Below are 110,065 nucleotides of genomic sequence, written 5' to 3'. Positions count from 1 at the left end.
CTCCACGTGCTCCAGGGTCTCGTCGTCGTGGGCGGCGACCGGAATGCCGCGCGCGTGCGCCATGCGGCAGATGGCGGCGCGATAGGTGGGCGCGAAGGTGCGCGAGGCCTCGGCATCGCGGCGGAAGCGCTCGTCCACCTGCTCCGGCGGTACGTGGAACAGCTTGATCAGGATCTCCCGGTACTTCTCCGCATCGGGGAACTGGCGCTGACCGACGGTGTGCTCCATGATCGAGACCAGCCGCAGCAGCGGGTGGTCCATGTGGGGTTCCACCTGGTCCAGAAGGGTCGGGTCGGTCACTTCGCAGCGCAGATGCAGGAAGTGCTGGCTGCGGAAGAGGCCGAGAGTCTCGCCCTTCTCCACCGCCGCCATGATCTGGCCGAGCAGGTCGCGGCGCGTCTGGTCGGCGTCACGCAGTCCGACCACCAGGGAGTCGAACACAGTGGTGATGCCGGCGGCGGCGACCTGGGCGTCGTGGGCGATGGCGGCTTCGAGCGGGTCCCACTGAACGCCGGGGCGCGGCACCGCGTGGCGCTCGCAGTGGTCGGTATGGAGATCGACAAGGCCGGGCAGCAGCAGCTCGCCCTGGCAGTCGATGGCGCCGGCCGGCACCGCGCCGCCGTCCATCACCTCGGCGATCCTGCCGGCCTGCAGGGTCACGGCCCCGCGGAAGCTGTCCGCCGCCGTCACCACCTGGGCGTTGGCCAGCACCAGTTCCGGCTCCGCCTCCGCGGCCGGGCCCGCGTGTTCCTCGAGAAGATGGTCCTGCAGCATTACATCACCCGCTTTCCGTCGCGAAAGACCGTGCGAACATGAGGCCTGTCTTCGATCATGGCAACCCTCAGCAGGTCCGCCTTCAGGCCCTGGGCGAGACGCCCGCGATCCGCCAGGCCGGCGGCCCGCGCCGGATTGCTGGTCACCCTGGCCACGGCCTGCGGCAGGGCCAGGTCGTGCGGCCCCCGGGTCAGGCGAAAGGCCGCCTGCAGCATGGCCGCCGGCACATAGTCGGAGGCCAGGTTGTCCAGCAGGCCCTGCTCCGCCAGTTCCCCGGCGGAGACATTGCCGGAGTGGGAGCCGCCGCGGATCAGGTTGGGGGCGCCCATGACGATATGCATGCCGTGGTCGCGGGCATGCCGCGCCGCCGCGGCGGTGGTGGGAAACTCGGAAACCGTGATCCCCAGGTCCGCGGCCTCTTCCACATGCGCCAGCGTCTCGTCGTCGTGGCTGGCGACCGCCAGGCCGCGCTCCCGGCCGCGGGCGGCCAGTTCGGCACGGTTTTTCGGCGCCACGGTCTGCAGCGCGGCGAGCAGGCGGTCGATGTGGGCATCGGCCTCAGCCTCGGTCATCTTCTGGTTCTTCATGGTACGCTCGCGAAAGCGCTGGACATCGGGGTACTGACGATGCCCGGGGGCGTGGTCCATCAGCGACATCATGCCGACCGCAGTCTGGTCGGCCACGGAGTCGAAGAGGTCCACAACCCGTTCGTCGGTCACCTCGCAGCGCAGATGAATGATGTGATCGGCACGCAGCATTTCCTGCGTTCCGGCCTGGGCCACCGCCTCGATCATCGGCGCGAGAATCTCCACGCGCTCCGGATTGCGGATACTCACCCCGACGCAGATGCAGTCGTAGGCGGTGGTGATGCCGGCGGCGGCTATCTGCGCGTCATGGGCCATGACCGCGGTGACCGCGTTCCAGCGCGTGCCCGGCCTCGGCAGGACGTGCTTCTCGAAGTGGTCGGTGTGCAGGTCGATAAGGCCGGGCAGCAGAAAGTCGCCGTCCAGGTCCTCGGCAGCGGGTACAGCGGTGCCGCCGGCGCTGATATCGCTGATCCGCCCGTCCTTCACGGCGAGGCTGCCATGTACGACCTCGTCCTCCAGCACCAGCCGGGCGTTGGAAAAAACCCTCTCCGCCGTCATGCCGCAAGCGCTCCCGTCTGAACGTCGAAGATCTTGTCGGCCACCGCCGCGCGCACCTCGTCGTCGTGGAAGATACCGACCACCGCGGCCCCGCGGGCTTTGGCCTCCCGGATCAGCTCGATGACCACGGCACGGTTGCCGGCATCGAGCGAAGCGGTCGGTTCGTCGAGCAGCAGTATGGGGTAGTCGACCGCAAAGCCGCGGGCGATGTTCACCCGCTGCTGCTCGCCGCCGGAGAAGGTGGCGGGCGCCAGGTCCCACATCGCCCTGGGGATGTTGAGGCGGGCCAGCAGGCCTTCCGCCTTTTGCCGCGCGGCCTCCAGGTCGATCCCCAGGGCATGCAGCGGTTCGGCGACGATGTCGCGCGCCGGAATGCGCGGAATGACCCGCAGGAACTGGCTGACGTAGCCCAGGGTCTCCCGCCGTACCGCCAGCACCCGGTGCGGGGCGGCGGTCGCCATGTCGACCCAGTCTTCACCGTGGCGCAGCCAGATGTGGCCCTGGCCCGGCTTATAGTTTGCATAGAGCGAGCGCAGCAGGGTCGACTTGCCGGTGCCCGAAGGCCCGAAAAGCGCGACGCACTCGCCGGCCGCGACCTGAAGGCTGAGGCCGGAAAAGACGGGGATGCGCGCGCCGCCCTGGACATGCAGGGTAAAGGTCTTGCCGAGGTCCTCGACGCGGATCACCGGGAGCCGCTCTTCCGTCTCGGGTGTCACGGGCGCCTGGGCCGGCGAACTCTGATGGTCGTTCATGATCATACCTGTAACACGGAGGAGACCAGAAGCTGGGTATAGGGGTGATGCGGATCGTCCAGGACCTGATCGGTCAACCCTGTCTCCACCACCTTGCCGTCCTTCATCACCATGAGGCGGTCGGCCAGCAAGCGCGCCACCGCCAGATCGTGGGTGACAATAATGGCGGAAAGTTTCAGTTCGCGGACAAGGCCGCGCAGAAGATCCAGCAAACGCGCCTGCACGGAAACGTCGAGGCCGCCGGTCGGCTCGTCCATGAAGACAAGGCGCGGTTTGGTGACCAGGTTACGCGCGATCTGCAGACGCTGCTGCATGCCGCCGGAGAAGTGCTTCGGCGCATCGTCGATCCGGCCCAGATCCATCTCGACCTTCTCCAGCCACTCCTCGGCCGTACCGCGAATCTCACCGTAGTGGCGCGCCCCGACCGCCATCAGCCGCTCGCCGACATTGCCGCCGGCGCTGATGCTCATGCGCAGGCCGTCGCGCGGGTTCTGCATCACCACGCCCCAGTCGGTGCGCAGCAGGAAGCGGCGTTCCGGTTCGGACAGGCTGTAGATGTCGGTGAGGCCACGGTCGCGCAGGTCGTATTCAACGATCCCGTTGGTGGGGACCAGGCGCGCAGAAAGGCAGTTGAGCAGGGTCGTCTTGCCGGAGCCGGACTCCCCGACCACGCCCAGCACCTCGCCGCTGTGGAGCTCGAAACTGACGTCGGAGCAGGCAAGCAGCGAGCCAAAGGCGTGCGACAGGTTGTGCACCCGCAGCAAGGGCGACATGGCGCTCATGCTCCCTTCTCCGGCTGATCGGCGCCCACCGCAGCGGCATAGGCCGCCGCCGCCGAGCCGGAGAGTTTCCCGGTATGGCCCTCCGCCCGCCGCCGCGCACAGTAATGGGAGTCGGAGCAGACATACATCTTGCCGCCGCGGTCATCCAGGATCACCTCGTCCAGGAAGGTATCCTCGGCGCCGCAGAGGGCGCAGTTTTCCTCCCACTGCTGCACCTGGAAGGGGTGATCGTCGAAGTCGAGGCTCTTCACCTTGGTGTAGGGCGGGATGGCGTAGATCCGCTTCTCGCGCCCGGCGCCGTAGAGCTGCAGCGCCGGATAGGAGTCGAGTTTCGGGTTGTCGAACTTGGGGATCGGCGTCGGCGACATCAGGTAGCGGTCGTTCACCATCACCGGATAGGAGTAGGAGGTTGCGATCTCGCCGAAGCGGGCGATGTCCTCATAGAGCGAGACCTGCATGAGCCCGTATTCCTTGTAGGCGTGCATCTTGCGGCACTCGATTTCGCGCGGCTCGAGGCTGCGCAGCGGCTCCGGCTGGGGCACCTGGAGCACCAGGATCTGGTCCTCCGCCATCGGGTCTTCCGGCACCCGGTGGCGGGTCTGAATGATACTCGCCTCGGCCGTGGTCTCGGTGGTGTCCACCGCAGCGGTACGGGCGAAGAAGCGGCGGATGTTCACGGCGTTTGTGGTGTCGTCGGCGCCCTGGTCGATGACCTTCAGGGTGTCGTCGGCGCCGATGATGCTGGCGGTGACCTGCATGCCGCCGGTGCCCCAGCCATAAGGCAAAGGCATCTCGCGCCCGCCGAAGGGCACCTGATAGCCGGGCACGGCCACCGCCTTCAGGATGCAGCGGCGGATCATGCGCTTGGTCTGCTCGTCCAGATAGGCGAAGTTGTAGCCGTCCTCTGTGGTCTCTGCGGCGGCCGGTCCCGCCGCTTCGGCAGCCGTGGCCGTCTGCTTGCCGGTCATTCCGCGGCCTCCATCTGCTCTTCTTCGTGGCGCCGGCGCAGACTGCGGATGAGCTGCAACTCCGACTGGAAGTCGACGTAGTGCGGCAGCTTCAGATGCTGCACGAAGCCGGAAGCCTCGACATTGTCGGAGTGGTAGAGCACGAACTCCTCGTCCTGCGCCGGATAGTCGATGGTCTCGTCCAGCTCGCGCGCGCGCAGGGCCCGGTCGACCAGTGCCATGGCCATGGTCTTGCGCTCGCAGTGGCCGAAGGCCAGCCCGTACCCCCGGGTGAACTGGGGCGGCCGCTCTGCAGACCCGGCGAACTGGTTGATCATCTGGCACTCACTGACGGTGATCTCGCCGATCTCGATGGGAAAGCCCAGTTCCTCCGGCTCGAACGCCACCGCGACCTCCCCCAGGCGGATCTCGCCGGCAAAGGGGTGGTTGCGCCCGTAGCCGCGCTGGGTCGAATAGCCGAGCGCCAGAAGAAAGCCTTCGTCGCCGCGGGCCAGGTTCTGCAGCCGCATGTCGCGCTCGGCCGGGAACTCCATGGGCTCGCGGGTCAGGTCCGCCACCGCTGCCTCGTCGTCGACCGCCATCTCTTCCTCGATCAGGCCCTCGTGGTTGAGGATATCGGTGACGCGCGGGATGTCTTCGTCCACCGGCTCCTCCGCGGCATCGGCCTGCGGTGCACCGACCCCTTCCTCCGCCGCGAGGGCAAAGTCCAGCAGGCGGTGGGTGTAGTCGTAGCTCGGCCCCAGAACCTGGCCGCCGGGCAGATCCTTGTAGGCGGCGGAGATGCGCCGCCGCACCGCCATCTTCGCAGTGTCGATGGGCAGCGTCGCACCGAAGCGGGTCAGGGTCGTGCGGTAAGCGCGAAGCAGGAAGATCGCCTCCACAAGGTCGCCCTGGGCCTGCTTGATGGCGAGCGCCGCCAGGTCCCGGTCGTAGAGCGAGCCTTCGGTCATCACCCGGTCGACGGCGAGCTGCATCTGCTCCTTGACCTGCGCCAGCGTCAGCTCCGGCACGGCCGGGTCGCCGCGCCGTTCCTCGGCGATCACCTTGTGGGAGTTGAGGATCGCCTGCTCGCCCCCTTTGACTGCGACGTACATGGCCTAGCCCTCCACGAGAACGGTCCGGGGCAGGCCGACGATGCGGCGCCCCGAGGTGAAAAAGATGTCGACGCCGAGCGGGAACTGCGCGGCGTTCAAGCGCCAGTCGTTCCAGAACCAGTCCGGAAGGCCGCCCGCCCGCAGGACCGCCTGCGTGGCGATACCCGGCCCCTTCAGGACCCGCTCCGGTCCGCCTCCCAGGTCGGGCAATTGGACCACGAGGGTCGCCGAGCGGTCCGGGTACTGGTCGATGCCCTGGGCAAAGAGGCCGAGGCGCGGCATGTTCTCCGCATCGCTGACGAGCGCAAAGGCCGCCTCATCCGGGCGCTCCACCAACGTGCTGCCACAATGGAAGCGGCAATAGCTGCGCACCGGCGGGGTATCGGCGATCCAGTCGATCCACAGCGGCGTGTCGTAGTCGCAGAGGGTGAGCACGACAGCGGCCGTCGCGGGGTCCAGCGGGGTCGGCGTATCCAGGTCCGTCTCCAGGTCAACTGCCCGCCCAGGCCGCGCCATCGCGTCCAGAAGATGCCGGAACAGTTTCTGGGAGTCGTGAACCGGATCGGCAAGGCCGGGCTTCAGATCTGCGGTATCGATGCCCGCCCCGGCATCTCCGGACAGGATCGTGGTCCTGTCGACCGCGGTGCCGTTCGGTGTTGAAGTGAGCGCCATCAGTCGTTCTCCCCGCGCACCAGGGTGAAGAAGTTGACCTTGGTGGAGTTGGCCTTGCGGCTGCGCGCATCGCGCCGGCGGTCGTAGGCCGCAGCCAGGGGCCGGATGACCTCTTCGTCCAGCGCCGCGCGGCGGCCGTCATCCTGCAGCAGGGCATCGAACACTGCGGCCAGTTCCGCATGGCGCTTCGAGCGCCCCTGGACGTAGCCCAGGCCGGTGGCGCCGTTTTCGACGCGCAGGGCACAGCGCGTCACGGTCATCTGGCCGAGATTGAACCGGCCGCCGGTGCCGCCGCTGCGCGCGCGCACCATCACCATGCCGATCTCGGGCGGGCGTAGCCATTGAAAGGCCGGCCGCTCCTCGACGTCTTCCCAGGCCTGCTCCAGCTCGGAGAGTTGGGCTTTTGCCAGAACGGACATCCACCGCTGCCGTTCGGCCCGGATGGCCTCGGCTTCGCCCAGTCCGGGCGCCGATCGAGACCCAGATCGAGACGAAGACTCCAAACCGGCACCCTCAGCAGGAACCCCTGCCCCGGCGCCGTCCTCGGAACGCATTGTCATTAGACAAGTCCACAATTTGTCTAGACGTTGATACATCCGGAGGTTAGAATACGATCCATGACCCTGTAAAGGGCTACTTGGTGAAACTTGCGTGACAGGAGACGAGAGAGCATGACACTGCAGCGCCGCGCGGGCGTCGCTCTCTGGCGACAGATCGCCGAGTCCATCGAGTCGGACATCAAGGAAGAGGTCTTCGACCGCGGCAAGAGGCTGCCGACGGAGGCCGAACTCGCCAGCCGCTTCGGCGTCAACCGCCACACGGTGCGCCGCGGCATCGCCTTTCTGGAACAGGAAGGCATCGTGCGGGTGGAGCAGGGCCGCGGTACCTTCGTCCAGGAGCGCGTCGTCGACTACAAGCTCGGCAAACGCACGCGCTTCACCGAGAACATCCAAAAGCAGTCGCGCATTCCCTCCGGCGAGCTGGTGCGGGCCCAGCTCATCCCCGCCGACGCCACCGTGGCCAAGCAGCTGCATCTGCGCAAAGGCGCCCAGGTCGCCCTGATCGAGAGTATCGGCAAGGTGGACGGGCGGCCCATATCCGTTGTCGCCCACTACTTCCCCGCCAAGCGCTTCCCCGACATCATCGAGGCCTATAAGCGCGAGCATTCCGTGACCAAGGCTTTGGCGCAGTACGGGGTCACGGACTACACCCGCAAGGAAACCCGTATCACCGCCCGGCTGCCGACGACGACAGAGAGCCGGCTTCTCGAATTGCCGCGCAGCCAGCCCGTGCTGGTCACCGAGTCGGTCAACATCGACCCCGAGGGGCGCGTCATCGAATACGGCTGGGGCCGCATGGCAGCCGAACGCGCCCAACTGGTCGTCCAGCCCTAAAACCAGCAACGCGCTCGTCCAGCCCGCGCGGCAGCCTCGACCAATAGCGGCCTTCGTCCAGCTTTTGTAACGGCAGCTTCACGACGACATCATCCGGGCGTCATTGCCACTGCGTGGAATTGAGCCCAACGGTCAGGCAAAGCCCGCCTTGCTGGGCGGCACGCTCCACCGCGCCACGACCGAAGGTCGGAGGCGCACCCTGGCCATGTCGAGAACAGGGGGAGTTTCCGCCATGTTGAGAACAGTCCTAAAGGCCGCCGGTCTTGCCACGGCCATCGCCGTTTCCGCAACCTCGGTGCAGGCAGCGGAGACCGTCCGCTTCGCCGTCACCGACGTCGAAGGCCTGGAGATGCTGCAGCGCGAGTACGGCCCCTTCGCCGAGGTGCTGCGTGAGGCGAGCGGCATGGAGGTCGAGCTCTTTCCGGTCACCAGCCGTACCGCCGCGGCCGAGGCCATGCGGGCCGAGAAGGTCGACTTCGTCCTCACCGGCCCGGCCGAATACGTGGTCATGCGCAAGCTGACCGAGGCCTTTCCCGTCGTCGCCTTCAGCCGGCCCGACTACTTCTCGGCCATCGTTGTCATGGCTGACAGCGGCATCAACGCGCCGGCGGACCTGAAGGGTAAGTCCGTGGCCTTCAGCGATGTCGGCTCCACCTCCGGGCATCTCGGGCCGATGCAGTTGCTCGCCGACTACGGCCTCGACCCGAGCAAGGAATTGAAGCCCCTGCATGTCCACCGCAACGTCGGCCACGAGGCCCTCAAGCGCGGCGACGTTGCCGGCCTCGGCGTGAATTACCGCAGCTGGACCGACAAGGTGCGCGCGAAGGACCCGGACCTGCCGGCCGGCGCCTTCAAGGTGATCGCCCGCGGCCCGGACCTGCCGAACGACGTCCTCGTGGCCGGTCCCCATGTCGACAAGGCCGTGGTCGAAAAGGTGCGTACCGTGTTCGGCGAACAGTCCGATGCCCTGGTGGCCGCGATCCTGGAAGGCGAGGAAAACCAGAAGTACGCGGGCATGAAGTTCCTGCCCGGCGTCCAGGATGCTGACTACCAGTACATCCGCGATGCCTATGCGACCATCGGCTATCCCCAGTACTCCGACTTTGTGGGCAACTGATGGCGCTCACCGCCGTCGATGCCGAAGACGTAACGGCGCGGGCGGTCCCCACGGGGACCGCTCGTCCCGGTTCGGACAAGACCGCCCGCGACCTGACGGTGCGTGGCCTCGCCAAGCGCTTCGGGGCGGCGGAGGTCTTGAAGGGCGTCGATCTCGACATCACCGCGGGCTGTTCCACGGCGCTGATCGGCGCCAACGGCTCCGGCAAGTCGACCCTTCTGCGGTGCTGTCTGCGGCTCCTGGAGCCCAGCGAAGGCAGCGTTGCGCTGCTGGGTGAGGAAATCACGGCGCTGCGCGGAACGCCGCTGCGGCGCCTGCGTGCACAGGTCGGCTTTGTCTTTCAGAAGCACAACCTGGTTCCCCGGCTCTCCGCCCTGACCAATGTGCTGCACGGCGCCCAGGCGCGCCACAGTGGCCCGCGCTGCTGGTATCAGGGCCTCGCCCCCGCGGAACTGCGCGCCGAAGCCATGCACTGCCTGGAGCGGGTCGGCCTGGCCGACCAGGCGGGCAAGCGGGCGGACCGGCTGTCCGGCGGGCAGTCGCAGAGAGTGGCCATCGCGCGGGCTTTGATGCAGCGGCCGAAGATTGTCTTCGCCGACGAACCTGTCGCCAGTCTCGACCCCGCCGCCGGCGAAGAAGTGATGAAGCTCTTCAGTGACCTGATGCGCGAGAAAGACGTCACCCTGTTCTTTACCTCCCACCACCTGCGCCATGCCCTGGACTATGCCGACCATCTGATCGCGCTGCGCGGCGGCCGCAAGGTGCTTGACGGGGCCAGCAGCGATCATGACATGGCGGCGCTGAAGGCGATCTACACATGATCCCGCGCTTCGCGATCCTCCTTGAAGGCGGCCGGTTCGGAGAGGCGCTTTGACATCCGGCGGCCCGATCCCGGCGGCAGAGGCGGCACGCCCGGCGGCGGCGCCGCCGCGCTTCGAGCGCCCCGGGCCTCTGGTCTTTCTGGCCTACGTTGTGGCGCTCGCGTTCTTCGTGCTGGCCATAGAGGGTTCCAGGATCTCGGTCACCGGTTTCCTGGAGGGCCTGCCCCATATGGGCGACCTCTTCCTGCGCATGGTTCCGCCGGACCTGAGCCGGATCGCGCCCATCGGACAGGCCTTGCTGGAAACCTTCCAGATGGCGCTGGTGGGCACGGCGCTGGGCGTGGCGCTCAGCCTGCCCCTGGCGGTCCTGGCGACGCGGCGCCTCTCCCCCCACCCCGCCGTCTACTACCTCGCCCGCGGCCTGATCTCCTGGTTCCGCACGGTGCCCGACCTCGTCTGGGCGCTGTTCTTCGTGGTCACCGTCGGCCTCGGCCCCTTCGCCGGAACGCTCGCCCTTATGGTCGACACCATGGGGTTCTGCGGCAAGTTCTTCGCCGAGGCGATGGAGGAGACAGAACCGGGACCGCAGGAAGCGCTCTCCGCGCTTGGCGCCAGCCGCAGCGGCGTGATCTGCTCTGCCGTGATTCCGGCCGCCCTGCCCTCCTTCATCAACACGGCGCTGTTCAGCCTGGAGAAAGCGACGCGGTCCTCGGTCGTCCTGGGGCTGGTCGGTGCTGGCGGCATCGGTATCGAACTGAAAGTGGCCATGGATCTCTTCGAGTATCCGACTGCGGCCACGATCATCATCTGCATCTTCGCCCTGGTTCTGCTGGTCGAGCGCCTCAGCAGCTACCTGCGCCACCGCATCATCTAGGCAAGGCCGCAACGACGGACGGCCACCGCCTTTGGTCATCATTACCTTGGAGGAACAGCCAGCGATGCCCAGCACCCTTCCCTCAGACGACTCGGCAACGGCCCACCACGCCTGGGACCACCGCTGGCAGAGCGAGAGCGGCCGGGCGGACTGGCTGGATCCCGACCCTGACGTCGCAGCCCTGATCCCCACACTGAAAGCGCGTGGTCTCTTGCGGGCGCTCGACCTCGGCTGCGGCGTCGGCCGTCATGCCTGCTATCTGGCAAACGAAGGGCTGGCCGTTCACGCCATGGATGCCAGTCCCGCCGGCCTGGAGTTTGCGGCACAGCAGGCCAAGGACCACGGGCTTGCCATCGACTTTCGCGAGGGCCTGATGACCGACCTGCCCTACGACGACGGCAGCTTCGACTACGTCCTCTCTTTCAACGTCATCTACCACGGTGACGGCGGCGTCGTGTCCCGGGCCATTGCCGAGATCCATCGCATCCTGAAGCCCGGCGGACTGTTCCAGGGCACCATGCTGTCGAAGCGCAACGCCAACTTCGGTGTCGGTACCGAGGTCGCCCCCAACACCTTCGTCGCTTCAGATGCCGGCGACGGGGACAAGAACCATCCGCACTTCTACTGCAACGCCGCCGAGCTGCTGCGCCTGTTCGAGGACTTCGAACTGCTCAGCCTCGCCGACAAGGAACACAGCCGCCCCGGTTCCTACCACTGGCATCTGGTGGCCGAGCGGCCCTGAAGACAGTCCGGGTCTAGGGCGCGCGGCCTTCGGCGTAAGCGACGGCTATTGCGGCTGCCAGACGCGCGTTGTTGCGCACCAGTGCGACGTTGGCATCGAGACTGGCGCCTGCCGTAAGCGCTTCCAGGCGCTGCAGGAGGAAGGGTGTGACGTCCTTTCCCTGAATACTCTGCGCGTCCGCCTCACCCAGCGCCTGGGCGATCTTCTCCTCCATGGCGGCCGCCGGGATCTCGTCGGCGGCGGGAATCGGATTGGCCACCACCATCCCGCTGTTCAGTCCAAGATCCCATTGCGTTGCCATCAGGGCGGCGACCTCGGCAGCGTTGTCGCAGCGCAGCGTCAGCGCCAGGCCGCCGTCGCGGCTGTAGAAAGCCGGCAGTGTATCGCAGCCGAAGCCGATCACCGGCACCCCCAGGGTTTCGAGAACCTCCAGAGTCTTCGGCAGGTCCAGGATCACCTTGGCGCCGGCGCAGACCACGGCCAGCCGGGTGCGGGCCAGTTCCTGAAGGTCGGCCGAGACGTCGAAGTTCAATTCGGCGCCGCGATGGACGCCGCCAATACCACCCGTGGCGAAGACCCGGATGCCTGCAAGGTCCGCGGCGATCATCGTCGCGGCAACGGTCGTGGAGCCGGCACCGCCACTGTTGAGCACCGCCGCAAGATCGGCCCGGCTGACCTTGGCGACCCCGGCCCGCTTCGCCAGCGCCTCCAGCGCCGCCTCGTCCAGCCCGACCCGAATGCGGCCTTCAAGAACCGCAATCGTCGCCGGCACCGCGCCGGCGGCGCGGATGTCGCCCTCCACCGCCTGGGCCGTTTCCAGGTTGCGCGGAAAGGGCATGCCGTGGGTGATGATGGTGGACTCCAGGGCCACCACGGGCCGCCCCTCGTCCAAAGCCGCGGCAACCTCCGCCGCGACCGTCAGATACTGTGCTGCTTCAGGCCTGCCGGCGCGCTCTGTCATGACATCATCTGATCCAAGGTTTCCGGGGTAAGGGATTCACTCACACTTTCCGCGCAATCGATGGTCACGCGGGCGGCAGCCAGGGCGCGCCTTGCCGCAACAGTCAGGGACCACCCCCTGAGGCGCGCATCCAGAAAGGCCGCAGCCAGCGCATCGCCCGCGCCGGTGACGTCGCGCAGCGGGCCGGGCAGGCTGTCGAGGCGCAGAACCTCCGCCGGCGTCGCAGCCAGCAGCCCGCCGGCGCCGAGCGTTACCACCACCTCGCCGACGCCCCGGTCCAGCAGGGCGCGGGCTGCCGATTCCGGGTCGGAGTCCGTGTTGTCGGGTGCGACCAGAGCGGCCGCCTCCCGGCCATTCACGAAAAGAAAGTCGGCCGCCGGCAGAGCGTCCGCCGCGCGCGGGGCCTTCGCAGGCGAGACGGCGTTGATTGCAAGGCGGCGGTCGGCGCTGCGCTGCGCCGCCAGGTAGGCGAGGCTTTCGGCGGAGAGGTTGCAGTCGGCGAAGATCGCATCGACGGCCCAGAGCGCCGTCGGAAAAGCCGCCAGAACCTGCGGAGAAATCTGATCGTAGATGCGCATGTCGGCAACCGAGACCAGCATGTCGCCATCGGGCTGCAGCAGGATCAGATGAAACGCCGTGGGCGTGTCGGGCGCGGTGTCGAGGTAGTCGAGCCGCAGCGGAAGGGCGCGCAAGGCCTCGAGGATCGCCGCGCCGTCACTGTCGGCACCGAGCCGGCTGACCAGGGTGACCTCGTTTCCCAGGCGGCAGAGGTTCTCCGCGACATTGCGGGCGACCCCGCCAAAGCAGGTGGAGATGGTGACCGGGTTGGAGACCGCCAGTTGCAGTTCGGCGAGCGCAAGGGCCTTGCGGTCGACATGGCAGCCACCGATGCAGAGAACCCGCGGCGCTCGCACGCTCAAGGCCAGAGCCCCCGCATCCCCCCGGCGCGGTACGCAGCCGAAAGACAGGAGCCGTCGGCAACTACGGCCTTCCGTCCCCCCGGCGCTTCGCCCCATGGGGGCAGCCTCTCTAGCGCGAGAGTTGATGATCCCGCCTGCCGAAGAAAGAAAAAGTTAACCATGTGGTCCCTACTCTTTGGCCCCGTGACACGGTCACGCCGCCAAAGACCGCATCGTTTCTGAAGATCCGGAAGATTTCGACACGCGTTATGCGACAACCGCCCCACACTCCTGTCTCCGAGGAATCGGCCTGGTTGACCTGACAGCGCCCCCATAGGTTGCCAACCGACACGCCCAGCATCCACTCGAACCCGATGATCAGCCCCCTCGCCACGCCACAGACCAGACCGGCCCCAGCGGCATACTCCGGTGACAGGCCGCAAGATAGGGACTCGCTGCACATCCTGCCACTCTCGATCGTGCCGCTCGTGACCCCGGGCCTGAGGCGGGCGCGGCTGGTCAAGAACTCCAGGCTGGAAGGCATGGTCGAGCTCTTTGCCGGGACCCATACGGGCAGCGGGCAGATCGCGCCCACCGACCTGCCGGGAATCTTCGAGTTCGACTCGCGAAATCAGAGAGACGTACAGCTTGTCAAAATCCTCAGTCAGCTTTCAAGCTATGACGTCTATAGCCTGCGTGTCGAAATGCGCCGCCTGGGCATCGAGATCGACGAGCACCGTCACCTGCGTCTCTCCGAACCGAAGGTGCGGGAACTGGCCCCACAGATGCGCGCTTTCACCCGGCCCCTGGTGGCCGCGGTCTACGGCGGCAACCAGCAGGGCGGCAACCAGCAGAGCGGCCAGAACATCAAGGACCTTTTTGCGCTCTTCATGGAACCGGACGCCGAGGCGGCGCGCCGCAACCTCAACCGGCTTGCCGGCAAACTGCAGATTCCCGTGACCGCGATCCCGAAATTCCTGGAGGACTACGGCGACGTTTATCTCTCCCTTGCATACTATCAGTGGTGCCTGGACGACAACATGGCCCGCGTGTCGGAGTTTCTGGCCAGCCTGGGAGAGCTGCGGCGCGAGAGCAGCGTACGGCAGGACCGCGCGCTTATGGAGATCCTGAAGGAGCTCGACGCCAAGCTGCGCGGCATCATCTACGACGTCAGCAACATCCTGGAAATGTTCCGCCTGCGCACCGCCGATATGTGGGTCGATATGTCCGCCGCTTCCTTCCACGAGATGGAGGACATGATCATCGGGTACCAAACCAAAGTGGGCGGGGCGCTCTGCGCGGTGACAGTGAAGATGGATGCCTGGGCCCGGCGCATTCCCAACCGCCGCGCCTGCGGACCTGGCCGGCAGGTGGAATTCATCCTCAGCGATCTTCGCCACGGCCTGCAGGAGATCCGGGACCTGCACTGTTAGGGGCGGCCTCCGCCCCTCTGCAGGCCGTCCTGCGGCCGGCAGCCGAACTTCACGGCAGCCGAACTTCACGATAGCCTGCCGCCGCCCGCCGGGGTATATCCGACAGTCGATGAACTATGAGTTGAAGGTCCCGACTGCCCCCCGCTGGAAGGGGTTCGGCTGGAGACTGGCCGCCGCGCTGATGCTGCTGCTTGTCTGCCAGGCTTTCTTCATCGCGCCGGCGATACCCCAGACCCTGGAGGACCCGCAAGCGGTCGAGGAGGCCCGCGACCGGATTCTGAACACCGGGCGCTACCAGACCGAGCGGCCCACACCACCCGAACGCGAACCGGACCGCGAGCCCATGAGCATCCCGGACTGGCTGATCGAGACAATCCTCTGGACCGTGGCCGCCATTGTCGTCGTCATGATCGCGGTCTTCCTTTACAACGCCTTGCAGAACCTCTCCGGCCTCAGGCTGAACCGCGACCGGCGCAAAGAGGACGCGGCCGTCGTCGAGACGCCGCTGGGCGCGCGGCAGCGCGCAATCGACACACGCACCCTTGAGGAAGCCGACAAGCTTGCGGCCGCAGGGCGCTTTGCGGAGGCCATCCACCTGCTGCTTCTGGTGGCAATGGATCGCCTGCGACGCGAGCTGGGCGCCCGGGTCGCTCCGGCCCTGACCAGTCGCGAGGTGCTGAGGCTCGCGCCGGTTCCGGCCCCTGCCGCGGCTCCTTTGGAGCGCATGGTCTCGCTGTCGGAGATCAAGCACTTCGGCGGCCGGGACGCAACGGCACCGGACTACGATCAGTGCCGCGCCGATTTCCTGCGGTTCAGCGGGCAGGCGGCGGGCGGGCAGGCGGCGGGCGGGCAGGCGGCGGAATGAACGACGGCCCGGGAACCTTCTCATTCCGTGCCGTCGCGATCCTGGTGGTCGTCGGCATCCTCTCCTTTACAGCCGCGGCGCTGATCTCCGTGTTCTCCGATCCGCAGAGCGAAAACAGCTACGGCGCCAACGCCTATTCCCACTCCGCCATCGGGCACAAGGCCTGGGTCGAAATCCTGCGGGATTCCAAGCTGCCGGTCGTGATCAGCCGCAAAGACTCGGCGCTCAGGGCCGGCCGCGACAACCTGCTGGTGATTGCCCAGCCGCACGACAGCGAAGAGGCGATCGAGGTGCTGGAGGAAATGCCGGAAGCCTGGACCGTGCTGTTCGTCCTGCCCAAGTGGGAGGGGCTGCCCGATTTTCGCAGGCGGACCTGGCTTGCGGACATGCGCTTGCTGAAGACCTCGGCGGTCGAGCGCGTGCTCGAGCAGGTTCTCGACGAAGCCGTAGTGGTGCGCAGCGAAGACCCGCAGAACTGGCGCGGTTTCGACTGGGACATCATGCCCGAGCTTGCCGACCCCCAGCTGATTCTCTCCACAGCCCTCACGCCGGTTATCGAGGGCGAGGACGGCATCCTTCTGGGTGAGTTCCAGAGCCAGGGGACGACCTATTGGATCCTGTCGGACCCTGACGTCATCTCCAACAGCGGCATCGACGAGGGCCGCAACGCGGTGCTGGCGGTGGCGCTGGCGCAGACCCTCACCCCCGGCGGTGGGACCGCCGTCTTCGACGAGGCGATCCATGGCTTCACTTCCGCCCCGGATCTCTGGCGGGCGCTGCTGACGTTTCCCCTGAACCTGGCCGCGCTTCAGATGCTGGCAGCCGTCGGCGTTCTCGTTTGGGCAGCCTCCGGCCGCTTCGGGGCACCGAAGCCGATGCCGCAGCGGCTGGAGGCAGGCAAGCGCGGGCTGATCGAGAACACCGCCAGCCTGTTCGAGTACGCCGGCGACCTGCCGGACATCCTGCGCCGCTACCACGACGCCTGCCTGCGCGACCTCGCCCGCCATATGAACGTTCCGCGAGACCTGGATCCGCCCGGGCGCACCCGCTGGCTGGACCGGGTCGGCGACGCCCGGGGCACAAGCCTGCGCTACAGCGAGGTGAACAGCGAGGCCGCCGCATCGCAGCAGCAGCTGAACCCGCCGCTTCCCCATTTTTTGCGCGCCGCGCGGCGCCTTTATCGATGGAAACAGGAGATGATTTATGGACATCGCGCCGATTCAGACGGTTTGCGACCAGATTCGCGAGCAGGTCCGCAAAACCGTGGTCGGCCAGGACGCCGCGCTTGATCTGATGATTGCCGCCCTTCTCTCCGAAGGGCATGTTCTGCTGGAAGGCGTGCCGGGCACGGCAAAGACCCTCCTGGCGCAGTCCTTCTCCGCCGCCGTCTCCCTTGGTTTCGGCCGCATTCAATTCACCCCGGACCTGATGCCCGGCGATGTGCTGGGCACCAACATCTTCAACTTCCAGACCAGCGGCTTCGTCCTGACCAAGGGCCCGATCTTTACCCAGATCCTGCTGGCCGACGAAATCAACCGCACACCGCCGAAGACCCAGGCGGCATTGCTGCAGGCCATGCACGAGCGCGCCGTGACCATCGATGGCGAGACCCACGCCCTGGGCGACAACTTCATGGTGATCGCGACGCAGAACCCGATCGAACAGCAGGGCACCTATCCGCTGCCCGAAGCGCAGCTCGACCGCTTTCTCTTCAAGCATATTCTCGACTATCCGGCGCGCGACGAAGAGCGCGCCATCGTCACCCGCCACGGCCATCGCAGCGTCATGCCGGAGGTCGCCAGTTTCGGGCTGGAGCCGGTGGCCGACCCCACGGCGCTGGCCGGAATGCGTGCGACCATCGCCGGACTGCGGCTGTCGGACGACATCATCGACTACATCGTCGATATCGTGCGCGCGACCCGGGAGCACGAGTCCCTGGAGTTCGGGGCCTCTCCGCGCTCGGCCAACATGATCGCCACGGCATCGCGGGCCTATGCCGCGATGAACGGGCGCGACTATGTGATTCCCGACGACGTGAAGTTCATCGCCCTGCCGGCGCTGCGTCACCGCATCGTCCTGGCCCCGGGCGCGGAGATCGAGGGCCTGCAGGCCGACGTTCTGACCCGGCAGATCCTCGACCAGGTGCCGGCCCCCAGATGATCCGCCCCACCTTCCGCGCGGTCGCGCTTTTCGCCGCGAGCATCCCGGCCGGCTTTGCCATTCTGCTGACGGACGAATCGTTCTGGCCCTTTGCCGTTGCGCTGCTGTTCCTCTGCGGCTTTGCGCTGCTGACCGATCTTCTGCTGATGCTGTCGCCGGCGCGCCTGACGATCGACGCCAAGGTGCCGAAGGTTCTCTACATCGGTGAAGAGGACGTCCTGCTGGTTCACATCGCGGCCCGGTCGCAACGCCGCACCCTGCTGGAGGCTGTCTGCGACCTCAGCGACGTCCTGGAGCCTGCACCGCGCCTGCGCGCAACCCTCAATGCCGAAGGCGAGGCGCTGCTGCCCATTCCGCTGAGGCCGGCGCGCCGCGGCGTTGCCGTGGTCGAGCGGCTGTGGCTGCGCTGGCGCGGCCCCATGGGACTGATGAGCCGTGTCCATACCGTCCCCATCGAAGACTCGATCTCCGTGACGGCCAACATTCGCGCGCTGCGCCAGACCGCCCTGACCTTCTCCGACCCCAACGCCATGCACGGGGTCAAGCCGCAGCGCCAGCAGGGCGAAGGCTCTGAGTTCGAAGCCTTGCGGGACTACGTTCCGGGGCTGGACCACCGCTCCATCGACTGGAAGCACTCCGCCCGGCACCGCAGCCTGGTCTGCAAGGAGTATCACAGCGAGCGAAACCACCAGATCATCCTCGCCTTCGATACCGGCTATCTGATGAAGGAACCGCTGCAGGGGATCACCAAGCTGGACCTGGCGGTGAACGCGGGCCTTCAGCTCGGCTATGTCTCGCTGCGGGCCGGCGATCGCATCGGCGTCTTCGGCTTCGATTCGCGGGTGCGGCTGTTCAGCCGCCCGAGCGGCGGCGTCGGCACTTTCTGGCGCTTGCAGAAGGCGGCTGCCGAGTTGGACTACAGCGACGACGAGACCAACTTCACGCTGGGCCTCTCCGAGCTTGCCGGGCGACTGAATCGCCGCTCCCTGGTGGTGCTGCAGACCGAATTCGTGGACACCATCACCGCCGAACTCATGGTCGAGAATGTGCAGCGCCTGGCGGCGCGCCATCTGGTGCTTTTCGTCTGCCTGCAGGACCCCGGTTTGCTGGCGACCGTCGATGCCGAGCCCGTCACGGTGAACGCCATGTCCCAGTCGGTTATCGCCGACGAGTTCCTGCGCGAGCGGCGCCTCGTCATGGAGCGGCTGCGCCGTATGGGCGTGCTCTGCCTGGATGTGACTGCCGATCAGATGGGGCCGGAGATCATCAACCGCTATCTCGAAATCAAGCGGCGGGAGCTGATCTGATGCCGGCTCCGGTCTCTCAACCGCAACGCCAACGCACACCGGGAGAGCTCTTATGTCTGCCCCGCTGAAGAGCTATGAGTTCCGCCGCGAGCGCGAGAGCTCCTGGCGCGAGCTGGAGAGCCTGGTCAGCAGCGCCGAGAAAAGCGGGCTGAAGTCGCTGCCGGCGGAACAGCTCCTGCGCCTGCCCAGCCTTTACAGGGCCGCTCTCTCGTCGCTGTCGGTGGCCCGCAGCATCTCGCTCGACCAGAACGTGGTCGGCTATCTGGAGAGCCTCTGCGCCCGGGCCTACTTTCAGGTCTACGGATCGCGGGCCAGCTTCTTCGAAGCGGTCGGCGGCTTCTTCTCTCACAGCTTTCCCGCGGCAGTGCGCGCCGCCTTCTGGCCCATCGTGATCGCCGGTTTCTGGATGGTGTTGGGGTCCACGGTCGGTTTCTTCCTGGTGCAGAACTCCGGCGAATGGTTCTACAGCTTCGTTCCCGGCGATCTGGCAAGCGGACGTACGCCGGCGAGCTCCACCGAAAGCCTGCAGGGCGCGCTCTATGACGGCGCCGATACGGCCGAGCGGCTCTACACCTTCGCGACCTACCTCTTCACCCACAACTCCCGCGTCGCCCTGATGGCCTTCGCCCTGGGGTTTGCGCTTGGTGTGCCGACGATCCTGCTGATGTTCTACAACGGCCTGATCCTTGGCGCCTTCCTGGCGCTCTATGACGACCGCGGACTGGTCTGGGAGCTGGCGGCCTGGCTGTCGGTGCACGGCACCACGGAACTGCTTGCAATCATCCTCTGCGGCGGCGGCGGGCTGGTGCTGGCCCGCGCCATCATCTTTCCGGACCAGCACAGCCGCCTGGACAGCCTGGCCCGGCGGGGCCGCGCCGCCGGCACCCTTGCGGTGGGCGCCGTGGTGATGCTGCTGGTCGCCGGCCTCCTCGAAGGCTTTGCCCGGCAACTGGTGACGGACATCACGACCCGCTACGCCATCGGCGGCACCTTCCTGGTGTTCTGGATCATCTACTTCACGCTTTGCGGACGCGGTCGGCACGAAGGCGGATATCATGCCGATGACTAGTGCGGCGCCGCCTGCCGGCCCCGGTGCCGCCCCAGACTCCAAGAAACCGGATCCCAAGAAGAAACCGCCCAAAGGGGCCGCGCCCGATGCAACGGCTTCACGCAGCGAGCGACGCATCGTCACGCCGGAGGGCGTGGCGCTGACCTTTCAGCTGGCCGAGCGCGGCGAGCGGGCGGCAGCGGTGATGATTGACTTGGTGATCATGGCCGTGGCCATCACGCTTCTGGTCCTGGCGATCGTCTTCGTCTTCAGCCAGATCGGCATCGGAGAGATCACCGTTGCCATCATCTTGCTGACCTTCTTCCTGATCCGAACCTTCTACTTCATCTACTTCGAGCTGCGCTGGCAGGGAGCGACGCCGGGGAAAAAGGCCCTGGGGCTGCGCGTCATCGACCGCAAGGGCGGCTACCTGCGGCCGGATTCGGTTTTTGCCCGCAACATCATGCGCGAAGTAGAGCTGTTCCTGCCCCTACTGCTGCTGCTCGCGGGTCCGGAAGGCGGCAGCGCCGGATGGGTGCACCTGCTGACCCTCGGCTGGCTGGGGGTCTTCGTGCTGCTGCCGTTCTTCAACAAGGACCGCCTGAGGGCCGGCGACATCGTGGCCGGCACCTGGGTGGTCTCGGCGCCGAAAACGGTGCTGTTGTCCGACGTCGTCGCCAAGGCCGAGCCCCAGACAGGCGCCCGGCAAGCCGCCGACCCGGAGTTTGCTTTCAGCCGCAGCCAGCTGGAGATCTACGGCATCTACGAACTGCAGACCCTGGAAGAGGTGCTGCGCCAGCAAGGCCCACAGACGGAAGAAACGCTGCAGGAGGTCACCAAGCGCATTCAGCGCAAGATCGGTTGGACAGGAGACGAGGCAGCGCCGCCGCGCCGCTTCCTCGAGGCCTTCTATGCCGCCCTGCGTGCGCATCTGGAATCGCGCATGCTGTTCGGCGAGCGGCGCGAAAGCCAGCACGACCGCAAAACGCCGCCCGCCGGCGGCGATGAAGACTAGTCGAAGACGGCGGCGATCTCGTCGACGCCGATGCCTTCTTTCAGGCGGCGCAGATGATAGTAGGTCACCGTACTGACGACGGCGCCCAGCGCCGTTATGGCCGCCGACATCAACCAGGTGACGGCTAAGGCAATGTTGTAGTCGCCGTCGAAATCGAATAGGGACTCCACCAGCCTGTCGAACAGGCCCTGACCGACCCAGAAGAGCAGAAAAAGGGCGAAAACCGGCCAGCGGTGCCCCCTGGTCAGATCGGAGCTGCGTGCAAGGCTGTCGGCGACGCCGGTCTTCTCGACAACCGCCGCCGGGATGGCGACCCAGTACATGGTGGCCAGGATGATGCCCGGCACCACCAGCGCCAGGAACCCCAGCATCACGAGCACGGTTGAGACGACGGCCACGGCCAGCACGGCGAGAGCATTGCGAAGCCCGGTCAGGACGATCTCGACAAAGCCGGCCCGCCGCCCCCGAAGCTGCTGGAAGGTGCCGTAGACCACGGCAGCATGGGTGACGAAGCCCAGCAGGATCTCGCCCAGGACGATGCCGATTTCCAGCTGCCAGAGGCTCAGCAAGTCGAAGACGCTCTCGCTCCAGGCCCACCAGTAGAGAAAGAGGTAGACCGGTGAGATCGTCAGGATCGCAATGGTGAAGAACGGCAGAAGGTTGCTGCCCAGCACCTGCAGGGAGGTGCCGAGCACAGACCCGATGCCGAGAAACTGCCGCGGCGCGGTGGCGGTCATCCTAGCCACCGGCCGGGACAAGTCGCCGGCAAGGCGCCGTGCCCGGCGTGCGCCCCATCCCTGCTAGTCGAAGACGGCGGCAATCTGGTCGGTGCTGACGCCTTCCTTGGCGATCCTCAGGTCGTGGTAGAGCACGGCAGCGCCGACCGACATGACCGCCGCGGAGAGCGCCCCGACCACGTAGTTCACCAAGGCCAGCAGACTGAATCCGCCGCCGAAAGCGATCGTCACTCCGGCAACGCCGCCCACAAGCGCACCGACAACCAGAAGGATCACCACGAAGATGACCAAAATGCCCAGAACACGCCAGCGGTTGCCCTTCGTCAGTTCCCAACTGCGCTTGAAGGCACCGACGATCCCCGGCCGTTCGACGACATAAGCGGGCACGACGACCGCGTAAACGACGACCAGAAAGACCCCCGGAACGATGAAGAGCACGAAGCCGATTGCGGTGATGATCGACACGGCAATGGCGATGACGATGACCGGCAGGACCATGGAGAGGCCTTTGGAGATGATCAGCCCCATCCCAGCCGGCTGTCCGCGCAGTTGCGCGACCGTGCCATAGACCAGCGCACCGATCAGCAGGTACCCCAGCACCAGCGACAACAGGCTGACGATGATCTGTCCGGTCGAGAAGGTCGGCTCCAGGCCACCCATGGCCTCGTCAATTGTCGCGAGGTTGTACAGCAGCCCTGGCAGATGAAGGATCAGCGCCAGGATTCCGAAGGGGACGAGATTGGCGAAGAAGATGGCGAAGCTGCGCTTCACCACCGCGCCGATGGAAATGGCGACGGCAGAGGCGTCGCCGCCGGCGGTGGACGAATCACTCATGAAATGAATCCCCAAAAACGTTGGTTGCGTTCAAATCACCAGCGGATTGCCTGCTTATCCCCCCGGAACCCGCGACAACGGCCGCTCACGCGGACCCGTCAATTATAGCGGGATCGCGATCTCGGGTCGATCCCCTGTCGGCTGCGCGAAGGGAGGAGGTAAGGCTGCCCGCGCCCGCCGGGTCAGGCGGTGAGTGCCTCGGCCACAGCCGACGCGAAGGCCCGGGTCCCAAGCGCACCGCCAAGATCGGCGGTGCGGGTCTCCGGCCGCGCAAGGGCCTGGTCCACCACCCGGTCGATGGCCGCTGCCGCCTCGCCGAAGGCCGGCAGCCCGTGCCGGCGTGCCAGCCAGTCGAGCAGCATGGCGGCGGAGAGGATGAGCGAAGTGGGGTTGGCCCGGTCCTGCCCGGCGATATCGGGCGCCGAGCCATGCTGGGCCTGGGCACAGCAGAGATCGTCGCCGGCGTTGACCGAGCCGGCGAGGCCGAGACCGCCGGAGAGTTCGGAAGCCAGGTCGGAAAGAATGTCGCCGTGGAAGTTGGTGGCGCAGACGACGTCAAAGCGCTGCGGTTCGCGCACCAGCAGCGCGGCCATGGCGTCGACAATGACTTCTTCCAGCTTCACCGACGGAAAGTCGGCCGCCACCGCCCGCACCGCCTCCAGGAACAGGCCGTCGGTGAGGCGAAAGGTGTTGGCCTTGTGGATCGCGGTCACCTTGCCGCGCCGTTCGGCGGCCAGTTCGAAGGACCTGCGGGCAATACGCTCGGAGGCGCGGCGGGTGACCTTGCGCAGCGAAAGGGCGGTGTCCGGATCGGGCATGAACTCGCCGTTGCCGGCATACATGTTACGGTCGGGATAGAAGCCCTCCGTCGCTTCGCGCATGATCACCATGTCGAAGTCGCCCGCCTTGTTCGGCAGGCCGGGCCGGGTGCGCGCCGGGCGCACGTTGGCGTAGAGATCGAGCTGCACCCGCACCACGCCGGAGATGTTGACACCGCCCTCCTGCACCGCCGGATAGTCGAGATGGGAGATGGGGCCGAGCAGAATGCCGTCGCTTGCGCGGGCCCGTTCGAGCACCCCCTCCGGCAGGGTGGTGCCATGACGCGCCAGGGCCTTGAGGCCGATCTCCGCCTCCTCGAAAGCCAGGCCCAGGCCGAAGCGCCGGTCGGCGGCCTCCAGCACCATCAGCGTGGCCCGGGTGATCTCCTCACCGATCCCGTCGCCCGGCATAACAAAAATCTTCACCGCCGCTCCCTCTCCCCTGTCTTGCGATCGGCCCGCACTATAGGGTGTCGCGCCCTGCGGCCCTAGAGCAGATCCGCGTTTGATGGAGCCGCCGCCGGCGGGTGCAGCCGGGTTGTCGTAGACCCCCCGGCTCAGCGAAGGGATCATGGTTGGGCATTCGGCGAAGGGTGCGCGCGGGGGCGCCGCCGTGAGGAGCATCCGCCGCGGCTTCAGACCGCCTGGCTGTGGCGCTGGGTCCCGCCGGCCTTGGCGGCGCCGAGATAGGCATCGAAGCAGGCGGCGATGAGGCGCACGACCCGGCGCCCCTCGGCGCTGACCTGCACGCAGGCGCCCTCGACGGCAGCGAGACCTTCGGCGGCCAGCGGCCGCAGGCGCGCCAGATCCTCCGAGAAGTCGAAGCCCGGCAGGCCGTGGAGCGCGGCCTGGCGCTCAAGATCGACGGTAAATTCGCACATCAGCGCCTGGATGATGTCGCGGCGCAGGCGGTCTTCCGGCGAGAGGGCGACGCCGCGCACCACCGGCAGGCGCCCGGCCCGCAGGGCCTTGGCGTAGGCGACGAGATCCTTCTCGTTCTGGGCGTAGCCCTGGGGCAGGGTGCCGATGGAGGAGACGCCGAGGCCCAGCAGCACCTCGGCCTGATCGGTGGTGTAGCCCTGGAAGTTGCGGCGCAGTTCCCCTTCGCCGGCGGCCTGGAACAACGCATCGCCGGGCAGCGCGAAGTGGTCGAGGCCGACGGCCCGGTAGCCGCGCAGCTGCAGCACCCGCTCGGCCATGTCCGCCTGGGCCAAACGTTCTTCGACGCCCGGCAGGGCCGCGGTGTCGATCATGCGCTGATGCTTCTTCATCCAGGGCACATGGGCATAGCCGAAGACCGAGACCCGGTCGGGCCGGATGTCGGCGGTGAGGGAGGCCGTCTGCTTCACGTCGTTCAGGCCCTGATACGGCAGGCCGTACATGAGATCGACGTTGAGCGCCTCGATCCCGGCTGCGCGCAGCCGGCGCGCCGCGTCCACGGTGGTCTGGAAGGACTGCTCCCGGTTGATGGCCTCCTGGACGTGCGGGTTGAAGTCCTGCACGCCGAGGCTCGCCCGGTTGATCCCGGCCGCGGCCAGCGCCGCGGCCTTCTTCGCTGTCAGGTGGCGCGGATCGATCTCGATGGCCAGTTCGGCCCCCGGCTGAAAGTCGAAAACCTGCTTCAGGTGGTCCATCACCGCCGCGAAGTCCTCAGCCGAGAGGATGGAGGGCGTGCCGCCGCCCCAGTGTAGCGCGGTCACCGGCCGGCGCAGGCTCTCTCCCCGCCCCAAGGTGTCGGCAAGCAGGCCGATCTCCTGCTGCATCAGGTCGACGTAGGCGGCCACGCGCTTGTAATCGTTGGCGACCCCCGTATGGCAGCCGCAGTACCAGCAGAGCTGGTGGCAGAAAGGCACGTGGAGATAGAGCGACAGCGGCGTCTCCGGCGGCAGGGCCGCCAGCCAGCGCCGGTAGGCCGCGCCGTCGACGGCCTCGCTGAAGTGCGGGGCCGTGGGATAGCTGGTGTAGCGCGGGGCCTGGGCCTCGGCCAGGCGGGTGGGAATGCTGGTCATGACAGCACGTTAGGGCAGCGCGAAGCGCCCGCCATTGACCTCGATCAAGGCCAGCCGGCAAAGAGCAGTCCACGCCCGGGAGGTCGAGACGGCGCCAAGCGTCCCATGCTTCGAGACGGGCCTGCCGGCCCTCCTCAGCATGAGGTGGTGAGCAGACAAGAGGCTCCAGCCTCATCCTGAGGTGCGGAGCGAAGCGCAGCCTCGAAGGATGGGACGCCGGAGATTCCAGGATTCCCGGGACGTTCAGGCCGCGGAGGCGGCGGTGGCACGGCGGTCCTCCCGGATCATATCGGCGGCTTTCTCGGCGATCATGATGGTGGGGGAGTTGGTGTTGCCGGAGGTGATGGTCGGCATGACCGAGGCATCGGCGATCCTGAGACCCTGAAGCCCGCGGACCCTGAGCCGGGCATCCACCACCGCCCGGTCGTCGCCGCCCATCCGGCAGGTCCCGACCGGGTGGAAGATGGTGGTGCCGATATCCCCGGCAGCGCGCGCCAGGTCCTCGTCGCCCTCGATCTCCGCCCCGGGCATGTACTCGCGCGGGCGAAAGCGCTCCAATGCCGGGGCCGCACAGATGCGCCGGGTGAGCCGGATGGCCGCCGCCGCCACGGCGCGGTCGGCGGGCGCGGTCAGGTAGTTCGGCTTGATGACCGGCGCTGCGCGGTAGTCGCCGCTGCGGATGTGGATGTTGCCGCGGCTTTCGGGGCGCAGGTTGCAGACCGAGGCGGTGAAGGCCGGAAAGTCGTGCAACGGCTCGCCGAAGCGGTCGAGACTGAGCGGCTGGACGTGGTATTGCAGATCCGGCGTCTCCCGCGCCGCGTCGGACCTGACGAAGGCGCCCAACTGGCTGGGCGCCATGGCGAGCGGCCCACGGCGGAACAGCAGATACTCCACGCCCATCAGCGCCTTGCCGAAGAGGCTGCCGGCGCGCTGGTTCAGGGTGACGGTGTTCTCCACCTGGAAGATCATACGCATCTGCAGATGATCCTGCAGATTCTCCCCGACATCGGGCATTTCGTGGGCCACCGCGATACCCTGAGCCTGCAGCAGCGCGCCCTGGCCGATGCCCGAAAGCTCCAGGAGCTGCGGCGAGCCGACGGCGCCGGCGGCCAGGATCACCTCGCCGCGGGCTGTGGCGCGTCGCGGCTGCCCGCCCTGGGCGAAGTCGATGCCGGTGACCTGCCGGCCCTCCAGCACCAAGCGCTCGGCCTGGGCATGAGTCAGAACCGTGAGGTTGGGGCGGCCGGCGACGGGATGCAGGAAGGCCTTGGCAGTGTTCCAGCGCACGCCCTTCTTCTGGTTGACCTGGAAGTAGCCGCAGCCCTCGTTGTCCCCGCGGTTGAAGTCCTCGGTCGGCGGAATGCCGGATTGCGCCGCCGCCTCGCGGAAAGCGTCCAGGATCTCCCAGGAGAGGCGCTGCTCCTCGACGCGCCATTCGCCTTCGCCGCCGTGATGGTCGTCGCCGCCCTGGAAATGATCCTCGGAGCGCTTGAAGTAGGGCAGGACCTCGTCCCAGGACCAGCCGACATTGCCGGCCTGGCGCCAGGTGTCGTAGTCGCGCGCCTGGCCGCGCATGTAGATCATGCCGTTGATCGACGAGCAGCCGCCCAGCACGCGCCCGCGCGGATAGGCCAGCGCCCGCCCGTTCAGCCCCGCCTCCGCCTCGGTCTTGAAGCACCAGTCGGTGCGCGGCGTGTTCATGGTGTAGAGATAGCCCACGGGGATGTGGATCCAGTGCCAGGAGTCCTTGCCGCCGGCCTCCAGCAGCAGCACCGAGACATCCGGATCGGCGGAAAGCCGGTTGGCCAGACAGCAGCCGGCCGAGCCCGCCCCGACGATCACATAATCAAAGGTTCCGGCGTCCTGCCGCCCCGTCTCCGCCGCCATAAGCCAGCCCTGCCCCTATGGTGCTTTTTCGTTGTTGGGGCGGGACTATAGCACCGCGGAGCAGTCCCCCGTCAGCCCCCTGCCGTCAGCCCCCTTCGCCCGCCGTTTCCCGGCGGCGGGCCAGGGCGGCGGTGATCCTGGGGCCGATCATCGGCACGAAGAGCACCAGGGCGGCGATGATGAGGATGGAGAGGGTCAGGCCGCGCTCCCAGAGGAAGGACCAGCTGTTGTTGTAGAGCTCCAATGCGCGGCGCAGGTTCTCCTCCATCATCCCGCCCAAGATGAAGCCCAGGAGCATCGGCGCCATGGGAAAGTCGAGCAGCCGCAGCGCCACCGCCACCACGGCGAAGAGCACCATGAGGTGGATGTCGAAGGTGTTGAAGGAGACGAAGTATACGCCGATCAGCGAGAAGAACACGATCAGCGGCAGCAGCACCGTCGAGGGCACGGCCAGCACCCGCGCGATGTAGGGGATCAGCGGCAGGTTCAGCACCAGCAGAATCACGTTGCCGATGTACATCGAAATGATGACCGACCAGAAGACCTCCGGGTTGCGCTCGAAGAGCTGCGGGCCCGGCTGGATGCCGTAGGAGATGAGGGCGCCCAGCATGATCGCCGTGGTACCGGAGCCCGGGATCCCCAGGGTCAGCAGCGGCACGAAGGAGCCGGAGCAGGCCGCGTTGTTCGCCGTCTCCGGCGCCGAAAGCCCCCGCACCGAGCCCTTGCCGAAGAGCGCGCCCTTCTTGGGACCGGCGAGACGCTGTTCGATGCCGTAGGCGAGGAAGGAGGCGATGGTGGCGCCCGCCCCCGGCAGCACGCCGACGAAGAAGCCGAGCACGGAGGAACGGCCGATCACCGGCGCCATTTCCTTTATCTCGGATTTCTCCACCTTCATGGACCCGAGGTTCTTCTGAGCCTCCATCTCCCGCAGGCGGTCGGCGTCCGATTTCGGGCGGATAACCCCCATCAGAGCTTCGGAGAGCGCGAAGGTCGCCATCGCCAGCAACAGGAAAGAGATGCCGTCGGTCAGGTCGATCATGCCGAAGGTAAAGCGCGGCACGCCCATGCTGGGATCGCTGCCCACAGTCGCCAGCATCAGGCCGACCACGGTCATCAGGAGCGCCTTGATGACATTGCCCTTGCCGGCAAAGGCGGCCACGGCCGTCAGCCCCAGGACCATGAGGGCGAAGTAGTCCGTCGACTGGAAGGCCCGCGACACCACCGCCAGCGAAGGAGCGGCGATGAGCAGCAGGACGGCGGCGATGGTGCCGCCGGAGAAGGAGGAATAAGCGGCAATGGCCAGCGCCTTGCCGGCCATGCCCTGACGCGCCAGGGGATAGCCGTCGAAGGCCGTCGCAACCGTACCGGCGACGCCCGGCGCGTTGATCAGGATCGACGAGGTCGAGCCGCCGAAGATGGCGCCATAGTAGACACCGGCCATCAGGATCAGGCCGGTGGCCGGATCGAAGCCGTAGGTGATGGGAATCATCAGCGCGATGGCCGAGATCGGCCCCAACCCCGGCAGCATGCCGATGAAGGTGCCGACGAAGCAGCCGACGGCCACCATCAGCAGGTTGATGGGCGAGGCGGCGGTGGTCAGGCCGGACAGAATGCCTTCAAGCATGGCCCTACTCCCCCAGGAACTCGGGCCAGGGTTCGATGAAGACGCCCAGCACCTGGGTCATCAGCGCCCAGAACAGAACCACCAGCGGCACCGAGGCCACGAGGATGACCCAGAGCCTGCGCTCGCCCAGCACCACGATGCTGCCGATCAGGAAGAGGCTCGTGGAAATCAGAAAGCCGACCGGCCGGACGGTGAAGCCATAGGCGATCATGAGCAGACAGATCAGGGCGGCGCGGCGCCACTGAAAGCCGGTCAGCACGAGCTTCTCGGAACTGGACGGGCGCAGCAGCGCCAGCACCGAAAGGCCGATGCCCAGCACGGCCAGGATCTCCGGGATCGTCTGCCCTGTCATGGCGGAGGACGCCTGAAAGGGCAGAACCCTGATATCGTCGATGTGCAGCCAGTAGAAGAGGCTGAAGACGAGCATCAGCAGGGCGCCGATGCGGTCGCGGGTCAACATGTCCTGATCCCCCCAAACCGGCTCCTACGCCGGACAGCTGTGCCGGGCAACGCCGGCCTGCGGCAGAGAGAAATGGGGGAGCCGGGGTCCGGGGCTCCCCCTTCTCGGATACTTCCGTATCGCCCTTCAGGCGTTTACAGGAAGCCCAGTTCCTTCATCAGATCGCCGATCTGCTGTTCCTGGGTCTCCAGGAAGCCGACGAACTCCGCATCGGGATTGTAGATGTTGACCCAGCCGTTACGGGCGCGGACGGTCTCCCACTCCGGCGTGTCGTACATCTTCTTCAGCGCATCGACGTAGGCCGCCTTCTTTTCCTCCGAGAGGCCGGGAGCGGCAAAGAAGCCGCGCCAGTTCACGAACTGGGTGCCCGTGGACCCGGCTTCGTCGCAGGTCGGCACGTCGGGGGCCGCGTCCAGGCGGTCCATCGAGGTGACGCAGAGAATCCGCACCTCGCCCTGCTTGGCCAGTTCGATGGCCTCGCCGAAGCCGGTGGAGAGCGCCTTGATCTCACCGGAAAGCAGGCCCGCCATGGCCTTGCCGCCAGCGTCGTAGGGAATGTACTTCACCGCGGTCGGCTCTGCGCCCGTGCCCTTCATGACCAGGGCGGCGACCAGATGGTCCATGCCGCCGGCCACCGAACCGCCGCCGATGGCAACGTTCGTGGGATCGGCGTTGTAGGCCGCAACGAGGCCGGAGAAATCCTGGATCGAAGAGTCCTTGTTCACCACCATGGCAGCGTAGTCGCCGATGGTGGAGGCGATGGGCGTCAGGTCGCGGAAGGACTGCGGGAACACGCCCTGGAGCGAGCGGATGACGATCGGCGTGGAATTCACCATCAGGGTGCCTTCCTGCTTCTCCGCCGTCTCGATCAGGTGGGCGATGGCCTTGCCGCCGCCGCCGCCGGACATGTTCTCATAGGATGCCGATCCGACCAGCCCGGCCTTGGTCAGGGCCTCGCCGGTGCCCCGCGCGGTGCCATCCCAGCCGCCGCCCGCGCCGCCGGGGATCAGGAAGTGCAGCTTGTCGATTTCTTGTGCTTGGGCCGAAGCCAGACCGAGAGACGCGGCCAGAGCAGCGCCAGCCGCCGCCGCAAAGGCGCGGCGGGTCATGGGAAACTTTCGCATTCTTTCCTCCCAATGCATTATTGACGGGTTGATTGCCCGCCTTACCCAAAGGGGACCATAGCGTGGGAACCTGACGCCAACCTGTCGCGATCCTGCCAGGCAAATACGCCTAATCGGCCAGGGGATCGGCTAAGGGGTCGACCGGGGGAGGGGCGCGGCGGCAAAAAGAACGAAGGGGCCCGCTTTTGAGGCTGCTCTTGGTGGAGGATAACGAGGATCTGGGCGACGCCCTGGACCGCCATTTCCGCGGCGGCGGCCATGCCGTCGATTGGGCCCGCAGCGCCCCGGAGGCCGAAGACTACCTGCGCGCCGAAGCCGGCGGCTACGATCTGGTGATCCTGGACATCATGCTGCCCGGCGGCGACGGCCGCGAGATCCTGCAACAGATCCGCGCCCGCGAGGACGACCTGCCGGTGCTGATCCTGACCGCGCGCTCCCAGGTCACCGACCGGGTGCATCTGCTCGATCTCGGGGCCGACGACTACATGACCAAGCCCTTCGATGTGGCGGAACTGGACGCGCGCTGCCGCGCCGTGGTGCGCCGCCGCCACGGGCAGTCCCAGAGCCTGGTTCAGGTCGGCGCCCTGGAACTGGACGCCGCCGCCTCCCGCGTCACCGCCGGCGGCCAGCCGCTGGACCTGCGCAGCCGCGAACTGCGGTTGCTGGAGGTGCTGATCGCCCAGCCCGGCCAGGTTTTCAGCAAGAGCCAGTTGATGGACAAACTCTTCGGTCTGGCCGACGACGCCAGCGAGAACGCGATCGAGGTCTACATCGGCCGCCTGCGCAAGAAGATCCAGGACAGCGGCGTGGTCATCGAAACGGTGCGCGGCCTGGGCTACCGGCTGCGCGAATCAGCCGAAGAGGACAGCGGGAAGACGCAGAGGCAACAGCCGTGACCTCGATCGGCTCGCCTTCCCCCTCAAAGACGGCGTCATCGAAGTTTGGCAGGCCGGGTGCCACCTGGTCGCTGCGCCGCCGCCTGCTGGGCCAGCTCCTCCTGGTCTTCTCCGGCTTGGCTGTCCTGCTTTATCTCTCGGTTCAGGCGGTCGCCGGGCGGGCGGCCGATGCGACACAGGACAACATCCTGGGCGCCTCGGCCATTGCCATCGCCGAACAGGTGCGCCTTGCCGAGGGGGAGATCATCGTCGACCTGCCCTATGCGGCGCTGGAGATGCTGGGCCTGGCGGGCGAAGACCGGGTCTTCTACCGCATCGCCGACGGCCGCGGGCAGGTCATCACCGGCTATGACGATCTTCCCGGCGGCAGCGCTCTGCCGCTCAGCGAAGAGGCGCCGGTCTTTTTCACGCAGCAGTACCGGGGCGATACGGTGCGCGTCGCCACGGCGCGCCGTTCGATCCTCACCGGCAGCGGGCGCGAGACTGTTCTGATCACCGTCGCCCAGACCCGCGAAGCCCACGGCGCGCTGACCACCAGCATCGCCGTCTCCGCCGCCGCGGTGGGCGGCGGCTTCCTGGCGCTTGCGGGCCTTCTCGCCTGGATCGCCATCGCCCGGGCCCTGAAGCCGGTGCAGGAGATCGAACGGGCCATCGCCGCCCGCGCCTCCGACGACTTCTCGCCCCTGGAGACCGCCGCCCCGCGGGAGATCCTGCCGCTGGTGGACGCCATCAACGCCTTCGTCGAACGCCTGCGTTTGACCCTCGACACCAGCCAGCAATTCATCGCCGAGGCCGCCCACCGGATCCGAACGCCGCTTGCCGCCTTGAAGGCCCAGGCCGAGGTCAGCCTGAAGGCGGGCGCCGGGACGGCCAGCGACGAAAGCCTGCGCCGCATGGTCCGCGCCGCGGACGAGACCTCGCAGTTGACCACCCAGTTGCTGACTCAGGCCATGGTGGCCTACCGGGCCGAGCGGGCGCAGCGCCAAAGCCTTTCCCTGGCGGCGCTGGCCCGCACCGCCGCCCGCGACCTGGAGGTGGCTGCCGAGATGCGCGGCATCGATTTCCGCATGGCGCTGGACGAGGACGCCCGGATCGAGGGCGACGAAATCGCCCTGCTGGAGGCAATCCGCAACCTCCTGGACAACGCCATCAAGTACGGGCCGCCGGACGACTTCGTCGCCATCACGGTCACAGCCGGTTCGGCGCCCGAAATCTGCATTGCCGACCACGGGCCGGGCGTGCCGCGCAGGGACCGCGATCTGGTTTTCGAACGCTTCCGCCGCGGCAGCGTCGGGGCGGAGACCCTTGGTTCGGGACTTGGCCTCTCCATCGTCCGCCAGGTGATGCGCGCGCACCGCGGCCGGGTGCGGCTGGAGGAGAACGCACCTCAGGGCCTGAAAGCACGCCTGGTCTTTCCGCCGCCCCGCGCCCGGAACCCTTCCACAGAGGCAAGATCTTGATGCGTTGTGCAGTTCTCATGGCGCTGCTCGCGCTCCTCGCCCTTCCGCAAGCAGCACAGGCGATCGAGATCGAGCAGGTCCGCAACTATCCCGCCCTGCAGGAGGGCACACCGCGCAGCCTGCTGCATGTCGTCGGCACCACCGATGCCGATGCCATGGACGGCCTGGTGCGCGCCTTTCGCGCCCAGCAGCCGGACGTCGCCATCGTTTACCACCAGGCGACCAGCGTCGACGTCTACCGGGCCGTGACCGAGGCCGAGACGGCGGAAGGCGAGCCCTACGACCTCGCCATCTCTTCGGCCATGGACCTGCAGATCAAGCTGGTGAACGACGGCCACGCCCGGCTGCACCGCTCCGCCGCCACCGCCCGGCTGCCGCGCTGGGCGAGCTGGCGCGAGCGCATCTTCGGCTTCACCCGGGAGCCGGCGGTGATCGCCTATAACAGCCGCGCCTTCACCGCCGCCCCGCCGCAGTCGCGCTTCGAACTCCTCAGCCTGCTGCGCAGCGAGGAAGGGCGCTTTGCCGGTCGGATCGCCACCTACGACCCGAAGGTCAGCGGCCTCGGCTACCTCTTCGCCACCCAGGACAGCCTGCAGTCGGAGACCTACTGGCGGCTGATGGAGGTCTTCGGCAACCTCTCCGCCCGACTGTCCTGCTGCTCGGGGGAGATGCTGGACCTGCTGGAGGCGGGCGAGATCACGGTCGCCTACAACGTCCTGGGCTCCTACGCCCAGGCGCGGCGCGACGCCGGGGCGCCGATCGCGATTGTCTATCCGCAGGACTACACCCTCCTGATGGTGCGTACGGCCCTCATTCCCACCACCAGCGACAACCCCGGCGACGCCGGCAGCTTCATCGACTTTCTCGTTTCGCCGGAGGGCCAGCGTGTGATCTCCGGCGAGGTCAGCCTGGCCCCGGCCCTGCCGGAAGGCGACGACGGCGCGCTGATTCCGGTGCGCCTCGGACCCGGCCTGCTGGTCTTCCTCGACGGCATGAAGCGCCGCGCCTTCCTGTCGGAGTGGGAAAGCGCGGTGACGGAGCGGCGCTAGCGGTATTCCGGATTGGGGTAGTCGAAGCGGCAGCCGGCGTCCCAGAGGGAGCGCTGGTTGCCGTGCACGGGGAAGCCGCCGGCGTCCTTCAGCAGGCGCGCCAGGTGCATCACGTTCCAGGTGAGGAAGGTGGTGTTGCGGTTGGTGAAGTCGTTCTCCGGCCCGCCGGAGCCCTCGTCCATGTAGGAGGGACCCGGTCCCGCCTCGCCCAGCCAGGCCGCATCGGCCTGGGGCGGGATGGAATAGCCCAGGTGCTGGAGCGAATAGAGGATGTTCATGGAGCAGTGCTTGGCGCCGTCCTCGTTGCCGGTCACCAGGCAGCCCCCGACCTTGCCGTAGTAGGCATACTGGCCGGCTTCGTTGAGATCGCTGGAAGAGGCATAGAGCCGCTCGATCACCTTGGTGCAGACCGAGGACTTCTCGCCCAGCCAGATCGGCGTCGTGAGCACCAGGATGTCGGCGGCCTCTACCTTGGCATAGATCTCCGGCCAGGCGTCCGTCTCCCAGCCGTGCTCGGTCATGTCCGGATAGACGCCGTAGGCGATGTCGTAGTCGACCGGGCGCAGCACCTCGACGCCGACGCCGCTCTTTTCCATGATTGCGCGGGAGATATCGATCAGGCCCTGGGTGTGGGAGAGGCCCGGGCTGGGCTTCAAGGTGCAGTTCAGGAACAGCGCCTTCAAACCGCTGAAATCCCATGTTTTTTGATCACACCAGCTTTCTTGAAGGTCGTTCAGCATGGTCCGCCGTCCCTTTCCCAGTCGATCTGATTAGTGCGGGGGAGTCCCCGGCTTGATGCACCGGCACTGTTCGCGGTTACAGTAACATCGCAGCCCCGGGCCGGGAACGAAGACCGGCGCGCACGTCGGCCATCGGCGGCCCGAACTAATCAGCCTGGGCTGTTTTCTCCGTCAGCCCTGCGGGCTAGGCTGTCCGGCGGGGTTAGCGAACGAGCCGGAACGGCGGACCGGGGTGGTGTTGCAGAAGGAGCCGGGGGCGTGCAGGCCTCTCAAGGACGAGGAAGACCTCCTGGCGGGCCTGAAGCGCGGGGAGCGCGCTGCGGTTTCCCGTTTCGTCGCCGACAATATCGGCCGCATGCGGGCGGTGGCGGCGCGTTTGGTCAAGGACAAGGATCTGGCCGAGGACTGCGTCCAGGAGGCTTTCATCAAGGCGCTGAAGAACATCGACCGCTTTGAGGGCCGCGCCAAGCTAACGACCTGGCTGCACCGCATCACGGTGAACGAGGCGCTGATGGCCCTGCGCAAGCGCAAACGCCTCGCAGAAGACCCGATCGACCCTTTGCTGCCGGATTTCGACGAGAACGCCTGCCGTCTGGAGACGCCCTGGACGAGGCGCGTCACGGCGGAGGACATTCTCAACCAGGCCGAACAGCGCGCTCTGGTGCTGTCCAAGATCGACGAGCTGCCCGAGAGCTATCGCATCGTCCTCATGCTGCGCGACATCGAAGAGCTCGATACGGCAGAGGTGGCGGAGGCTCTCGGCATTGCGGAGGGCAACGTAAAGGTGCGCCTGCACCGTGCCCGCTCCGCGCTAAAAAAGCTCCTCGAGCCCCTTCTGCGGGGAGAAGCGCCATGACACCCGGCTATGGAAGCAGGACCCTGCGCTTCATGAAGGGGCTCATGCTGCGCAATCTGCCCTTGATGATCACCTGCCGGGAGTTCGAGGAGTTCCTTCTCGACTACCTGGAGGGCAACCTGCCGCGCGGGCAGCGCAGGATCTTCGACCTCCACCTGGCGATTTGCCGCGAGTGCCGCGACTACTTGGCCGCCTATAAGGAAACCATGACGCTTGGCAAGCGGGCCTTCGACGACCCGGCAGCGGCCTTGCCGAAGGACGTGCCGGAGGACCTGATCACGGCGGTTCTGGAGGCGCGGCGCCCGGATTCTGAAAAATAATCGCGCAGCCGGTGTCATCCGACCGACATTAAAGCCAATCCTTCGCCCGGCGGGCCGGAAGCCGTTGTATCGAACGTTCCGGCAGGCTTGAATACCGGGTGTAACCCGGCAAGCGGCCTTGCCATCTGATGTGCCGCCGGCACCGGGAAACCGGAATGCCAGCCGGCACAAGCGATCAGAAGCCCGCACCCCCAAGGCGGGCCGCAACGATGAGGATCATGCCCTTCGGTGCGCCTGCGGAGAGTCCGCGGGAGCGTGACGTTCGACCTGATGCGCCTGTTATGGGAGATCCCGATGACGCCCGATGAGATCCTGGCCCTGCCGTCGATGCCGCCCGGCAATCCGAGCTATCCGACCGGCCCCTATCGCTTTGTCGCGCGCGAGTACTTTGTGATCATCTACGAAAGCGACCCCGAGGCGATCCGCCGGCTGGTGCCGGAGCCGCTGGAGCCGGACGGCTCCGGCCAAGTCTACTACGAGTGGATCAACATGCCCGACAGCTCGGGTTTCGGCTCCTACGTGGAGTCCGGCGTGGTGATCCCCTGCCGCTTTCAGGGCGAGGCAGTCAACTACACCGCCATGATGTTTCTGAACGACGAACCGCCGATCTCGGCCGGCCGCGAGATCTGGGGCTTCCCCAAGCGCTGGGGCGAGCCGCATCTGCGGGTCGAGACCGACACCCTGACCGGCAGCCTGCACTATGCCGGCCAGCTGGTCGCCCTCGGCACCATGGGTTACAAGCACGAGAACCTCATCAAGAATCCGGCCAAGCGCAACGAAGCGCTGAAGAAAACACAGGTGAACCTGAAGCTGCTGCCCTGCGTAACCGGCAAGCCCCTGGTCGCCCAGCTCGTCGCCTACAATCTGGAAGACATCGACGTGAAGTTCCACTACGGCGGGCCGGCGCGCCTGCACCTGGTTCCCCACGTGAATGCTCCGGTCGCCGACCTGCCGGTCCGGAAGATCGTCGGAGGGCGCCACTACAAAGCAGACCTGACGCTGCCCTTCGGCCGCGTTGTCCACGACTACCTCGCCTGAGCGCCGGTCCGGCGCCATGACCTTTCAGGAGTAAGCACCCATGACCCAAGGCAAAAACGCCATCATCACAGGATCCACCAGCGGCATCGGCCTCGGCATCGCCGAGTCCATGGCGGCGGCCGGCATGAACGTCATGCTGAACGGCTTTGGCGACGCCGGTGAGATCGAGGCCCTGCGCAGCCGCCTTGCCGAGAGCCACGGCGTAAAGGTCGCCTACAACGGCGCCGATATGACCAAGCCGGAGGAGATCGAGGCCCTGGTGGCGGAGACCGTCAGCACCTTCGGTCAGGTGGACGTGGTCGTGAACAACGCTGGCATTCAGAACGTCCAGCCCATCGAGGAGTTTCCGACCGCCAAGTGGGACGCCATTCTGGCCATCAACCTGACCAGCGCCTTTCACACCATCCGCCTGACCCTGGGCGACATGAAAGCGCGGGGCTGGGGCCGCGTGATCAACCTCGCCTCGGCTCACGGGCTTGTGGCCTCGCCCTTCAAGTCGGCCTATGTCGCCGCCAAGCACGGCATGCTGGGGCTCACCAAGACCGTGGCCCTGGAGGCCGCCGAACACGGCGTGACCGTGAACGCCATCTGCCCCGGCTACGTGCTGACGCCGCTGGTCGAAAAGCAGATCCCGGACACCGCCAAGGCGCGGGGCATCAGTGAGGAGGCCGTCGTGAAGGATGTCATCCTCGGCGGGCAGCCGACCAAGCAGTTCGTCACCACCGAGCAGTTGGGCGGCCTGGCGGTCTTCCTCTGCACGGACGCCGCCGCGTCGATCACCGGGACCGCCCTGCCGGTGGACGGCGGCTGGACGGCGCAATGAGCGCCGCCGCCGGCAAAGGGCGGCGATCCATCAATCTGGCGCTGCAGGGCGGCGGCGCGCACGGCGCCTTCACCTGGGGCGTTCTGGACCGAGTCCTGGAGGACGACCGTCTGCAGATCGAGGCGATTTCCGGCACCAGCGCCGGCGCCATGAATGCAGCCGTCGTCGCCGACGGCATCATGGCGGGGGGCCCTGAGGGTGCGCGCCGCTGCCTGCGCCACTTCTGGAAGGCGGTCAGCGACGCCGGTCGTTCAAGCCCGATCCAGCGCAACCCTGTCGACGTCTTCATGGGCAACTGGAGCCTCGACACCTCGCCCAGCTACCTTTTCTTCGACCTGCTGGGCCGCCTGGCATCGCCCTATGAACTGAACCCGCTCAACCTCAATCCCCTGCAGGATCTGATCGACGAGACGGTGGACTTCGCGCGGGTGCGCAGCTGCGACCGCATGAAGATCTTCATCTCCGCCACCAACGTGGAGACCGGGCGGGTCAAGGTTTTCGACCGCAAGCAGCTGACCGCGGAAATGGTGATGGCCTCGGCCTGCCTGCCCTTCCTCTTCCAGGCGGTGGAGATCGACGGCGTACCCTATTGGGACGGCGGCTACATGGGCAATCCCGTCCTCTTTCCTTTCTTCAACAACTGCCTTTCCAGCGACGTCGTCATCGTTCAGCTCAACCCGGTCATGCGCAGGGGCGCGCCCCGCTCGGCCCGGGAGATCCTCAACCGCGTGAACGAGATCACTTTCAACTCCAGCCTGCTGCGGGAGTTTCGCGCCATCAACTTCGTCTCGCGTCTGCTGGATGACGGCAAGCTGGACCCGGCGGAGTACAAGCACGTTCTCGTTCATCGCATCGAGGGCGAAGACGAAATCAAACCGCTGGGCGCGTCCAGCAAGCTGAATGCCGAGTGGGTTTTCCTGCAGCATCTTTTCGAGATCGGTTATCGCCGCGCCGATGCCTGGCTGGAGGAGAACTTCGACCATCTCGGCAAGCGTGCTACCGTCGACCTGCCGGCCATGTACCAGGGGGAGAGCTGAGATCGAGGGGCCCGGAAACCGGAGGACACTGCGACGCCGGTGACGCCACGCTGTCTAAGGGGAAACAGCGTGGCGTCCGGCGCCAGAGAGCTCTTGGGAGAGGGGGGCAGCCCTCGGACGCATCCAAACCGGTCCTGCCACCTTACGAACGGTCGTCTTCGTCGTAATCGTCGTCATCGCGCCAGGGGCCGCGCCGGAAGTCGGAGCGGTCGATGACGCCATCCTCGTTGCGGTCCATCCGCCGCATGGCGCTGTCCAAGGGCCTGTTCACCTCGGCCAGGGTGATGCGACCGTCGCCGTCGGCATCGAAGCGCTGAAAGCCGTCGACCATGCGCTCGCGCATGAAGTCGAGCCAGAGGCCTTCGAACTCCGCCAGGCTCAGCGCCTGATCGTTGTCGGTATCGAAGGTCGCGAAACTGTTGTCGCGCACCTGTTCGATCTCGGCGCGGCTGACCGCCCCGTCGTTGTTGCTGTCGAAGTAGTTCAGCATCATGCGCATGCCGCCGCCACGACGGCCGTGACCGCCGAAGCCGTGGCCGCCGCCGTAGGCCTGCTGGCCGAACTGGGCGGGACCGCCGTGGCCACGCCAGCCATCAGAAGCCTTGGCGACGACACCGGCAGCGCCGAGGGCAAGAACGACAGCGCCGGCAACGGCGATCTTGGTAGCCTTTTTCATTGAGAACATCCTCATTTCCGGTCTTTCAGGTTCACTCGGTGATTCAGGATCACTGGACTGCCCACTAGATAGGGCCCGGATGTCGCAGAAGTTCGCCAGGCCGGCGGCCTCTCTGTCGCAAGCGGTGTCAGAAGCGGTCGTTGATACACTTGGTTACACTTTTTCCGGGCCCCCGCCGCCGCGCCGCCCTATAGGTATTCCGGAAGCCGGCACAAGCCTCGCTTCGGAAAGGATTCGATGGAGCCAACGCCGCACATCCTGGTGGTCGACGATCACCGCGACATCCGCGACCTTCTGGGCAAGTACCTGGCCAAGAACGGGCTGCGGGTGAGCCTTGCGGAAAACACAGCCACGGCCCGGCGCCTGATGAAGGCCGCCGCCATCGACCTGGTGGTGCTGGACATCATGATGCCGGGCGAGGACGGGCTGGCACTCTGCCGCGACCTGCGCGCCACCTCGGCCGTGCCGGTGATCCTGGTGACCGCCATGACCGAGGAGATGGACAGAGTGGTGGGCCTCGAGATCGGCGCCGACGACTACGTCACCAAGCCCTTCAATCCGCGAGAGCTGCTGGCGCGCATCAAGGCCGTGCTCCGGCGCAGCAATGCCGTACCCCAGGCGCGCGACCGCCTGCCGCACCACCGCCTGCGCTTCGACCGTTGGATGCTGGACCCGGAACGCCGCGAGTTGCTCGACGAGGATGGCCTTGCCGTCGCGCTCAGCACGGCGGAGTTCAACCTGCTCTCCGCTTTCCTGAAGCGCCCGGGCGTGGTGCTGTCGCGCGAACAGTTGCTCGACCTGACCAGCGGCCGGGCGGCGCAGGTCTTCGACCGCAGCATCGACAACCAGGTCAGCCGTCTGCGCAAGAAAATCGAGGCCGACCCGAAGCACCCGCAACTGATCAAGACGGTCTGGGGCGGGGGCTACCTCTTCGCCGGCACAGTAGGGGAAGATAGCTAGTGCGCGTCGTGCCCCGCAGCCTCGCCGGGCAGCTTATCGCCCTCTTGCTGATCGCCCTCGTTCTGTCGCAGGTGGCGACCCTGCTGATCCTCGCCGACGAGCGGCACTTCGCCCTGCGCGCCGCCAGCCGCGATCAGGTGCTGGCGCGCACCGCCGTGCTCGTGCGGCTGCTGGAGCAGACGCCGCCGCATCTGCACGACGGGCTGCTCGCCGCGGCCTCCTCGCGCCGGCTCTTCTACAGCGTCTCGACCGAAAGTGCCGTGGCGCCGGGCCCCGGCGGCCGGGTGGAGCGGCGCCTTGCCCAGCGCATGGGCGATCTCATCGGCGACGGACGCAGCGCCCGGGTGCGTCTGGTCGCCCGCGAGCCCTGGTCGCTGCGGGACTGGCAGGAACACCGACGCTGGAGCCGCAGCGACGACGGCCAGCGGTATTCGGCTGGCCATGATGAAGGCGACTACGAGGATGATGAGGAAGACGACGGTCATCACCGGCACAAACGGCGCCTCAGCCTGCCCATCAGCTTTCTGGCTTCGGTACCCCTGGCGGACGGGCGCTGGCTGAATGCCGAGACCGCCCTGCCCCAGCCGCCGCGCGGCTGGGCCTGGTTCCCTCTGCTGTCCATGGGGCTTATGGCGCTGGCAATCCTGGCCATCGTCATCCTCTCTCTGCGCCGCATCACGCGGCCGCTGCGTGCACTTTCGGGCGCCGCCGAACGCCTGGGCCGCGGCGAGACCCTGGAACCCTTGGCCGAGACCGGCCCGGAGGACGTGCGCCGCACCACGCGGGCCTTCAATGCGATGCAGGAGCGGCTGACCCGTTTCGTCAGGGACCGCACGCGCATGCTGGCTGCCATCAGCCACGACCTGCGCACGCCCATCACTTCGCTGCGGCTGCGCGCGGAGTTCGTGGAGGACGCGGAGGCCCGGCAGAAGATCCTGGAAACCCTGGAAGAGATGAGCGGCATGATCGAGGCCGTCATCAGCTTCGCCCGCGACGAGGCCACGGCGGAGGTCACACGCCGCGTCGACCTCGTCGCCCTGATCCAGAGCCAGATCGATGACCTGGCCGACCAGGGCGAGAACGTCACGTTCCAGACCGCAGGCATCGACGGCAAGCTCAGCTATGACTGCCGCCCCACCGCCTTGAAGCGCCTGCTCCACAACCTCATCGGCAATGCGCTGCGCTATGCCGGGGCGGCCCGGGTCTCGCTGATCCGCGACGACCAGGCACTGTCCGTCCTGGTTGAGGACGAAGGGCCCGGCATCCCAGCCGAGCAGTTGGAGCAGGTCTTCGATCCCTTCTTCCGGGTCGAGGGCTCGCGCAGCCAGGACACCGGCGGTGTCGGGCTGGGACTTGCCATCGCCCGTTCCATCGCCCACGCTCACGGTGGTGACTTGGTTCTGGAGAATCGGCCGGAAGGCGGCTTGCGCGCGCGCCTGATTCTGCCGGCGGAGCAACCCGCGCCGCCGAGCGGCCCCCGTCGGTAGTCAGGCCGGCCTGTCACAAAACGGCCGCCGATCGGCGTTAGTCTTGCGTCTTTGTCTCTGTTTTCGCCAAAGGGAGTCGTTTCTGTGATGGGTAAGTCTGTTCTCTTGATTGTTGTTGATCAGTGGCGCGGCGATACCCTGGCCCATCTGGGCCATCCCCATGTGAAGATCCCCAACATCAGCCGCCTGGCGGCGCGCGGAGTCACCTTCCGCAATCACTACTGCCAGGGCGTGCCCTGCGGTCCGGCGCGGGCCTCGCTGCTGACCGGCACCTATCTGATGACCCATCGGGTGGTGCGCAACGGCGCGCCACTGGACGCCATGCTCACCACCCTGCCCCGCGAACTGCGCCGGGCCGGCTACGACCCGGCCCTGACCGGCTACACCACGACCACGCCGGACCCGCGCTTCACCGCCGCCAGCGACCCGCGCTACCGGACCAACGGCGACCTGATGGACCACTGGCGCGTTCTGCGCTCGCTGACACCCAACAAGGATCCCTACTTCTCCTGGCTGCGGCAGTTGGGCTATGCGGTTCCCGAGGACCAGGAAGACCTCTGGAGCCCGGAATTGCGCGCCGATTCCCCGCAGGGGCGTCTCGACCTGCCCTCCCTCATCATGAGCGAGCACAGCGATACCGCCTGGATGACCGATGGCGCGCTCGACTATCTGCGCCATGCCCGCGGCCGCCCCTGGTTTCTCCACTATGGCCTCTATCGGCCGCACCCGCCCTTCTGCGCCTCCGAGGAATATCTGAAGCTCTATGACCCCGCGGCGCTGGACGCACCCATCCGCGCCGACGACCGGGCCGCAGAGGCCCAGCAGCATCCCGTCTTGCGCCTGCTGCTGGAGCGCATCGATCAGAAGAAGTTCATGCAGAACAGAGACGGGCCCGCTGCCGATCTGGACGAAGCCGAGATCCGCCAGGTCCGCGCCCACTACTACGGCCTGATCACCGAGGCCGATCACAACATCGGCCGCGTCCTGGACGAACTCGAAGAGAGCGGCGAGATCGACAACACCCTGATCGTCTTCACCTGCGATCACGGCGAGCAGCTCGGCGATCACCACCTGCTCGGCAAGACGGGCTATTTCCGCGAGAGCTATCACATTCCGCTGATCGTCTGCGATCCGGCGGGCGATCCGGCCCAGCGCGGAACAGTGGTCGAAGCCTTCACCGAGTCCGTCGACGTGATGCCGACAATCCTCGAATGGCTGGGCCAGCCCGTCCCGCGGCAATGCGACGGCCGCTCCCTGCTGCCGTTCTGCGCCGGCGAGCAGCCGGGGCGCTGGCGCGACGGCGTGCTCTACGAGTTCGACTTCCGCGACGTGCTGGACCCGAGCGTGGAACAGAGGCTCGGCATCGAGATGGACGCCTGCAATCTGGCGGTCTACCAGACCGAGCGCTGGAAGTACGTCCACTTCGCCGCTCTGCCGCCCCTGCTCTTCGACCTGGAGAACGATCCGCACGAACTCGACAACCTGGCCGACGATCCGGCCTTTGCGGAGTTCGTCGCAGAGATGGCGCAGCGCATGCTGTCCCGCCGCCTGGCCCACGCCAACCGCAGCCTGACCGGCTACTTCGCCGAAGGTGGCCTGCATCACCGGGTTGGCGGCGTCGCGGTTCCGGTCGGTGACCGGGAGCACCTCCCCCGCGCAGCCGAGTAGAAGGCTGCAGAGTAGAAGGCCGCAATCGGGCGGCGGTTCAAGGAAGGCGCAGGCCGGCGGAAAGGATCACCGGGCCGCTCGGCCCCGCGCCGGGCGATCCGCCCAGCGGCTCACGGCTCACGGCCAGGGTGGCGCCGGGCCGCAGGCTTTCCAGAGCCTGATCATCCAGCGCAAGGGCGGCCTCCGCCGCGGGGGGCAGCAAGCCGAGCGAGCGGACACGTCCCTCTGCGGAGATCAGCCAGAGTTCGAGCGACTGGTCCGGCGCCGCCGGCCAGGCGCCGCGCCGCTGCAGGGTGAGCCTGCCCTCCGTCCGCTCAAGCGCCATCTCCCAGGCAAGGCCGCTGTCGGCGGCTTCAAGGCTGGCGACAAGATCCCGGCGCGGCGGCTCGACGGACAGGGGCGTCAGCAGGAAGAGCGCGAGAGCGGCGGCAAGCGCAGTGCCACCCCAGCCGAGGAGGGCGAAGGGGAAAGCACGGCGCGGCACAGGAACGCTCTGGGCTGCGGCCTCGGCAGCAGTCTGCCCGTTTACCTCAGCCTCGATGCCGGCCCAGACAGTGTCCTCCGGCAACTCCGAAGACATCGCTTGCGTCAAGGGAAACAGCCGTTCCGCCCAGAGGTCCACGCGGTCGGCAAAATCGCGGTCCTCTTCGTAACGGCGGGCGGCCGCGCGACGGGCGGCACGGTCGAGACTGCCCAGCACGAACTCGGCCGCCAGCAGATCGGCGCGATCTCGGGATACGCTTACCATAACCTTCTGAATGCCCTTCCTGGTCTCACTTCGCCGGCTGCGCGTCCGTCGACCGCTCCCTTGCTTGAACGCCCTAGCCGGTTTTGCGCAGTTCCCCGCGCACATAGAAAAGACCGCCGTTCTCACTGGAAATCGCCGGATGCGGCATGCCGCCGGAAATCACGTGATAGTCGCCCGCCGTCAGCCGCAGACCGCCGATCTCCACATCGCCTTCCAGCACGATGCACTCCTCGGTCATGCGGTGCGGGTGCGGCGCCAGGACCGCGCCCGGCGCGAAGCGCAGCAGAAAGGCCTCGAAGCCCTCTTCCCGGTTGATGTAGAGCGACTTCTTTTCGATCCCTTCGGCATGCGGCTTCCACTCCCCTTCGGAGGCGCGCACGGACAGGGAAAAGGGTTCGGCGGCTTCCTCCCCGATGGCCGCCTCCCCTATAGCCGCTTCTACGCCGTCCCAGAGCGCAGCCGGCGGTTCCTCCGCAACTTCGGTGTCAGCCAGGGGGGCGAGCCGGCGCTGCCATCGCTCCACCGCGTCCTGCAGGGCAAGGTCCCGGCTCAGGGCCTTGCGGACGCGCCGGCGCTCTTCCGGGTCCAGGGTGCCCAGAACGTATTCCGCCGCCAGCAGATCCCTCTCGTCCTTGCTCGTCGGTCCCGAAGCCATCAATCCAGACAGTCCCGCAGTTGCAACAGACCGCGCCGCACCCAACTCTTCACGGTTCCCAAGGGCACCTGCATGTGCGCCGCAAGCTCTTCATGAGTCATGCCATGATAGTAGGCCAGCAGGATGGCATCACGCTGCTTTTCCGGCAGCTTGGCCAGACACTTCTGCAGGCTCGGATCGACCCGCTCCATCGGGCTCTGGGGCCGCGCGGCAGGGTCCGCCTTGGCTTCGGCCGCCTCGTCCCAGGGTTCGAGGTGCCGGGGCTCGCGGGCCTCGCTGCGCAAGCGGTCGATGGCGCAGTTGCGCGCGACGGTCGCCATCCAGGCCATGGGGCGCCCTTTCTCCGGTCGGTACTGCGCAGCCTTGCGCCAGATCAGCACATAGGCTTCCTGCAGCACCTCGTCCGCAGCCGCGCGCACCGACAGAAGGCGCCGAACGATGGGATAAAGCCGCGGTGCAGACAGCGTGTAGAGCCGCTGGAAGGCAGCCTTGTCGCCCCGCGCCGTCGCCGCCAGCAGGTCTTCGAGCGGATCCAGATCCGCGATGTCAGACAGCCCTTTCATCCCGCGTGCCGGGCTCTCCCCCAGATATGCGATCATTATGCCCCATACCCCGCCTGTCAGTCTCTGGCCATGCGCAACGGATCGCACCGCTAACCGCCGGAGGTAGAGTCGTCCGCCCGGTCGCTACCCGGGCCGCTACCCGGCCTGCTACCCTGGGCCGCGCGCCTCAGGAAGGCGATCAGATCGCGGCGGTCTTCCGGCCCCTCCACCATGAAGTTCATGCGCTGGCCCGGCAGGAAGGCCTCGGGGTCGGCAAGCCAGCGGTCCAGGCTCTCGGCATCCCACACCAGCCTGGATTGTTTCAGCGCCGACGAATAGTCGTAGTCGTCGAGCGATCCGACCTCCCGCCCGAAGACGTCGTCGTGGCGCGGGCCGATGCGGTTGGCCGCCAGCGAGTGGCAGCCGATGCAGCGGCTGTCGTAAAGCAGGGCGCCGCGTTCGGCATCGCCGCCGAGGGCGCCGCCGACCGGTTCCATCCCGCCGAAGCTGGGCCCCGGCAGCAGCGCCAGGACCGACAGACCAAGCGCCATGACGATGGCGAGCTGCGTTTCCGCTTTGAGCATTGTTCCCTCCCACGGGTCGCGCCGCACAGAACCGGTGCCGGCCGTCATGATGGCCGGCACCGCTTCTGCGCAGCCACTGACAGATCAAACGCCGAAGCTGAGCGCTTTCTCGGGCACCGGCTGACCGAGGGCCGAGGCCAGCAACGACCAGTGCATGGTCTCGTCGGCGGCGAGCCGGCCGGAAACCTTGGCCAGGGCGGGGTCGACAAAGGCGGGAATGACACCGAGATAGGCGTTGGCCGCACCGCGCTCCAAACGCGCGGCCAGGGTCAGGACATCGCCCTGGCTCTTCAGACTGCCCGCGTTCAGTGCCTTGGCGTACTCGCCGATGCTCTTCTCTTCCACAGGGGTACCGCCGAGCTTCTTGATGGTCGCCATCAGGGCATCGCGGTGCTCCTTGTGATGGCTCTGGAAGAGCACGGCCACCGGCAGCACGTCCTGGGACAGCAGGCCGCTTTCGGCGCCGAGCTGGTAGGCGTTGATGGCCTCGTGCTCCAGGCCGAGGGCGACGTTCAGGATCGACACGTCCTTCTTCGGGTCGGCCGCGCCCTGGCGGCTGGCGGAACTGGCCATGGTTTCGCAGCCGATCAGCAGCGCGACGGCGGTGGCCGAGAGGCTCGCCTTGCCGGCGCCCTGAAGGAAGCGGCGGCGCGCCGGAACAACTTCCGGCAGGGTTCTGGTATCGATGGATGACATGAAATCTCTCCTAGGCCTTCAATGCAGTTCGGATGAACGGGTGAAGGCGACGACCGGCGGGGCAGACCCAGGCGGTCGGAATGGAACCGGCCCCGCACGATCGCGCCTTCTGATAGCCCTAACGGCCCGCCCGCGCGATCCGGATGCAGGCATGGAGAATAATTTTTAGGGGAAGGCTGTCGGCGGCGCTGTTCCGGGCGCCACGCCGCAGGGGGGAGTCAGCGATGCGCTTCCGGTTCGCAGCCGACAGGTCCGGGCCGCACTCTCACGGGATTCGTTGATCGACCGCCGGACTTTCGCGGTCCAACATCAGGTTCCGGCATCAGGTTCCGGCATCAGGTCCCGGCGGGTTGCGCCCGGGTCTCCACCGGGATGGCGTCCTTGATGATGAGATGACGGTGCGGATAGGGGATCTCGATGCTGTGCTGCTTGAAGGCGTCCCAGACCGCCAGAAGCACCTGGCCCTTGATGTTGGCCACACCGTCCTGAGGATCGGTAATCCAGAAGCGCAGCACGAAGTCCAGCGAGCTGTCGCCAAAGCCGGTCAGATGGCAGACCGGCGGCTGGTCCCGCGACACCCGCGCCGGCGTTGCCGCGGCTTCACGGGCGATGCGGCGTACCTCGTGCGGATCACAGGCGTAAGAAACGCCGAAGGTGATCTCCATGCGCACGAGCTCGTCGGTGAAGGACCAGTTCACCACGTGCTGGGTGATCAGGTCCTCGTTTGGGATCAGATACTCCTTACCGTCGCGGGTGACGACCGAGACGTAACGTGCGCCAAGAGACGGAATCCAGCCGAAGGTCGGACCCAGTTCAATGACATCGCCCGGCTTGATCGACTTGTCGAGCAGCAGGATGACCCCGCTGATCAGGTTGGAAACCACCTTCTGGAGGCCGAAGCCGATGCCGACCCCGACGGCACCGGAGAACAGCGCCAGGGCCGTCAGATCGATCCCCACCGAGTTGAGGGCGATGACGACCGCCAGAGTGATCAGGGTGATCTTCAGCAGTTTGCCGAGCAGAACCTGCACCGAGGGCGTGAGGTCCGAGACACGGTTGATCCGCTTCTCCAGGAAGCGCGACAGCGCAGCGGCGACCCAGAGGAAGACGGCCAGGGTCAGCACGCCTTTGACGATCGTCAGCAGGGACACCCGCAGTTCGCCAAAGGTGATGGCAAGCGAATCCAGCAGGGCGACGGTCGGATCCAGCAGGTCAGTGATGTTGAGGGCGGCGATGGTCCAGGCGCAGACCGCGAGGGTTTTCGCCAGTGCGGGATTGCGCACGAAGGTGGTGAAAAGGCGGATGACAACCCAGGCCGTCAGCAGGCTGGCGACGACACTCAGCAGATAGCTGCGGCTCGGCCAGGTACTTTGCTGCATGATCCCGATGGCCAGCCACAACATCAGCAGGTAGATCAGCGGCGTCAGCACAGCCGGCAGCACCTTGACCTGCGCGGCAAAGCGGGTGGGAACAGCCGCGCGCTCGAGCCACGCTGCCACCGCCGGGCGCAGGCGACGCCCAAGAACGGCGGCGATACCAAACAGGGCCAGGAGAACCACCACCTGGAGCAGCGACCAGAAGTTGGCCACGTTCTGCAGAAACCAGTCCGAAAGGGCCTGAAGTTCGGTGGCAATCCGCCCCGGGTCGAGAAACTGTTCCATTGGCTCCGTCCTTCTCCTGCAACTCCGGCCATCATAACCGGTGCCGGGCCGCACAGGTGCACTCGAAGGCAGTTGCAGATGCCTGCCAGAGTTGGGCCGCAACGGCGAACGCATCGCCGCGATGAGGGGAGATCCTGCCCCTAAGACGGTGCGCGCGATTCCGCCTTCCGCCAGCCGTCAAGCTCCACCAGACCGATCTTCGCAAGAACGCCGAGACACCATCGTGAGGGGGAGGGTCTTCGTAGGGGCGCAGATCTATCCGCTGTGCTCTGCCGGCTGGCTGCAGCCGAGGTTGCGCAGGTGCCCGTCGCTCAAGGCGTAAATCAGCCCATGGACTTCCAACGGCTGGCCACGGCTCCAGGCATCCTTGACCATCGGGGTCTCGGCGACCCGCTTGACCTGATCCATCACGTTCAGTTCGCAGAGCCGCTGCAGCCGCTGTTGGCCGTCGGCGATTTTCTCAAGTTCCTCCGCCGAATGCTCCGCCGTGTCGCGGATCGGCTGCAGCCAGTGGTCGAGCAGACCGTGGCGCCGGCCGTCCAGGGCGGCGCTGACGCCGCCGCAGCCGTAGTGGCCGCAGACGATGATCTGCTGCACCTGCAGGTCCTCAACCGCATACTGGATCACCGAGAGGCCGTTGAGGTCGCCCGGATGCAGGAGGTTGGCCACATTGCGGTGGACGAAGACCTCGCCCGGCTCCAGCCCGGCGATCACATTGGCGGGCACGCGGCTGTCGGAGCAGCCGATCCAGAGATAGCGTGGCCGCTGGATCTCCATCAGACGCCGGAAGTAGTCCGGATCCTGGGCCACCCGCTCGTCTGCCCACTCGAGATTGCGTTTCATCAGCATCTGAACCACGAATACCCCCTCTCTGCCCACGGCGGGCCCCGGCCGCCACACCGCCGGATCCCCCGGTGCCGGTCTCTGGGCCGGTCTCTGGGCCGGAAGCACCAGAGTAATCAGTCCGCGCCCGTCGATCCAGCAGGCTCCAGCCGCCCACAGGGACCCTGGGCACCTGGAACAGTGAACCCTAATAGACCATAAAAATTATTAAAATCAATAGTTTATACATTTTGCTGTGGCCTCGAAGATTTTTATTGAACATCGTTCATTTCAATCCCAAATAAATGAACGATGTTCAATTAGCCGTTTCGGCCCAGGGGGTTTCGGCGGTTCCGGCGAGTGGCCGGCGCCGCGCCATCGCAACAGGGGAACTGTCATGGTCTCGTCGATTCTGCAGAGCCGCAACTTCGTGCCGCTCTTTTGCGTTCAGGCCTTCGGGGCTTTCACCGACAACCTGCTGAAGAGTGCCTTTGCCTTCCTGGTCGCTTTCCAGGGGCTCTCCCTCTTCGGCACGCCGCCGGCCATCTCCCTGATGATCGGCACAGCGGCCTATGTGGTGCCGCTGCTGCTGTTTTCCGGCAGCGCCGGCAGACTGGCCGATGCCTGCGACAAGGCGAAGATCGTGCGGGCCACGCGGCTTGCGGAGATTCCCCTGGCGCTGCTCGCCGGCGCCGCGCTCTTCACCGGCGAGTCGGCCCTGGTGCTGCTGGCCATGTTCGCCTATGCCAGCCAATCGGCCTTCTTCAGCCCGGCAAAGTACGCGATCCTGCCGCAGCACCTGCCCGAGGACCGGCTGATCAAGGCCAACGCGCTGGTCGAGGCCTCGACCTTCGTGGCGATCCTCAGCGGCACGCTCTTCGGCGGGTTCCTGGCCGCCAAGGGCCTGATCGAGGTGGTCGTCGCCTGCCTGCTGGGCATCGCGATCGCCGCCTCCGTCATCGCCCGCTTCGTGCCCAGCGCGCGGCCGGCACCGGACGCCGCGCCCTACCGCTTCGCCCCGCTGCAGAACACCCTGTCTGCGCTCAGCACCGTGCGCGCGCGGCTGACCCTCTTCCGCTCGGCCATCGGCATCTCCTGGTTCTGGGCGGTCGGCCTGATCGTGATTTCGATCTTTCCGGATATCGCCCGCCGCGACCTCAACGTCTCGGCCCACGTCGCCAACACCCTGATCGGCGGTTTCGTGGTCGGCATCGCCGCCGGCGCCGCAGCAGTGACCCGCCTCCTGAAGGGCGAGGTTTCGGCCCGCCACGTTCCGCTCGGCGCCCTGGGCATGGCGCTCTGCCTGATCGACCTCTCCTTTGCGGTGGAGGCCTTCAGCCTGGCCGTAACCGTCCCCGGCGAAGTCGGTTTCGCCGCCTTCTTCTCGTCCTGGGCGGGCCTGCGCATCGCGCTGGACATGGCGGCGCTGGCGGCCTTCGGCGGCGTCTTCACGGTACCGCTTTACACCCTGCTGCAGGCCCGCGCGCGCCAGCAGACCCGCTCCTCCGCCATCGCCGGCAACAACATCCTCAACGGCCTCATCATGGTCGCGCTGCTGGGGCTGACGACCCTGCTGCTGGCGCTGGGGGTGAAGGTGCAGACGCTGTTGCTGCTGCTCGGCATCGCCAATCTCTGCGTCACCCTCTATGTGATCCGCCTGATCCCCGGCGAGGTGATGAAGGCCCTGGGCGCCACCGCCCTGCGCTGGCTTTTCGGTGCGCGGATCGCGGGCCTTGAGCACTACGGCGACGGGCGCAGCCCGGCGGTGGTGATCGCCAACCACACCTCCTACCTCGACGCGATCCTGCTGGCCTGCCTGCTGCCCGGCAAGCCGGCCTTCGCCATCAACGCCTTTGTCGCCAGGCGCTGGTGGGTACGCCCGGCTTTCCTCTTCGCCGACCTGATTCCCGTCGACCCGGCCAGCCCCTTGAGCGTGCGGGCCATGGTGAAGCTGGTACGCGACCAGAAGCGCCGTCTGGTGATCTTCCCGGAAGGCCGCCTGACCGTGACCGGGGCGCTGATGAAGATCTATGACGGGCCGGCGCTGATTGCCGACCGCAGCAACGCGCCCGTCATCCCGCTGCGCATCGACGGCGCCCAGTACACGCTGTTCTCGCGCCTGAAGGGCAAGCTGCGCCGCCGTCTGCTGCCGAAGATCTCGCTCTCGGTGCTGCCGCCGCGCCGCATCGACGTGCCGGAGACCCTGCGCGGGCGCGCGCGCCGCGCCCATGCCGGCACCCAGCTGCACGACATCATGACCGAGATGGTTTTCGAGACCAGCGCCCGCGAGAAGACCCTGCTGCAGAGCCTGATCGAGGCCAAGGACCTGCACGGCAAGCTGGAAGTGCTGGAAGATATCGAGCGCCGGCCGCTCGGCTATCGCCGCATCCTGGCCGGCGCCTTTGCCCTCGGCGCCCGCTTCAAGAAGGCCTTTCGGGAAGAGAAACGCCTGGGCCTGCTGCTGCCCAACGCCAATGCCGCCGTGATCAGCTTCTTCGCCTGTCACGCCAGCGGCAAGACGCCGGCCATGCTGAACTTCACCGCCGGCGCCGCCGGTATGCGTGCCGCCCTGGAAGCGGCACAGATCCGCGCGGTGGTGACATCGCGGCGCTTCATCCAGAAGGCGCGGCTGGAGGGCCTGGCCGAGGAGATCGCCAAGCTTGCCGAGGTCGTCTACCTGGAGGACATCCGTCCGGCCATCGGCCCGCTGGCCCGGATGGCCGCGCTGGCCAAGGCGACCTTCCCGCGTCTGGCCCTGCGTCTGGCCGGCCTGCATCGGGTTCAGGCCGACGACGAGGCGGTGGTGCTGTTCACCTCAGGTTCCGAGGGGCTCCCGAAGGGCGTGGTGCTCAGCCATGCCAATATCCAGGCCAACCGTCATCAGGTCTCGGCCATGGTCGATTTCAGCCGGGAGGACCGGGTGCTGAACGTGCTGCCGATGTTCCATTCCTTCGGCCTCACTGCCGGTACGCTGCTGCCTCTGCTCTCCGGCGTGAAGACCTTCCTCTATCCTTCGCCGCTGCACTACCGCATCGTGCCGGAGGTGGCCTACGACACCAATGCCACCATTCTCTTCGGCACTGACACCTTCCTCAGCGGCTACGCGCGCCTGGCACACGCCTACGACTTCTACAGCCTGCGCCTCGTCTTCGCGGGCGCCGAGCGGCTGCGCCCGGAGACCCGGCGCACCTGGTCGGAGAAGTTCGGCGTCCGCCTGCTGGAGGGCTACGGCGTCACCGAGACGGCGCCGGTCCTGGCCGTCAACACGCCGATGAAGAACCGCGCGGGGGCCGCCGGCCGTTTGCTGCCGGGCATGGACCTGCGCATCGTCCCGGTGCCCGGCATCGAGGAAGGCGGGCGTCTGCAGGTCCGCGGCCCCAACGTCATGCTGGGCTACCTGCGCGCCGAGGCGCCCGGCGTGCTGGAGCCGCCGGCGGACGGCTGGCACGACACCGGCGACATCGTCACCCTGGACGACGACGGCTTCATCACCATCCGCGGCCGCGCCAAGCGCTTCGCCAAGGTGGGCGGCGAGATGGTCTCCCTGGCCGCGGTCGAAGCGCTGGCTGCGGAAGTCTGGCCGGAGGCGCATCTGGTGGCGCTGGCGATCCCGCACCCGCGCAAGGGCGAGCAGGTCGTCCTGCTGGTGGAAAGCGACGGCACCGAGCGCCCGCTCGCGGCCCTCAGCGCCCATGCCAGAGAGAAGGGCTTCGCCGAGATCGCCCTGCCACGCGAGCTGCGTCCGGTCGAAACCATTCCGCTGCTGGGCAGCGGCAAGGTCGACTACGCCGGGGCCCAGAAGCTGCTGGCGCCGGCCATGGCGGCGTGAGGAGACGAGCATGAGGTTGAAGAAGACTGCATCACCCTTCGAGACGTGGCCCGGCGGGCCGCTCCTCAGGGTGAGGAAAGAGATAGAAGGGATTGACCTCATACTGAGGAGCGCAGCGTCTCGAAGTACGAGGTCAATCGCTGCCTGAAGCCTCTCATGCGTATTTTGGAGTACGGCTAGCGGAGCGCGGCCTCCAGATCCGCCGCCGCGGCGCTGAGGAGGGCGCGGCAGCGCCGCTGGTGCCCCAGGCCGAACTGGGCGGCGAGGCCGGAGAGGCAGAGCGCCCCCAGCAGGCGACCGCCGTCGTCGCTCAGCGGAACCGCAACGGCGGCGAGATGGGGGTCGCGCTCGCCGAGCGAGAGGGCATAGCCGTCGCGGCGCACCCGCTGCAGGGCCGGGTCGTCCTCGCCACCATAGGCGCGCAGCACCTTGCCCGCCGCCCCCAAAGCAAGCGGCAGGCGCGCGCCTTCCTCCAGATGGTGGCGCAGCTCGCGCAGCGAGTTTTCCCGGTAGAGGCAGGTGCGGGTCAGGCCGCTGCGGACGTAGAAGGACGCCGTCTCCCCGCTGTCGTCGCGCAGGCGGCGCAGGACCGGGCGCAGCAGCGCCTCCAGGTCGCTCTCGTCCCGGTAGAGACCGCCGAGGCGGGCCAGGCTGGGCCCCAGGCGGTAGCGGCCGTCGGCACCGCGCGTCAGATAGCCGAAACGCTCCAGTGAGCCGTTGAGACGCAGGATCGTGCTCTTGTAGAAGCCCGTGCGCTCGGCCAGGGCGGCGAGGCTCAGCGCCGCCTCCCCCTCGGCAAAGGCCTCCAGGATCGTCAGCGCCCGTTCCACCGACTCCACGCGGTCCTGGGCCGCCATGCCGCATACTCCCTGAAGTTCTGTCTGACAGAACAAATAAGGTGGATTATAGGGCATTTTGTTGCGGTGAACAGAATATCTGGCACAACGACTCCCTGCAGAATGCTGCCGAAGAAAGGCTGGAAACGATGACCCCCTGTTTGCACGGCGTCCGGGTGCTCGACCTCACCAACGTGCTGGCCGGACCCTTCTGCTGCCACCAGTTGGCTCATCTGGGGGCCGAGGTGATCAAGGTGGAGGTGCCGGGCAGCGGCGATCTGGCCCGTCAACTGGGCGCGGATGCGGCGTTGAACGCCCGGCACATGGGCGTCTCCTTCCTGGCGCAGAACGCCGGCAAGCGCTCTCTCACCCTCAACCTGAAGCACGCGGAGGGCAAGGCGCTGTTCCGCCGCCTCGCCGCCACCGCCGACGTGGTGGTGGAGAACTTCCGTCCCGGCGTCATGGAGCGCCTGGGGCTCGGCTTCGAGACTTTGAAGCAGGACCGGCCCAACCTGATCTATTGCGCCATCTCCGGTTTCGGCCAGGAGGGGCCTTTGCGCAACCTGCCGGCCTACGACCAGATCATCCAGGGCATGTCCGGCGTCATGTCCATTACTGGTGACGCGGAAACCGCGCCCTACCGGGTGGGTTACCCCATTGCCGATACCATCGGCGGCATGACGGCGGCCTTTGCGATTGCGGCGGCCCTCGCCCGGCGCGGTGCCGGCGCCGAAGAGCCCTGCTTCATCGACGTTTCCATGCTGGAGGCGACGCTGGCCACCATGGGCTGGGTGGTTTCCAACTTCCTGATCGCCGGGCGCCTGCCGGAGCCGCTGGGCAACGAGAACTTCACCGCCAGCCCCTCCGGCACCTTCCGAACCGGCGAGGGCCTGCTCAACATCGCTGCCAACAAGCAGGAACAGTTCGAGGCGGTCTGCCGCGTGCTGGGCCGCCCCGAGCTTGCAGCAGACGCGCGTTTCGCCGCCCGGCAGGACCGCCTGGCAAACCGCCAGGAGCTGAAGCGGATCCTGGAAGAGGCGCTGGCGGCCCGCTCCGCCGCCGACTGGCAGCAGGCGTTGAACACAGAGGGTGTGCCCGCCGGGCGGGTGCTGACGGTGCCGGAAGCGCTGAATGAGCCGCAAGTGCGCGACCGCGGCATGGTCGCCACTTTCGAAAACGCGGCGGGCGTCGGGCGCGACATCCGCGTGGTGCGCAGCGGCGTCAAGATCAACGGCGCGGCCCCGGCGGTGAGCGCGCCGCCGCCGCGCCTCGGCGAACACTCCCGGGACATCCTGGCAGAGCTGGGGCTCGGCGCGGAAGAGATCGACCGCCTGTCGGAGGAGAAGGTGCTATGACGACAGAAGACAGCAAGACCGCAGAGTCCGACTGGTGGTCGACCGCCATCATCGAGATGGAGCCGGGCGTCATCCGCTACCGCGGCTACGCCATCGAGGAGCTGATCGGGCGGGCGTCCTTCTCGCAGATGATCTGGCTGCTGCTGCGCGGCGAGCTGCCGGGACGCGAGCAGGCCGAGCTTCTGGACATCGCCCTGATGGCCGCCGTCGATCACGGGCCGCAGGCGCCCTCCATCGCCATCGCCCGCATGGCCGCGACCTGCGGCCTGGGCCTGAACAACGCCATGGCCTCCGCCGTCAACGTGCTGGGCGATGTCCACGGCGGTGCCGGCGAACAGGCGCTGGAGATCTATCAGCGCATCGCTGCGCGTATCGAAGCCGGCGCGACCCTGGAGGACGCCTGCGCGGCTGAGCTCGAGGCCTTCTTTGCCGGCGACGGGCGCTTCCTGCCCGGCTTCGGGCATCGCTTCCACCCGGTCGACCCCCGCGCCCCGCGCCTGCTGGAGATGGTTGACCACTACGCGGAACAGGGCAGCGTCGGCGGGCGCTTCGCCGCCATCGCCCGCACCCTGGAGACGGCGCTGGCGGCGCGCAAAGGCAAGGCGATCCCTTTGAACATCGACGGGGCAACGGCGGTGATCTATGGGGAGCTGGGTTTCCCGGCGCCACTCGCCCGCGGCCTCTTCTGCCTGTCGCGCTCCGTCGGCATCCTCGCCCACGCCTGGGAGGAATCGCAGTCGGGCCTGCGCAACAAGGGCCCGCTGCCGCGTGAACGCCTCTGGCGCTACGACGGCCCGGTGCCAAGGCCGGTCCCAGAACAGACCTAGACAGAGCAGACCTAGACTGCGTCAGTCTTTCAGCCAGCGGTCCAGAAAGGCCGGAACCCTTTCGAGGGCATCGGCCCTGGCCGCCGGGTCGCTGCCGACCGAGGGCACGATCCCGCTCGCCATTCGATGCAGTGGCAGCGCGCGGCGCGACAGGTTCGGTGCGTCGAAGCCGTGCAGGGCGCCGGCATAGAGATGGATCGCCACCGGAGCGCCACGCTCCGCGGCCGCCGCTATGAAAGCCCTGCAGGCGGCAGCCGGCGTCCAGTTGTCGGCCTCGCCCTGCAGCACCAGGAGAGGAACCTCCGTGGTCCAGGTTCCGGGCTTCACCCGGGTGAAGGGCGCCGACTGCCGGGCTTCGTCGCAGACGCCGGGATAGAAGGCGACCGCCGCGCGGAAGTCGTGCCGCGGCGGCGGCGCCGGACGGCCGATGCTCTCGCGGACGATGGAAAGCAGCACGGCGGCGCCGCCCTGGGACCACCCGATCAGCCCGACTCGGTCGGGCCGGACGAAGTCGGAGGCCTGCAGAAAGGCAAGCGCCGCGTAGGCATCCTTCGGACGGTCGCGGTACATGGTGGAGCGCTCCGGCCCGCGCCCGCAGGTTTCCCCGAAGCCCCGCGGCCCTGCGGAGTCGACAAGCAGAACGGCATAGCCGCGCTCCACCAGAACCCTGGTCCAGGCCGCATAGATTGCGGGAATCCCACCGCCGGGCCCCAGACCGCTGCATCCATGGAGCAGCACCAGCGCCGGAAAGGGCGGCTGTGCCTCCGGCTGATAGAGCTGGGCGGTCAGTTCGGTAACGCCGTCGAGCGAAGTGAAGCGCAGCGGCTCGTCCGCCAAGGCACGGCCCTGGATGGCCAGAACAACAACCAAAAGGCCAAGGATGCGCGCCACCGTCAACTCCTCGATTGGGAGCTGACAGGCTACCACCGTGGATTTGCGGTCGAACAGGGAGCGGCTGCTGGAACAACAAAGGGCTCAGCGGCCATTGGCCGTTGAGCCCCGGTGCAATGCTGGCTTTTTGAGCCTGCGCCGTCTCAGAAGATGGCAATCCCGGCCATCAGCACGACCCAGAAGGCGAGGCCGGCCAGGAAATGGTCCACCGAGATGCGGGTCGTCGACTCGTTCATCTTTCCCGACATGGTCTTGATCCCGTGAGTTCCGAAGTCCGTTAAGGGGTATATAGGGAGGCCGCCTGGACCTCGGTGTGCCATTTCCCACAAGAAATCGAACACTACCTCGGAATTTTCCCGCCCTGCGTGGGTCGCAGCGCCTGCGGCAAGGGAGGCGGGGGCAAGAAAACCCCAGGGAATCCCTGTTTTCGGAAAGCGCTCAAGCGACTGTGTTGAGCTGTGAATCGACCCCCGCGGCGAATGATCACATCTCTGAGAGCGTGACTTTGACCACAAGGAAGGGCCCGCCATGCCGCCGCACCGCCGCTCTCTGCTCCCCGCACTCGCCCTCGGGGCCGCACTCGCCCTGACCGCAGCCGCCGCCCCGCAGGCCGCGGCGGAGCCCGATGAAGAGATGCTGGGCCACAGTCTGGGCCTTTTTGCCGGCAATCCCGAGGCGCGCCGCGCCGCGGTGGAGGCGATCCGCGCCAGCGGGCGCAAGGACATGATTCCGGCCCTGATCCAGGCGCGGCGGTTTCTCACCACCGTCCCGGGGATCGAAGAGGCGCTGATCGAACTCACCGGCCACGAGGGCGCGGACTCCTGGCACGAGTGGATGCTCTGGCAGGAGGCCAACCCGCAGATCATGCCTTTCGAGGGCTTCGAGATCTTCAAGGCGGCGCTCTACATGCGCATCGACCCCAACTTCGCCTTCTTCCTGCAGCCCGATGTGGCGCACGAGATCCGCCTGGAGGAGATTGTCTGGGGCGGTGTTGTGAAGGACGGCATTCCGGCGCTCACCAATCCGGCGCTGATCACGGCCGACGAAGCGGACTACCTGGGAGCCGAGGAACTGGTCTTCGGGGTCAAGATCAACGGCGATGCCCGCGCCTACCCCCTCCGCATCATGGACTGGCACGAGATGTTCAACGATGTGGTCGGCGGCGTGCCGGTCAGCCTCGCCTACTGCACGCTCTGCGGCTCCGGCATCCTCTTCGAGACCACGGTGGAGGGGCGCGACGCGCCCTTCGTCTTCGGCTCCTCCGGCTTTCTCTACCGCTCCAACAAGCTGATGTACGACCAGGAGACCCATTCCCTCTGGAACCAGTTCACCGGGCGGCCGGTGGTGGGCGCGCTCACCGGCTCCGGCATCGAGCTGAAGACCCGCCCGGTGGCCATCACCTCTTGGCAGGCCTGGCGGGCGGCCAATCCGGAAACCAGGGTACTGTCGCTGGAGACCGGCCATACGCGGGACTACAGCCCCGGCGCGCCCTACGGCGCCTACTTCTCCAGCCCGGACCTGATGTTCCCGGCCCTGGTCCGGCAGGACGACCTGCAGGCCAAGGATTACGTCTTCGCCCTGCGCTCCAGCGGCACCGAGAAGGCCTGGCCCCTGACCCGCTTTGCCGGCGGCCAGGTGATCAACGACGCCGCCGGCATCCTCGACATCGTGCTGATCGGCGACGAGGCGACGCGCACCGTGCGCGCCTACCGACGGGACGGGCAGACCTTCTCCCGCGGCGACAGCCTGGCGGAGCTGCAGTCGGAGGCCGGGTCCTGGCAGGTCACCGAAGAAGCCCTGGTCGGCCCCGGCGGAGAGCGTCTCGCCCGCCTGCCCGGCCACGTCGCCTACTGGTTTGCCTGGGCCGGCTATCTCGGCGAAGAGGGCGAGGTGGCGGTGCAGTAAGCGCTAGGCGTCGCCGCCCTCAGCGTCCTTCTCGGCACCTTCGAAATCCGCCAGGAAGGTCTTCAGCAGGGCATCGAGCCGGCGGCGCTCGTCCTGTGAGAGGCCCGCCACCAGTTCCGCCTGGGTGCGCACATGCGCGGCCACGGCGGCATCGATGACATCGAACCCCTTGTCAGTCAGCGCAATGAGGAAACTGCGCCCATCCTCGGGGTTGCGGGCCCGCTCCACCAGCCCTGCCTTCTCCAACTGATCGATGCGGTTCGTCATGGTGCCGGAGGTCACCATCGTCGAGGCCATCAGCGCGCCCGGCGACAGGCGGAAGGGCGGCCCGGAACGGCGCAGGGTCGCCAGGACATCGAAACTGGCGTCGTTCAGGCCGTAGTCCGCCCAGGTCTTCTCCATCCCGCGGGTGAGGAACAGGGCCAGTCGTTTCGTTCGCCCGATCAGCCCCATGGGGTCGACATCGAGGTCGGGGCGTTCGCGCCGCCACTGGGCGAGGATTCTGTCGACGTGGTCCATGCCATCAGTCGTCGCGCAGATTTATCTTGACGTCAAGAGAAACGATACTTATCTCGATATCAAGATAATCTCCCGGGAGGCATCCATGCCCCGCGTTTCAGACCTGCTCCTCACGGCCCTGGCCCCGGCGATCTGGGGCAGCACCTATATCGTCACCACGGAATTCCTGCCGGACGGCTACCCCGTCACGGTCGCGCTGCTGCGCGCGCTCCCGGCGGGCCTGCTGCTGCTGCTGATTGCACGCCGGCTGCCGGAATACGGCTGGTGGGGCCGGGTCTTTCTGCTGGGGGCCTTCAACTTTGCGATCTTCTGGGCGCTGCTTTTCGTCGCCGCTTACCGGTTGCCCGGGGGCGTCGCGGCGACGGTCGGCGCGGTCCAGCCCCTGATCGTGATCTTTCTGGCCCGCATTGCCTTGGGATCGCCCGTCCTTGCGCTTTCCATCGTTGCCGCCCTGGCGGGCATGGCCGGCGTGGCGCTGCTGATCCTGACGCCCGAGGCCGCCCTGGACCCGGTCGGCATTGCCGCCGGGCTCGGCGGTGCTGCCTCCATGGCCGCCGGCACGGTGCTGAGCCGCAAGTGGCAGCCGCCTGTCTCGCTGCTGACCTTCACCGCCTGGCAGCTCACCGCCGGGGGGCTCCTGCTGCTGCCGCTGGCGCTGTGGCTCGAGCCGCCGCTGCCGGCCCTCACCACCGAGAACGTCCTGGGGCTGGTCTATCTCGGCCTCATCGGCGCGGCCTTCACCTATATCCTGTGGTTTCGCGGCATCAGCCGCATCGAACCCTCGGTCGTCTCGACCCTCGGCTTCCTCAGCCCGCTGACCGCGGTGGTCCTGGGCTGGCTGGTGCTCGACCAGTCGCTGACGGACCTGCAGATGATCGGGGTGGTCACGGTTCTGGGCAGCGTCTGGCTCAGCCAGTTCGCCGGACTGCGCCTCCGCCGCCTGGCGCCCTCGACCGCAGGGCGGCCTTAGACCAAAGGCAGGCAGGACGGCGTCAGGTCCTTCCGATGTCCTTGAAGAACTCCGACCTGGGAAACAGCTTCCCCGGGCAGAGGGTCGCCTCGCCCGGGGTTTCCCCGTGCAGGGTTACACGCTCCGCCGCAATATCGAAGCGGCGCATCAGGTCGCGGCAGAGCGCGATGGTCGCGTCATACTGATCGGCGGAGGGCGCGGCGTTCTGGAAGTTGCCGATCAGGCAGATGCCGATGCTGCGGAAGTTGCGGTCGGGGTTGCGCGCCGACACATGGGCGCCCCAGAGCCGCAGCGACCAGCGCTCGCTCGGCACCACCGCCCCCGTCTCGATGCCCTCCCCGTTGCCGACCAGAAAGTGATAGGGCACCTCGTTCACGGGATCGCCGGCCTGGCGCTGGCGATGGACACGGCGCAGCAGCGCCAGGTCGCCGGAGGCCCCAGCGCTGTGATGAATGGTCAGATAGTCCCAGCGGTTGAACCAGTAGAGCGGCAGCCCGGCCAGGGCCAGGCTGGCAAGCGATCCCTGCAGGAAATGCCGGCGTTTCATCGCCTTGCTCCCCAGATTGCCGATGCGGCGGCGGCGCAAGCCTCGATCGACACGCAGGATAGGCCGGCAATGTGGCGGAGACGGGGCGGTATTGCGGCTAGTCGTCCCCTTCCTTGTGCAGCCGCTTATACATCTTGTCCCGTGGAGCACCGATTCCGACGTTCGCCGCTGGATACCAGACGCCGCGGAGCTGCATTGGACCTATGTTCGAGGCGATGTTTGACTGATCCAGGTCGCGAATTCTCACTCCACGCTCGACTCGGATCTCGGCGGCGCCCTCAAACCATTCGTCGAAGCCCTTGCTCTCAATCAGGGCGAATGCGTCCGCCTCCGAAAACGCGGTGACACCGATGCCCATCGGCAAATGCGGGTCGCGTGGAAAGGAGATCCAATAGGTCTCCAGATGCGGACTGTGTTTCAAACGCTCGCCCCTTAGTGCGAGGCGCAGGCGGCGCAGCGGCCGTGCAGTTCCACGGTCATGTGGCGGGTCTCGAAACCGGTCTCGCCGGCAACGGACTTCAGCCCCTTTTCGCTGGCCGGAAAGGCGAACTCCGTCACCTCGCCGCAGTCGTCGCAGATGGCAAAGCCGGCCGCGGCCTGGTGGTCGTGGGCACAGCAGGCGACGTAGGCGTTGAGGCTCTCGATGCGGTGCACCAGTCCTTTTTGCCCGAGGGTCTCCAGCGCGCGGTAGACCTGCACCGGCGCACGCAGCCCCGCATCCCGCAGTTGATCGAGCAACTCGTAGGCCGAGAGCGCAGCCGGGCTGGCCGCGAGCCGGTCGAGCACGAGCTGCTGGTTGCGGGTCAGCTTGGCCGTGGTCATGACGTCTTCTCCAGAGACCCCGCAGGGCGCGAGCCGCGCCGCAGCGCTTGAGACAACAAAGACAGCAGGAAGAGCAGCAGCGCCGCGACCACCACCGAGGGGCCGGAGGGCGTGTCGAACTGCAGCGAGCCGAAAAGCCCCAGCACCACGGCGAGCATGCCGAGGGCCGAAGCGATGAAAGCCATGGCCTCCGGCCCCGGCGCGAAGCGCCGCGCGGTCGCAGCCGGGATGATCAGCAAAGAGGTGATCAGCAGGATGCCGACGATCTTCATGGCGATGGCGATCACTGCGGCCATGAGCAGCATGAAGATGAGGCGCGCGCGCTCCGGATTGAGGGACTCGGCCGCGGCCAGTTCCTCGCTCACGGTGCCGGCCAGCAGCGGCCGCCAGATCGCAGCCAGGAGCGCCAGCACGGCCAGACCGCCGCCGTAGATCAGGGCGATGTCGGTCTGCGTCACCGCCAGCAGATCGCCGAAGAGATAGGCCAGCAGATCGATGCGCAACCAGGCCATGAAGGAGACCAGCACCAACCCCAGCGCCAGGGTGGAGTGGGCCAGGATTCCCAGAAGCGCGTCGGTCGGCAGCACCGCCTGGCGCTGCAGCAGCACCAGCGCCATGGCCCCGCCGGCGGCAATGGCGAAGACGCCCAGGGTGACGTTGACCTCCAGCAGCAGGGCCAAGGCGACGCCGAGCAACGCGGAGTGCGCCATGGTGTCGCCGAAATAGGCCATGCGCCGCCAGACGATGAAGCAGCCCAGCGGCCCCGCCACCAGGGCCACGCCGATGCCGCCGATCAGCGCCCTCGTGAAAAAGTCATCCAGCATCCCGGGTGTCCCGCTTTGCCGCCGCCCCTTCTTCAGAAGACGGCGCCTCATGATCATGTGGGTGGCTGTGATGGTGATGATGGCCGTGGCCGTCGTCGCGACCGACCACCCGTCCGTCGGGCAGATGCACGTGATCGTGGTCGTGGCGGTAAACGGCCAGGGCCGCTGCTGCGCGGGAGCCGAAGAGGGCGCGGTACTCCGGACTGGCGGTCACCGCCTGGGGCGTGCCGGAACAGCAGACATGGCCGTTCAGGCAGATCACCGTGTCGGTCTGCCCCATGACGATGTGCAGATCGTGGGAGATCATCAGGATGGCACAGCCCAGTCGGTCGCGGATCTCGCTGATCAGCTCGTAAAGCGCGATCTCGCCGCCGAAGTCGACGCCCTGCACCGGTTCGTCCAGCACCAGAAGCTGGGGCCGGCGGATCAAAGCGCGGGCCAGCAGCGCGCGTTGAAACTCGCCCCCGGAAAGCTGCTGCACCGGCTGTTCGGCGAGATGGGCGATGCCCACCTCGCCGAGCGCCCTGTCGATCTCCGCGCGCCCGTGCCGTCCGGTCAGGGTCATCAGGCGGCGCACCGTCAGCGGCATGCTGTAGTCGATGGAGAGCTTCTGGGGCACATAGCCGATCCGCAGGCCGTCGCGGCGGGTGAGGTTTCCCTCTGCCGTTTCAAGAATGCCCAGCAGTGCCTTCACCGTGGTGCTCTTGCCGCTGCCGTTGGGCCCGATCAGGGTGACGATCTCACCCGGGCGGATGGCCAGATCGACGCCGCGCACCAGCCAGCGGTCGCGGCCGCGCACGCCCAGCCCCTGAGCTTCGATCAAGGGTGCTTCGATCAAGGGCGCCTCCGCTGCCTGAGCCGCAGGCTTTGGTGTATCGCTACCGGCGCTCTCCGCCGGCATCGGCGCCGGCGTCACGTCTGCCATGAACTCTCCAGAGTTTCCCGTTGCAGGCTAAATTCCAAGCGTTATATTATTACAATCCTGGCGCCCCTGCCGCAAGCCACTCGCCAGCCGACGCCCCCTAAATGAGGACTCTTTTAGCCATGCGCATTCCGGCCTCTTCCGTTGCCTTCGCCGCCCTGTTTTCCGCCGCCCTTCCGGCGGCCGCAGCCGAGGCGCCCGTGGTGGTCACCAGCATCGCCCCGGTTCACTCCCTGGTCGCCGGCATCATGCAGGGCGTCGGGGAGCCACACCTGATCGTCAAAGGCGGTGGCTCGCCCCACAGCTACAGCCTGCGGCCCTCCGATGCCGCGGCACTGGAGAAAGCGGCGGTCGTGTTCTGGGTGGGCGACGAGTTGGAGGTCTTCCTGGAGGGGCCCATAGAAGCCCTGGCCGGAGATACCAAGGTGCTGTCTCTCGCCGAGGCGCCCAACGTCGCGCTGCTGCCGTTCCGCGAAGGCGGCCCCTGGGCGGAGCATGACCACCATGGAGACCACGATGCCCATGGTCATGAGGACCATGCGCACGAGGACCATGCGCACGGTGGGCACGGCCATGAGGGACACGACCACGAGGAGCATGCTGAAGCGAAACACGCGCATGAAGACCATGCCCATGGTGAACACGGCCACGAAGAGCATGGCCACGAAGAGCATGCTGAAGCGGAACACGCGCACGCAGAACACGCCCATGGTGAACACGGGCACGAGGAGCATGGCCACGACCACGCCCATGACCACGCCCATGAAGCAAAGGGTCATGAAGGCCACGCCCACGGCGAAACTGACATGCACATCTGGCTCGATCCCGACAATGCCCGGGCCATGGCGGCCGCCATTGCCGAGGCCCTGATCGAGGCCGACCCGGACAACAGCGGCGTCTACCGCGCCAATCGCGAGATCCTGCTGCGCAGGTTGGATCAGCTCGGCAGGGACATGACGTCCGAGCTGGCAAGCGTCAAAGACAAGCCCTTCATCGTCTTTCATGATGCCTATCAGTACATGGAACGGCAGTTCGGGCTGAATGCGGTGGGCTCCATCACCGTCAGCCCGGAACGCCAGCCCGGCGCCCAGCGCCTGGCAGAGATGCGCGAGAAGATCACCGAACTGGGCGCGGTCTGCATCTTTGCCGAGCCGCAGTTCGAACCGCGGCTGGTCGGCGTGGTGGCCGAGGGCACGCAGGCAAAAACCGGAACCCTGGACCCCCTGGGCGCCGATCTGGGATACGGCCCGGAGATGTACTTCAAGCTAATGCGCGGCAACGCCGAGGCTCTGCGCAACTGCCTCAGCGAAAGCAGCTGATCGCGGGTCAGAAAGACTCCTCAAGGATCGCCAGATAGTCGGCCTCGCTCGCCGCGCGCGGATTGGTGGCGTGGCAGTGGTCGAGCAGCGCCGCCGCCGCTATCGCCGGTAGCTGGTCGCGGCTCACACCCATTGCGGAGAGGCCGGCCGGCAGGCCGATCTCCCGATTCAGCACAGCGACCTGACTGTCCGGAGCACCGCCCAGCATCGCCTCCAGCCGGTCCCACTTGCCGCCGACTGCAGGGCGGTTGAACCGCAGCACCGCCGGCAGCAACACGGCATTCAGCGTGCCGTGATGAAGCATCAAATCAGGCAACGCGCCCAGCGGATGGGAGAGCGAGTGCACGGCGCCGAGGCCCTTCTGAAATGCCATGGCCCCCTCCATCGAAGCCATCATCATGTCCCAGCGCGCCTGCCGGTCCCGGCCGTCGGTCACGGCCGTCCGAATGGCGGCGTAGCCGCGGGCCAGTCCTTCCAGGGCGATGGCGTCCGCCGGGGGATTGACGGCGGCGGAGAGAAAGGTTTCCAGGCAATGGGCCAGAGCATCCATGCCGGTCGCCGCCGTCAGCAGCGGCGGCAGACCCAGCGTCAGCTCAGGATCGCAGACCGCCAGCGAGGGCAGCATCAGCGGCGAGAGAATGCCCAGCTTGCGGCCGTCGTCCATGACGATGACGGCGCCGCGCCCGACCTCCGAACCCGTACCGGCCGTTGTCGGCACTGCGATCAAGGGCGGCAGCGGACCGGTGATGCGCGCGGCCCCGCCCTCGACGGCAGCATACTGCACCAGCGGCGGCGCCTGCCCGGCCAACAGCCGCACCGCCTTGCCCAGGTCAATGGAAGACCCGCCGCCGATCGCCAGCACCCCATCGCAGCCCTCGGACTGGTAGACCGCAAGCGCGGCCATCACCGCGGCTTCCGTCGGATTGGCCGGCGTCCGATCGAAGGTCGCCGGGGCCTCGGCGAAGCGCTGCGCGATGGGCGCGATCAACCCAAGAGCTGTCAGTCCGGGATCGGTCACCAGCAGGGGACGCTTCATGCCAAGTTCGGCGCAGAAGTCCGGCAGCTTCGCGGCGAGCCCGAAATCGAACTCGATCCGCGTCAGGTAGCTGATGGTGGCCATCGTTTTATCCCAGCACCGAGAAGCTGCTGTCCTGGTTGACCTCGCGCAGGCGCGAGAAGCTGCCGCAGTCGATGCTGTGGTCCAGGTTGCTGAGCTTGAAGCGCAGGGGCTTTGCGTCGTGATCGCCGCCGCCCTCGCAGTAGTCGATCAGCGCCGCCATCATGCGACCGGCGACCGGTGCGTTCTTGAACTGGTTGCCGCTGCTGCCGACGGCCATGTAGAAGCCGTCGATGCAGGAGCGGTCGTAGATCGGAATCCAGTCCTCGGTCACGTCATAGAGGTCGACGACCCCCTTGGGGCTCTGCGAGACCTTCAGCGCCGGCAGACGCTGGGCGTAGCGGAAGGCCTGGGTCACCGCCTGATCGGTGAGGTCGCGGTTGAAGGTATCCGGGTCCACCATCTCCCGCGGGTCGCAGTCCGGGTCCTCGCTGCCCACCAGAATGTGGTTGCCGGTCTCCGGCCGGCAGTAGCAGGCGATGTCGCTGTCTGAGATCACCAGGCCGTTCTTCTCGAAGTCCAGACCCTCCGGCGCTTTCACGTGGACCACCTCCTGGCGCAGGGCCTTGGTGGTGATGCGCATGTCGGCCTCTGCGCCGGCCAGGCGATTCACCGGGGCCGAGTGCGGACCGGCGACATTCACCACCACCGGTGCTGAAATGCGTGTGCCGTCGTCCAGCACGACGCCCTCCACGCGGCCGCGCGACACCGGGATCTCGACCACGCGCCTGTTGAAGAGGAAGGTGCCGCCGGTAGCCTCAGCCGCGCGCTGCAGGTTGTGGGAGGCAAGCTGCGGGTCGCTGATGTAGCCGGCGGTGGGGAAATAGACGCCGCCTTCCAGCGCGCCGCCGGTGGGGGCGCCGAAGTCGGCATCCGTCATCAGCCTGGCCGGCCAGTGGCAGGCGAGGTCATAACCGGGCAGCGTCGCTCGGACTTGCTCCGCATCCCAATGCTCGTGCGGAATGTCCAGGGCCTCCACGGTCTTCAGCACCTTGGCGAGGCGGTCGTTCTGCTGCGTCTTCATCACCAGGCAGCCGCAGTCGTGGAAGACCGCCAAACCGCGCTCGTCGAGGCAATCCAGGTAGTCCGCCCAGTGCTTCCAGTAGAAGTAGCCGTCGTAGGCCAGGGCGGTGCCGTCCAGGGTGGAATAGTGCACCCGGATGATGGCACAGGAGTTGGACGTTGAGCCGTAGCCCGCCGCCGGCAGGGCATCGACGTTGAGGGTCTTGCGTCCGCCGCGCGCCAGTTCCAGGCCGACGGCGGCGCCGATCACCCCCGCGCCGATGATGATGGCATCGTAGCTCTGATCCATGGCGCTATCCTGCCTCTCGTGTTGCGGCACGCCGCGCTGCGGCGACGGCATCGGTGAACTCGCGCGTCAGAAGATCGATGTCTTCGACGCCGACAGAGACGCGGATGAAGCCCTCGCTGATGCCGAGCGCGGCCCGGCCCTCGACAGTCAGGCCGCGGTGGGAGGAACTGGCCGGATGGCTGATGGTCGTGCCGACGTCGCCCAGGGTTGGCGCGAAGGCGATGTTGCCGGCGGCGCGCACGAAGGCGTTGACGCCCGCGCGGTCGGCATCCAACTCGAAGCTCACCATGTGGCTGAAGTTGCCCTGCAGCAGGTCACGGGCCAGAGCCCCGTCGGGGTGGTCCGGCTCGCCGGGATAGAGCACCCGCAGCACACCCGGCAGACCGCGCAGGTGATCGGCCAGGGCCTTGGCGTTCTCCTGCGCGCGCTGGAAGCGCAGATCGAAGGTGTTGAGGCCGCGCTCCGCCAGCCAGCAGTCGAAGGGGCTGGCGTTCAGCCCCCAGGTCGTGATCGTATCGTAGAGCGCGGTGGCGTGCGCGGGATCGCGCGACCCGACGTAACCCAGGGTGACGTCGCTGTGTCCGGCCAGCAGCTTGGTGACCGAGTGCACAACGAGATCGGCGCCGTGGTCGAAGGGCTTGAAGGCGCGCGGCGTGGTGAAGGTGTTGTCGACGACGAAGATCAGCCCGCGCTCCTTGGCTAGGCGGGCCAGCCCCTTGATGTCGGCGACCCGCAGCGTCGGGTTGGCCACCACCTCCACCAGCAGGATCTTTGTCTCCGGCCTCAGCGCCGCCTCTACAGCGGCGACGTCGGAGGCGTCGACCAGGCTTGCCTCGAAGCCCATGCGCGGCAGATCCTGGCTCAGCAGGCGCAGGCAGCGGCCGTAGAGCTGGTTCCCGGCGACGATGTGATCCCCCTTCTCCAGCAATGCCAGGAAGACCGCAGAAATCGCCGCCATGCCCGAAGCGGTCATGATTCCCTGCCCAACGCCCTCCTGCCCGGCCCCTTCCATCCAGGAGATCTTGTCGGCCAGGACAGAGGCGTTGGGATGGCCTTCGCGGGCGTAGCTGTAGCCCTCGGCCCGCCCCTCGTAGACGGCGTCCAGGGCATCGGCATCCTCGGCGCAATAGACCACCGAGGGAAAAAGCGGTGTCACCAGCGGCGTCGTCTCCGACGGCGGCGGGGTCGTGCGGCGCACGACGGAACGGTCTTCGGGCTTCATGGGCCGGCCTCGTCTCTGCAATCGATCTCCTGGCCTCCACTAGGCATACCGCCAGACTTCGGTCAAGGCCGCTCGGAAGACCTGCCTGGGACCCTGTCCCTAGCCCGTTTGAATAGAGCCCGAGATGTGGAATAAAGGGGGCCGCAATCGAAGACCAAGAAGAACAGGGGAGCCCGAACGGACATGCGCTTCATGGCGGTGAACGGCCTGACGCTGCATTTCAGCGACAGCGGGGACAGTGGAAACCCGGCCAAACCGGTGCTGGTCTTCTCCAACTCGCTGGGCACCGACTTCCGAATCTGGGACCGGGTGGTGGCGCGACTCGGCGACACCTTCCGCATCATCCGCTACGACAAGCGCGGCCACGGCCTCTCCGACCTCGGGAACACGCCCTATGTGATGGACGACCACGTCGGCGATCTTGCGGCGCTCTTGGACGCCTTGAAGATCGACAACGCAGTTGTCTGCGGGCTCTCGGTCGGCGGCCTGATCGCCCAGGGGCTCTACGCCCGCAGGCCGGAGCTGGTGCGCGGCCTCATCCTCTGCGACACCGCCCACAGGATCGGCGACGACAGGCTGTGGAACGACCGCATCGCAGCGGTGGAAGCCGCCGGGATCGAGTCCCTTGCCGAGGGCATTCTCGGGCGCTGGTTCACCAAGGCGTTGCGCAGCGGCGACCCGGTGGAACTGGCCGGCTGGCGCAACATGCTGACCCGCACCCCCGCGGGCGGCTATGCCGGCACCTCGGCCGCGATCCGTGACACCGACTTCACCGAGGCGGCCAAGGAAATCGCCGTGCCGACGCTCTGCCTGGTGGGCGAGGAGGACGGCTCGACGCCGCCGGCGCTGATGCAGGAGCTGACGGCCCTCATTCCCGGCGCCCGCTGCGAGGTCATCGCCGGTGCCGGGCACCTACCCTGCATCGAGCAGCCGCAGGTGGTCAGCGACCACATCCTGAGCTTCACGCGGGAGGCCGGTCTTGCCTGACGACGATCGACTGAAAAAAGGGCGGACCACCCGCGCGGCGGTTCTGGGCGAGGACCACGTCGCCCGCGCCGAGGCCGCGACGACGGACTTCGACGCCGACTTCCAGCGCTTCATCACCGAAGGCGCCTGGGGCAGTGTCTGGTCCCGGCCGGGGCTCAGCCGGCGCGAGCGCAGCCTGATCACCATCGCGCTGCTCGCCGCGCTCGGACACGACGAGGAGGTCGCCATGCATCTGCGCGCCTGCGCCAACACAGGTGCGACGCCGGAAGAGATCAAGGAAGCGCTGCTGCACGTCGCGGTCTACGCCGGCGTTCCGGCCGCCAACCGCGCCTTCAAGATCGCCAAGGGCGTCCTGGGCGAGGGAGCGGCCGGATGAGCTTCAAACCGCGAGACTGGTCGAGCCACCCGCCGCTGATCTATCCGGCCTACAAGTCGACGGCGCTGCGCGGTGCGACAAAGCCCCTGGTTGCGCTGCCACAGGGCCTTTCGGAACGGACCGGACCGCTTTACGGCGCCGAGATCCTGAGCCCGGCGGACGCCGACCTGACCCTGAACGGCCGCCGCGACGGAGAACCGCTGGGCGAGCGCATCATCGTCTCCGGCCGGGTGCTGGACGAGGACGAACGTCCGCAGGCCGGCATACTGATCGAAATCTGGCAAGCCAACGCCGCCGGACGCTACGTCCACAAGGCCGACCAGCACGACGCCCCTCTGGACCCGAACTTCTTCGGCGCCGGGCGCTGCGTCACCGATGCCGAAGGGCGCTACCGTTTCGTCACCATCAAGCCGGGCGCCTATCCCTGGGGCAATCACGACAATGCCTGGCGGCCCGCCCATATCCACCTCTCGCTCTTCGGGCCCTCGATCGCCACCCGGCTGGTCACGCAGTTCTATTTTCCGGGCGACCCGCTGCTGGACCTCGATCCGATCTTTCAGTCCACGCCGGCGCCAGTCCGCGACCGCCTGGTTTCGGCTTTCGATCTGTCGACCACGGAAGCGGGCTTCGCCCTCGGCTATCGTTTCGACATCGTGCTGCGCGGCCGCGAGGAGACGCCGATGGAGCAGAAACCATGAGCCGGGGCCAGACGCCGTCGCAGACCGTGGGGCCCTTCTTTGCCTATGGCCTGACGCCGGAGCAGTACGGTTATACCTTCCGCAGCCTTGCCTCCGCCGACCTGCGCGACCCGGCAACCGAGGGCCGGGAGATTCGCATCGTCGGGCAGATCTTCGATGGCGCCGGGGCGGTGATCCCCGATGCCATGCTGGAGATCTGGCAGGCCGATCCCGAAGGCCGCTATCTCCGGGCAGGCGACAGCGGCAATCGCGGTTTCACGGGCTTCGGGCGCTGCGGTACCGGCAGCGGAACGGAGAACGAGTTCGCCTTCACCACTTACAAGCCCGGTGCCGTCGACGACAGTCAGGCGCCCCACATCTGCGTGATCGTCTTCATGCGGGGCCTCTTGAGCCACCTCTATACGCGGATCTATTTCGCCGACGAAGCCGCGGCCAACGCCGAAGACCCGGTGCTGAATGCCGTCGAGCCCGAACGTCGGGCGACGCTGATCGCCGAGGCGGTGGAGCCCGGCACCTATCGCTTCGACATTCATATGCAAGGGGAGCGGGAAACCGTGTTCTTCGATGTCTGACAGCGCAACAGGCACGGCGGGGCCCTGCATCATCACCGTGGCGATCACCGGCTCGGTGCCGCGCAAGGAAGACAATCCGGCGGTACCGATCACCGTCGCCGAGCAGATCGAGTCGACGCAGGAGGCCTTCGAGGCCGGCGCGAGCATCGTCCACGTTCACGTGCGCGACGAAGCACAGCGCGCCTCCTCTGACCCCGACAAGTTCGCCGCTTTCCAGGAGGGCGTGCGCAGGCACTGCCCGGGCATGATCGTGCAGTTCTCCACCGGCGGGCGCGGGCGCGCGCCGGAAGAGCGGGGTGCGATGCTGCACCACGCACCGGATATGGCGTCGCTGGCCACCGGCTCGGTGAACTTCCCCAACATGATCTACGAGAACCCGCCCGATCTGATCGACAGCCTGGCGGAGACCATGCTGCGCCACCGGATAAAGCCGGAGGTCGAGGTCTTCGATCTCGCCATGCTCTACGCCGCCGCCGAAATGGCTGGCGACGAGCGCCTGGAAACCCCGCTGCACGTACAGTTCGTCTTCGGCCTGAAGAACGCCCTGCCGCCGCGGCGTGAAATCCTGGAGTTCGAGGTGGCGCAGTTGAAGGCGCTGCAGCCCGACGCGACCTGGACCGCCGCCGGCATCGGCCGCAGTCAGCTTGAGGTGAACCACTGGGCGCTGGAGATGGGCGGCCACTGCCGCACCGGACTGGAAGACAACATCCGCTTCGACCGGTCGCGTCTCGCAGCCAGCAACGCCGAACTGGTGGCCCGGGTCGCCAATCTCTGCGACGAATACGGACGGCATCCGGCAAGCTGCCGCGAGGCCCGGGCGATCCTCAACCTGCCGGACGCGGCCTGAACGGAAAGCGATGGCAGCCCTCCCCTTCGACAGCCGGCTCTACGGCGGCCTGCTCTCCGACGCCGAGATCGCGGCCAGGCTCGACGACGCCGCACAGTTGCGCACGATGCTGGCTTTCGAAGCGGCCCTGGCCCGCGCCGAGGCCCGCTGCGGTGTCATCCCGCAGGGTGCGGCAAGGCAGATCACAGCCGCCGCGGACAACCTGACCCTGGACCCTGCCGTCCTGGCCGAGGCAACCGCGCGCGACGGCATTCCGGTGCCGTGTCTGGTGGCGGAGCTGCGCCGGGCCGTCGGGGGCGAGGCGGCCGGCTTCGTGCACTGGGGCGCCACCAGCCAGGACGTCATCGACACCGCGTTGGTGCTGCGCCTGCGGCGCGTCCTGGACCTGCTGGAGGAACGGCTGACCCGGCTGTGCCGAAGCCTGTCACAACGCGCCCGGGCCGAGCGCAGCACGGTCATGGCGGCACGCACCTGGGGGCAGCAGGCGACGCCCACGACCCTGGGCCTGAAGATGGCCGGCTGGCGGGCGCCACTGCGGCGGCACCGCAAGCGCCTGGACGAACTGCGTCCACGCCTGGAGGTCCTCTCCTTCGGCGGCGCGGCGGGCACCCTGGCCGCCCTTGGCGACAAGGGCGTTGCGGTCGAGGCCGCGCTCGCCGAAGAGTTGGGGTTGGCGGTGCCGCCATTGCCCTGGCACAGCCAGCGCGACGGCCTGGCGGAACTGGCCGGCTGGCTGGCGCTGGTGACCGGCAGCCTCGGCAAGATCGCCGGCGACGTCGCCCTTCTCAGCCAGAGCGGCATCGGCGAGCTCAGCGAAGGAACAGGCGGCGGCTCCTCCACCATGCCGCAGAAGGCGAACCCGGTGCGCTCCAACGCCGTGCTGGCCCTGGCGCGCCACAATGCCGGCCTCGCCGGCCAGATGCAGACGGCGGCCCTGCACACGCTGGAGCGCGACGGCGCTGCCTGGCAGCAGGAATGGCTGATCCTGCCGCAGATGCTGCTGGCCTGCGGCGCGGCCCTCAGGCAAACGACCGCGCTGATCGAGGACCTTCGGGTCAACGCCGCAGACATGGCCGCCAACCTGGACGCGGCCAAGGGACTGGTGCTGGCCGAAGCCGCGAGCTTCGCCCTCTCCGCCCATATGCCCCGCGACGAGGCCCAGGCGCTGGTGAAGGTTGCCTGCAAGGAGACTGCCGCCTCAGGCCGCCACCTCATGGACGTTCTTGCGGAGATGACCGAGGCGCCGGTGGACTGGGCGCGCCTGCGCGACCCTGCAGGCTATCTGGGCATGGCGGAGCGCTTCATCGACCGTGCCCTGAGGGACAGCGACTGAGTACTGGAAGCCGATCAGCGCAGCCGGGCGCTCCGAAGCGCCTGTTCCGCCACCTCCGCATTGGCGGCGGCCTTGACAGCGTCCCACTTCTCTTCGTCTGTCATGCCAAAGAACGCCTTCCCAGGACCCCTCTTCTCGAAGATCAAGACTTCGACAAAATCCATTGCACCGGCAATGACCAGTTTGTCGTCGATACGCCGCGAGAACTGCGCAGCGAAAGCGCCGATGATGTTCACGCAGCCTCCGATTCCGGATTCGGGATCGAAGTGGGCAACGGTGTAGCGGTCGCCACTCCACTGCGCGGAGAAGCTTTCGCATAGACGGTCATGAAGATCCTGGTCGGTCGCACTGCGCGGAATCCCTAAGGTGTTTTCACTCGATGTCCATTCCTGCGCATCGTTAGCGAAGCTCAATTCGACAAGAACAAATCTGATGTTCGCTTGAATGTCCTCGCCGCCACCGAGAAAGCGGCTGAGGAATGCCGGGTCGTAAGAATGGTTCGGAAACTTCTTCTCAAGCGCGCCCTCCCCACCACGCAGAATGAAGTCTTCCGGCCCTTCGGATTCTGAAGACGTGCTGGATTGCGTTCGCAGGTTGCGCTGCGGCCACGCGAATGGCTCGTAGGCCTCCGGCAAGGCAACCTCAAGGCGGCCGTCCAGCAACGTGTGGGCCTCTTCGGGTGGCGGCGTGACACAAGCGGCCAGCGCGCCAAGAGACAGCAAGTAGATCAGGCCCCGGAGCATTGCGACCTCATCACGGCTCCCCTTCTTCGAATGTGGCTTCGGCCCATTCTACCGGTGCTTGTGTCGAGAGTATGGCAAGGCTGTCAGTCGGATAGTGACCAGGGCTTAGCGCAGCCGCGCGCTGCGCAGCGCCCGTTCGGCCGCCTCCGCATTGGCCGCCGCTTGAAAGAGTTCCCAGCGCTCTTCCTCGTTCAGATCGAACAGCGCCTTGGGCGGGCCCTCCTGTTCGAGGATCATTACCTCCACAAAATCCTTGGCATCGGCGATCACCAGCGTGTCGCCGATGCGCCGTGAGAACAACGCGGTGAAGGTCCCGATGATGTTCACGCAGCGCCCGATCCCCCGCTTTGCATCGAAGCTGGCAAAGGTGTAGCGCAGGCCGCCCCAGCGTTCGGAGAAGGCTTTGCAGAGAGCTTCATGGATCTCCTGCTCGGAGGCGCCGCGCGCAACCTGCAGGGCGGTCTCCCCGCGGGCCCAGCCCTGCGCTCCGTCCGTGGCGATCAGCGCCACAAGATCGAAGTGGATTTGCGCCCGGATATCGTCTTTGCCCAACAAGTACGCGGCGGAACGCCCCGACGGGATACGAGGCTTCGGCCTCCGGGTGGCCAAGGCCGCGCGGGCACCGCGGAGGATGAAGGTCTCGGCGGCAGGCGCCGAAGATACATAGTCCTGCGGCAAGCGCACCGTCAAACGCCCGTCGAGCAAGGCATGCTGCGCCGTCGGACGCGCCGCACAGGCCGCCAGCCCGATGGCCACTGCGATAATCACCAAGACCCGACGCAAGCTGTCTTTGCCCCCCGTTGCGGTACGGATGTTTCTGCGACCCAGGGGCAGCCTATCACAGCTTTGGCGCCACCCGCCGCGGGCGGTCTTCCCGTGCCGTTTCCACGATGCGGAAAACCTTTTCGCGGCGCTTTACGAAGCTGTACGCGCTGTTTCATAGTGCCGGTAAGGAGAGACCGGCCGGAAGAGACACCGGGTGGCCGGCGGAACGGAATAGGGAGGCAGAAGCGCATGAGAATCTGTGTGGTCGGCGCCGGCGCGATCGGCGGCCTGATGGCGGTGAAGCTGGCGCTTGCCGGTAATGCAGTGACAGTGGTCGACCAGGGCGCCCATCTGGCCGCGATCCAGAAACAAGGGCTGAAGCTGATCTGGGAGGACGGCTCGGCGTTGACGGCCGATCTGCGCGCCGTCGCCTCCGCCGCGGAGGTCGGCAAGCAGGACCTCGTGATCCTGGCGGTGAAAGCCCACTTCCTCGACCAAATCGCTCGCGACATCGACGGACTTCTGGACGACGGCACCATGATCGTCACGGTTCAGAACGGCATGCCCTGGTGGTACTTCCATAACTTCGGCGGCGCGCTCGACGGACGGCGCCTGGACACCCTGGACCCCACGGGCCTTCTCGCCCGGCACATTCCGGGCGACCGCATCGTCGGCTGCGTGGTCTATCCGGCGGCGGCTGTAACGGGACCCGGTGTCATCCACCACGTCGAGGGGGACCGCTTTCCCGTCGGGGAACTGGACGGCAGCGAGAGCGCGCGCGTTCAAAGGCTGCACGACCTGCTGGTCGAGGCCGGCTTCCGCTCCCGCGTTCTTGACGACATCCGCTCCGAGATCTGGCTGAAAGCCTGGGGCAACCTCTCGTTCAACCCCATCTCCGCGCTGACCCACGCAACGTTGGAGGATATCTGCCGCTTCGCCCAGACCCGTGCGCTGGCAGCAACCATGATGGCAGAGGCCCAGGCCATCGGCGAAAAGCTTGGCGTGACCTTCCGTCATACGATCGAAAAGCGCATTGCCGGTGCGGAGTCCGTGGGGCGCCACAAGACCTCGATGCTGCAGGACGTGGAGGCGGGCCGGTCCCTGGAAACCGAGGCTCTGATCGGCTCGATCCTGGAAATGGGCCGCCTGACCGATACGCCGGCCCCCGCGATCGAGGCGGTCTACGCCTGCGTGATGCTGCTCAACAAGACCATGACGGCGGAGCAGGCCGGGGTGAAGCTCGTCGGCGCGGCGTGACCGGTGTGGCGTGACCGGTGTGGCGTGACCGGCGTGGCATGATTGGCGCGCCTTTGGACACTGGCCTGAAGACGACGTCCCTGTCGGGCATGGCATAGACCCTGGAGGCCGTTGCGCCCTAGCCTGCCGGGATGGCGGCGACCGTTGAAGGATCGAAGAGCGGGAACGGCGGCCGGAAGAGGCGCCGAAGCGCGCGGCGAAGGCCGGGCGCACCCGGCAGTGGTGACACCGGCGCGGGCCGCAGCCATCGCTACCGACGCCTGATCAACCCGCTGGCGCGCCAGCCGGGGTTCTCCGAGGACCGCCTCGCGGCGATCCACGACGCCGCCCTGCGCGTGCTGGAAGACCTGGGCATCAAGGTGCTGCACCCCGGCGCCCGTGCGTTCTTCCGCAACGGCGGGGCAGCGGTCGACGAAGGCAGCCTGATGGTGCGCCTCGACCGTGGCCTCGTTGCGCAGTGCCTGGCCAGCGCCCCCGGAGTCTTCGACGTGAAGGGCGCAACGCCGGAGCGCGACGTCACCCTGGGCGGCGATCACATCGCCTTTGCCGCGGTCGGCGGGCCGCCGCACATAACGGACATCGACCAGGGCAAGCGCGACGGCAGCCTGGAAGACCATCGCAACATGATCCGGCTTTCCCAGCACTTCGACGTCATCCACACACAGCAGATCAACGTCGAAGCGCTCGATGTTCCGACGCACCTGCGCCATCTGCAGGTCACCGAGAGCCAGCTCAGTCTCAGCGACAAGCCGATCTTCGTCTTCTCCCGCGGGGCGCCCCAGGTGCGCGACTGCTTCGAACTGCTGCGCCTGGCGCGCGGCCTGGACGCAGAGGCCTTCGCCCGGCACCCCTACTGCTACACGGTGATCAACACCAACTCGCCGCGCCAGCTCGACATTCCCATGTGCCAGGGGATCATCGACTTCGCCGCCGCCGGCCAGGTCTCGCTGATTACGCCCTTCACACTCTCCGGCGCCATGGCCCCGGTCACCATTGCCGGCGCGCTCACCCTGCAGCACGCGGAGGCCCTGGCCGGTATCGTTCTCAGCCAGCTTGTGCGCCCGGGCGCGCCGGTGGTCTACGGCTCCTTCACCTCCAACGTCGACATGAAGTCCGGATCGCCTGCCTTCGGCACGCCGGAGTTCGTCAAGGGCGCCTTCGGCGCCGGGCAACTGGCGCGCCACATCGGCCTGCCCTGGCGCGGCTCTGCGGCCACGGCCTCCAACGCGCCGGACGAGCAGGCGGTCTACGAGTTCCTGATGTCGGCCTGGGGCTCGGTGCTGGGCGGAGTCAACCTGCTGCTGCACGCGGCTGGCTGGCTGGAAGGCGGCCTCACCGCCTCGATGGAGAAGTTCATCCTGGATGTGGAGATGCTGCAGATCTTCGCCGAGATTCTGCAGCCCCTGGATGCCTCGGACGCGGAGATCGGTTTCGAGGCCATCGCCGAGGTGGCGCCGGGCGGTCACTTCTTCGCGGCAGAGCACACCATGCAGCGCTACCAGTCGGCCTTCTATGCGCCGCTGGTCTCCGACTGGCGCAACTTCGGCCAGTGGAGCGAGGACGGCGCCAAGACCGCCACCCAGCGGGCCAACGGCCTGTGGAAGGCGATCCTGCGGGATTTCGAGGCCCCGCCCCTGGACACGGCGCGCCGCGCGGCGATGCACGATTTCATCGCCCGGCGCACCCGCGAAGGCGGCGCGCCGCCGGAATCCTAGGGCATTAAGACGACCTTTGCGGCGGCGGTGCGGCCGGCGTCCAAGTCCTCGAAGGCGCGGCCACCCTCGGCCAAAGGCCTTTGCTCGATCCACTCCAAGGCGCCGAGACGCCCGTCGTGGAGCGCCGCCAGGGAGGCGCGCAGGTCCACCTCCGTATAGGTATAGACCCCGACGAAAGTAATCTCCGAGAGGGTCAGGGTGCGGGCATCGAAGGCGCCCGCCGACTCCTGCAGGCCGACATGGGCGATCACACCGCCGGGCGCCGCCGCCGCGATGGCAGCGGCGCGCGTGCCGGTGCTGCCGACGGCATCGAAGACCAGGTCGTAGCGGCCGTCCCCTGCAGAAGACTGCAGCGGATCGAAGACGTCGAGTCCCGCCGCCGCCGCGGTGCCGCGGCGCAGCGCATTGGTCTCGGCAAGCCGCACTTCGGCAGCCCCCCAGGCCTTGAGAATCAAGCCGCCCAAGAGGCCCACGGAACCGCCGCCGATCACCAAAGCATGCGATTCCGCCACCGGCCGCCAGGCCGCGCGCGCCGCCAGCGCCAGGGCGTGCCAGGCGGTGGCGCAGGGTTCGGTCAGGGCCGCCTTGGCCGGATCCATCCCCTCCGGCACCGCGATCAGGTTGCGCTCGGGGATCGTGATGCGCTCGCCGAAGGCACCGGGCCGGCGCATGCCGATGAGGTCGCGGTCGGGGCAGAGATTGGTCCGCCCCTCCGTACAGAACCTGCAGATGCCGCAGCTCACCAGGGGGTTGAGCACCACCCGCTGGCCCGGGCTCGCCCCCTCCAACACCGTGCCGCAGGCCTCGTGTCCCAGGATCAGCGGCGGCACGCGGCGGGGGTCGTGGCCGTGCCAGGCATGCATGTCGGACCCGCAGATGCCGACCGCCTCTATGCCCACCAGGGCCTCGCCGGGGCCGCGCTGCGGCTCCGCCTCGTCGCGGTAGGCGGTCTCCTTGGTGGCGGTATAGACCAGTGCCTTCATAGGACCCTCACTTTGCGGTGAAACCGCCGTCGACGAACAGGACCTGCCCCGTAACGTAATCCGAAGCCGGGGAGGCGAGGAAGATCGCCGGGCCGAAAAGGTCTTCCGGCCGGCCGTTGCGCCCGATGCAGGTCTGCGCCGCCAAGCGCTCGACCAGCGCCGGATCGTCGAAGACCGCCGCTGTCAAATCGGTTGGGAAAAAGCCCGGCGCCAGGGCATTGCAGGTGATGCCGTCGGGCGACCAGGCTTCGGCCATGGCGCGCGTGACCTGGGCGATACCGCCCTTGGAGGCACCGTAGGCGACCCCCTTGGCGAAGGCGCGCGCCGACTGGAGCGAGGCGATGTTGATGACGCGTCCCCAGCCCTTCTCGCGCATTGCCGGCACCAGGGCCTGGGCGAGGAAGAAGGGCGCCGAGAGGTTCAGATCCAGGGTCTGCCGCCAGGCCTCCGGCGTGACGGCGTCGGCGGACTGGCGCGGGTTGAGCCCGGCGGCATTGACCAGGATGTCGGGCGCGCCGGCCAGCGCTGTGATCTGCCGAGCCAGCTGCGGCAGCGCCTCAAGGTCTGCGACGTCGGCCTGACAGGCCTCCGCCCGCCCGCCGGCACTGCGCACCTCCTCCGCCCAGGCCATGAGTTCGGGTTCGCGGCGGGCCACCCCGACCACCATGGCCCCGGCCTGCGCCAGGGCCGTCGCCAGGCCCCGCCCCAGCCCGGCACTGGCGCCGGTCACGCAGGCGACGCGCCCGGAAAGATCGAAGAACTCCTGCATGGTCACATCGCGCCCGGGGTTCACCCGGCCGCCGCCAGATCAAAGTCCTCGTCCGGGAACCACTTGGCAAGGCGGATATCTGCGGTCTTGGCATGGCCCTCCATGCCCTCGAGGCGGGAGATTCGCGCCGTCACCTGGGCGATGTCGCGGGTCGACGCGCGGTTCATCCGCTGCCAGGTGACCGACTTCAGGAACTTGCCGACCGAAAGACCGCCCGTGTAACGCGCCGCCCCCTTGGTCGGCAGAATGTGGTTGGGGCCGGAGGTCTTATCGCCGAAAGCCACCGTCGTCTCCTCGCCCAGGAAGAGCGAACCGTAGTTGCGCAGCCGCCCCAGCCACCAGTCGAGATCGCTGCAGTGCACCTCCAGGTGCTCGGCGGCATAGGCATCCGACAGTTCGGCTGCCTCGTCGCGGCTTTCGACGACGGCAATCTCGCCATAGTCGCGCCAGGCCGCCTCCGCATTGGTGCGGTTGAGATCGGGCAGTTCCGCGATCATGCCGGGCACCAGGCGCTCCACTTCCGCGGCGAGGCCACGGTCGAGGGCGATCAGCCAGGCGGGGGAGTTGTAGCCATGTTCGGCCTGACCGACGAGATCCCAGGCAACGATCTCCGGATCCGCCGTGCCGTCGGCGATGACCAGAACCTCGGTCGGGCCGGCGAACATATCGATCCCGACCCGGCCATAGAGAATGCGCTTGGCCTCGGCGACGAACTGGTTGCCGGGGCCCACCAGGATGTCCGCCTTGTGGCCGGTGAAGAGGCCGAAAGCCATGGACGCAACGCCCTGCACCCCGCCCAGCGCCAGCACCGAGTCGGCGCCACAGAGGTCGAGGGTGTAGAGGATGGCCGGGTTCACACCCTCGCCGGGCTTTGGCGGCGAGCAGGCGATGACATGTTCAACGCCCGCGGTCTTGGCGGTGGTGACCGACATGATGGCGGAGGCTACATGGGCATAGCGGCCACCGGGCACGTAGCAGCCGGCCGCGGCCATGGGAATGTTGCGGTGGCCGGCAATCAGACCAGGCTGCAGTTCCACCTCGGTGTCCGGCAGGGCCGCAAGCTGCGCCTCGGCGAAGCGGCGCACCTGATCATGGGCGAAGCGGATATCGTCCTTCAGCTTCTGTGGCACCTTCTCCGCCGCCGCGGCCCTGGCCTCCGGCGAGACCAGGATGTCGCCCTCCCAGCGGTCGAACTTGGCGGCATAGTCGCGCGCCCTGGCCTCGCCACCCACCTCGATGTCGTCCAGGATCTGCTGGACCGTCTGGCGCACATCCTGTTCGCCTGTGGCGGCGGTCTTGTCGGCTTTCTTCAGGTATTCGGTGGCCATGGTTCGCGGCTTTCGCTTGGGTCGTTTCGAGGGTCACAGCCTAGCACAGGGCGCTGCCGGAGGGTCTTCTACCACGGGTCTTCTACCACAGGGTCTTCTGGGCCCGTGCCTCCCAGGCGTCGTCGTAGGCCTTGCCGCCGATCCGCTCGTCGCTGAGGGCGGCGAGGATCTCGCCCGGTGTGGGCAGGCTGCGGCGGTCGACGTGCTTATCCGGGTTCCAGAGGTCGGAGCGCACGATGGCACGGGCGCACTGGAAATAGATCGCCTCCACCGTCATCACCATGACCGAGCGCGGCGCCTTGTCCTGGACCGCGAAGGATTCCAAAAGATCGGGATCGACGCTGAGGTGGGCGCGGCCGTTGACCCGCAGGGTGTTGCCCGCCCCCGGAACCAGAAAGAGCAGGGCAACGCGCGGGTCGCGGACGATGTTGCGCAGAGAATCGATGCGGTTGTTGCCGCGCCGGTCCGGCAGCATGAGGGTGCGGTCGTCGTGGATGCGCACGAAGCCGGCCTTATCGCCACGCGGCGAGCAGTCCAGGCCCTCCGGGCCCGCCGTCGCCAGGGCGGCAAAGGGCGAGACCTCGATGATTCGCCGATACTCCGGCGTTATGAAGTCGACTTCCTTGACCGTGGAGTTCTCATTGGGAACGTCGTAATGGCGTTCCAGTTCCTCGATGGTCCGGATGATCGACATGGCAGGGCCCCTCGCTGCTTGCGGCGAGAGACCCTAGCACCCGTCCGTTGCGGCAGCCAGCCTCAGGCCACTTCGGTTCGCGGCAGACGCCAGTTGGGCCTGATGAAGTGGCAGGTGTAGCCGTGCGGATAGCGTTCCAGGTAATCCTGGTGCTCCGGCTCCGCTTCGTAGAAGGGGCGGGCCGGCACAACCTCGGTCACCACCGGGCCGGGCCAGAGACCGGAGGCATTGACCGCGTCGATGACCCGTGCGGCCGCATCCGCCTCCGCCTGATCGGCCACGAAGATCGCCGAGCGGTATTGGCTGCCGATATCGTTGCCCTGGCGGTTCATCGTGGTCGGATCGTGGATCTGGAAGAAAAAGGCCAGAAGATCCTCGTAGCCCACCCGGGCCGGGTCGTAGACGATCTCCAGGGCTTCCGCATGGCCGGTCGAGCCCGTCTTGACGTCTCGGTACTCCGGGTTGTCCAGATCGCCACCGGTATAGCCGACGCGCGTCGAGGTCACACCCGGCAGCTTGCGGAAGAGGTCCTGCATGCCCCAGAAGCAGCCGCCGGCGAAAACCGCCCGGGCCTCGCCCGTCTCCTTCGCGGGCGGATCGACCAGATCCCGGTAGGCGCCGTATCCGGCCGCCTCGAGTTCGGCCAGGGGCACGAAGCGGAGAGCCGCGGAATTGATGCAGTAGCGCAGGCCGGTCGGCGCCGGGCCGTCGGGGAAGACATGGCCCAGGTGGCTGTCGCCATGCCTGGAGCGGACCTCGGTACGGATCATCCCATGGCTGGCGTCGCTGCGTTCGACCACGTGATCCGGTTCCACCGGGCGCACGAAGCTCGGCCAGCCGCTGCCGGAATCGTATTTGTCGCTGGAGGCGAACAGCGGCTCGCCGGAAACCACGTCGACGTAAAGTCCCGGCGCCTTGTTGTCCCAATAGGCGTTCTGGAAGGGGCGTTCGGTCGCGTCCTGCTGGGTCACAGCATACTGCTCGTCACTGAGGCTCTTCACCGCCTCTTCTGTTTTCCTGTAGCCTTCGCTCATCAGGCTCTCCCAGTTTTAGGGCGTTTTCCTCGCGGAGGGCCGGCCCCTCCTTTTCTTTCAAGGCTTATAATATAGTTCTCAGGGGCATGTTCCCAAGACCACCCTTTCCCCGCACGCTCGGGCTCACACAGCTGTGAGCGGCCTCTCCAGTTTCGGCCAGCCTCTGCGGGCGGCCGTGATCGGTGCCTCCGGCGGCATAGGCGGGGCTCTGGCAGCCCGGCTTGCCGCGAACCCGGCGGTTGAAGCGGTTTTCGCCTTATCCCGCAGCCCGGTTCCCGCCGACGGGAAGCTGATCCCCGGGCATCTGGACACCGACGACGAAGCCTCCATCGCGGCGGCCGCCGAGGGGCTGGCCGCCGGTGGTCCGCTGGGCCTGGTGATCGTCGCCAGCGGCCTGCTCCATGACGGCGGGGCGCTGCAGCCGGAGAAGAGCTTCCGCCACCTGGAGGCTGCGGCTCTGACGCGCAGCTTCCAGGTCAACAGCATCGGCCCCGCCCTGGTCGCCAAGCACTTCCTGCCGCTGCTGGAGCGCGAGCGCAAAGCGGTCTTCGCGGCGCTCTCCGCGCGCGTGGGCAGCATCGGCGACAACCGACTGGGCGGCTGGTACGGCTACCGGGCGGCCAAGGCCGCGCTCAACATGACGATCCGCTGCCTGGCCATCGAAACGGCGCGCAACCGCAAGCAGACGGTCTGCGTCGGGTTGCACCCCGGGACGGTCGACAGCAGGCTGTCGCAGCCGTTCCAGCGCGGCGTCGCCCCGGAGAAGCTGTTCTCACCCGCAACGGCGACGGGCCATCTGCTGACGGTGGTCGATGGGCTGACCCCCGAAGACAGCGGCAAGGTCTTCGCCTGGGACGGCCGGGAAATCCCGGCTTAAGCAACCGATCCTATTCGACCTCGATGTAGAAGGCCGCCCAGGGCCAACGCTGCTCGTCCTCCGCGGTCAGCACCGCGCCGTCGGGGCGGCTGTAGACCAGCCAAATCGGCCCCCGCTGCCCCAGCCCCAGGTAGCGCCCGTCGCGCTTCAGGCCGACCACCCAGTCGAGCGCCTGGATGTCGGCAGCCGGGATCTCGGCACCGAAGCCGTCCAGGGCGACCACCGTGACATTCTTGCCGGCCGCCCCGGCAGCGGCGAGCACATCCTTCAGCCAGGGCCCCTCGAAGGTCGAGGGCTGGGCCCAGCCTTCGTAGGCGATCTCCACCTGTTGCATACCCAGGGATTCCAGCATGGCGCGGTCGAACTCGGCGGCCGACTGGAAGGTCTTCTCGTGGTAGTTCAGGAAGGAATCGGTGGCGTCGTCGAAGGCCGGCCGGTTGGCCGCCCCGATGTCGCCGGCGACGGTCAGCACGACGGGCCCGGCAGGCTTCCCCAGGTCCGCGGCCCGTGGCGCCGTCTCCGGCATGAAAACCACGGCAACGCAGAACACGGCGGCGAGGACGGCGGACAGCAGGCCCCGGGGGACCATGCGCAAAGCAGGGATTTCAGTCATCGGGGTCCTCGCGGCGGCTGTGAGGGGGACGCGGTGTCAGTTGAACGCGATCTGCGCCTTCATCACCTGGGAGCGGTCGCCCGCGATCTCGAAGGCCCTGATGGCCTCGTCGAAACCAATGGTGTGGCTGATGAGCGGCTTCACGTCGATCAACCCCTTGGCCATCAGTTCGACCGCCAGGGGAAATTCCTCGTGAAAGCGGAAGGAGCCGCGCAGATCCAGTTCCTTCGCCGTGATCTGCAGCATCGGCAGGGTCATCTCGCCACCCATGCCGAGCTGCACGACGACGCCGCGCGGCCGCATCGCCGCAAGGGCGGAGACCAGCGCCGGTTCGGCGCCGGTCGCCTCGTAGAGCACGTCGAAATACCCCTTGCCGGCGGCATAGGCGCCGAGCGCATCGGGGTCCTTGGCGACGTTGATGGTGCGGTCGGCGCCGGCCCCGGCGGCAAAGGACAGCGCCTTGTCCTCCAGGTCGGTGGCGACGATCTCCGCGGCGCCGGCGCGCCGGGCGCTCAGAACCGCCAGCACGCCGATGGGTCCGCAGCCGGTGACCAGGACCCGCTTGCCGAAAAGGTCGCCGGCCCGGCGCGTCGCATGCAGCGCCACCGAGAGCGGCTCCGCCATGGCGGCCTCGCCGGGGCTGAGGCCGCCGGCCTTCACGCACTGGCCGGCATCCACAACCAGGGCCTGGCGGAAGGCGCCCTGAATGTGGGGAAAGGGCATGGCCGAGCCGTAGAAGCGCATGTTCAGGCAGTGGTTGGGGGCGCCTTCCAGACAGTAAGCGCAGTGGCCGCAGGGCCGCGAGGGATTGATCGCGACGAGGTCGCCTTCCGCCAGCCCCTCAACGTTCTCGCCCAGCGCGGCAACCCGCCCCGAGACCTCGTGGCCCAGCACCATCGGCTCTTTCAGGCGCACCGGGCCGAAACCGCCGTGATTGTAGTAGTGCAGGTCGGAGCCGCAGACCCCGCCGGCTTCCATGTGGATCAGCACCTGGCCGGCGCCGGGGGCCTCGATTGGCCAGTCTTCGCTGCGCAGATCTTTGGGCGCATGGATAACGAGTGCACGCATGGAAGATGTCCCGAAGTCGGTATGAAACAAAAAGACTGCCCGAGCACGGAAGGTCTTGCAAGGCTGCGCTCTGAGCCGGCGGCCTTGACGCCCTGGCTCCCTTCATCGTCAATGACCGGCGCGTAAGCGAACCACCATCCACGGAGGGTTCCCATGCAGTCTCGAACCGCCGCCTGCTGCTGTGGCCAGCTCCGCGTCGAGGTCCGGGGAGAACCCGGCGCCGTCGGCCTGTGCCACTGCTTTGCCTGCCAACGCCGGACCGGCAGCGTCTTCGCCGCGCTGGCCGCTTTCCCGCCGCCCTACAAGGTCTTCGGCAAGGCGACCGAATACGTCCGCACCGGCGATCAGGGTGCCCGCTTCCGGTTCCGCTTCTGTCCGGTCTGCGGGACGACCCTCTTCCACACCGAAGAGGGCTGCGAGGACAGCGGCGTCGCCGTGGCGGTGGGCGCCTTCGCCGACCCGGCCTTTCCGCCGCCCCAGGAGTCCGTCTACGACTGCCGCCGGCATCCCTGGGTTCAACTCCCGCCGGGCACGACGACCTACGAGAAAGATCCCGACTAGCCGCCGTCCGGTCCTTCGCCGCTGCGGCGTTGACGCCCGCTTCCCCATGTCCGACAAAGGCGGACCGCCTCCGATTCCCGCCTCGCCAAGGACCAAGCCATGCCTTGCCTCGACCTCTTCGACCTGAGCGGCAAGCGCGCCCTCATCACCGGCTCCAGCCGCGGCATCGGCTACGCGTTGGCGCGCGGTCTGGCCGGCGCAGGCGCTGAGGTGGTGCTGAACGGGCGCGACAGCGGGCGCCTGGCGGAAGCAGCGTCGACGCTGCAGGGCGAAGGCGCCGGGGTCCACACCCTGCCCTTCGATGCCACCGACCACGCGGCGGTCAAGGCCGCCGTCGACGGCTTCGAGGCGGAGACCGGCGCCCTCGACATCCTGATCAACAATGCCGGCATGCAGCACCGCACGCCGCTGGAGGACTTCGACCCGGCGGACTTCGAACGCCTGATGCAGACCAACGTCACCACGGTGTTCAACGTCGGCCAGGCCGTCGCGCGGCATATGATCGCCCGCGGGCGCGGGCGCATCGTGAACATCTGCTCTGTGCAGTCGGCCCTGGCCCGCCCGGGCATCGCGCCCTACACCGCCTCCAAGGGGGCCGTCGCCAACCTCACCAAGGGCATGGCCACCGACTGGGCCAGGCACGGCCTGCAGGTCAACGGCCTGGCGCCCGGTTACTTCGAGACCGAGTTGAACGCCGCCCTGGTGGCCGACGCCGACTTCAGCGCCTGGCTCGCCAAGCGTACGCCGGCCGGGCGCTGGGGCAAGGTGGAGGAACTTGTCGGCGCTGCCATCTTCCTCTGTGGCGACTCCGCAAGCTTCGTCAACGGCCACATCCTCTACGTCGACGGCGGCATCACGGCGTCCCTCTAGCCCCCTGCTTGCCGTCCCGCGTCCGACGTGGCGGCCAGAGCCGCCGCGCGCTATCCTTGCAGTCCCGCAGGGCCACGCACCCGCACAATAATAAGGAGCACCGCCATGCCCGGACCGCTCGACGGCTTCAGAGTGATCGACCTGACCAACATGGTCTCCGGGCCGCTCGGCACCATGATCCTGGCCGACCAGGGCGCCGACGTGATCAAGGTGGAAGCGCCCAACGGCGGCGACCACACGCGCCAGGTGGCGACCCGGCGCAACGGCTTTTCCGCCTCCTTTCTCAACAACAACCGCAACAAGCGCTCCATCGCGCTCGACCTGAAGACGCCCGAGGGCCTGGAGGCGGTGAAGCGGCTGGTCCGCGACGCCGACGTCTTCGCGCAGAACTTCCGCCCCGGGGTGATCGAGCGCCTGGGGCTGGGCTACGAGACCCTGCGGACGATCAACCCCGGGCTGGTCTATGCCTCCATCAGCGGCTTCGGCTTCGAGGGGCCCTTCGCCCAGAAGCCGGTCTTCGACCCGCTGATCCAGTCGCTTTCCGGCCTGACCACCGTGCAGGCCGGCTCCGACGCGGAGCGCCCCAAGCTCGTGCGCACGATCCTGCCCGACAAGCTGACCGGCTTCACCCTGGCCCAGGCGGTCTGCGCCGCCCTGTTGGCCAGAAGCCGGACCGGCGAAGGACAGCACATCCAGCTTTCCATGCTGGACACGATGCTGGCCTTCCTCTGGGGCTCCGACATGGGCGGCCATACCTTTGTCGGCAACGAGATGGAAAAGGAAGTCGCGCAGAGCTGGATCGACCTGATCTACGAAACCCGGGACGGCTTCATCAGCGTCGCGGTGATGCGCCACAAGGAATGGGTCGCCCTGGCCCGGGCGGCGGAGCGGCCGGAATGGATCGAGGACCCGCGCTTCCAGAACTCCGAAGGGCTCGATGCTCACAAGAACGCACGCCTGGAGCTGACGCAATCGGTGCTGCGCGAACGCACCACAGCGGAGTGGATCGAACGCCTGGAAGCGGCGGGCGTGCCCTGCGCCCCGGTGTTGACCCGGCGCGAGGCGATCCGCCATCCGCAGGTGGAGGCCAACGGCATTGTCGTGGAACACGACCACCCCCAGGCCGGGCGCCTGCGCCAGGCGCGCAACCCCGCGGTCTTCTCCGACACCCCGGCGGCCCAGCGCAGCGGCGCCCCGGCCCTTGGCGCCCATACCCGGGCTATCCTGTCCGAGGCCGGATTCTCGGCCAACGAGATCGACACCATGCTCTCCGGTGGTGCGGCCTTCGAAAGCGCCACGGCAGATGAGGACGCGGCATGATCGAGCTCTACTACGCGCCCACACCGAACGGGTGGAAGGCCGCCATCATGCTGGAGGAGTGCAGCCTGGAGTACCGCACCCATCTGCTGAAGCTGGCCGAGGGCGACCAGTTCAAGCCCGACTACCTGGCCATCAGCCCCAATGCCAAGATGCCCGCCATCGTCGATCACGGCGTCGTCGGCGACCCGGTTTCGGTCTTCGAAAGCGGGGCGATCCTGTTCTATCTGGCTGAGAAGACCGGCCGCTTCATGCCCACGGACCCGCTGGGGCGCAAGGAGACCCTGGAGTGGCTGTTCTGGCAGAGCGCCAACCAGGGCCCCATGGCCGGGCAGCTCAGCCACTTCAAGAACTACGCGCCCGATGGCGAGGACTACGGCTTCAAACGCTACCTGGGGGAATACGAGCGCAACCTGGCGGTCCTGGAGCGCCGGCTCGAAGGCCGGGACTTCATCCTCGATACCTATTCCATTGCCGACATGATGGCTTTTCCCTGGGCCTTCATCGCCAAGCCGCTGGGCGCCGCCCTCGATGACTTCCCGCGCATCGCCGACTGGCGCGGACGGATCAAGCAGCGCCCGGCGGTGCGACGCGCCATCGACCTGCACAAGGACAAGCAGAACCGCGGTCTGCAGAACGCCTCCAACAACAGCCTGCTGTTCAATCAGACGGCCGCGCACCTGAAGCGCTGAAGTCTGTGCCACCGGAGCGCAGGGTCGCCCGAGCGATGACGCCTGTGGACAATGCAATAATTCTGACATGAATTCTTCATCCGGGCGTCGCAGAGGGAGGCCAGAGTGCGCGAGCGTATCCATTCGCCGCCTCACCCGCAGGCTGATCCAGACGTACAGGGAGACTCCGATGTTCCGCACAGTCGTTGCCGCTGGCCTGACGGCCGGGGCCGCGTGGCTTGTTCCGGGCGCCATAGCGCCGGCCCAGGCAACCGAGCCCTTCGCCCGTGTCGCCTCCTTCCCGGTTTTCCTCAACCTGCCGGAAGGAACCGACGCCACCACCGAGACGGTGGCCGAGATCGTCACCACGGCCATGGGCGGGACCATGCTGGTCTACACGGACTCGGCCCTGGAGGCGATCGGCAAGGTCGACATCGCCGACCCCGCCGACCCGAAGCCGGCCGGCGTGATCATGCTCGGCGGCGAGCCCACCTCGGTGGCGGTGCTGGGCAATCATGCCTATGCGGGAGTCAACACCTCCGAGAGCTTCGTCGAGCCCGGCGGCCATGTCGCGGTCATCGACCTGACGACCAACGAAATCAAGGCGACCTGCGACCTGAAGGGCCAGCCCGACAGTGTGGCTGTCAGCCCCGACGGCGCCTTTCTGGCGGTGGCGATCGAGAACGAGCGCGACGAGGACCTGAACGACGGCGTCATCCCGCAGCTTCCGGCCGGCTACCTCGCCAGCTTCCAGGTCAGCGGCGACGGCAGCCTGGCGAACTGCGATGCCGTCACGGTGACCGAGCTCACCGGCCTGGCCGAGGTGGCGCCAGAGGATCCGGAGCCGGAGTTCGTCTCCATCAACACGCGGAACCACGCGGTGGTGACTCTGCAGGAGAACAACCACCTGGTCATCGTCGATCTTGCCGCCAACGCGGTGGTGAATCACTTCTCCGCCGGCAGCGTCGATCTCAGCGGCATCGACAACGAGCGCGACGGCACGATCTCCATGACCGCCGAACTGACGGGCCTGAAGCGCGAACCGGATGCAGTTGCCTGGCTGGACGACGCCCGCTTCGTCACCGCCAACGAGGGCGACTATGAGGGGGGATCGCGCGGCTTCTCGGTGTTCTCCGCCGAGGGTGCCGTGCTGTACGACTCGGGCAACGCGACCGAGCATCTGGCCGCCTCCGTCGGGCACTATCCCGAAAAGCGCTCCGGCAACAAGGGCAGCGAGCCCGAGGGCGTGGCCGTCGGGACCTTTGCCGGCGAGCGCCTGGTGATGGTCGGCCTGGAGCGCGCCAATCTGGTGGGCCTCTACCGCGACGGCACTGCGGAGCAAGGCGCCAGCGGACGCATGGATTTCGTCCAGGCCCTGCCTTCCGGCGGCGTTGCGCCCGAAGGCATCGTCACCATCGGAGAGCGTGGCCTGATCGTCATCTCCAACGAAGACGATGCCGCCGAAGACCACATCCGCTCGACCATCACGCTCTATCAGCAAGGCGCCGAAGGGCCCGATCTGATCCAGATCGTCTCAGTGAACGGCCCTGATGGCGCGCCCATCGGCTGGGGCGCCCTCTCCGGCCTCGCGGCCAACCCGAGCGACCCCGCAATCCTCTATGCCGTGAGCGACAGCTTCTACAGCGTGCCCAAGATCTACACGATCGATGTCTCGGCAGAGCCGGCCCGCATCGTTGCCGCGCGCACGGTGATGAAGAACGGCGCGCCGGTCGAGAACCTGGATCTGGAGGGAATCGCCACAGCGCCGGACGGCAGCTTCTACCTCGCCTCCGAGGGCCACCCGGAGAAAGAGCGCAGCAGCCTGATCCTGCACGTCCTGCCGAGCGGTGAAGTGGCGCGGGAGATCACCCTGCCGGAGGTCCTGGAGTCCGCGAAGAAGCGCTTCGGGCTGGAGGGCGTCGCCCTGGACGACAACAGGCTTTACGTCGCCGTCCAGCGTGAGTGGAACGACGATCCCAAGGGCCTGACCAAGATTCTGACGATGGATCTGGCCACCAATACCTGGGGCGTCATGCACTACCCGCTGGACGCGCCGGAAAGCGCCAACGGCGGCTGGGTCGGCCTCAGCGAGATCACTGCGCTCGGCAACGGCCGTTTCGCCATCCTCGAGCGGGACAACCAGGCCGGCCACAATGCGGCCATAAAGCGGGTCTATCAGGTGGACCTGTCGGCTGTGACCCCGGCCGCCCCGGGCGAGGCCCCGCCGGTCCTGACCAAGACCCTGGCCATGGACCTGCTGCCGATGCTGCAGGCGGCCAACGGCTGGACGGCGGACAAGGTGGAGGGTCTGGCCCTCGCCGCCGACGGAAAGCTCTATGCGGTCACCGACAACGACGGTGTCGACGACTCGCCGGGCGAAACCCTGTTCCTGCGCCTCGGTGCCGCCAACGAGGTGCTGGCCGCCAAGTGATTTGCGTTTACCCTAAGCCAACTTTGCCGGCCCCGGACTTCACGGTCCGGGGTCTTTTTTTGCGGGACCGCGCGGTTGACAGCAAACCCGGGAGTTGATACATCCCGCAGCCCATATCACTGCGGCGATATGGCTTAACGGCAAATCAGGTGTAAGCCCATGACGAGGATTGATCTCAAGGGCATGACACCGCCGATCTTCGCGGTCCTCCCTCTGCGCTAGTGCGCCGGCCGGGACCCCGACCCCGGCACTGTCATCCCGAACCGAAACCAAACGACAACCGCCTCTGGCGGCGCTCGGCTGCGCCTTGTTCGTGCGCCGCCGGCTCCACCAGCAGGCGCAGACACGCGAATGATCGATGAACGAGCACGCACTGCTGCTGCGCATCCTGCGCGCGGCCATGACAGAGACTGAACCCGGGACGCCGCGCGCCGCCGGCATCGTGAGCTGGTGCCGCCAGAATGCCGAGACCCTTGGTCTGGGCAGATTTGCGCGCAAGCTCGACGAGGCGGAAGAACGACGCTCGGCCAGCGCAAAGTCCAAGTCCACCAAGACCAAGCGCACCGGAAGCAAGGCACAGACCGATCCCTGGCGTCTGCTCGACAAGGCGCTGAGCGAGGTGGAGTCCGCCGCAGCGCAAGTGCAGGGCGGCAAAACCACGGCGGTTCTGCAGATCGCGGCACGTCTTGGGAAGGTTCTGAACCTTACCGGTGAAGAGACGCGACTTCTGCAGATCGTCGTCGCCATCAACCGGCTGCGCTGCGTCGCGTCCCTGCACTGGCGTCTGCGCAGCCACGGCCTGGACAGCACAACCTTCGCAGCCAAGCTCGCCGGCTTCGAGACCCCCGAGGCATTGCGGCGCAGTGCGGTCGTGGAACTGGCTTTGGTCGAGCTCTCGCTCAACCGTGGCGGCGAGGTCACGCTCGACCTGAGCGATGCGGTCGACCGGGTGATCGACCGCGCGCCGGCGGGCGACGACGACCTGATCGAATGCCTTGTCGGACGCAGCGCCCCGGCCGAACTCGGCATCCTCGATTTCCCCGAAGTCCTGCAGCACGCGGAGCTGCTGCGGCGCCTCCTGAGCGGTGCCGTCGCCGGCAAGGCCAAAGGTGTCAACATACTGCTCTATGGGCCGCCGGGGACCGGCAAGACGGAACTTGCGAAGACCCTGGCCAAGGCCGCCGGTGCGCGGCTCTATGCCGTCGGCGAGACCGACGAATACGGCGACGAGCCGAACCGCTGGGAGCGCGTGACGGCCCTCGCCCTCGCCCAGCGCGTGCTGGCGGGTCGCGGCGACACCCTGCTGCTGTTCGACGAGATGGAAGATCTGATCGGCGATACCCAACGCAGCGACAGCGGGCGTTTCGTCCGGCGCAGCGGGTCGAAGGTCTTTGTCAACCGCCTGTTCGAGAACAATCCGGTCCCGACGCTCTGGACGACCAACGACATCGAGAACATCGACGCGGCTTTTCTGCGCCGCATGTCATACGTCGTGAAGATGGACCGGCCGCGCCTGCAGGCGCGCAAGCGCATTCTCACCCGCGTCCTGGCGGATGAGGCCCTGCTGCTGGAGGAAGACGTGATCGAGCGCCTTGCCGCAACGGCACCGGAAGTCTCCGCTGTGGCCCGCAAAGCGGCACGCTCCGCCCGGCTTGCCTCCGGGGGCAGCGAAGAGGTCGAGCAGACCCTGACGGCACTGGTCGAAGGCCTGCGCTACGGACGCCGGCCTGCGCCCGGCGCGCAGGCGGAGCAGGCGCTCGATCTCTCGCTCTACCACGCAGACCGCAACGTCGCTCGCCTGTTCAGCCAGCTTTCGGCCAAGGGCGCGGCGCGCGACTTCTCGCTGTTGCTCACCGGCCGGCCGGGAACCGGCAAGACGGCCCTCGCCCTTCACCTGGCGCAGAAGCTCGATCAGCCCCTGGTGATCAAGCGCGCGTCCGATCTGCTGTCCAAGTGGATCGGCGATTCCGAAAAGCACATCGCCGACGCCTTCGCCGAAGCGGCGGACGAGGGCAGCATCCTGCTGTTCGACGAGATCGAATCCCTGTTGTTCGACCGCAGCGCCGCGCTGCGCAGCTGGGAGGTGAGCCAGGTGAACGAGCTGCTCACCTGGATGGAGCGCCATCCCCAGCCCTTCATCGCTGCGACGAACCATGCCGACAAACTGGACCCCGCCGCCATGCGCCGATTTGTGTTCAAGGTCACGCTCAAGGCGCTGACGGCGCCCCAGCGGGAAAAGGCTTTCCGGTTGTTTTTCGGCCTGAAGGCCCCGCGCCGTCTGCAACAGATCGACGGGCTCACCCCCGGGGACTTCGCGGTCGTCGCCCGTCAGCTGAAGTTTCGGGCAGACCCCGCGCCGGCTGTAGAGATTGCCGCGCTGCTGGCGGCAGAGGCCGCCGCCAAGACCGGCGGCCGTCCGCCGATCGGCTTTCGCCCCCCTGCGCGCAGCGCCGGCACCGCGGAACCGCGGGAGCGGCGCCTCAAGGACGCGCCCCTGCGGGACTGCTGATCACGGACTTCGCGGTCCGGGGCTGATTTTTGCCCGCCGTCCGTGCGACACTGCCCGGCGCGGCTTGCACCTCTGCGGTGACGCCCCCGTTCGAAACCAGAGATCGCCGGATGGACCTATGGGCCGATGCCCGCCTTTTCTGACCGCCGCTGTCGTGGCCGCGATGTTCGGCGGCGCCTCTGCCGCAGCAGCCGCTGAAAACACGCCGGATGCTGGCGCTGCGATCCTGCAGGCCAGTGCCGCGGCACTCTGCCCGGACATCCTCCTCAATCCCGAAGGCACGGAGATGGCAACGGAAGGGCCGCTTGCGGGATACCGGCTGGGCGCGGTGCGCGACCGCGGCCCCGAGGGCAGATGGGTCCGCCGAGAGGTTCGGCTCGACGGGCCCGTCGGGGCGCCTGACCTAGGTCTGGAGGCGACGCGCGCGGGCGGCCAGTTGCGGCGCATCTCTCTCACCCTTTACGACGGCGATATCGGTCGCCCGCTGATCACGGCCCTGGCGGATAGCACCTGCCGGATCCACCATGCGCGCGCCCTGCGCTACGATGACGACGGCATGGCCCTGGAACTCGTTCATCTCTCGGCTGACCTGGCCAGCGAGGAACAGGTCGAAGCCCTCAACCCGCCGGTCCCGGCGGGCGAAGACCCCGGCGGGGTAACCGTGGCCCATATCGACAGCGGCGTGAACTACCTGCTGCCGGTCCTTGCAGAGCGCCTGGCACGCGATGGCGAAGGTCGGGCGCTGGGCTACGACTTCTGGGACCTGGATGCGCGCCCCTTCGACGGCGATACCGGGCGCTCGGCCTTTTTCCCGATCCGCCACGGCACGCCGGTGGCCAGCCTACTTGTCAAGGAGGCGCCCGCCGTCCGTCTGCTGCCCTTCCGCTATCCGCGCCCGGACATGGGGCGCATGGCCGACCTGATCGACGCAGCCGCCGCGGCGGGCAGCAGCGTCGTCGCCATGCCACTGGGCAGCCGCGAGGCCGAAGACTGGACAGCTTTCGAGGCGGCCGCCCGGCGCCACAGCGACCTGCTGTTCATCGTGTCAGCCGGCAACGACGGACGCGACATCGACGCCGTGCCCCTCTATCCCGCCGCACTCGCCCTGGAGAACATGTTGGTCGTCACCTCGGCCGACGCCTTCGGACGGCTGGCAGCGGGGTCCAACTGGGGTTCGGAGTCCGTCGACCTGATGGTGCCCGCCGAGCAGTTGGAGGTGACCGACTACCGCGGGGCGCGCGGCCGGGCCTCCGGCTCCAGCTACGCGGTGCCGCGCGTGGCCGCCCTGGCGGCCCGCCTGAAGGCCGCCAATCCGCAGTGGCAGGCTGCCGAGCTGAAAGCGGCCATTCTCGGCCGCGCCGTGCCGCCGCTGGAGCGCGGCCGGCCCAAGGTGGCCGGCGGCTGGATCCCCAATCCGGCCGAGGACAACTGAAATCAGTTTCCGAGCTTCGGGGGACGCGGCGGCGGCTGCGCCATGAAGCGCTCCGCCGCCGGGGCCGTCTGCGGGTTGACCCGCTTCAGGCGCGCCAGCGCCTCGGCCGCCAGGGCCGGATCGCCGCCCCAGGTGCCGGCCTGGATCGCAAAACGCAGGACCTGAAGGTCCTCTCCGGCGTGTTCCATCAGCCAATGCAGATGCGGCAACTCGGCTTCGTAGTCGCGCAGCAGATGGTGGGTGACGACCAAGCCGAGGCGGGTGTTGATCGCATTGGGGTCCTCCGCCAGGGCGCGCTCAAAGAGAGGCACCGCCATCGCAGCGGCACCGCCGCGCCCCAGGGTCTGGCCGGCCAGATCCAGAAGCTGGCGGTTGCCGGCCCGGCCGCAGGAGGTCGCGATCGCCTTGGCTTCCTGATCCTGCAACCGGCCTGGTCGCGCCTGACGCTCTTCGATCAGCGTCGTGCAGACGCGCACCGCAGCGCCGAGTTCGGCACTTTCTTCGGCGAAGCCGGCGCCGCTTTTGGACTCCAGTACCGCCAAGGCGGCAGAGGGAACCGCTTCGAAGCGCCCTTCCCCACCGGAGGCGACAATGCCGACCAGCCGCCCCTCGGCATCGACCAGCGCGCCGCCGCTGTTGCCCGGCTGGCTGTAGGCATCGTGATGCAGGCGGGCGAGAGGATGCTCCGCCGCCGGCAGGGCCCGTGCCTGGCCGGGGTCGTACGCGCGGATCCGCTGCCGGCCGACGTCGGCCCCGATGGTGAAGAAGTCGACCCCCGCGCGAGCTTCCGTCGGCTCCAAGGCCGGCCCTTCCGGCAGGCCTTCGACCGTAAGGAACACCAGGTCGGCAGCATAGCCGCTGGGCACGACCGTGGCGGTCAGGGGCGTCCCGTCGGCCAGGAAGAGCGTCGCCTCAGGCTGGTCGGCAACCACGTGGCGGGCGGTGACCAAACGGTCCGGGCCGATGCGCACCGCCGAGCCGACGGGATCGAAGGCGGAAATCGCGAAGACGGCGGCGCGGGCATCGCAGACCGGGTCCGGCTGATCGCAGTCCGCCCCCTGGGCCTGCGCCGCCAGACAGGCTGCTGCAGCACAGGCGAACGCGATGCTGCGCAAAGCCAGAAGCGCTTTGGCCGATCGCAGGCCCATTGAGGGACGGACCCCTACCAGCTGCCGGTGTTCTCCATGGAGGACCAGGGCTCCTGCGGCGCCAGGGAGTCGCCCTTCTGCAGGAGTTCGACCGAAATGCCGTCCGGCGAACGCACGAAGGCCATGTGGCCGTCGCGCGGCGGGCGGTTGATCGTCACGCCGCCGTCGTGCAGCTTCTGGCAGAGGCCATAGATGTCGTCGACGAGATAGGCGAGGTGGCCGAAGTTGCGCCCGCCCTGGTAGTCCTCCGGATCCCAGTTGTAGGTAAGCTCCACCAAGGGGGCCTTTTCCTCCTTGGCGCGGCCCTCGTCTTCCGGCGCGGCCAGGAAGACCAGCGTGAAGCGGCCCTTCTCGCTGTCGTAGCGGCGCACCTCTTTCAGGCCCAGCAGGTTGCAGTAGAAGTTCAGCGATGCGTCCAGGTCTTTCACCCGAACCATGGTGTGCAGGTAGCGCAAAGAGGCCTCCCCTTCAGTCTGTATCGTGTGACGGGCCGCCGTTTGGGCTGCATGCCCGAAGGATTGCTTGGCCTGTAAGATAGGAGGCGGGCCGCGAAACGCAAACCCAAGAGACGGGTGAGCCGGATTCAGGCGAAGGCGGGAATGCCCAGCAGGTCCGCGATGGCCGGCACCTGGTCCAAAGCCCAGCGCATCTCCTGGCGCTGAAAGGCGGTCAGTTCCCCGGGCGCCACACGGTTGGAAAGCGGCAGACCCTGGTCGATGTCGCGCAGTTGCTGGCGCAGAATGAGATCGAGCAGGATGCGGTGCGCTTCGATCAGATTGTCGATGGTGCGGGCCGGGACGAGGTCGAGGCTGCGGGCCGCCTCCAGCCGCTCCGGCGTCGAGCGCTTGGCGATGCCGTGCTGCAGGGCGATCACCCGGGCGGCAGAGAAGATCGGCATGATGCCGCCCTTCTTCAGATCGACGCGGCCGTGGTCCAGCTTCAGCCGGCCGAACCAGCCGACCGGGGCCTCCAGCTGGCCGGATTTCAGCGCCAGCAGCCGCAGGAAAGATCGCGAGCCCTTGGCCGCCTCCAGCGCCTCTTCATGAAGGCGCTCGGCCAGTTCGCTTGCGCCATGGACCGGAACGGCGTCGAAGAAGATGTCGCAGTTCAGCATGTCTTCCGGCTTGGAGCGCGTGATCCAGGTGCCGACGGTGTCGCGCCAGCCGGCGAGATCCATACGCCACTCGGCGTTGGCGGCCATGACACCGCCCTTGCAGTAGCAGACGCCGGCATCGTTCAGGATATCGGCGGTGCGCTGGCCCAGCGCGGCGAACCAGGGGTCGACGTCCCGCCCGTTCCGCTCCGCGGCGGAGGCCGCATCGTCGCCGGCGAACACGATGGCGTTGTCCTGGTCCATGGCCAGAAGACTCTCGCCGCGCCCGCCGGAGCCGAGGACCATCATCGCATAGGGCAGCGGCGCGGGCCCCATCTCCGACGCTTCCAGCTCCGCCTCCGCAAACTCGCAGGCGCGGCGCGTGAGCGCGCGCAGCTCGCGCGAAACGATGGCCGCAACGTCGCGGCTGTCCACATCCTCGTGGACCAGCGCCCGCGCCACCACCGTGAGGTCCGCCCAGATGCGGCCCAGTTCCGCCGCTGTTTCCGCCTGCTCGATGCAGTCGCCCAGCGAGACGGCGTCGCTCGCCCGCTGGCGCAGGAGGTCGCGGGCACTGAGCGCGCCCACCAGCGCGCCCTCCGCATCCGTCACCCCCAGGTGGCGAAAGCCGCCGCCCGACATGCGCGCAAGGGCGCGGTAGACAAACTCCTCCGCCTTTATGGTGACCAGGGGGCGCGCTGCGAACTCCGCCACCGGCCACTGCAGCGCCGCACCGCCCAAAGCGTCGACCGCCCGCAGCACGTCGCGTTCGGTGATGATGCCCCAGCCATCCTCGGCGGTGGCGTCCGCCCGAGGCGGCAGAAACAGGGAACTCACCTTCTTGCCGGCCATGACGCCCAGCGCCTCCTGCAGCGGCGCGTCGCCGGCAATGGTGAGCGGCGGGCTGTTCATCAGATCCGCGACCTTGTGGCGGTAGGGAAAGCTGTCGACGCGGGCGTACTCCGCCACGCTGGGGGCAACCGCCTGGCCCAGTTGATCGAAGCCCTGCCATCCGGCCCGCGCCTCCTCGTCGAGACGCTCGGTGAGCGCCCGGCAGGCGCGCTCCGCCTGGGCGAGGGTCGTAACGCCGGCTTCCGCGAGCTTGGGGACGAGGGCCAGAAAAATCTCGGCTGTGAGAATCGCATCCCCCAGGGCCCGGTGACGGTTGTTGGTCGCCAGTCCAAGCCAGCCCGCCACGGTCTCCAGCGACTGGCTGGGAAGGTTGGCGCCGACCAGATGGAGCAGGTGGCGCACGTCGAGGCTGCGGGGCGTCTGCCAGTCGAGCCCGTTGCGCTCGTGCTCGGCCTTGAGGATCGCGAGATCGAAGCCGATGGAATAGCCGATCACAACCGATGGCCCGGCCCAGTCGACGAAACCAGCCATCGCATCGTCGAAGCTGGCGGCGGAGGCGACGTCGGCATCCGTTATGCCATGAATGGCTGTCGAATCACCGGGGATCGGAATACCAGGATTGACCAGAACGCTGTGGGTATCGCCCTCCGCGATCCGTCCGCCGGACAGGCGCACGCCGCCGATTTCAATGACATGGTCGTGGACGACGTCCAGCCCGGTGGTTTCTGTATCGAGCACGACCGCCGGAACCGCCCGCAGCGGCAGCCCGGAGAGACTGGCCTCGGCCCCCTGGAAACTCATGCACTCGACTCCCTTCCCGCGGTGCGACACTAGACCTCATTGCGGCGTCGCGGGACTTGATCAGAATCAATGGCGCAATTCGGCAACGCTGGTTAGATCGGCGGCCACGGCGGCCCCCTGGATGCGTTTTTCGAAGCGGTCCCGGATATCCCGCCATTTGAACTTGATGGAGTTCTCGACGATTTCCTTGTCGTGCTTCTTCAATGCAGGGGCAATCGGGGCCCAATCGAACAGCGCAGCGGGGCTGGCGGTGAACAGCGCCGGGCCGCGCGGACCGTCGTGCCAATCGTGGAAGGCGAGGCGCCGTTCAAAGGCCGCCACGGCCTCCGGCAAAGAGAAGGCGGAGGTGCTGAGCGCGGCTGCTTCGTTATCGGCCAAACCCTTGCGAAAGCAGTGCAGTGCCAGTTCGCGCCGCAGAACATCGTCGACAGTCTCGTCCTGCAGCGCATGGGAAACCGCAAAGAGGGTCAGATCGGACAGGCAAGCGGCAAAGACATGCATTTTGGCGATATCGATCGACGACGCGAAGACATCGTCTTCGAACATGCTCGGATAGCGTGTGCCCATGCGGGCCTTCAGGTAGCCGTAGAGGGTTTTCTGGGCAATGAAGGCCGCGCGCGTCGCCACGAAGCTGCAGAGCGCATCGGTCGAATCGATGGGCCCCGAATCGCGCCGCACGGTCAGACGCGCCAGGAACTCGGGCAGAAACGCCCAGGCTTTACGCAAAGGTTGCATCACCCGCTCGCCCGCGGATTCACGTAGACCTGCAGCGAAACGCTAATCGATTCGATTGTTGTACAGCATGAAAACGTCATAATCGCTACTACTAAGGTTTTCAATCCAGTACAATCATGGTCTACTCGCGAACCTTCGCCAACCATGTTGAAGTACTGGGGCATTTTCGAAAAAAACATCTGGGGGAATGACAATGTCTGAAGCCACAAGAGACCCCGGCGCTGGGGGGACATCAGCGCCCGGGATTGGCAAGGAAGCAAAGGAGCGTCATTGGGCTAGAACCCGCAACCTGACGATCGGCGTTTTGGTTGTCTGGGCGATCTTTGCCTTCATCCTTCCTTGGAACGCCAAGGCCCTGAATGAAATCTCCTTCCTGGGCTTTCCGCTGGGCTACTACCTGATCGTCCAGGGTTCGCTGCTCGTCTTCGTCGTTCTGATTTTCTTCCAGAACTGGCGGCAGGACGCCATCGACGACGAAGCCGGCGTCGGCGACGAATAGGGGGCGGCCAACATGATCAAAGGGAGCTTCATCGAAAACCTCGGCCGTGTGTACGCGATGTACACCGGCGGGTTCCTCGTCTTCATCATTCTGATGGCGATCTTGGAGCAGATGGGTGTCGGTGCCGACACCATCGGCATCCTCTTCGTCGCCTTCACCGTGGCAATCTATGCCTTGATCGGCTGGCTGTCGCGGACCATGCAGGTCGAGGCCTACTACGTTGCCGGACGCGAAGTGCCGGCGGTCTACAACGGCATGGCAACGGCGGCGGACTGGATGTCCGGCGCCTCCTTCGTGGCGCTGGCCGGCGGCATCTACTTCGGCGGCTACGGCTATCTGGGCTTCATCGTCGGCTGGACAGGCGGCTACGTGCTGGTCAACTCGCTGATGGCGCCCTACCTGCGCAAGTTCGGCTGCTACACGGTGCCGGATTTCATCGGAACGCGTTACGGCGGCAACGTCGCGCGCTTCTGCGCCGTTGTGATCCTGGTCGTCACATCCTTCACCTACGTGACGGCGCAGATCAACGCCTCGGGAACCATCGCGGCGCGCGCGCTGCACATTCCCTTCGAGTTCGGCGTCTGGATCGGCCTGGTCGGCATCCTGCTGTGCTCCATGCTCGGCGGCATGCGGGCGGTGACCTGGACCCAGGTGGCTCAGTACATCGTCCTCATCATCGCCTACCTGGTGCCGGTCATCTGGATGTCGAACAAGCAGGACTTCGGCCTCATTCCCCATTTCTCCTACGGCGATGCGGTGGCCCGCATCCAGGAGCTGGAGCCCCTGGTCGGGCTGGGAACGGCGGCAACGGAAAGCGCGCCATACGGCGGCGTGAGAATCCTCTCGACACCGCACAACGACCCGCAGGGCGGCATGGACTCCTGGAAGTTCGTCACCCTGGCGCTTTGCATGATGGCGGGCACCGCCTCGCTGCCGCACATCCTGATGCGCTACTTCACCACACCGTCGGTGCGGGACGCGCGCAGGTCTGTCGCCTATTCGCTGTTCTTCATCTTCCTGCTGTACTTCACGGCGCCGGCCCTGGCCACGCTGACCAAGCTGCAGCTGCTGGACCCGACCCTGCCGACGGCGGTCATCGGACAGTCCTTCGAAGCGGTGAAGAACCTCGCCTGGGTGCAGAACTGGGAAAGCGTGGAGATGCTGTTCCTGACGGACAGCAACGGCGACGGCATCGTCCAGCTCAACGAGTTCTTCATGCGGCCGGATATCGTCGTCCTGGCGACCCCGGAAATCGCCGGCCTGCCGTATGTGATCTCGGGCCTGGTGGCTGCCGGCGGTCTGGCCGCAGCCATGTCGACGGCCGACGGGCTGCTGCTGGCCATCGCCAACGCGCTGAGCCACGATCTTTACTACAAGATCATCGACCCGAAGGCGGACACCAAGCATCGGCTCATCGTCGCCCGCGTGCTGCTCATCGTGATCGGCGCGGCCGCCGCGTTGATCGCCAGCCTGCAGCTCACGGGTATTCTCGGTGCGGTGGCCTGGGCCTTCTGCTTCGCCTGCTCCGGCCTGTTCTTCCCGCTGGTGCTGGGGGTCTGGTGGAAACGGGCCAACACCCAGGGGGCGATTGCAGGCATGGTCTGCGGCTTCGTCGCCGGCTCCGCCTATCTGTACTACGTGTACAACGGCGGCACGCCCTGGATGGGCATCGACCACCTGCGCTTCGGCATCATCGGCATGCCGGTCAGCCTGGTGGCGATGGTCGTGGTCAGCCTGATGACCCCGGCGCCAAGCCAGGAAGTGCAGGACATGGTGGACGAGGTTCGTATTCCTTCGGGCGAAACGATCCTCGGTGCCAAGCACTGATCTGAAACAAGCAAAAGCGTGTAGACTGGGGTGGCGGAGTTTCTCCGCCACCCTTTTTATTCAGGACCCGCAAACAGGTGACGATAACCGACCCGCTTGCCGTCTTTCCCATCTGGGTCATCGTGTTCGACTATCTGATGGGCGTGATCATGTGGACGCTCATCGGCCGCGTCGCCATGAACCTCTTCCTGCCGGAAGACTCGAACTTCTTTTTCATGAAGGTCTTCGTGAAGGGGACCAATCCCATCATCCGAGTCTTCCGGCCGATCACGCCGGGCTTTCTGCTGGAACCCCTGGTGCCGCTCTACGTCGCCTGGTTCTTCTTCATGATCCGCTTCTACCTGATGCCCTGGCTGCTGGGATACTCGGTCATGGGGATGCTGTCCTTCCCGCTGGAAGGCGAAATCGCCCGCGCGCTCTACAACATCGTCAACTGACGCCCTATCCTCACACAGCGAGGGCCGGCGCGTCTGCGCCGGCCCTGCACTGCCTCCACCCCGAGTTATGGTGGCTTCTTAGAGCCCGCTGCGCTTGGGCAGGCCGGCGTAGAGGTGAACGTGGGACACCGTCGCAAAGTCGCCCGGCAGCGCGCCGTAGGTCTGCCCGTCGCTGTGCCAGGCGATGGCCAGCCCGGCCGCCAGATGCTCGCCGGTCAGCTGCAGGCAGGGCTTGAAAGCGGCTTCGAAGCGGGCCTTGCCCGACTTGTCTGCGGTGAAGACCGACTGGGCGCCGTCGCGCGTGCCGATCGGGAGATCGTGGGTACCGATGAAAGGCTCGGTCGGCGGCGATGCCATGAAGAAATGCCACATGGTGTAGACGCCGTCCGGCACAAGGCCGGTGAAGTCGGCAGTCAGGCTGCCCTCGCCGTTCGCGCAGCTGTAGCTTGCCTCACCCTTGGCGCTCAGCCAGTCGCCGAGGGTGATGCCCAGGGCACGGCCCTTGGGCCAGGGACCATTGGCGGTCTCGTCGAAGGGCTGATGCTCCAGCGGTTCCGCGGCGGCATAGAGCGGAAGGCTCAGGTCCCGGTCGCCGGCGGTCGGGCGATAGAGCCTGCCGGAGCCGGGCTCGCGTTCGATCAGCACATCCTGCTCGGCCAGATTGTCCTCGACATGGAGCTTGAAATTGAACTCCAGCGCGACCGGGGCGTCGTAGGCAACCTGGGTGCTCGGCTCTCCGCTGCTGTCGGCAACCGCTGCGGAGGCCGCCAGCACCACAAGGGCCGAGGTGGTCATAAGAAGAGATTTTACGGACATAGATCACGTCTCCTGAAAAGGGTCCAAAGAATGCGGCGGGATACGAGCGGCAACAGTTTTGCGTTCAGTCCTCTCAATGCTCAGTCGGGGACCGAAAGGCCGCTGGGCACGCGCCTGGGCACAAGCGCGGCCTGGTCGCGGCTGCGCGGGTCGGTGAGTGCCCCAAGGAAAGCCAGTAAGTCGTCAACCTCTGCGTCGCTCAGCCTGCGCGGCGGCAGTTCGTTGGCCTCCGCCAGTTCCCTGCGCAGCGCAGCGGTCTCCTGAACCCAACTGTCGCGGCGCAGGTAGTCGGCCAGGCGCGCCGGATTGACCGCGTCGTGGCTGAGGCGCGATCCCGTGGCCCGGGGCTCGATCACTCTTTGCAGGGCGGGAAGGCCGCCCTGCGCGGCGTCATAGCGTTCAAGGGAGCCCACCGGGTCGAGGTGGTGGCGCACCACCGCCTCCAGGCTGGCGTAGCTGCCGGCATGACCCCAGGGGCCGGTCAGCTCCACGTTGCGCAGGGAGGGTGTGCGGAAGCGGTAACGATCCTCCGGGCGAAAGGTCACGCGGTAGCGGCCGAAGTCTTCCACCCGTTCGGCATAGCCGGTCGCCCGCCAGTAGGAGCGGTCCCAGCCGTCGCTCTTGCCCGGACCGATCTGCGGCATGGCAATGGCATGGAAGCGGTGGTCGGTCTGGAACTTGCCGCTGTGGCAGGCGACGCAACCGGCAGCGCCGTAAAACAACGCCATGCCGCGCCGCGCAGCCGGTGACAGCACCTCAGGATCGCGGCTGCGCAGATAGCGGTCGAAGGGGCTGTCGTCGGGCCGGAAGGCCGCGGCCTGGAAAGCGGCAATCGCATTGGCCGCCTGCACGATCGTGATATCGTCGGCGTGATCCACCTCCGGGAAGGCCTCGACGAAAAGCCCGACGTATTCGGGGATCTTCTGCAACCGCCGGGCCAGAATCGCCCAGGCGCCGTCCTGGCCGCCGAGGCGGTTCAGCGCCACCGCATCGGCCACCGCGTTCTCGCCCTTGTGTCCCGCCATCTCGATGTCCGACAGCACGGGAAAGAGGGCCTGGGCCGCCAGGGCACTATCGAGCCCTTCGGGCAATTGCTCGCGCGCCGGGGTCCAGAAGCCACCGGGCCAGGTGCGCGCGGGGTCGACCTCCACCCGGCCGTCGTGGGTGAGAGCGGTAAACTCCCGCGCGCCCAGGAAATGCAAAGCGGGGGCATTGCGCGGTACACGGCCGAGCAGCGGCGTCTCGGGGTCTTCGCGGCGCTTCGTTCCCAGGCCCCGCGCACCCTCTCCGAGCGAAAGCGATACGCCGTCGGCCGAGGCCAGGGTCGGATGGTGGCAGGTCGCGCAGGCGATGTTGCGGTTGCCGCTCAGCACCTTGTCGAAGAACAGGAAGCGGCCCAGACGCACCTTTGCGGCATCGGGCCGGCCATCGTCATGAAAGTCGCTGTCGGCGACCGGTGCCAGCCCGGCCAGCGGATCGGCCGCGGCAACGGGCGGGAGTGCAGCCGGCAGCGCCGCAGCCAGCAGAGCCGCCGCAGAAAGCGTCAGGGATTTCCATGTCTTCACGGTTTTCAGCCTTCGATCCTCTGCTCCATCCCATCCCTGAGGGTGGCGTGACCCGGGTTCACGGGCGTCTGGTGAATCGGCAACGCGCGTCACCGCGACGCGGTTGCCCCCAGACCCCGCAGCACCCGGACATGGAGCGAAGCGGCGGCTGTGAGGTATCGGCGATCATCGGCGCGCTGGAAATCGGGCAGCTGTCCCGGCTACCCCAGATTTTCCCCTGCGCTTCTGGGACAGCTGTCCCGGCTCGAAAGGAAAGAAGGCCCGTTCAATCACGGCCGAGGCCCAGAACCGCGGCCTGAACCTGCGGCTCAGATCTCCGGCAGGTCGGATTCCAGCGGCATGTCGGCGCCGCGCCGTGTACAGGTGACCGCGGCCGCCGCTCCGGCGAAGTCGACCAGGCGCCTGCAGTCCGCGAGCGACAGGGCTGCAAGCCCGGCTTTGCCCGCCTTGCCCAAACGCTCAAGGCCGCAGAGCAGCGCCGCCTGGTAGGTATCGCCCGCGCCGACGGTGTCGACGACCTCCACCGGCCGGCCCGGTACCTCGAAAGCCTCGCTGCGCAGGGAGACCAGCGCCCCCTGCGCGCCGCGTGTCACCACCACCAGCTGGACGCCGTTGGCGTGCCAGCGGGCGATGACCCCTTCCGGGGTTTCCTCGGGAAACAGGACACTCAGGTCTTCGATGCTGACCTTCACCAGTCCGGCAATCTGCGTAAAAGCCTCGGTTCGCTGGCGCCACAGTGCGGCATCGGGTTCCACGTTCAGCCGGATGTTGGGATCGAAGGAGACCAGCTTCTCCCCGCCGTAGCGCCGCGCCAGCTCCAGAAAGGACGAACCGCTGGGTTCGACCGCAAGAGAAAACGAGCCGAAATGGATTGCCTGCACGCTCCCCGGCAGGTCAGGCAGATCGGCGGGTGTGACCGCGCGATCGGCGGCCCCGTGGCCGTAGAAACTGTAGTGCGGCTCGCCGGCGCCACCGAGCGCAACCAGGGCAAGCGTGGTGGGATTGTCCTTGCGTGTGACGTAGCGGGTGTCGACGCCCTCGCTTTCGAGGTGCCGTTCCAGGCGCCGCCCCAGGGGGTCGCTGGAAAGCCCGGCACAGAAGGCAACACCGCAGCCCAGCCGCGCCAGCCCGATCGCCACGTTAAAGGGCGAGCCGCCGATGCGGGCATCCATGGTGAAACCCCGGGGCGTTTCCTCCAGGGTGAAGACGTCGTAGAGCGCCTCTCCGCATACAACAAACATCAACCGGCGTTCCGTAATGTTGAAGGCCAAGGAAGAGGGGTGCGAAGCGGCGGGTCCCCAGCGCCCGACTTCGCACCCCACAAGGTTGGCGGCCGTGCCTGACGCGGCCGCCCCCAGGGAGATCGATCCGGTCAGCTCATCACCGCACCCTCCGGCAGGGCGATTTCGCCGGGCGGCTCCATGGCGCCGGTCATGATCGCCACGGCATCGGACATCGAGAAGTCCTGCGGCCGGATCACGGCATGACGGCGGCTGAGCCGGTGAATATGGATGCGGTCGGCAACCTCGAAGACATGGGGCATGTTGTGGGAGATCAGCACGATGGGCATGCCCCGTGCCCTTACGTCCTGGATCAGCTCGAGAACGCGGCGGCTTTCCTTGACGCCGAGGGCCGCCGTCGGTTCGTCCATGATCACGAACTTGGTCGCAAAGGCGGCGGCCCTGGCCACGGCCACGCCCTGGCGCTGGCCGCCGGAGAGCGTCTCCACCGTCTGGGTGATGGACTGCACCGTCATCAGGCCAAGCTCCGTCAGCTTCTCGCGCGCAAAGTCGCGCATCCGCTTCTTGTCGAGCATCCTGAACAGCGAGCCGGCGATGCCGTCCTTGTAGAGCTCACGCCCCAGGAACATGTTGTCGGCGATCGACAGCGCCGGCGAGAGCGCCAGGTTCTGATAGACGGTCTCGATACCGGCATCGCGCGCGTCCATCGGCGACGCGAATTTGACCGGCTCGCCGTCCAGGCGGATCTCTCCCTCGTCGACCTGAACGGCGCCGCAGAGCGCCTTCACCATGGTCGACTTGCCGGCGCCGTTGTCGCCGATGATGGCCAGGACCTCACCGGGAAAGAGCTCGAAGTCGGCCCGGTCCATGGCGGTGACGCGGCCATAGCGTTTGGTCAGGCCGCGGCCGGTCATAACGGGTTTCACGCTCATGCGCTGACCCTCCTGATCCACTGGTCCATGGCAACGGCGACGATGATCAGCAGGCCCACGGCGAAGGTCTGCCAGAGCACGTCGACACCGCCGAGCTTGAGGCCGGAGCGGAAGACGCCGACGATGAGCGCGCCGAAGAGCGTACCGAAGATGGCCCCCCTGCCGCCGAAGAGCGAGGTGCCGCCGATCACCACGGCGGTGATGGCATCCAGGTTCGCCTCGTAGAACGACTGCGGCGAGGCGGAGCCGACGCGCCCGATGGCGGCCCAGCCGCCGATGGCGCAGAGCAGGCCGGCAACGCCGTAGACCGACAGCAGGACCCGGTCGGTGCGGATGCCGGACAGCTCGGCCGCTTCCTTGTCGTCGCCGACGGCATAGACGGCACGCCCCCAGGCGGTCCATGTGAGGGCATACCAGAGGACGGCGAAGATCCCGATCATCAGGAACGAACCGAGCGTGAACTGCGCCCCCAGCACTTCCACCCGCAGGCCGAAGACTTTCAGCAGGGGCGCGGTGGCGTCGATATCCTGGCTGCGGATGGTCTCCGATTCCGAATACCAGAGGTTCAGGGCGAAGAAGATCGACCACGCCCCGAGGGTGACGATAAAGGGCGGCAGGCGCACCTCCACCGCCGGGCCGAGGCTGAACCAGCCGACAGCGAGCGCCGCGACCATGCCGATGGGCACGACATAGATCAGCGGGACGCCGAAGCTGTACAGCAGGAGCCAGCTGAGCACCGCCACGGCCACCGGCAGCAGGCGGGTCCGCGTCACGAGGCTGCCGTTGAACAGACCGCAGGCAAGACCGACCGCGAGGCCGATGACGACGGCAAGCAGTGAGGGGACATCGCCCTGTACCGCCAGGCGTGCCATCACCATGTAGCTCAGCACCATGACCGCAGCGACGCTGAGATCGATGCCGGCGGTGAGGATCACCAGGGTCTGGGCGGCGCCCAGAATGCCGATGATCGTCACCTGCTGGATGATCAGCGAAAGGTTGAAGGCGGAGAAGAAGTTGTTTGCGACGATCCCGAAAACGATGCAGCTCACCATCAGAACCACAACCGGCGCGGCGGTGGGGTTGGCATGCAGGAAGTAGTGGAAGCGCGCGAGTGCGGAGGTGTCGCGCGCGGCAAAGGACGCGACCTCCGTCGCGCTCTTGTCGAGGGCCTTCTCGAAATCCTGCGGCCCGCGCGGCGCTGCCTGGTCATCGGCCATGGCGGTTTCCTCCCGGATCTTGAGCCCCGATCATCGGCTCCGGATCATAAGGTCAGGGGCTCAGCCTTTGGGCTGTGGTTTCCGGTTTCTGGGAAGCGCCCGGCCCGCCGCCCCCTGCGCCGCAGGGCGCAGGGGAAAGACTAGGACGGGCGAAGCCCCGGCGCATTCATCCCGAGCGCTCTCAATCCCGGTATTCTCGACCCCGGTATTTTCAACCCCAGCACTTTGCCAGCGCTTCCTCCGAAGAGATCGAGGGGATGCCGTCGACCGGCTCGTCGGTCACCAGCTCGACACCGGTATCGAAGAAGCTCAGGCCTTCCGTGTTCTCCGGCTTCGTCCCGCTCTTTGCGAACTCCACAACCGCTTCGACCCCGAGCGAGGCCATGCGCAGCGGGAACTGCATGGAGGTGGCGCCGATGATGCCTTCCTTGACGTTCTGCACACCGGGGCAGCCGCCGTCGACCGAGACGATCAGCACCTTGCCGGCCATGCCGAAGGACTTGAGCCCCTCGTAGGCACCCGCGGCGGCGGGTTCGTTGATCGTGTGGATGACGTTGATGCCAGGGTCTTTCTGCATCAGGTTCTCGATGGCCGTGCGCCCGCCTTCCTCGGACCCCAGGGTGGAGTCGCCGCCGACCAGGCGGGGATCGTCCTCGTCGTACATCTTGTTGATGTTTTTCGTATCGACGCCGAAGCCTTTGAGGAAGCCCTGGTTGCGCAGCACGTCCACCGTGATCTGCGCCTCGGAGAGATCCAGGGTGGCGATCTTGGCCTGGGCCGTGTCGCCCATCTTGGCGGCGGCCCACTGGCCGATCAGTTCCCCGGCGCGGAAGTTGTCGGTCGCGAAGGTCGCGTCGGCGACCTCCGGCGGATCGAAGGGCGTATCGAGGGCGATCACAAGCACCCCGGCCTCACGCGCCCGGCGTACCGTGTCGGCCAGCCCCGCGGGGTCGGAAGGGGTGATCAGAATGCCCTTGGCGCCGGCGGCGACAAGACTCTCGATGGCCTCGATCTGGGCCGCGTTGTCGCCGTCGTACTTGCCGGCGAAGGTGCGCAGCTCGGCCCCCAGTTCCCCCGCCTTGGCCTGCGCGCCCTCGCGCATCTTCACGAAGAAGGGATTCGTGTTGGTCTTGGTGATGAGACCGACGATGACATCCTCGGCCTGGACCGGTGCGGCAAGACCGGCCAGGGCCATCACGCCAGCGGCCGTGATCGTTCCGATGACACCATACTTCATGGCGGACTTCATGATAGAGCTCCTCCCTAGAGGCGATTGGACTTCGTTGTCTCGGAGCTTCTTGTCGGGCCGGCCGAAACGGCGCAGCTTGCTCCGTATTCTCCGATTTAACCCCTGCATTTCCTGGCTGTCAATAAATAAATCACATTGAGTTTTTTATTGTCCGCTGGGCCGCTCCGATGCTGCGCGCGACGGCCCGGAGACAGTGAGGAAGCCTTTGGGTTGCAAAGCGCGCAAATAATAAATCAATAAGAATTATTTGCCCCGCAGCGGGGAAATCCCCATTCTGTGTGGGCAGTCTGCCGCCCCCTGAAGGGCGACGCCCAGAGGTGCGATGCCCCAAAGCGCCCTGTCCGCGCAGCGCGATGGGCCGAAACGCGAGAAACCGGCGGACTGCCCGGCGGCGACCAAGACGCGAAGGCGATCATGACCCAGGGTGACTTTCAGATTCGCGGCGGCGACCAGGTCGGGCTCAGGGCCTACAACAAGCGGATGATCCTGGACCTGATCCGCCAGGCGGGAGCCCTGCCGAAAGCCGAGATCGCCCGTCACACCGGCCTCAGCGCCCAGGCCGTCTCGGTGATCGTCAATGCCCTTCTGAAAGAAGGGCTGGTCCGCAAGGAGAAGAAGGTGCGCGGCAAGGTGGGCCAGCCCCACACCCCCATCGCCCTGAACGCCCAGGGCGTGCTCTCGCTGGGCGTGAAGATCGGCCGCCGCAGCCTGGAACTGATGTTGGTGGATTTCCACGGCCAGGCGGTGGAGTACCGACAGTTTCCCTACCCCGCCCCGCGCCAGGTGGAAGTCGCCGCCCTGCTGCGGCGGGAGCTGACCGGCCTGCTGGACGGCCTGGAGGAGAGGCTGCGCGGCCGGATCGTCGGTGTCGGCGTCGCCATGCCCGGCCAGCTCTCCGCCTGGACCGACGTCATGGGGCTCGACCCCAGCGAACTGGCGGACTGGGACAAGG

At 67.2% G+C, this 110,065-nt stretch carries 106 protein-coding genes (2 of these 106 only partly in view); 49 read left to right on the top strand and 57 right to left on the bottom strand.

What is annotated here, in order from left to right:
* The 8 genes from ACO06P_RS18505 to phnG form a co-directional block, all read right to left on the bottom strand.
* Window positions 1-774, bottom strand: the 5' portion of a protein-coding gene (locus tag ACO06P_RS18505) for an alpha-D-ribose 1-methylphosphonate 5-triphosphate diphosphatase (protein ID WP_420346697.1). The gene continues 420 nt to the left of window position 1, outside the view; only the first 774 of its 1,194 coding nucleotides appear in the window; its start codon is at window positions 772-774; its stop codon lies beyond the left edge, outside the window.
* The gene (locus ACO06P_RS18500; RefSeq protein ID WP_420346696.1) at window positions 774-1,919 is read right to left on the bottom strand and encodes an alpha-D-ribose 1-methylphosphonate 5-triphosphate diphosphatase; all 1,146 of its coding nucleotides are present in this window, start codon (window positions 1,917-1,919) and stop codon (window positions 774-776) included. The genes ACO06P_RS18505 and ACO06P_RS18500 overlap by 1 nt, the downstream gene beginning before the upstream one ends.
* Entirely contained in the window at window positions 1,916-2,671 is a 756-nt protein-coding gene (phnL, locus tag ACO06P_RS18495) for a phosphonate C-P lyase system protein PhnL (RefSeq protein ID WP_420346695.1), read from the bottom strand. Before phnL ends, ACO06P_RS18500 begins: the two co-directional genes overlap by 4 nt.
* A gap of 2 nt (window positions 2,672-2,673) precedes the next feature.
* Window positions 2,674-3,453 (bottom strand): phosphonate C-P lyase system protein PhnK, encoded by a 780-nt coding sequence (gene phnK, locus ACO06P_RS18490; RefSeq protein WP_420346694.1) that lies wholly within the window; start codon window positions 3,451-3,453, stop codon window positions 2,674-2,676.
* Window positions 3,450-4,313, bottom strand: coding sequence for an alpha-D-ribose 1-methylphosphonate 5-phosphate C-P-lyase PhnJ (locus ACO06P_RS18485; RefSeq protein ID WP_421938206.1), 864 nt, complete (start codon window positions 4,311-4,313; stop codon window positions 3,450-3,452). Before ACO06P_RS18485 ends, phnK begins: the two co-directional genes overlap by 4 nt.
* Window positions 4,314-4,417: 104 nt before the next feature.
* Entirely contained in the window at window positions 4,418-5,515 is a 1,098-nt protein-coding gene (locus ACO06P_RS18480; RefSeq protein WP_420346692.1) for a carbon-phosphorus lyase complex subunit PhnI, read from the bottom strand.
* A 3-nt stretch (window positions 5,516-5,518) separates the two neighbouring features.
* Window positions 5,519-6,187 (bottom strand): phosphonate C-P lyase system protein PhnH, encoded by a 669-nt coding sequence (gene phnH, locus ACO06P_RS18475; protein ID WP_420346691.1) that lies wholly within the window; start codon window positions 6,185-6,187, stop codon window positions 5,519-5,521.
* Complete coding sequence (gene phnG / locus ACO06P_RS18470; RefSeq protein ID WP_421938142.1) at window positions 6,187-6,606, bottom strand: phosphonate C-P lyase system protein PhnG; 420 nt, start codon at window positions 6,604-6,606, stop codon at window positions 6,187-6,189. Before phnG ends, phnH begins: the two co-directional genes overlap by 1 nt.
* Before the next feature lie 252 nt (window positions 6,607-6,858).
* Here phnG and phnF point away from each other — a divergent pair, with 252 nt between their 5' ends.
* The 5 genes from phnF (at window position 6,859) to ACO06P_RS18445 (ending at window position 11,135) form a co-directional block, all read left to right on the top strand.
* Window positions 6,859-7,581, top strand: a complete 723-nt coding sequence (gene phnF / locus ACO06P_RS18465) for a phosphonate metabolism transcriptional regulator PhnF (RefSeq protein ID WP_420346690.1) — start codon at window positions 6,859-6,861, stop codon at window positions 7,579-7,581.
* Between the two features lie 232 nt (window positions 7,582-7,813).
* A complete protein-coding gene (gene phnD / locus ACO06P_RS18460) occupies window positions 7,814-8,698 on the top strand; it encodes a phosphate/phosphite/phosphonate ABC transporter substrate-binding protein (RefSeq protein ID WP_420346689.1) in 885 nt (294 codons plus the stop codon).
* Window positions 8,698-9,519 carry a phosphonate ABC transporter ATP-binding protein gene (locus ACO06P_RS18455; RefSeq protein WP_420346688.1) on the top strand — a complete coding sequence of 274 codons (822 nt, stop codon included), beginning with the start codon at window positions 8,698-8,700 and terminating at the stop codon, window positions 9,517-9,519. Before phnD ends, ACO06P_RS18455 begins: the two co-directional genes overlap by 1 nt.
* A gap of 49 nt (window positions 9,520-9,568) precedes the next feature.
* A complete protein-coding gene (gene phnE, locus ACO06P_RS18450; RefSeq protein WP_420346687.1) occupies window positions 9,569-10,393 on the top strand; it encodes a phosphonate ABC transporter, permease protein PhnE in 825 nt (274 codons plus the stop codon).
* A 64-nt stretch (window positions 10,394-10,457) separates the two neighbouring features.
* Window positions 10,458-11,135, top strand: a complete 678-nt coding sequence (locus tag ACO06P_RS18445; RefSeq protein ID WP_420346686.1) for a class I SAM-dependent methyltransferase — start codon at window positions 10,458-10,460, stop codon at window positions 11,133-11,135.
* Window positions 11,136-11,148: 13 nt separating this feature from the next.
* Here the strand turns inward: ACO06P_RS18445 and ACO06P_RS18440 are convergent, their stop codons facing one another.
* Both ACO06P_RS18440 and ACO06P_RS18435 read right to left on the bottom strand, forming a co-directional pair.
* A complete protein-coding gene (locus ACO06P_RS18440) occupies window positions 11,149-12,096 on the bottom strand; it encodes a pseudouridine-5'-phosphate glycosidase (protein ID WP_420346685.1) in 948 nt (315 codons plus the stop codon).
* Window positions 12,093-13,010, bottom strand: coding sequence for a PfkB family carbohydrate kinase (locus ACO06P_RS18435; RefSeq protein WP_420349661.1), 918 nt, complete (start codon window positions 13,008-13,010; stop codon window positions 12,093-12,095). The genes ACO06P_RS18440 and ACO06P_RS18435 overlap by 4 nt, the downstream gene beginning before the upstream one ends.
* Window positions 13,011-13,537: 527 nt before the next feature.
* On the opposite strand from ACO06P_RS18435, the gene ACO06P_RS18430 reads away from it, so the two are divergent.
* The 7 genes from ACO06P_RS18430 to ACO06P_RS18400 all read left to right on the top strand — a co-directional run bounded on the left by ACO06P_RS18430 (window position 13,538) and on the right by ACO06P_RS18400 (window position 20,823).
* Complete coding sequence (locus ACO06P_RS18430) at window positions 13,538-14,428, top strand: hypothetical protein (RefSeq protein ID WP_420346684.1); 891 nt, start codon at window positions 13,538-13,540, stop codon at window positions 14,426-14,428.
* 109 nt (window positions 14,429-14,537) lie between these two features.
* Window positions 14,538-15,293: a DUF4129 domain-containing protein gene (locus ACO06P_RS18425; RefSeq protein ID WP_421938141.1), complete on the top strand. Its 756-nt coding sequence runs from the start codon at window positions 14,538-14,540 to the stop codon at window positions 15,291-15,293.
* Window positions 15,290-16,582: a DUF4350 domain-containing protein gene (locus tag ACO06P_RS18420; protein WP_420346682.1), complete on the top strand. Its 1,293-nt coding sequence runs from the start codon at window positions 15,290-15,292 to the stop codon at window positions 16,580-16,582. The genes ACO06P_RS18425 and ACO06P_RS18420 overlap by 4 nt, the downstream gene beginning before the upstream one ends.
* Window positions 16,497-17,453, top strand: coding sequence for an AAA family ATPase (locus tag ACO06P_RS18415; RefSeq protein ID WP_420346681.1), 957 nt, complete (start codon window positions 16,497-16,499; stop codon window positions 17,451-17,453). The genes ACO06P_RS18420 and ACO06P_RS18415 overlap by 86 nt, the downstream gene beginning before the upstream one ends.
* Window positions 17,450-18,760 (top strand): DUF58 domain-containing protein, encoded by a 1,311-nt coding sequence (locus ACO06P_RS18410; protein WP_420346680.1) that lies wholly within the window; start codon window positions 17,450-17,452, stop codon window positions 18,758-18,760. The genes ACO06P_RS18415 and ACO06P_RS18410 overlap by 4 nt, the downstream gene beginning before the upstream one ends.
* Window positions 18,761-18,812: 52 nt before the next feature.
* Window positions 18,813-19,829 carry a stage II sporulation protein M gene (locus ACO06P_RS18405; RefSeq protein ID WP_420346679.1) on the top strand — a complete coding sequence of 339 codons (1,017 nt, stop codon included), beginning with the start codon at window positions 18,813-18,815 and terminating at the stop codon, window positions 19,827-19,829.
* Window positions 19,816-20,823: an RDD family protein gene (locus ACO06P_RS18400; RefSeq protein ID WP_420346678.1), complete on the top strand. Its 1,008-nt coding sequence runs from the start codon at window positions 19,816-19,818 to the stop codon at window positions 20,821-20,823. The genes ACO06P_RS18405 and ACO06P_RS18400 overlap by 14 nt, the downstream gene beginning before the upstream one ends.
* Here the strand turns inward: ACO06P_RS18400 and ACO06P_RS18395 are convergent.
* From ACO06P_RS18395 to ACO06P_RS18360, 8 genes are all read right to left on the bottom strand, one after another.
* Complete coding sequence (locus ACO06P_RS18395; RefSeq protein WP_420346677.1) at window positions 20,820-21,560, bottom strand: hypothetical protein; 741 nt, start codon at window positions 21,558-21,560, stop codon at window positions 20,820-20,822. The genes ACO06P_RS18400 and ACO06P_RS18395 overlap by 4 nt on opposite strands.
* Before the next feature lie 63 nt (window positions 21,561-21,623).
* The gene (locus tag ACO06P_RS18390) at window positions 21,624-22,394 is read right to left on the bottom strand and encodes a hypothetical protein (protein WP_420346676.1); all 771 of its coding nucleotides are present in this window, start codon (window positions 22,392-22,394) and stop codon (window positions 21,624-21,626) included.
* 182 nt (window positions 22,395-22,576) lie between these two features.
* Window positions 22,577-23,638, bottom strand: a complete 1,062-nt coding sequence (locus tag ACO06P_RS18385; protein WP_420346675.1) for an isocitrate/isopropylmalate dehydrogenase family protein — start codon at window positions 23,636-23,638, stop codon at window positions 22,577-22,579.
* A 209-nt stretch (window positions 23,639-23,847) separates the two neighbouring features.
* Window positions 23,848-25,221 carry an oxygen-independent coproporphyrinogen III oxidase gene (gene hemN / locus ACO06P_RS18380; protein WP_420346674.1) on the bottom strand — a complete coding sequence of 458 codons (1,374 nt, stop codon included), beginning with the start codon at window positions 25,219-25,221 and terminating at the stop codon, window positions 23,848-23,850.
* Window positions 25,222-25,464: 243 nt separating this feature from the next.
* Window positions 25,465-27,108: a GMC family oxidoreductase gene (locus ACO06P_RS18375; protein ID WP_420346673.1), complete on the bottom strand. Its 1,644-nt coding sequence runs from the start codon at window positions 27,106-27,108 to the stop codon at window positions 25,465-25,467.
* 85 nt (window positions 27,109-27,193) lie between these two features.
* Window positions 27,194-28,732 carry a tripartite tricarboxylate transporter permease gene (locus tag ACO06P_RS18370; protein WP_420346672.1) on the bottom strand — a complete coding sequence of 513 codons (1,539 nt, stop codon included), beginning with the start codon at window positions 28,730-28,732 and terminating at the stop codon, window positions 27,194-27,196.
* A 4-nt stretch (window positions 28,733-28,736) separates the two neighbouring features.
* Window positions 28,737-29,192 carry a tripartite tricarboxylate transporter TctB family protein gene (locus tag ACO06P_RS18365; protein ID WP_299399847.1) on the bottom strand — a complete coding sequence of 152 codons (456 nt, stop codon included), beginning with the start codon at window positions 29,190-29,192 and terminating at the stop codon, window positions 28,737-28,739.
* Window positions 29,193-29,326: 134 nt separating this feature from the next.
* A complete protein-coding gene (locus tag ACO06P_RS18360) occupies window positions 29,327-30,316 on the bottom strand; it encodes a tripartite tricarboxylate transporter substrate binding protein (RefSeq protein WP_420346671.1) in 990 nt (329 codons plus the stop codon).
* Window positions 30,317-30,501: 185 nt separating this feature from the next.
* On the opposite strand from ACO06P_RS18360, the gene ACO06P_RS18355 reads away from it, so the two are divergent.
* Genes ACO06P_RS18355 through ACO06P_RS18345 form a run of 3 tightly spaced genes read left to right on the top strand, consistent with a single transcriptional unit; the run spans window position 30,502 to window position 33,721 of the window.
* Entirely contained in the window at window positions 30,502-31,212 is a 711-nt protein-coding gene (locus tag ACO06P_RS18355) for a response regulator transcription factor (protein WP_420346670.1), read from the top strand.
* Entirely contained in the window at window positions 31,209-32,672 is a 1,464-nt protein-coding gene (locus tag ACO06P_RS18350) for a sensor histidine kinase N-terminal domain-containing protein (protein ID WP_420346669.1), read from the top strand. The genes ACO06P_RS18355 and ACO06P_RS18350 overlap by 4 nt, the downstream gene beginning before the upstream one ends.
* Window positions 32,672-33,721 (top strand): ABC transporter substrate-binding protein, encoded by a 1,050-nt coding sequence (locus ACO06P_RS18345; protein WP_420346668.1) that lies wholly within the window; start codon window positions 32,672-32,674, stop codon window positions 33,719-33,721. Before ACO06P_RS18350 ends, ACO06P_RS18345 begins: the two co-directional genes overlap by 1 nt.
* On the opposite strand, the gene ACO06P_RS18340 is transcribed toward ACO06P_RS18345, so the two are convergent.
* Window positions 33,718-34,404 carry a flavodoxin family protein gene (locus ACO06P_RS18340; protein ID WP_420346667.1) on the bottom strand — a complete coding sequence of 229 codons (687 nt, stop codon included), beginning with the start codon at window positions 34,402-34,404 and terminating at the stop codon, window positions 33,718-33,720. The two genes, ACO06P_RS18345 and ACO06P_RS18340, sit on opposite strands and share 4 nt — an antisense overlap.
* Window positions 34,405-34,693: 289 nt before the next feature.
* On the opposite strand from ACO06P_RS18340, the gene ACO06P_RS18335 reads away from it, so the two are divergent.
* The 5 genes from ACO06P_RS18335 (at window position 34,694) to ACO06P_RS18315 (ending at window position 38,535) form a co-directional block, all read left to right on the top strand.
* A complete protein-coding gene (locus tag ACO06P_RS18335) occupies window positions 34,694-35,317 on the top strand; it encodes an RNA polymerase sigma factor (RefSeq protein WP_420346666.1) in 624 nt (207 codons plus the stop codon).
* Window positions 35,314-35,637 carry an anti-sigma factor family protein gene (locus ACO06P_RS18330; protein WP_420346665.1) on the top strand — a complete coding sequence of 108 codons (324 nt, stop codon included), beginning with the start codon at window positions 35,314-35,316 and terminating at the stop codon, window positions 35,635-35,637. Before ACO06P_RS18335 ends, ACO06P_RS18330 begins: the two co-directional genes overlap by 4 nt.
* A 294-nt stretch (window positions 35,638-35,931) precedes the next feature.
* Complete coding sequence (locus ACO06P_RS18325) at window positions 35,932-36,675, top strand: acetoacetate decarboxylase (protein WP_420346664.1); 744 nt, start codon at window positions 35,932-35,934, stop codon at window positions 36,673-36,675.
* Between the two features lie 40 nt (window positions 36,676-36,715).
* Complete coding sequence (locus tag ACO06P_RS18320; RefSeq protein WP_420346663.1) at window positions 36,716-37,498, top strand: 3-hydroxybutyrate dehydrogenase; 783 nt, start codon at window positions 36,716-36,718, stop codon at window positions 37,496-37,498.
* Complete coding sequence (locus ACO06P_RS18315; RefSeq protein ID WP_420346662.1) at window positions 37,495-38,535, top strand: patatin-like phospholipase family protein; 1,041 nt, start codon at window positions 37,495-37,497, stop codon at window positions 38,533-38,535. The genes ACO06P_RS18320 and ACO06P_RS18315 overlap by 4 nt, the downstream gene beginning before the upstream one ends.
* A 142-nt stretch (window positions 38,536-38,677) precedes the next feature.
* Here the strand turns inward: ACO06P_RS18315 and ACO06P_RS18310 are convergent, their stop codons facing one another.
* Window positions 38,678-39,211 (bottom strand): EF-hand domain-containing protein, encoded by a 534-nt coding sequence (locus ACO06P_RS18310; protein WP_420346661.1) that lies wholly within the window; start codon window positions 39,209-39,211, stop codon window positions 38,678-38,680.
* Window positions 39,212-39,448: 237 nt separating this feature from the next.
* Between ACO06P_RS18310 and ACO06P_RS18305 the strand changes: the two genes are divergently transcribed.
* The 3 genes from ACO06P_RS18305 (at window position 39,449) to ACO06P_RS18295 (ending at window position 43,326) form a co-directional block, all read left to right on the top strand.
* Window positions 39,449-40,171, top strand: coding sequence for a response regulator (locus ACO06P_RS18305; RefSeq protein ID WP_420346660.1), 723 nt, complete (start codon window positions 39,449-39,451; stop codon window positions 40,169-40,171).
* Entirely contained in the window at window positions 40,171-41,658 is a 1,488-nt protein-coding gene (locus ACO06P_RS18300; RefSeq protein WP_420346659.1) for an ATP-binding protein, read from the top strand. The genes ACO06P_RS18305 and ACO06P_RS18300 overlap by 1 nt, the downstream gene beginning before the upstream one ends.
* Before the next feature lie 87 nt (window positions 41,659-41,745).
* Window positions 41,746-43,326, top strand: a complete 1,581-nt coding sequence (locus tag ACO06P_RS18295) for an alkaline phosphatase family protein (protein WP_420346658.1) — start codon at window positions 41,746-41,748, stop codon at window positions 43,324-43,326.
* Between the two features lie 37 nt (window positions 43,327-43,363).
* Here the strand turns inward: ACO06P_RS18295 and ACO06P_RS18290 are convergent, their stop codons facing one another.
* The 7 genes from ACO06P_RS18290 to ACO06P_RS18260 all read right to left on the bottom strand — a co-directional run bounded on the left by ACO06P_RS18290 (window position 43,364) and on the right by ACO06P_RS18260 (window position 49,061).
* Window positions 43,364-44,074 (bottom strand): anti-sigma factor, encoded by a 711-nt coding sequence (locus ACO06P_RS18290; RefSeq protein ID WP_420346657.1) that lies wholly within the window; start codon window positions 44,072-44,074, stop codon window positions 43,364-43,366.
* Window positions 44,075-44,147: 73 nt separating this feature from the next.
* Window positions 44,148-44,729 (bottom strand): cupin domain-containing protein, encoded by a 582-nt coding sequence (locus ACO06P_RS18285; protein ID WP_420346656.1) that lies wholly within the window; start codon window positions 44,727-44,729, stop codon window positions 44,148-44,150.
* Window positions 44,729-45,292: a sigma-70 family RNA polymerase sigma factor gene (locus ACO06P_RS18280; protein ID WP_420346655.1), complete on the bottom strand. Its 564-nt coding sequence runs from the start codon at window positions 45,290-45,292 to the stop codon at window positions 44,729-44,731. The genes ACO06P_RS18285 and ACO06P_RS18280 overlap by 1 nt, the downstream gene beginning before the upstream one ends.
* 89 nt (window positions 45,293-45,381) lie before the next feature.
* Complete coding sequence (locus ACO06P_RS18275; protein ID WP_420346654.1) at window positions 45,382-45,855, bottom strand: c-type cytochrome; 474 nt, start codon at window positions 45,853-45,855, stop codon at window positions 45,382-45,384.
* An 84-nt stretch (window positions 45,856-45,939) separates the two neighbouring features.
* Window positions 45,940-46,551 carry a ferritin-like domain-containing protein gene (locus ACO06P_RS18270; RefSeq protein ID WP_420346653.1) on the bottom strand — a complete coding sequence of 204 codons (612 nt, stop codon included), beginning with the start codon at window positions 46,549-46,551 and terminating at the stop codon, window positions 45,940-45,942.
* 335 nt (window positions 46,552-46,886) lie between these two features.
* A complete protein-coding gene (locus ACO06P_RS18265; RefSeq protein WP_420346652.1) occupies window positions 46,887-48,212 on the bottom strand; it encodes a mechanosensitive ion channel family protein in 1,326 nt (441 codons plus the stop codon).
* A 255-nt stretch (window positions 48,213-48,467) separates the two neighbouring features.
* Window positions 48,468-49,061: a carbonic anhydrase gene (locus ACO06P_RS18260; protein ID WP_420349660.1), complete on the bottom strand. Its 594-nt coding sequence runs from the start codon at window positions 49,059-49,061 to the stop codon at window positions 48,468-48,470.
* Window positions 49,062-49,431: 370 nt separating this feature from the next.
* On the opposite strand from ACO06P_RS18260, the gene ACO06P_RS18255 reads away from it, so the two are divergent.
* A complete protein-coding gene (locus ACO06P_RS18255; RefSeq protein ID WP_420346651.1) occupies window positions 49,432-52,863 on the top strand; it encodes an acyl-[ACP]--phospholipid O-acyltransferase in 3,432 nt (1,143 codons plus the stop codon).
* 176 nt (window positions 52,864-53,039) lie between these two features.
* Here ACO06P_RS18255 and ACO06P_RS18250 read toward each other — a convergent pair whose 3' ends face one another.
* Entirely contained in the window at window positions 53,040-53,720 is a 681-nt protein-coding gene (locus ACO06P_RS18250; protein WP_420346650.1) for an IclR family transcriptional regulator, read from the bottom strand.
* Between the two features lie 128 nt (window positions 53,721-53,848).
* Between ACO06P_RS18250 and ACO06P_RS18245 the strand changes: the two genes are divergently transcribed.
* Both ACO06P_RS18245 and ACO06P_RS18240 read left to right on the top strand, forming a co-directional pair.
* Window positions 53,849-55,054 (top strand): CaiB/BaiF CoA transferase family protein, encoded by a 1,206-nt coding sequence (locus ACO06P_RS18245; protein WP_420346649.1) that lies wholly within the window; start codon window positions 53,849-53,851, stop codon window positions 55,052-55,054.
* Window positions 55,051-55,881 (top strand): citryl-CoA lyase, encoded by an 831-nt coding sequence (locus tag ACO06P_RS18240; RefSeq protein ID WP_420346648.1) that lies wholly within the window; start codon window positions 55,051-55,053, stop codon window positions 55,879-55,881. The genes ACO06P_RS18245 and ACO06P_RS18240 overlap by 4 nt, the downstream gene beginning before the upstream one ends.
* A 21-nt stretch (window positions 55,882-55,902) precedes the next feature.
* On the opposite strand, the gene ACO06P_RS18235 is transcribed toward ACO06P_RS18240, so the two are convergent.
* Window positions 55,903-56,772: a dienelactone hydrolase family protein gene (locus ACO06P_RS18235; RefSeq protein WP_420346647.1), complete on the bottom strand. Its 870-nt coding sequence runs from the start codon at window positions 56,770-56,772 to the stop codon at window positions 55,903-55,905.
* Window positions 56,773-57,300: 528 nt separating this feature from the next.
* On the opposite strand from ACO06P_RS18235, the gene ACO06P_RS18230 reads away from it, so the two are divergent.
* Window positions 57,301-58,677: a DUF3179 domain-containing protein gene (locus tag ACO06P_RS18230; RefSeq protein ID WP_420346646.1), complete on the top strand. Its 1,377-nt coding sequence runs from the start codon at window positions 57,301-57,303 to the stop codon at window positions 58,675-58,677.
* Between the two features lie 3 nt (window positions 58,678-58,680).
* On the opposite strand, the gene ACO06P_RS18225 is transcribed toward ACO06P_RS18230, so the two are convergent.
* Window positions 58,681-59,196 carry a MarR family winged helix-turn-helix transcriptional regulator gene (locus ACO06P_RS18225; RefSeq protein ID WP_420346645.1) on the bottom strand — a complete coding sequence of 172 codons (516 nt, stop codon included), beginning with the start codon at window positions 59,194-59,196 and terminating at the stop codon, window positions 58,681-58,683.
* Window positions 59,197-59,281: 85 nt separating this feature from the next.
* Here ACO06P_RS18225 and ACO06P_RS18220 point away from each other — a divergent pair, with 85 nt between their 5' ends.
* Window positions 59,282-60,166, top strand: coding sequence for an EamA family transporter (locus tag ACO06P_RS18220; protein WP_420346644.1), 885 nt, complete (start codon window positions 59,282-59,284; stop codon window positions 60,164-60,166).
* Between the two features lie 22 nt (window positions 60,167-60,188).
* On the opposite strand, the gene ACO06P_RS18215 is transcribed toward ACO06P_RS18220, so the two are convergent.
* The 5 genes from ACO06P_RS18215 to znuC all read right to left on the bottom strand — a co-directional run bounded on the left by ACO06P_RS18215 (window position 60,189) and on the right by znuC (window position 63,284).
* The gene (locus ACO06P_RS18215) at window positions 60,189-60,713 is read right to left on the bottom strand and encodes a peptidoglycan recognition family protein (RefSeq protein WP_420346643.1); all 525 of its coding nucleotides are present in this window, start codon (window positions 60,711-60,713) and stop codon (window positions 60,189-60,191) included.
* A 97-nt stretch (window positions 60,714-60,810) separates the two neighbouring features.
* Window positions 60,811-61,134, bottom strand: coding sequence for a hypothetical protein (locus tag ACO06P_RS18210; protein WP_420346642.1), 324 nt, complete (start codon window positions 61,132-61,134; stop codon window positions 60,811-60,813).
* An 11-nt stretch (window positions 61,135-61,145) separates the two neighbouring features.
* Window positions 61,146-61,535: a transcriptional repressor gene (locus tag ACO06P_RS18205; protein ID WP_420346641.1), complete on the bottom strand. Its 390-nt coding sequence runs from the start codon at window positions 61,533-61,535 to the stop codon at window positions 61,146-61,148.
* A complete protein-coding gene (locus tag ACO06P_RS18200) occupies window positions 61,532-62,359 on the bottom strand; it encodes a metal ABC transporter permease (protein WP_420346640.1) in 828 nt (275 codons plus the stop codon). Before ACO06P_RS18200 ends, ACO06P_RS18205 begins: the two co-directional genes overlap by 4 nt.
* Window positions 62,349-63,284: a zinc ABC transporter ATP-binding protein ZnuC gene (gene znuC / locus ACO06P_RS18195; protein ID WP_420346639.1), complete on the bottom strand. Its 936-nt coding sequence runs from the start codon at window positions 63,282-63,284 to the stop codon at window positions 62,349-62,351. The genes ACO06P_RS18200 and znuC overlap by 11 nt, the downstream gene beginning before the upstream one ends.
* Before the next feature lie 119 nt (window positions 63,285-63,403).
* Between znuC and ACO06P_RS18190 the strand changes: the two genes are divergently transcribed.
* A complete protein-coding gene (locus tag ACO06P_RS18190) occupies window positions 63,404-64,600 on the top strand; it encodes a zinc ABC transporter substrate-binding protein (RefSeq protein WP_420346638.1) in 1,197 nt (398 codons plus the stop codon).
* 7 nt (window positions 64,601-64,607) lie between these two features.
* On the opposite strand, the gene ACO06P_RS18185 is transcribed toward ACO06P_RS18190, so the two are convergent.
* Genes ACO06P_RS18185 through ACO06P_RS18175 form a run of 3 tightly spaced genes read right to left on the bottom strand, consistent with a single transcriptional unit; the run spans window position 64,608 to window position 68,251 of the window.
* The gene (locus ACO06P_RS18185) at window positions 64,608-65,720 is read right to left on the bottom strand and encodes an iron-containing alcohol dehydrogenase (RefSeq protein WP_420346637.1); all 1,113 of its coding nucleotides are present in this window, start codon (window positions 65,718-65,720) and stop codon (window positions 64,608-64,610) included.
* Between the two features lie 4 nt (window positions 65,721-65,724).
* On the bottom strand, window positions 65,725-67,029 hold the full coding sequence (locus tag ACO06P_RS18180) for an NAD(P)/FAD-dependent oxidoreductase (RefSeq protein WP_420346636.1): 1,305 nt from the start codon (window positions 67,027-67,029) through the stop codon (window positions 65,725-65,727).
* A 4-nt stretch (window positions 67,030-67,033) separates the two neighbouring features.
* Window positions 67,034-68,251, bottom strand: a complete 1,218-nt coding sequence (locus tag ACO06P_RS18175; protein ID WP_420346635.1) for a trans-sulfuration enzyme family protein — start codon at window positions 68,249-68,251, stop codon at window positions 67,034-67,036.
* A 183-nt stretch (window positions 68,252-68,434) separates the two neighbouring features.
* On the opposite strand from ACO06P_RS18175, the gene pcaD reads away from it, so the two are divergent.
* From pcaD to pcaB, 6 genes are read left to right on the top strand one after another with little or no spacing between them, the layout of a single operon-like run.
* Entirely contained in the window at window positions 68,435-69,238 is an 804-nt protein-coding gene (pcaD, locus tag ACO06P_RS18170) for a 3-oxoadipate enol-lactonase (RefSeq protein ID WP_420346634.1), read from the top strand.
* Window positions 69,231-69,614, top strand: a complete 384-nt coding sequence (gene pcaC, locus ACO06P_RS18165) for a 4-carboxymuconolactone decarboxylase (protein ID WP_420346633.1) — start codon at window positions 69,231-69,233, stop codon at window positions 69,612-69,614. The genes pcaD and pcaC overlap by 8 nt, the downstream gene beginning before the upstream one ends.
* Window positions 69,611-70,312: a protocatechuate 3,4-dioxygenase subunit beta gene (pcaH, locus tag ACO06P_RS18160; protein ID WP_420346632.1), complete on the top strand. Its 702-nt coding sequence runs from the start codon at window positions 69,611-69,613 to the stop codon at window positions 70,310-70,312. Before pcaC ends, pcaH begins: the two co-directional genes overlap by 4 nt.
* Window positions 70,309-70,884 carry a protocatechuate 3,4-dioxygenase subunit alpha gene (gene pcaG, locus ACO06P_RS18155; RefSeq protein ID WP_420346631.1) on the top strand — a complete coding sequence of 192 codons (576 nt, stop codon included), beginning with the start codon at window positions 70,309-70,311 and terminating at the stop codon, window positions 70,882-70,884. The genes pcaH and pcaG overlap by 4 nt, the downstream gene beginning before the upstream one ends.
* Window positions 70,877-71,731, top strand: coding sequence for a 3-keto-5-aminohexanoate cleavage protein (locus ACO06P_RS18150; protein ID WP_420346630.1), 855 nt, complete (start codon window positions 70,877-70,879; stop codon window positions 71,729-71,731). Before pcaG ends, ACO06P_RS18150 begins: the two co-directional genes overlap by 8 nt.
* 10 nt (window positions 71,732-71,741) lie before the next feature.
* On the top strand, window positions 71,742-73,064 hold the full coding sequence (gene pcaB / locus ACO06P_RS18145) for a 3-carboxy-cis,cis-muconate cycloisomerase (protein WP_420346629.1): 1,323 nt from the start codon (window positions 71,742-71,744) through the stop codon (window positions 73,062-73,064).
* 14 nt (window positions 73,065-73,078) lie between these two features.
* On the opposite strand, the gene ACO06P_RS18140 is transcribed toward pcaB, so the two are convergent.
* A complete protein-coding gene (locus tag ACO06P_RS18140; RefSeq protein WP_420346628.1) occupies window positions 73,079-73,807 on the bottom strand; it encodes a hypothetical protein in 729 nt (242 codons plus the stop codon).
* Window positions 73,808-73,912: 105 nt separating this feature from the next.
* Window positions 73,913-74,590: a hypothetical protein gene (locus tag ACO06P_RS18135; RefSeq protein WP_421938140.1), complete on the bottom strand. Its 678-nt coding sequence runs from the start codon at window positions 74,588-74,590 to the stop codon at window positions 73,913-73,915.
* Between the two features lie 231 nt (window positions 74,591-74,821).
* Between ACO06P_RS18135 and ACO06P_RS18130 the strand changes: the two genes are divergently transcribed.
* Window positions 74,822-75,829: a ketopantoate reductase family protein gene (locus ACO06P_RS18130; protein ID WP_420346626.1), complete on the top strand. Its 1,008-nt coding sequence runs from the start codon at window positions 74,822-74,824 to the stop codon at window positions 75,827-75,829.
* 131 nt (window positions 75,830-75,960) lie between these two features.
* The gene (locus ACO06P_RS18125; RefSeq protein WP_420346625.1) at window positions 75,961-77,544 is read left to right on the top strand and encodes a trimethylamine methyltransferase family protein; all 1,584 of its coding nucleotides are present in this window, start codon (window positions 75,961-75,963) and stop codon (window positions 77,542-77,544) included.
* Here the strand turns inward: ACO06P_RS18125 and ACO06P_RS18120 are convergent.
* The 5 genes from ACO06P_RS18120 to ACO06P_RS18100 form a co-directional block, all read right to left on the bottom strand.
* On the bottom strand, window positions 77,541-78,527 hold the full coding sequence (locus ACO06P_RS18120) for an alcohol dehydrogenase catalytic domain-containing protein (RefSeq protein WP_420346624.1): 987 nt from the start codon (window positions 78,525-78,527) through the stop codon (window positions 77,541-77,543). The genes ACO06P_RS18125 and ACO06P_RS18120 overlap by 4 nt on opposite strands.
* Before the next feature lie 7 nt (window positions 78,528-78,534).
* Window positions 78,535-79,320: an SDR family NAD(P)-dependent oxidoreductase gene (locus tag ACO06P_RS18115; RefSeq protein WP_420346623.1), complete on the bottom strand. Its 786-nt coding sequence runs from the start codon at window positions 79,318-79,320 to the stop codon at window positions 78,535-78,537.
* A complete protein-coding gene (hisD, locus tag ACO06P_RS18110) occupies window positions 79,317-80,624 on the bottom strand; it encodes a histidinol dehydrogenase (protein WP_420346622.1) in 1,308 nt (435 codons plus the stop codon). The genes ACO06P_RS18115 and hisD overlap by 4 nt, the downstream gene beginning before the upstream one ends.
* Before the next feature lie 82 nt (window positions 80,625-80,706).
* On the bottom strand, window positions 80,707-81,318 hold the full coding sequence (locus ACO06P_RS18105) for a pyridoxamine 5'-phosphate oxidase family protein (RefSeq protein WP_420346621.1): 612 nt from the start codon (window positions 81,316-81,318) through the stop codon (window positions 80,707-80,709).
* Window positions 81,319-81,380: 62 nt separating this feature from the next.
* Window positions 81,381-82,352: a bifunctional methionine sulfoxide reductase B/A protein gene (locus ACO06P_RS18100; protein ID WP_420346620.1), complete on the bottom strand. Its 972-nt coding sequence runs from the start codon at window positions 82,350-82,352 to the stop codon at window positions 81,381-81,383.
* A gap of 133 nt (window positions 82,353-82,485) precedes the next feature.
* Here ACO06P_RS18100 and ACO06P_RS18095 point away from each other — a divergent pair, with 133 nt between their 5' ends.
* A complete protein-coding gene (locus ACO06P_RS18095; RefSeq protein ID WP_420346619.1) occupies window positions 82,486-83,229 on the top strand; it encodes an SDR family NAD(P)-dependent oxidoreductase in 744 nt (247 codons plus the stop codon).
* A 10-nt stretch (window positions 83,230-83,239) separates the two neighbouring features.
* On the opposite strand, the gene ACO06P_RS18090 is transcribed toward ACO06P_RS18095, so the two are convergent.
* Together ACO06P_RS18090 and ACO06P_RS18085 are read right to left on the bottom strand one after the other, a co-directional pair.
* Window positions 83,240-83,842, bottom strand: a complete 603-nt coding sequence (locus tag ACO06P_RS18090; RefSeq protein WP_420346618.1) for a hypothetical protein — start codon at window positions 83,840-83,842, stop codon at window positions 83,240-83,242.
* A 36-nt stretch (window positions 83,843-83,878) separates the two neighbouring features.
* Window positions 83,879-84,910: an L-idonate 5-dehydrogenase gene (locus ACO06P_RS18085; protein WP_420346617.1), complete on the bottom strand. Its 1,032-nt coding sequence runs from the start codon at window positions 84,908-84,910 to the stop codon at window positions 83,879-83,881.
* Between the two features lie 153 nt (window positions 84,911-85,063).
* Between ACO06P_RS18085 and ACO06P_RS18080 the strand changes: the two genes are divergently transcribed.
* The 7 genes from ACO06P_RS18080 to ACO06P_RS18050 all read left to right on the top strand — a co-directional run bounded on the left by ACO06P_RS18080 (window position 85,064) and on the right by ACO06P_RS18050 (window position 94,701).
* Window positions 85,064-85,471 carry a GFA family protein gene (locus tag ACO06P_RS18080; protein WP_420346616.1) on the top strand — a complete coding sequence of 136 codons (408 nt, stop codon included), beginning with the start codon at window positions 85,064-85,066 and terminating at the stop codon, window positions 85,469-85,471.
* Between the two features lie 99 nt (window positions 85,472-85,570).
* Window positions 85,571-86,341, top strand: coding sequence for an SDR family oxidoreductase (locus tag ACO06P_RS18075; protein WP_420346615.1), 771 nt, complete (start codon window positions 85,571-85,573; stop codon window positions 86,339-86,341).
* A gap of 105 nt (window positions 86,342-86,446) precedes the next feature.
* Window positions 86,447-87,661, top strand: a complete 1,215-nt coding sequence (locus ACO06P_RS18070; protein ID WP_420346614.1) for a CaiB/BaiF CoA transferase family protein — start codon at window positions 86,447-86,449, stop codon at window positions 87,659-87,661.
* Entirely contained in the window at window positions 87,658-88,350 is a 693-nt protein-coding gene (locus ACO06P_RS18065) for a glutathione S-transferase family protein (protein ID WP_420346613.1), read from the top strand. The genes ACO06P_RS18070 and ACO06P_RS18065 overlap by 4 nt, the downstream gene beginning before the upstream one ends.
* A 169-nt stretch (window positions 88,351-88,519) precedes the next feature.
* On the top strand, window positions 88,520-90,760 hold the full coding sequence (locus ACO06P_RS18060; RefSeq protein ID WP_420346612.1) for an esterase-like activity of phytase family protein: 2,241 nt from the start codon (window positions 88,520-88,522) through the stop codon (window positions 90,758-90,760).
* Between the two features lie 358 nt (window positions 90,761-91,118).
* Entirely contained in the window at window positions 91,119-93,269 is a 2,151-nt protein-coding gene (locus tag ACO06P_RS18055; RefSeq protein ID WP_420346611.1) for an AAA family ATPase, read from the top strand.
* A 118-nt stretch (window positions 93,270-93,387) separates the two neighbouring features.
* The gene (locus tag ACO06P_RS18050; protein WP_420346610.1) at window positions 93,388-94,701 is read left to right on the top strand and encodes a S8 family serine peptidase; all 1,314 of its coding nucleotides are present in this window, start codon (window positions 93,388-93,390) and stop codon (window positions 94,699-94,701) included.
* Between the two features lie 2 nt (window positions 94,702-94,703).
* On the opposite strand, the gene ACO06P_RS18045 is transcribed toward ACO06P_RS18050, so the two are convergent.
* The 4 genes from ACO06P_RS18045 to ACO06P_RS18030 all read right to left on the bottom strand — a co-directional run bounded on the left by ACO06P_RS18045 (window position 94,704) and on the right by ACO06P_RS18030 (window position 99,330).
* Window positions 94,704-95,849: a S1 family peptidase gene (locus tag ACO06P_RS18045; RefSeq protein ID WP_420346609.1), complete on the bottom strand. Its 1,146-nt coding sequence runs from the start codon at window positions 95,847-95,849 to the stop codon at window positions 94,704-94,706.
* Window positions 95,850-95,863: 14 nt separating this feature from the next.
* Window positions 95,864-96,304, bottom strand: coding sequence for a VOC family protein (locus ACO06P_RS18040; RefSeq protein WP_420346608.1), 441 nt, complete (start codon window positions 96,302-96,304; stop codon window positions 95,864-95,866).
* A gap of 128 nt (window positions 96,305-96,432) precedes the next feature.
* Window positions 96,433-98,595, bottom strand: coding sequence for a DUF294 nucleotidyltransferase-like domain-containing protein (locus tag ACO06P_RS18035; RefSeq protein ID WP_420346607.1), 2,163 nt, complete (start codon window positions 98,593-98,595; stop codon window positions 96,433-96,435).
* A gap of 66 nt (window positions 98,596-98,661) precedes the next feature.
* Window positions 98,662-99,330 (bottom strand): hypothetical protein, encoded by a 669-nt coding sequence (locus ACO06P_RS18030; RefSeq protein ID WP_420346606.1) that lies wholly within the window; start codon window positions 99,328-99,330, stop codon window positions 98,662-98,664.
* A 193-nt stretch (window positions 99,331-99,523) separates the two neighbouring features.
* On the opposite strand from ACO06P_RS18030, the gene ACO06P_RS18025 reads away from it, so the two are divergent.
* From ACO06P_RS18025 to ACO06P_RS18015, 3 genes are all read left to right on the top strand, one after another.
* Complete coding sequence (locus tag ACO06P_RS18025; RefSeq protein WP_420346605.1) at window positions 99,524-99,829, top strand: DUF4212 domain-containing protein; 306 nt, start codon at window positions 99,524-99,526, stop codon at window positions 99,827-99,829.
* Between the two features lie 12 nt (window positions 99,830-99,841).
* Entirely contained in the window at window positions 99,842-101,656 is a 1,815-nt protein-coding gene (locus ACO06P_RS18020) for a sodium:solute symporter family protein (RefSeq protein ID WP_420346604.1), read from the top strand.
* 77 nt (window positions 101,657-101,733) lie between these two features.
* Window positions 101,734-102,093, top strand: coding sequence for a hypothetical protein (locus ACO06P_RS18015; RefSeq protein WP_420346603.1), 360 nt, complete (start codon window positions 101,734-101,736; stop codon window positions 102,091-102,093).
* Window positions 102,094-102,171: 78 nt separating this feature from the next.
* Here ACO06P_RS18015 and ACO06P_RS18010 read toward each other — a convergent pair whose 3' ends face one another.
* The 6 genes from ACO06P_RS18010 to ACO06P_RS17985 form a co-directional block, all read right to left on the bottom strand.
* On the bottom strand, window positions 102,172-102,909 hold the full coding sequence (locus ACO06P_RS18010; protein WP_420346602.1) for a hypothetical protein: 738 nt from the start codon (window positions 102,907-102,909) through the stop codon (window positions 102,172-102,174).
* 80 nt (window positions 102,910-102,989) lie between these two features.
* Complete coding sequence (locus ACO06P_RS18005) at window positions 102,990-104,474, bottom strand: cytochrome-c peroxidase (RefSeq protein WP_420346601.1); 1,485 nt, start codon at window positions 104,472-104,474, stop codon at window positions 102,990-102,992.
* Window positions 104,475-104,782: 308 nt separating this feature from the next.
* Window positions 104,783-105,715 (bottom strand): carbohydrate kinase family protein, encoded by a 933-nt coding sequence (locus tag ACO06P_RS18000; protein WP_420346600.1) that lies wholly within the window; start codon window positions 105,713-105,715, stop codon window positions 104,783-104,785.
* Window positions 105,716-105,846: 131 nt separating this feature from the next.
* Window positions 105,847-106,647: an ATP-binding cassette domain-containing protein gene (locus ACO06P_RS17995; RefSeq protein WP_420346599.1), complete on the bottom strand. Its 801-nt coding sequence runs from the start codon at window positions 106,645-106,647 to the stop codon at window positions 105,847-105,849.
* Window positions 106,644-107,864, bottom strand: a complete 1,221-nt coding sequence (locus tag ACO06P_RS17990) for an ABC transporter permease (protein ID WP_420346598.1) — start codon at window positions 107,862-107,864, stop codon at window positions 106,644-106,646. Before ACO06P_RS17990 ends, ACO06P_RS17995 begins: the two co-directional genes overlap by 4 nt.
* A 211-nt stretch (window positions 107,865-108,075) precedes the next feature.
* Window positions 108,076-109,113: a sugar ABC transporter substrate-binding protein gene (locus ACO06P_RS17985; RefSeq protein ID WP_420346597.1), complete on the bottom strand. Its 1,038-nt coding sequence runs from the start codon at window positions 109,111-109,113 to the stop codon at window positions 108,076-108,078.
* Window positions 109,114-109,527: 414 nt separating this feature from the next.
* On the opposite strand from ACO06P_RS17985, the gene ACO06P_RS17980 reads away from it, so the two are divergent.
* A protein-coding gene (locus ACO06P_RS17980; protein ID WP_420346596.1) for an ROK family transcriptional regulator crosses the window boundary here: on the top strand, window positions 109,528-110,065 show its 5' end (the start). Its footprint extends 662 nt past the window's final position; 538 of the gene's 1,200 nt are visible here — the first part of the coding sequence; the start codon lies at window positions 109,528-109,530; the stop codon falls past the right edge of the window.

It is taken from the genome of Pelagibius sp. (assembly GCF_965227505.1).
Taxonomy (GTDB): domain Bacteria; phylum Pseudomonadota; class Alphaproteobacteria; order Kiloniellales; family Kiloniellaceae; genus Pelagibius.
Note: the sequence above shows the minus strand (reverse complement) of the source record. Positions and strands in the feature narration are given on the sequence as shown.

Excerpts from the sequence above, each read along its gene's own strand:
- ACO06P_RS18500 (WP_420346696.1), bottom strand. The coding sequence starts at position 1,919 with ATGACGGCGGAGAGGGTTTTTTCCAACGCCCGGCTGGTGCTGGAGGAC.
- phnL (WP_420346695.1), bottom strand. The coding sequence starts at position 2,671 with ATGAACGACCATCAGAGTTCGCCGGCCCAGGCGCCCGTGACACCCGAG.
- phnK (WP_420346694.1), bottom strand. The coding sequence starts at position 3,453 with ATGAGCGCCATGTCGCCCTTGCTGCGGGTGCACAACCTGTCGCACGCC.
- ACO06P_RS18485 (WP_421938206.1), bottom strand. The coding sequence starts at position 4,313 with ATGATCCGCCGCTGCATCCTGAAGGCGGTGGCCGTGCCCGGCTATCAG.
- ACO06P_RS18480 (WP_420346692.1), bottom strand. The coding sequence starts at position 5,515 with ATGTACGTCGCAGTCAAAGGGGGCGAGCAGGCGATCCTCAACTCCCAC.
- phnH (WP_420346691.1), bottom strand. The coding sequence starts at position 6,187 with ATGGCGCTCACTTCAACACCGAACGGCACCGCGGTCGACAGGACCACG.
- phnG (WP_421938142.1), bottom strand. The coding sequence starts at position 6,606 with ATGTCCGTTCTGGCAAAAGCCCAACTCTCCGAGCTGGAGCAGGCCTGG.
- phnF (WP_420346690.1), top strand. The coding sequence starts at position 6,859 with ATGACACTGCAGCGCCGCGCGGGCGTCGCTCTCTGGCGACAGATCGCC.
- phnD (WP_420346689.1), top strand. The coding sequence starts at position 7,814 with ATGTTGAGAACAGTCCTAAAGGCCGCCGGTCTTGCCACGGCCATCGCC.
- ACO06P_RS18455 (WP_420346688.1), top strand. The coding sequence starts at position 8,698 with ATGGCGCTCACCGCCGTCGATGCCGAAGACGTAACGGCGCGGGCGGTC.
- ACO06P_RS18445 (WP_420346686.1), top strand. The coding sequence starts at position 10,458 with ATGCCCAGCACCCTTCCCTCAGACGACTCGGCAACGGCCCACCACGCC.
- ACO06P_RS18440 (WP_420346685.1), bottom strand. The coding sequence starts at position 12,096 with ATGACAGAGCGCGCCGGCAGGCCTGAAGCAGCACAGTATCTGACGGTC.
- ACO06P_RS18430 (WP_420346684.1), top strand. The coding sequence starts at position 13,538 with ATGGTCGAGCTCTTTGCCGGGACCCATACGGGCAGCGGGCAGATCGCG.
- ACO06P_RS18425 (WP_421938141.1), top strand. The coding sequence starts at position 14,538 with ATGAACTATGAGTTGAAGGTCCCGACTGCCCCCCGCTGGAAGGGGTTC.
- ACO06P_RS18420 (WP_420346682.1), top strand. The coding sequence starts at position 15,290 with ATGAACGACGGCCCGGGAACCTTCTCATTCCGTGCCGTCGCGATCCTG.
- ACO06P_RS18415 (WP_420346681.1), top strand. The coding sequence starts at position 16,497 with ATGGACATCGCGCCGATTCAGACGGTTTGCGACCAGATTCGCGAGCAG.
- ACO06P_RS18410 (WP_420346680.1), top strand. The coding sequence starts at position 17,450 with ATGATCCGCCCCACCTTCCGCGCGGTCGCGCTTTTCGCCGCGAGCATC.
- ACO06P_RS18405 (WP_420346679.1), top strand. The coding sequence starts at position 18,813 with ATGTCTGCCCCGCTGAAGAGCTATGAGTTCCGCCGCGAGCGCGAGAGC.
- ACO06P_RS18400 (WP_420346678.1), top strand. The coding sequence starts at position 19,816 with ATGCCGATGACTAGTGCGGCGCCGCCTGCCGGCCCCGGTGCCGCCCCA.
- ACO06P_RS18395 (WP_420346677.1), bottom strand. The coding sequence starts at position 21,560 with ATGACCGCCACCGCGCCGCGGCAGTTTCTCGGCATCGGGTCTGTGCTC.
- ACO06P_RS18390 (WP_420346676.1), bottom strand. The coding sequence starts at position 22,394 with ATGAGTGATTCGTCCACCGCCGGCGGCGACGCCTCTGCCGTCGCCATT.
- hemN (WP_420346674.1), bottom strand. The coding sequence starts at position 25,221 with ATGACCAGCATTCCCACCCGCCTGGCCGAGGCCCAGGCCCCGCGCTAC.
- ACO06P_RS18375 (WP_420346673.1), bottom strand. The coding sequence starts at position 27,108 with ATGGCGGCGGAGACGGGGCGGCAGGACGCCGGAACCTTTGATTATGTG.
- ACO06P_RS18370 (WP_420346672.1), bottom strand. The coding sequence starts at position 28,732 with ATGCTTGAAGGCATTCTGTCCGGCCTGACCACCGCCGCCTCGCCCATC.
- ACO06P_RS18365 (WP_299399847.1), bottom strand. The coding sequence starts at position 29,192 with ATGTTGACCCGCGACCGCATCGGCGCCCTGCTGATGCTCGTCTTCAGC.
- ACO06P_RS18360 (WP_420346671.1), bottom strand. The coding sequence starts at position 30,316 with ATGCGAAAGTTTCCCATGACCCGCCGCGCCTTTGCGGCGGCGGCTGGC.
- ACO06P_RS18345 (WP_420346668.1), top strand. The coding sequence starts at position 32,672 with ATGCGTTGTGCAGTTCTCATGGCGCTGCTCGCGCTCCTCGCCCTTCCG.
- ACO06P_RS18330 (WP_420346665.1), top strand. The coding sequence starts at position 35,314 with ATGACACCCGGCTATGGAAGCAGGACCCTGCGCTTCATGAAGGGGCTC.
- ACO06P_RS18325 (WP_420346664.1), top strand. The coding sequence starts at position 35,932 with ATGACGCCCGATGAGATCCTGGCCCTGCCGTCGATGCCGCCCGGCAAT.
- ACO06P_RS18320 (WP_420346663.1), top strand. The coding sequence starts at position 36,716 with ATGACCCAAGGCAAAAACGCCATCATCACAGGATCCACCAGCGGCATC.
- ACO06P_RS18315 (WP_420346662.1), top strand. The coding sequence starts at position 37,495 with ATGAGCGCCGCCGCCGGCAAAGGGCGGCGATCCATCAATCTGGCGCTG.
- ACO06P_RS18310 (WP_420346661.1), bottom strand. The coding sequence starts at position 39,211 with ATGAAAAAGGCTACCAAGATCGCCGTTGCCGGCGCTGTCGTTCTTGCC.
- ACO06P_RS18305 (WP_420346660.1), top strand. The coding sequence starts at position 39,449 with ATGGAGCCAACGCCGCACATCCTGGTGGTCGACGATCACCGCGACATC.
- ACO06P_RS18295 (WP_420346658.1), top strand. The coding sequence starts at position 41,746 with ATGGGTAAGTCTGTTCTCTTGATTGTTGTTGATCAGTGGCGCGGCGAT.
- ACO06P_RS18290 (WP_420346657.1), bottom strand. The coding sequence starts at position 44,074 with ATGGTAAGCGTATCCCGAGATCGCGCCGATCTGCTGGCGGCCGAGTTC.
- ACO06P_RS18285 (WP_420346656.1), bottom strand. The coding sequence starts at position 44,729 with ATGGCTTCGGGACCGACGAGCAAGGACGAGAGGGATCTGCTGGCGGCG.
- ACO06P_RS18280 (WP_420346655.1), bottom strand. The coding sequence starts at position 45,292 with ATGAAAGGGCTGTCTGACATCGCGGATCTGGATCCGCTCGAAGACCTG.
- ACO06P_RS18275 (WP_420346654.1), bottom strand. The coding sequence starts at position 45,855 with ATGCTCAAAGCGGAAACGCAGCTCGCCATCGTCATGGCGCTTGGTCTG.
- ACO06P_RS18270 (WP_420346653.1), bottom strand. The coding sequence starts at position 46,551 with ATGTCATCCATCGATACCAGAACCCTGCCGGAAGTTGTTCCGGCGCGC.
- ACO06P_RS18265 (WP_420346652.1), bottom strand. The coding sequence starts at position 48,212 with ATGGAACAGTTTCTCGACCCGGGGCGGATTGCCACCGAACTTCAGGCC.
- ACO06P_RS18260 (WP_420349660.1), bottom strand. The coding sequence starts at position 49,061 with ATGCTGATGAAACGCAATCTCGAGTGGGCAGACGAGCGGGTGGCCCAG.
- ACO06P_RS18255 (WP_420346651.1), top strand. The coding sequence starts at position 49,432 with ATGGTCTCGTCGATTCTGCAGAGCCGCAACTTCGTGCCGCTCTTTTGC.
- ACO06P_RS18250 (WP_420346650.1), bottom strand. The coding sequence starts at position 53,720 with ATGGCGGCCCAGGACCGCGTGGAGTCGGTGGAACGGGCGCTGACGATC.
- ACO06P_RS18245 (WP_420346649.1), top strand. The coding sequence starts at position 53,849 with ATGACCCCCTGTTTGCACGGCGTCCGGGTGCTCGACCTCACCAACGTG.
- ACO06P_RS18240 (WP_420346648.1), top strand. The coding sequence starts at position 55,051 with ATGACGACAGAAGACAGCAAGACCGCAGAGTCCGACTGGTGGTCGACC.
- ACO06P_RS18230 (WP_420346646.1), top strand. The coding sequence starts at position 57,301 with ATGCCGCCGCACCGCCGCTCTCTGCTCCCCGCACTCGCCCTCGGGGCC.
- ACO06P_RS18225 (WP_420346645.1), bottom strand. The coding sequence starts at position 59,196 with ATGGACCACGTCGACAGAATCCTCGCCCAGTGGCGGCGCGAACGCCCC.
- ACO06P_RS18220 (WP_420346644.1), top strand. The coding sequence starts at position 59,282 with ATGCCCCGCGTTTCAGACCTGCTCCTCACGGCCCTGGCCCCGGCGATC.
- ACO06P_RS18215 (WP_420346643.1), bottom strand. The coding sequence starts at position 60,713 with ATGAAACGCCGGCATTTCCTGCAGGGATCGCTTGCCAGCCTGGCCCTG.
- ACO06P_RS18205 (WP_420346641.1), bottom strand. The coding sequence starts at position 61,535 with ATGACCACGGCCAAGCTGACCCGCAACCAGCAGCTCGTGCTCGACCGG.
- ACO06P_RS18200 (WP_420346640.1), bottom strand. The coding sequence starts at position 62,359 with ATGCTGGATGACTTTTTCACGAGGGCGCTGATCGGCGGCATCGGCGTG.
- znuC (WP_420346639.1), bottom strand. The coding sequence starts at position 63,284 with ATGGCAGACGTGACGCCGGCGCCGATGCCGGCGGAGAGCGCCGGTAGC.
- ACO06P_RS18190 (WP_420346638.1), top strand. The coding sequence starts at position 63,404 with ATGCGCATTCCGGCCTCTTCCGTTGCCTTCGCCGCCCTGTTTTCCGCC.
- ACO06P_RS18185 (WP_420346637.1), bottom strand. The coding sequence starts at position 65,720 with ATGGCCACCATCAGCTACCTGACGCGGATCGAGTTCGATTTCGGGCTC.
- ACO06P_RS18180 (WP_420346636.1), bottom strand. The coding sequence starts at position 67,029 with ATGGATCAGAGCTACGATGCCATCATCATCGGCGCGGGGGTGATCGGC.
- ACO06P_RS18175 (WP_420346635.1), bottom strand. The coding sequence starts at position 68,251 with ATGAAGCCCGAAGACCGTTCCGTCGTGCGCCGCACGACCCCGCCGCCG.
- pcaD (WP_420346634.1), top strand. The coding sequence starts at position 68,435 with ATGCGCTTCATGGCGGTGAACGGCCTGACGCTGCATTTCAGCGACAGC.
- pcaH (WP_420346632.1), top strand. The coding sequence starts at position 69,611 with ATGAGCTTCAAACCGCGAGACTGGTCGAGCCACCCGCCGCTGATCTAT.
- pcaG (WP_420346631.1), top strand. The coding sequence starts at position 70,309 with ATGAGCCGGGGCCAGACGCCGTCGCAGACCGTGGGGCCCTTCTTTGCC.
- ACO06P_RS18150 (WP_420346630.1), top strand. The coding sequence starts at position 70,877 with ATGTCTGACAGCGCAACAGGCACGGCGGGGCCCTGCATCATCACCGTG.
- pcaB (WP_420346629.1), top strand. The coding sequence starts at position 71,742 with ATGGCAGCCCTCCCCTTCGACAGCCGGCTCTACGGCGGCCTGCTCTCC.
- ACO06P_RS18140 (WP_420346628.1), bottom strand. The coding sequence starts at position 73,807 with ATGCTCCGGGGCCTGATCTACTTGCTGTCTCTTGGCGCGCTGGCCGCT.
- ACO06P_RS18130 (WP_420346626.1), top strand. The coding sequence starts at position 74,822 with ATGAGAATCTGTGTGGTCGGCGCCGGCGCGATCGGCGGCCTGATGGCG.
- ACO06P_RS18125 (WP_420346625.1), top strand. The coding sequence starts at position 75,961 with ATGGCGGCGACCGTTGAAGGATCGAAGAGCGGGAACGGCGGCCGGAAG.
- ACO06P_RS18120 (WP_420346624.1), bottom strand. The coding sequence starts at position 78,527 with ATGAAGGCACTGGTCTATACCGCCACCAAGGAGACCGCCTACCGCGAC.
- hisD (WP_420346622.1), bottom strand. The coding sequence starts at position 80,624 with ATGGCCACCGAATACCTGAAGAAAGCCGACAAGACCGCCGCCACAGGC.
- ACO06P_RS18105 (WP_420346621.1), bottom strand. The coding sequence starts at position 81,318 with ATGTCGATCATCCGGACCATCGAGGAACTGGAACGCCATTACGACGTT.
- ACO06P_RS18100 (WP_420346620.1), bottom strand. The coding sequence starts at position 82,352 with ATGAGCGAAGGCTACAGGAAAACAGAAGAGGCGGTGAAGAGCCTCAGT.
- ACO06P_RS18090 (WP_420346618.1), bottom strand. The coding sequence starts at position 83,842 with ATGACTGAAATCCCTGCTTTGCGCATGGTCCCCCGGGGCCTGCTGTCC.
- ACO06P_RS18085 (WP_420346617.1), bottom strand. The coding sequence starts at position 84,910 with ATGCGTGCACTCGTTATCCATGCGCCCAAAGATCTGCGCAGCGAAGAC.
- ACO06P_RS18080 (WP_420346616.1), top strand. The coding sequence starts at position 85,064 with ATGCAGTCTCGAACCGCCGCCTGCTGCTGTGGCCAGCTCCGCGTCGAG.
- ACO06P_RS18075 (WP_420346615.1), top strand. The coding sequence starts at position 85,571 with ATGCCTTGCCTCGACCTCTTCGACCTGAGCGGCAAGCGCGCCCTCATC.
- ACO06P_RS18070 (WP_420346614.1), top strand. The coding sequence starts at position 86,447 with ATGCCCGGACCGCTCGACGGCTTCAGAGTGATCGACCTGACCAACATG.
- ACO06P_RS18065 (WP_420346613.1), top strand. The coding sequence starts at position 87,658 with ATGATCGAGCTCTACTACGCGCCCACACCGAACGGGTGGAAGGCCGCC.
- ACO06P_RS18060 (WP_420346612.1), top strand. The coding sequence starts at position 88,520 with ATGTTCCGCACAGTCGTTGCCGCTGGCCTGACGGCCGGGGCCGCGTGG.
- ACO06P_RS18055 (WP_420346611.1), top strand. The coding sequence starts at position 91,119 with ATGAACGAGCACGCACTGCTGCTGCGCATCCTGCGCGCGGCCATGACA.
- ACO06P_RS18050 (WP_420346610.1), top strand. The coding sequence starts at position 93,388 with ATGGGCCGATGCCCGCCTTTTCTGACCGCCGCTGTCGTGGCCGCGATG.
- ACO06P_RS18045 (WP_420346609.1), bottom strand. The coding sequence starts at position 95,849 with ATGGGCCTGCGATCGGCCAAAGCGCTTCTGGCTTTGCGCAGCATCGCG.
- ACO06P_RS18035 (WP_420346607.1), bottom strand. The coding sequence starts at position 98,595 with ATGAGTTTCCAGGGGGCCGAGGCCAGTCTCTCCGGGCTGCCGCTGCGG.
- ACO06P_RS18030 (WP_420346606.1), bottom strand. The coding sequence starts at position 99,330 with ATGCAACCTTTGCGTAAAGCCTGGGCGTTTCTGCCCGAGTTCCTGGCG.
- ACO06P_RS18025 (WP_420346605.1), top strand. The coding sequence starts at position 99,524 with ATGTCTGAAGCCACAAGAGACCCCGGCGCTGGGGGGACATCAGCGCCC.
- ACO06P_RS18020 (WP_420346604.1), top strand. The coding sequence starts at position 99,842 with ATGATCAAAGGGAGCTTCATCGAAAACCTCGGCCGTGTGTACGCGATG.
- ACO06P_RS18010 (WP_420346602.1), bottom strand. The coding sequence starts at position 102,909 with ATGTCCGTAAAATCTCTTCTTATGACCACCTCGGCCCTTGTGGTGCTG.
- ACO06P_RS18000 (WP_420346600.1), bottom strand. The coding sequence starts at position 105,715 with ATGTTTGTTGTATGCGGAGAGGCGCTCTACGACGTCTTCACCCTGGAG.
- ACO06P_RS17995 (WP_420346599.1), bottom strand. The coding sequence starts at position 106,647 with ATGAGCGTGAAACCCGTTATGACCGGCCGCGGCCTGACCAAACGCTAT.
- ACO06P_RS17990 (WP_420346598.1), bottom strand. The coding sequence starts at position 107,864 with ATGGCCGATGACCAGGCAGCGCCGCGCGGGCCGCAGGATTTCGAGAAG.
- ACO06P_RS17985 (WP_420346597.1), bottom strand. The coding sequence starts at position 109,113 with ATGAAGTCCGCCATGAAGTATGGTGTCATCGGAACGATCACGGCCGCT.